The sequence below is a fragment of the Rhodococcus sp. AC861 genome, from assembly GCF_979256035.1.
Genome location: NZ_CEEDMW010000001.1, coordinates 227,366 through 340,175 on the forward strand (window position 1 = coordinate 227,366; position 112,810 = coordinate 340,175).

Annotated in this window: 107 protein-coding genes, 1 tRNA gene and 2 pseudogenes (2 of these 110 cut by a window edge); 67 read left to right on the forward strand and 43 right to left on the reverse strand. The window is 67.2% G+C overall.

Annotation, left to right across the window (positions count from 1 at the left end):
- Positions 1-1,528 carry the 5' portion of an acetate--CoA ligase gene (acs, locus tag AC0IX4_RS01055; RefSeq protein WP_056072001.1) on the reverse strand. The gene continues 413 nt to the left of window position 1, outside the view, so the window shows 1,528 of its 1,941 coding nt (coding positions 1-1,528); the start codon lies at positions 1,526-1,528; the stop codon falls past the left edge of the window.
- 444 nt (positions 1,529-1,972) lie between these two features.
- Between acs and AC0IX4_RS01060 the strand changes: the two genes are divergently transcribed.
- From AC0IX4_RS01060 to AC0IX4_RS01080, 5 genes are all read left to right on the forward strand, one after another.
- Positions 1,973-3,577, forward strand: a complete 1,605-nt coding sequence (locus AC0IX4_RS01060) for a peptide ABC transporter substrate-binding protein (protein WP_471827726.1) — start codon at positions 1,973-1,975, stop codon at positions 3,575-3,577.
- Positions 3,578-3,659: 82 nt separating this feature from the next.
- A complete protein-coding gene (locus tag AC0IX4_RS01065) occupies positions 3,660-4,586 on the forward strand; it encodes an ABC transporter permease (RefSeq protein WP_471827727.1) in 927 nt (308 codons plus the stop codon).
- A complete protein-coding gene (locus tag AC0IX4_RS01070) occupies positions 4,579-5,535 on the forward strand; it encodes an ABC transporter permease (RefSeq protein WP_471827728.1) in 957 nt (318 codons plus the stop codon). The genes AC0IX4_RS01065 and AC0IX4_RS01070 overlap by 8 nt, the downstream gene beginning before the upstream one ends.
- A complete protein-coding gene (locus AC0IX4_RS01075; RefSeq protein WP_471827729.1) occupies positions 5,532-7,235 on the forward strand; it encodes a dipeptide ABC transporter ATP-binding protein in 1,704 nt (567 codons plus the stop codon). The genes AC0IX4_RS01070 and AC0IX4_RS01075 overlap by 4 nt, the downstream gene beginning before the upstream one ends.
- 24 nt (positions 7,236-7,259) lie before the next feature.
- Positions 7,260-8,009: an oxidoreductase gene (locus AC0IX4_RS01080; protein WP_471827730.1), complete on the forward strand. Its 750-nt coding sequence runs from the start codon at positions 7,260-7,262 to the stop codon at positions 8,007-8,009.
- A 394-nt stretch (positions 8,010-8,403) separates the two neighbouring features.
- Here the strand turns inward: AC0IX4_RS01080 and AC0IX4_RS01085 are convergent, their stop codons facing one another.
- Positions 8,404-9,228: an HAD-IB family hydrolase gene (locus AC0IX4_RS01085; protein WP_042575802.1), complete on the reverse strand. Its 825-nt coding sequence runs from the start codon at positions 9,226-9,228 to the stop codon at positions 8,404-8,406.
- A 308-nt stretch (positions 9,229-9,536) separates the two neighbouring features.
- Between AC0IX4_RS01085 and ssd the strand changes: the two genes are divergently transcribed.
- The 7 genes from ssd to AC0IX4_RS01120 all read left to right on the forward strand — a co-directional run bounded on the left by ssd (position 9,537) and on the right by AC0IX4_RS01120 (position 14,039).
- On the forward strand, positions 9,537-10,607 hold the full coding sequence (gene ssd, locus AC0IX4_RS01090) for a septum site-determining protein Ssd (protein WP_471827731.1): 1,071 nt from the start codon (positions 9,537-9,539) through the stop codon (positions 10,605-10,607).
- Positions 10,604-11,785, forward strand: a complete 1,182-nt coding sequence (locus AC0IX4_RS01095) for a TadA family conjugal transfer-associated ATPase (RefSeq protein ID WP_471827732.1) — start codon at positions 10,604-10,606, stop codon at positions 11,783-11,785. The genes ssd and AC0IX4_RS01095 overlap by 4 nt, the downstream gene beginning before the upstream one ends.
- On the forward strand, positions 11,782-12,558 hold the full coding sequence (locus AC0IX4_RS01100) for a type II secretion system F family protein (RefSeq protein ID WP_471827733.1): 777 nt from the start codon (positions 11,782-11,784) through the stop codon (positions 12,556-12,558). Before AC0IX4_RS01095 ends, AC0IX4_RS01100 begins: the two co-directional genes overlap by 4 nt.
- The gene (locus tag AC0IX4_RS01105) at positions 12,555-13,121 is read left to right on the forward strand and encodes a type II secretion system F family protein (protein WP_471827734.1); all 567 of its coding nucleotides are present in this window, start codon (positions 12,555-12,557) and stop codon (positions 13,119-13,121) included. Before AC0IX4_RS01100 ends, AC0IX4_RS01105 begins: the two co-directional genes overlap by 4 nt.
- Positions 13,122-13,187: 66 nt before the next feature.
- Entirely contained in the window at positions 13,188-13,379 is a 192-nt protein-coding gene (locus tag AC0IX4_RS01110; RefSeq protein ID WP_042575750.1) for a DUF4244 domain-containing protein, read from the forward strand.
- Positions 13,376-13,702, forward strand: coding sequence for a TadE family type IV pilus minor pilin (locus tag AC0IX4_RS01115; RefSeq protein WP_471827735.1), 327 nt, complete (start codon positions 13,376-13,378; stop codon positions 13,700-13,702). Before AC0IX4_RS01110 ends, AC0IX4_RS01115 begins: the two co-directional genes overlap by 4 nt.
- Positions 13,695-14,039: an Rv3654c family TadE-like protein gene (locus AC0IX4_RS01120; RefSeq protein WP_471827736.1), complete on the forward strand. Its 345-nt coding sequence runs from the start codon at positions 13,695-13,697 to the stop codon at positions 14,037-14,039. Before AC0IX4_RS01115 ends, AC0IX4_RS01120 begins: the two co-directional genes overlap by 8 nt.
- A gap of 239 nt (positions 14,040-14,278) precedes the next feature.
- Here the strand turns inward: AC0IX4_RS01120 and AC0IX4_RS01125 are convergent, their stop codons facing one another.
- A complete protein-coding gene (locus tag AC0IX4_RS01125) occupies positions 14,279-14,890 on the reverse strand; it encodes a DUF998 domain-containing protein (protein ID WP_471827737.1) in 612 nt (203 codons plus the stop codon).
- 108 nt (positions 14,891-14,998) lie between these two features.
- On the opposite strand from AC0IX4_RS01125, the gene AC0IX4_RS01130 reads away from it, so the two are divergent.
- The gene (locus AC0IX4_RS01130; protein ID WP_471827738.1) at positions 14,999-16,336 is read left to right on the forward strand and encodes a cytochrome P450; all 1,338 of its coding nucleotides are present in this window, start codon (positions 14,999-15,001) and stop codon (positions 16,334-16,336) included.
- Here AC0IX4_RS01130 and AC0IX4_RS01135 read toward each other — a convergent pair.
- Positions 16,333-18,627, reverse strand: coding sequence for a DEAD/DEAH box helicase (locus AC0IX4_RS01135; RefSeq protein WP_471828320.1), 2,295 nt, complete (start codon positions 18,625-18,627; stop codon positions 16,333-16,335). The genes AC0IX4_RS01130 and AC0IX4_RS01135 overlap by 4 nt on opposite strands.
- A gap of 313 nt (positions 18,628-18,940) precedes the next feature.
- Here AC0IX4_RS01135 and AC0IX4_RS01140 point away from each other — a divergent pair, with 313 nt between their 5' ends.
- From AC0IX4_RS01140 to AC0IX4_RS01170, 7 genes are all read left to right on the forward strand, one after another.
- Positions 18,941-19,144 (forward strand): cold-shock protein, encoded by a 204-nt coding sequence (locus tag AC0IX4_RS01140; protein ID WP_005248460.1) that lies wholly within the window; start codon positions 18,941-18,943, stop codon positions 19,142-19,144.
- Positions 19,145-19,273: 129 nt separating this feature from the next.
- Positions 19,274-19,861: a hypothetical protein gene (locus AC0IX4_RS01145; protein ID WP_042575755.1), complete on the forward strand. Its 588-nt coding sequence runs from the start codon at positions 19,274-19,276 to the stop codon at positions 19,859-19,861.
- 144 nt (positions 19,862-20,005) lie between these two features.
- Entirely contained in the window at positions 20,006-22,954 is a 2,949-nt protein-coding gene (gene topA / locus AC0IX4_RS01150; protein WP_471827739.1) for a type I DNA topoisomerase, read from the forward strand.
- Between the two features lie 62 nt (positions 22,955-23,016).
- Positions 23,017-23,568, forward strand: coding sequence for a mycothiol transferase (locus AC0IX4_RS01155; protein ID WP_471827740.1), 552 nt, complete (start codon positions 23,017-23,019; stop codon positions 23,566-23,568).
- A 189-nt stretch (positions 23,569-23,757) separates the two neighbouring features.
- The gene (locus AC0IX4_RS01160) at positions 23,758-24,711 is read left to right on the forward strand and encodes a DUF808 domain-containing protein (protein ID WP_471827741.1); all 954 of its coding nucleotides are present in this window, start codon (positions 23,758-23,760) and stop codon (positions 24,709-24,711) included.
- A gap of 10 nt (positions 24,712-24,721) precedes the next feature.
- Positions 24,722-25,909, forward strand: coding sequence for a DNA polymerase III subunit delta' (locus AC0IX4_RS01165; protein ID WP_471827742.1), 1,188 nt, complete (start codon positions 24,722-24,724; stop codon positions 25,907-25,909).
- 62 nt (positions 25,910-25,971) lie between these two features.
- Positions 25,972-26,044: transfer RNA gene (locus AC0IX4_RS01170), tRNA-Thr, on the forward strand.
- A 149-nt stretch (positions 26,045-26,193) separates the two neighbouring features.
- On the opposite strand, the gene AC0IX4_RS01175 is transcribed toward AC0IX4_RS01170, so the two are convergent.
- From AC0IX4_RS01175 to AC0IX4_RS01185, 3 genes are read right to left on the reverse strand one after another with little or no spacing between them, the layout of a single operon-like run.
- Entirely contained in the window at positions 26,194-27,516 is a 1,323-nt protein-coding gene (locus tag AC0IX4_RS01175; protein WP_471827743.1) for an FAD-binding protein, read from the reverse strand.
- A 37-nt stretch (positions 27,517-27,553) separates the two neighbouring features.
- Positions 27,554-28,552: a phosphotransferase family protein gene (locus tag AC0IX4_RS01180; RefSeq protein WP_471828321.1), complete on the reverse strand. Its 999-nt coding sequence runs from the start codon at positions 28,550-28,552 to the stop codon at positions 27,554-27,556.
- A 17-nt stretch (positions 28,553-28,569) separates the two neighbouring features.
- A complete protein-coding gene (locus tag AC0IX4_RS01185) occupies positions 28,570-29,778 on the reverse strand; it encodes an acyl-CoA dehydrogenase family protein (protein ID WP_471827744.1) in 1,209 nt (402 codons plus the stop codon).
- A 122-nt stretch (positions 29,779-29,900) separates the two neighbouring features.
- On the opposite strand from AC0IX4_RS01185, the gene AC0IX4_RS01190 reads away from it, so the two are divergent.
- Complete coding sequence (locus tag AC0IX4_RS01190; RefSeq protein WP_056446392.1) at positions 29,901-30,191, forward strand: helix-turn-helix domain-containing protein; 291 nt, start codon at positions 29,901-29,903, stop codon at positions 30,189-30,191.
- On the forward strand, positions 30,188-31,222 hold the full coding sequence (locus AC0IX4_RS01195) for a zinc-binding dehydrogenase (RefSeq protein WP_471827745.1): 1,035 nt from the start codon (positions 30,188-30,190) through the stop codon (positions 31,220-31,222). Before AC0IX4_RS01190 ends, AC0IX4_RS01195 begins: the two co-directional genes overlap by 4 nt.
- Positions 31,223-31,246: 24 nt before the next feature.
- On the opposite strand, the gene AC0IX4_RS01200 is transcribed toward AC0IX4_RS01195, so the two are convergent.
- Genes AC0IX4_RS01200 through AC0IX4_RS01225 form a run of 6 tightly spaced genes read right to left on the reverse strand, consistent with a single transcriptional unit; the run spans position 31,247 to position 37,433 of the window.
- The gene (locus tag AC0IX4_RS01200; RefSeq protein ID WP_471827746.1) at positions 31,247-31,960 is read right to left on the reverse strand and encodes an alpha/beta fold hydrolase; all 714 of its coding nucleotides are present in this window, start codon (positions 31,958-31,960) and stop codon (positions 31,247-31,249) included.
- A gap of 58 nt (positions 31,961-32,018) precedes the next feature.
- The gene (locus AC0IX4_RS01205) at positions 32,019-33,950 is read right to left on the reverse strand and encodes an oxidoreductase (protein WP_471827747.1); all 1,932 of its coding nucleotides are present in this window, start codon (positions 33,948-33,950) and stop codon (positions 32,019-32,021) included.
- Positions 33,947-35,548 (reverse strand): MFS transporter, encoded by a 1,602-nt coding sequence (locus tag AC0IX4_RS01210; RefSeq protein WP_471827748.1) that lies wholly within the window; start codon positions 35,546-35,548, stop codon positions 33,947-33,949. Before AC0IX4_RS01210 ends, AC0IX4_RS01205 begins: the two co-directional genes overlap by 4 nt.
- Positions 35,549-35,597: 49 nt before the next feature.
- Positions 35,598-36,635 carry an ABC transporter substrate-binding protein gene (locus AC0IX4_RS01215; protein ID WP_471827749.1) on the reverse strand — a complete coding sequence of 346 codons (1,038 nt, stop codon included), beginning with the start codon at positions 36,633-36,635 and terminating at the stop codon, positions 35,598-35,600.
- 31 nt (positions 36,636-36,666) lie between these two features.
- Complete coding sequence (locus AC0IX4_RS01220) at positions 36,667-37,038, reverse strand: hypothetical protein (protein ID WP_328810390.1); 372 nt, start codon at positions 37,036-37,038, stop codon at positions 36,667-36,669.
- A 2-nt stretch (positions 37,039-37,040) separates the two neighbouring features.
- Positions 37,041-37,433, reverse strand: coding sequence for a nuclear transport factor 2 family protein (locus tag AC0IX4_RS01225; RefSeq protein ID WP_328810389.1), 393 nt, complete (start codon positions 37,431-37,433; stop codon positions 37,041-37,043).
- Positions 37,434-37,519: 86 nt separating this feature from the next.
- On the opposite strand from AC0IX4_RS01225, the gene AC0IX4_RS01230 reads away from it, so the two are divergent.
- From AC0IX4_RS01230 to AC0IX4_RS01295, 14 genes are all read left to right on the forward strand, one after another.
- The gene (locus AC0IX4_RS01230; RefSeq protein WP_471827750.1) at positions 37,520-38,674 is read left to right on the forward strand and encodes an acyl-CoA dehydrogenase family protein; all 1,155 of its coding nucleotides are present in this window, start codon (positions 37,520-37,522) and stop codon (positions 38,672-38,674) included.
- A gap of 69 nt (positions 38,675-38,743) precedes the next feature.
- Positions 38,744-39,532, forward strand: coding sequence for an enoyl-CoA hydratase/isomerase family protein (locus AC0IX4_RS01235; protein WP_042575769.1), 789 nt, complete (start codon positions 38,744-38,746; stop codon positions 39,530-39,532).
- A 55-nt stretch (positions 39,533-39,587) separates the two neighbouring features.
- On the forward strand, positions 39,588-39,992 hold the full coding sequence (locus AC0IX4_RS01240; protein ID WP_471827751.1) for a Zn-ribbon domain-containing OB-fold protein: 405 nt from the start codon (positions 39,588-39,590) through the stop codon (positions 39,990-39,992).
- Positions 39,989-41,140 (forward strand): thiolase family protein, encoded by a 1,152-nt coding sequence (locus AC0IX4_RS01245; RefSeq protein WP_471827752.1) that lies wholly within the window; start codon positions 39,989-39,991, stop codon positions 41,138-41,140. The genes AC0IX4_RS01240 and AC0IX4_RS01245 overlap by 4 nt, the downstream gene beginning before the upstream one ends.
- A 31-nt stretch (positions 41,141-41,171) precedes the next feature.
- Positions 41,172-42,380: an acyl-CoA dehydrogenase family protein gene (locus AC0IX4_RS01250; RefSeq protein ID WP_471827753.1), complete on the forward strand. Its 1,209-nt coding sequence runs from the start codon at positions 41,172-41,174 to the stop codon at positions 42,378-42,380.
- On the forward strand, positions 42,377-43,348 hold the full coding sequence (locus AC0IX4_RS01255; protein ID WP_471827754.1) for a phosphotransferase family protein: 972 nt from the start codon (positions 42,377-42,379) through the stop codon (positions 43,346-43,348). Before AC0IX4_RS01250 ends, AC0IX4_RS01255 begins: the two co-directional genes overlap by 4 nt.
- A 51-nt stretch (positions 43,349-43,399) precedes the next feature.
- Positions 43,400-44,602 (forward strand): acyl-CoA dehydrogenase family protein, encoded by a 1,203-nt coding sequence (locus AC0IX4_RS01260; protein WP_471827755.1) that lies wholly within the window; start codon positions 43,400-43,402, stop codon positions 44,600-44,602.
- Positions 44,599-45,360, forward strand: a complete 762-nt coding sequence (locus AC0IX4_RS01265; protein ID WP_056446422.1) for an SDR family NAD(P)-dependent oxidoreductase — start codon at positions 44,599-44,601, stop codon at positions 45,358-45,360. Before AC0IX4_RS01260 ends, AC0IX4_RS01265 begins: the two co-directional genes overlap by 4 nt.
- 22 nt (positions 45,361-45,382) lie before the next feature.
- Positions 45,383-46,156 (forward strand): SDR family NAD(P)-dependent oxidoreductase, encoded by a 774-nt coding sequence (locus AC0IX4_RS01270; RefSeq protein ID WP_042575808.1) that lies wholly within the window; start codon positions 45,383-45,385, stop codon positions 46,154-46,156.
- A complete protein-coding gene (locus AC0IX4_RS01275; protein ID WP_471827756.1) occupies positions 46,156-47,250 on the forward strand; it encodes an alcohol dehydrogenase catalytic domain-containing protein in 1,095 nt (364 codons plus the stop codon). Before AC0IX4_RS01270 ends, AC0IX4_RS01275 begins: the two co-directional genes overlap by 1 nt.
- Complete coding sequence (locus AC0IX4_RS01280; protein WP_471827757.1) at positions 47,247-48,764, forward strand: class I adenylate-forming enzyme family protein; 1,518 nt, start codon at positions 47,247-47,249, stop codon at positions 48,762-48,764. The genes AC0IX4_RS01275 and AC0IX4_RS01280 overlap by 4 nt, the downstream gene beginning before the upstream one ends.
- 69 nt (positions 48,765-48,833) lie before the next feature.
- On the forward strand, positions 48,834-49,457 hold the full coding sequence (locus AC0IX4_RS01285; protein WP_042575777.1) for a TetR/AcrR family transcriptional regulator: 624 nt from the start codon (positions 48,834-48,836) through the stop codon (positions 49,455-49,457).
- Between the two features lie 92 nt (positions 49,458-49,549).
- Positions 49,550-49,885, forward strand: a complete 336-nt coding sequence (locus AC0IX4_RS01290) for an EthD family reductase (protein ID WP_042575778.1) — start codon at positions 49,550-49,552, stop codon at positions 49,883-49,885.
- Positions 49,882-50,898 (forward strand): MBL fold metallo-hydrolase, encoded by a 1,017-nt coding sequence (locus tag AC0IX4_RS01295; protein ID WP_471827758.1) that lies wholly within the window; start codon positions 49,882-49,884, stop codon positions 50,896-50,898. Before AC0IX4_RS01290 ends, AC0IX4_RS01295 begins: the two co-directional genes overlap by 4 nt.
- A 3-nt stretch (positions 50,899-50,901) precedes the next feature.
- Here AC0IX4_RS01295 and AC0IX4_RS01300 read toward each other — a convergent pair whose 3' ends face one another.
- From AC0IX4_RS01300 to AC0IX4_RS01320, 5 genes are all read right to left on the reverse strand, one after another.
- The gene (locus AC0IX4_RS01300) at positions 50,902-51,666 is read right to left on the reverse strand and encodes an SDR family NAD(P)-dependent oxidoreductase (RefSeq protein ID WP_471827759.1); all 765 of its coding nucleotides are present in this window, start codon (positions 51,664-51,666) and stop codon (positions 50,902-50,904) included.
- A 10-nt stretch (positions 51,667-51,676) separates the two neighbouring features.
- Positions 51,677-53,335, reverse strand: a complete 1,659-nt coding sequence (locus tag AC0IX4_RS01305) for an ABC transporter permease (RefSeq protein WP_042575810.1) — start codon at positions 53,333-53,335, stop codon at positions 51,677-51,679.
- 65 nt (positions 53,336-53,400) lie between these two features.
- Positions 53,401-54,567 (reverse strand): ABC transporter ATP-binding protein, encoded by a 1,167-nt coding sequence (locus AC0IX4_RS01310; protein WP_471827760.1) that lies wholly within the window; start codon positions 54,565-54,567, stop codon positions 53,401-53,403.
- Position 54,568: 1 nt separating this feature from the next.
- Complete coding sequence (locus AC0IX4_RS01315) at positions 54,569-55,354, reverse strand: SDR family NAD(P)-dependent oxidoreductase (RefSeq protein ID WP_042575811.1); 786 nt, start codon at positions 55,352-55,354, stop codon at positions 54,569-54,571.
- Between the two features lie 53 nt (positions 55,355-55,407).
- Positions 55,408-56,442, reverse strand: a complete 1,035-nt coding sequence (locus AC0IX4_RS01320; RefSeq protein ID WP_156148965.1) for a substrate-binding domain-containing protein — start codon at positions 56,440-56,442, stop codon at positions 55,408-55,410.
- A gap of 244 nt (positions 56,443-56,686) precedes the next feature.
- Between AC0IX4_RS01320 and AC0IX4_RS01325 the strand changes: the two genes are divergently transcribed.
- From AC0IX4_RS01325 to AC0IX4_RS01345, 5 genes and pseudogenes are all read left to right on the forward strand, one after another.
- The gene (locus AC0IX4_RS01325; protein WP_042575781.1) at positions 56,687-57,430 is read left to right on the forward strand and encodes a haloacid dehalogenase type II; all 744 of its coding nucleotides are present in this window, start codon (positions 56,687-56,689) and stop codon (positions 57,428-57,430) included.
- A gap of 82 nt (positions 57,431-57,512) precedes the next feature.
- A pseudogene (locus AC0IX4_RS01330) lies at positions 57,513-59,017 on the forward strand (SulP family inorganic anion transporter).
- Positions 59,018-59,036: 19 nt separating this feature from the next.
- On the forward strand, positions 59,037-59,420 hold the full coding sequence (locus AC0IX4_RS01335; protein ID WP_042575813.1) for a MerR family transcriptional regulator: 384 nt from the start codon (positions 59,037-59,039) through the stop codon (positions 59,418-59,420).
- 66 nt (positions 59,421-59,486) lie between these two features.
- A complete protein-coding gene (locus AC0IX4_RS01340; RefSeq protein WP_052493334.1) occupies positions 59,487-60,128 on the forward strand; it encodes a TetR/AcrR family transcriptional regulator in 642 nt (213 codons plus the stop codon).
- A gap of 146 nt (positions 60,129-60,274) precedes the next feature.
- Positions 60,275-61,711: a lipase family protein gene (locus AC0IX4_RS01345; RefSeq protein ID WP_042575784.1), complete on the forward strand. Its 1,437-nt coding sequence runs from the start codon at positions 60,275-60,277 to the stop codon at positions 61,709-61,711.
- Positions 61,712-61,741: 30 nt separating this feature from the next.
- Here the strand turns inward: AC0IX4_RS01345 and AC0IX4_RS01350 are convergent, their stop codons facing one another.
- Entirely contained in the window at positions 61,742-63,262 is a 1,521-nt protein-coding gene (locus AC0IX4_RS01350; protein ID WP_471827761.1) for an MDR family MFS transporter, read from the reverse strand.
- Between the two features lie 119 nt (positions 63,263-63,381).
- Between AC0IX4_RS01350 and AC0IX4_RS01355 the strand changes: the two genes are divergently transcribed.
- Positions 63,382-64,023: a TetR/AcrR family transcriptional regulator gene (locus AC0IX4_RS01355; RefSeq protein ID WP_471827762.1), complete on the forward strand. Its 642-nt coding sequence runs from the start codon at positions 63,382-63,384 to the stop codon at positions 64,021-64,023.
- Positions 64,024-64,049: 26 nt separating this feature from the next.
- Here AC0IX4_RS01355 and AC0IX4_RS01360 read toward each other — a convergent pair whose 3' ends face one another.
- The 8 genes from AC0IX4_RS01360 to AC0IX4_RS01395 form a co-directional block, all read right to left on the reverse strand.
- Complete coding sequence (locus AC0IX4_RS01360) at positions 64,050-64,505, reverse strand: MarR family transcriptional regulator (protein WP_471827763.1); 456 nt, start codon at positions 64,503-64,505, stop codon at positions 64,050-64,052.
- Between the two features lie 44 nt (positions 64,506-64,549).
- Positions 64,550-65,770, reverse strand: a complete 1,221-nt coding sequence (locus AC0IX4_RS01365; protein ID WP_042575787.1) for an FAD-dependent monooxygenase — start codon at positions 65,768-65,770, stop codon at positions 64,550-64,552.
- A 59-nt stretch (positions 65,771-65,829) separates the two neighbouring features.
- The gene (locus tag AC0IX4_RS01370; RefSeq protein ID WP_042575788.1) at positions 65,830-66,228 is read right to left on the reverse strand and encodes an ArsR/SmtB family transcription factor; all 399 of its coding nucleotides are present in this window, start codon (positions 66,226-66,228) and stop codon (positions 65,830-65,832) included.
- Positions 66,197-67,426: an MFS transporter gene (locus AC0IX4_RS01375; protein WP_471827764.1), complete on the reverse strand. Its 1,230-nt coding sequence runs from the start codon at positions 67,424-67,426 to the stop codon at positions 66,197-66,199. The genes AC0IX4_RS01370 and AC0IX4_RS01375 overlap by 32 nt, the downstream gene beginning before the upstream one ends.
- A 77-nt stretch (positions 67,427-67,503) precedes the next feature.
- Positions 67,504-68,574 (reverse strand): amidohydrolase family protein, encoded by a 1,071-nt coding sequence (locus AC0IX4_RS01380; protein ID WP_471827765.1) that lies wholly within the window; start codon positions 68,572-68,574, stop codon positions 67,504-67,506.
- A gap of 100 nt (positions 68,575-68,674) precedes the next feature.
- Positions 68,675-70,282: an MFS transporter gene (locus tag AC0IX4_RS01385; RefSeq protein ID WP_471827766.1), complete on the reverse strand. Its 1,608-nt coding sequence runs from the start codon at positions 70,280-70,282 to the stop codon at positions 68,675-68,677.
- Positions 70,283-70,314: 32 nt separating this feature from the next.
- On the reverse strand, positions 70,315-71,136 hold the full coding sequence (locus AC0IX4_RS01390; RefSeq protein ID WP_471827767.1) for an alpha/beta fold hydrolase: 822 nt from the start codon (positions 71,134-71,136) through the stop codon (positions 70,315-70,317).
- 113 nt (positions 71,137-71,249) lie between these two features.
- Entirely contained in the window at positions 71,250-73,088 is a 1,839-nt protein-coding gene (locus AC0IX4_RS01395) for a GAF domain-containing sensor histidine kinase (protein ID WP_471827768.1), read from the reverse strand.
- A gap of 75 nt (positions 73,089-73,163) precedes the next feature.
- On the opposite strand from AC0IX4_RS01395, the gene AC0IX4_RS01400 reads away from it, so the two are divergent.
- Positions 73,164-73,538, forward strand: a complete 375-nt coding sequence (locus AC0IX4_RS01400; protein ID WP_471827769.1) for a response regulator — start codon at positions 73,164-73,166, stop codon at positions 73,536-73,538.
- A 9-nt stretch (positions 73,539-73,547) separates the two neighbouring features.
- On the opposite strand, the gene AC0IX4_RS01405 is transcribed toward AC0IX4_RS01400, so the two are convergent.
- Entirely contained in the window at positions 73,548-74,201 is a 654-nt protein-coding gene (locus AC0IX4_RS01405; RefSeq protein ID WP_471827770.1) for a response regulator, read from the reverse strand.
- 31 nt (positions 74,202-74,232) lie between these two features.
- A complete protein-coding gene (locus tag AC0IX4_RS01410) occupies positions 74,233-74,907 on the reverse strand; it encodes a TetR/AcrR family transcriptional regulator (RefSeq protein ID WP_471827771.1) in 675 nt (224 codons plus the stop codon).
- Between the two features lie 107 nt (positions 74,908-75,014).
- Here AC0IX4_RS01410 and AC0IX4_RS01415 point away from each other — a divergent pair, with 107 nt between their 5' ends.
- Genes AC0IX4_RS01415 through AC0IX4_RS01440 form a run of 6 tightly spaced genes read left to right on the forward strand, consistent with a single transcriptional unit; the run spans position 75,015 to position 81,170 of the window.
- On the forward strand, positions 75,015-76,181 hold the full coding sequence (locus AC0IX4_RS01415; protein ID WP_471827772.1) for a VOC family protein: 1,167 nt from the start codon (positions 75,015-75,017) through the stop codon (positions 76,179-76,181).
- Positions 76,178-77,113: a fumarylacetoacetate hydrolase family protein gene (locus AC0IX4_RS01420; RefSeq protein WP_471827773.1), complete on the forward strand. Its 936-nt coding sequence runs from the start codon at positions 76,178-76,180 to the stop codon at positions 77,111-77,113. The genes AC0IX4_RS01415 and AC0IX4_RS01420 overlap by 4 nt, the downstream gene beginning before the upstream one ends.
- Positions 77,110-78,633 carry a bifunctional 3-(3-hydroxy-phenyl)propionate/3-hydroxycinnamic acid hydroxylase MhpA gene (mhpA, locus tag AC0IX4_RS01425; RefSeq protein WP_471827774.1) on the forward strand — a complete coding sequence of 508 codons (1,524 nt, stop codon included), beginning with the start codon at positions 77,110-77,112 and terminating at the stop codon, positions 78,631-78,633. Before AC0IX4_RS01420 ends, mhpA begins: the two co-directional genes overlap by 4 nt.
- A 7-nt stretch (positions 78,634-78,640) precedes the next feature.
- Positions 78,641-79,843 carry a cytochrome P450 gene (locus AC0IX4_RS01430; RefSeq protein WP_471827775.1) on the forward strand — a complete coding sequence of 401 codons (1,203 nt, stop codon included), beginning with the start codon at positions 78,641-78,643 and terminating at the stop codon, positions 79,841-79,843.
- Positions 79,840-80,037, forward strand: a complete 198-nt coding sequence (locus tag AC0IX4_RS01435; RefSeq protein WP_042574254.1) for a ferredoxin — start codon at positions 79,840-79,842, stop codon at positions 80,035-80,037. The genes AC0IX4_RS01430 and AC0IX4_RS01435 overlap by 4 nt, the downstream gene beginning before the upstream one ends.
- Positions 80,034-81,170, forward strand: a complete 1,137-nt coding sequence (locus tag AC0IX4_RS01440) for an NAD(P)/FAD-dependent oxidoreductase (protein ID WP_471827776.1) — start codon at positions 80,034-80,036, stop codon at positions 81,168-81,170. The genes AC0IX4_RS01435 and AC0IX4_RS01440 overlap by 4 nt, the downstream gene beginning before the upstream one ends.
- A 10-nt stretch (positions 81,171-81,180) precedes the next feature.
- On the opposite strand, the gene AC0IX4_RS01445 is transcribed toward AC0IX4_RS01440, so the two are convergent.
- The 6 genes from AC0IX4_RS01445 to AC0IX4_RS01470 form a co-directional block, all read right to left on the reverse strand.
- Positions 81,181-81,606: an SRPBCC family protein gene (locus AC0IX4_RS01445; protein ID WP_042574252.1), complete on the reverse strand. Its 426-nt coding sequence runs from the start codon at positions 81,604-81,606 to the stop codon at positions 81,181-81,183.
- A gap of 76 nt (positions 81,607-81,682) precedes the next feature.
- A complete protein-coding gene (locus tag AC0IX4_RS01450) occupies positions 81,683-82,303 on the reverse strand; it encodes an isochorismatase family protein (RefSeq protein ID WP_471827777.1) in 621 nt (206 codons plus the stop codon).
- Positions 82,300-84,189, reverse strand: a complete 1,890-nt coding sequence (locus tag AC0IX4_RS01455; RefSeq protein WP_471827778.1) for a hydantoinase B/oxoprolinase family protein — start codon at positions 84,187-84,189, stop codon at positions 82,300-82,302. The genes AC0IX4_RS01450 and AC0IX4_RS01455 overlap by 4 nt, the downstream gene beginning before the upstream one ends.
- A gap of 31 nt (positions 84,190-84,220) precedes the next feature.
- Positions 84,221-86,281 carry a hydantoinase/oxoprolinase family protein gene (locus AC0IX4_RS01460; RefSeq protein WP_471827779.1) on the reverse strand — a complete coding sequence of 687 codons (2,061 nt, stop codon included), beginning with the start codon at positions 86,279-86,281 and terminating at the stop codon, positions 84,221-84,223.
- Positions 86,282-86,319: 38 nt separating this feature from the next.
- The gene (locus tag AC0IX4_RS01465) at positions 86,320-87,525 is read right to left on the reverse strand and encodes a CaiB/BaiF CoA transferase family protein (protein ID WP_471827780.1); all 1,206 of its coding nucleotides are present in this window, start codon (positions 87,523-87,525) and stop codon (positions 86,320-86,322) included.
- 3 nt (positions 87,526-87,528) lie between these two features.
- The gene (locus AC0IX4_RS01470; protein ID WP_471827781.1) at positions 87,529-88,188 is read right to left on the reverse strand and encodes a GntR family transcriptional regulator; all 660 of its coding nucleotides are present in this window, start codon (positions 88,186-88,188) and stop codon (positions 87,529-87,531) included.
- A gap of 136 nt (positions 88,189-88,324) precedes the next feature.
- On the opposite strand from AC0IX4_RS01470, the gene AC0IX4_RS01475 reads away from it, so the two are divergent.
- Entirely contained in the window at positions 88,325-89,221 is an 897-nt protein-coding gene (locus AC0IX4_RS01475; RefSeq protein WP_471827782.1) for a hydroxymethylglutaryl-CoA lyase, read from the forward strand.
- Positions 89,222-89,305: 84 nt separating this feature from the next.
- Here the strand turns inward: AC0IX4_RS01475 and AC0IX4_RS01480 are convergent, their stop codons facing one another.
- On the reverse strand, positions 89,306-90,508 hold the full coding sequence (locus AC0IX4_RS01480) for an MFS transporter (RefSeq protein WP_471827783.1): 1,203 nt from the start codon (positions 90,506-90,508) through the stop codon (positions 89,306-89,308).
- Between the two features lie 10 nt (positions 90,509-90,518).
- Positions 90,519-91,163 (reverse strand): TetR/AcrR family transcriptional regulator, encoded by a 645-nt coding sequence (locus tag AC0IX4_RS01485; protein WP_471827784.1) that lies wholly within the window; start codon positions 91,161-91,163, stop codon positions 90,519-90,521.
- A gap of 149 nt (positions 91,164-91,312) precedes the next feature.
- On the opposite strand from AC0IX4_RS01485, the gene AC0IX4_RS01490 reads away from it, so the two are divergent.
- The 8 genes from AC0IX4_RS01490 to AC0IX4_RS01525 all read left to right on the forward strand — a co-directional run bounded on the left by AC0IX4_RS01490 (position 91,313) and on the right by AC0IX4_RS01525 (position 98,922).
- Complete coding sequence (locus tag AC0IX4_RS01490) at positions 91,313-92,116, forward strand: SDR family NAD(P)-dependent oxidoreductase (protein ID WP_042574244.1); 804 nt, start codon at positions 91,313-91,315, stop codon at positions 92,114-92,116.
- A 57-nt stretch (positions 92,117-92,173) separates the two neighbouring features.
- A complete protein-coding gene (locus AC0IX4_RS01495) occupies positions 92,174-93,301 on the forward strand; it encodes a DUF5938 domain-containing protein (protein ID WP_042574243.1) in 1,128 nt (375 codons plus the stop codon).
- A 1-nt stretch (position 93,302) separates the two neighbouring features.
- A complete protein-coding gene (locus AC0IX4_RS01500) occupies positions 93,303-94,835 on the forward strand; it encodes an acyl-CoA synthetase (protein WP_042574242.1) in 1,533 nt (510 codons plus the stop codon).
- 184 nt (positions 94,836-95,019) lie between these two features.
- Positions 95,020-95,301 carry a hypothetical protein gene (locus AC0IX4_RS01505; protein ID WP_471827785.1) on the forward strand — a complete coding sequence of 94 codons (282 nt, stop codon included), beginning with the start codon at positions 95,020-95,022 and terminating at the stop codon, positions 95,299-95,301.
- A gap of 36 nt (positions 95,302-95,337) precedes the next feature.
- Positions 95,338-96,231: a LysR family transcriptional regulator gene (locus tag AC0IX4_RS01510; RefSeq protein WP_471827786.1), complete on the forward strand. Its 894-nt coding sequence runs from the start codon at positions 95,338-95,340 to the stop codon at positions 96,229-96,231.
- A 74-nt stretch (positions 96,232-96,305) separates the two neighbouring features.
- Positions 96,306-97,430 carry a TDT family transporter gene (locus AC0IX4_RS01515; protein WP_471827787.1) on the forward strand — a complete coding sequence of 375 codons (1,125 nt, stop codon included), beginning with the start codon at positions 96,306-96,308 and terminating at the stop codon, positions 97,428-97,430.
- 35 nt (positions 97,431-97,465) lie between these two features.
- On the forward strand, positions 97,466-98,035 hold the full coding sequence (locus tag AC0IX4_RS01520) for a hypothetical protein (protein WP_471827788.1): 570 nt from the start codon (positions 97,466-97,468) through the stop codon (positions 98,033-98,035).
- Entirely contained in the window at positions 98,035-98,922 is an 888-nt protein-coding gene (locus AC0IX4_RS01525) for a polysaccharide deacetylase family protein (protein ID WP_471827789.1), read from the forward strand. Before AC0IX4_RS01520 ends, AC0IX4_RS01525 begins: the two co-directional genes overlap by 1 nt.
- Here AC0IX4_RS01525 and AC0IX4_RS01530 read toward each other — a convergent pair.
- From AC0IX4_RS01530 to AC0IX4_RS01540, 3 genes are read right to left on the reverse strand one after another with little or no spacing between them, the layout of a single operon-like run.
- The gene (locus tag AC0IX4_RS01530; RefSeq protein WP_471827790.1) at positions 98,903-99,079 is read right to left on the reverse strand and encodes a hypothetical protein; all 177 of its coding nucleotides are present in this window, start codon (positions 99,077-99,079) and stop codon (positions 98,903-98,905) included. The two genes, AC0IX4_RS01525 and AC0IX4_RS01530, sit on opposite strands and share 20 nt — an antisense overlap.
- Positions 99,076-99,624 (reverse strand): DUF2231 domain-containing protein, encoded by a 549-nt coding sequence (locus AC0IX4_RS01535; RefSeq protein WP_471827791.1) that lies wholly within the window; start codon positions 99,622-99,624, stop codon positions 99,076-99,078. The genes AC0IX4_RS01530 and AC0IX4_RS01535 overlap by 4 nt, the downstream gene beginning before the upstream one ends.
- Positions 99,621-100,136: an SRPBCC family protein gene (locus tag AC0IX4_RS01540; RefSeq protein ID WP_471827792.1), complete on the reverse strand. Its 516-nt coding sequence runs from the start codon at positions 100,134-100,136 to the stop codon at positions 99,621-99,623. Before AC0IX4_RS01540 ends, AC0IX4_RS01535 begins: the two co-directional genes overlap by 4 nt.
- A 97-nt stretch (positions 100,137-100,233) precedes the next feature.
- Here AC0IX4_RS01540 and AC0IX4_RS01545 point away from each other — a divergent pair, with 97 nt between their 5' ends.
- Positions 100,234-100,980 carry a 3-hydroxybutyrate dehydrogenase gene (locus AC0IX4_RS01545; protein ID WP_471827793.1) on the forward strand — a complete coding sequence of 249 codons (747 nt, stop codon included), beginning with the start codon at positions 100,234-100,236 and terminating at the stop codon, positions 100,978-100,980.
- On the opposite strand, the gene AC0IX4_RS01550 is transcribed toward AC0IX4_RS01545, so the two are convergent.
- Positions 100,977-101,789, reverse strand: a complete 813-nt coding sequence (locus AC0IX4_RS01550) for an ANTAR domain-containing protein (RefSeq protein ID WP_471827794.1) — start codon at positions 101,787-101,789, stop codon at positions 100,977-100,979. The genes AC0IX4_RS01545 and AC0IX4_RS01550 overlap by 4 nt on opposite strands.
- 209 nt (positions 101,790-101,998) lie before the next feature.
- Here AC0IX4_RS01550 and AC0IX4_RS01555 point away from each other — a divergent pair, with 209 nt between their 5' ends.
- Positions 101,999-102,646: a DedA family protein gene (locus AC0IX4_RS01555; RefSeq protein ID WP_471827795.1), complete on the forward strand. Its 648-nt coding sequence runs from the start codon at positions 101,999-102,001 to the stop codon at positions 102,644-102,646.
- On the opposite strand, the gene speB is transcribed toward AC0IX4_RS01555, so the two are convergent.
- Positions 102,610-103,551, reverse strand: coding sequence for an agmatinase (speB, locus tag AC0IX4_RS01560; protein WP_471827796.1), 942 nt, complete (start codon positions 103,549-103,551; stop codon positions 102,610-102,612). The genes AC0IX4_RS01555 and speB overlap by 37 nt on opposite strands.
- A gap of 77 nt (positions 103,552-103,628) precedes the next feature.
- Between speB and AC0IX4_RS01565 the strand changes: the two genes are divergently transcribed.
- From AC0IX4_RS01565 to AC0IX4_RS01595, 7 genes and pseudogenes are all read left to right on the forward strand, one after another.
- Positions 103,629-104,201 (forward strand): helix-turn-helix domain-containing protein, encoded by a 573-nt coding sequence (locus AC0IX4_RS01565; RefSeq protein ID WP_471827797.1) that lies wholly within the window; start codon positions 103,629-103,631, stop codon positions 104,199-104,201.
- Entirely contained in the window at positions 104,198-105,907 is a 1,710-nt protein-coding gene (locus AC0IX4_RS01570) for a flavin monoamine oxidase family protein (RefSeq protein WP_471827798.1), read from the forward strand. Before AC0IX4_RS01565 ends, AC0IX4_RS01570 begins: the two co-directional genes overlap by 4 nt.
- A 422-nt stretch (positions 105,908-106,329) precedes the next feature.
- Positions 106,330-106,737 (forward strand): annotated as a pseudogene (locus AC0IX4_RS01575) (M23 family metallopeptidase); the annotation flags it as partial.
- Positions 106,738-106,770: 33 nt separating this feature from the next.
- Positions 106,771-107,610, forward strand: a complete 840-nt coding sequence (locus AC0IX4_RS01580) for an esterase/lipase family protein (protein WP_471827799.1) — start codon at positions 106,771-106,773, stop codon at positions 107,608-107,610.
- 659 nt (positions 107,611-108,269) lie between these two features.
- Positions 108,270-108,737: an RNA polymerase sigma factor gene (locus AC0IX4_RS01585; protein ID WP_042574230.1), complete on the forward strand. Its 468-nt coding sequence runs from the start codon at positions 108,270-108,272 to the stop codon at positions 108,735-108,737.
- A complete protein-coding gene (locus tag AC0IX4_RS01590) occupies positions 108,734-109,306 on the forward strand; it encodes a methylated-DNA--[protein]-cysteine S-methyltransferase (RefSeq protein ID WP_042574229.1) in 573 nt (190 codons plus the stop codon). The genes AC0IX4_RS01585 and AC0IX4_RS01590 overlap by 4 nt, the downstream gene beginning before the upstream one ends.
- A 19-nt stretch (positions 109,307-109,325) precedes the next feature.
- Positions 109,326-111,104, forward strand: a complete 1,779-nt coding sequence (locus AC0IX4_RS01595) for an acyl-CoA dehydrogenase (RefSeq protein ID WP_471827800.1) — start codon at positions 109,326-109,328, stop codon at positions 111,102-111,104.
- Between the two features lie 8 nt (positions 111,105-111,112).
- On the opposite strand, the gene AC0IX4_RS01600 is transcribed toward AC0IX4_RS01595, so the two are convergent.
- Positions 111,113-112,810 carry the 3' portion of an MMPL family transporter gene (locus tag AC0IX4_RS01600; RefSeq protein WP_471827801.1) on the reverse strand. Its footprint extends 483 nt past the window's final position, so only the last 1,698 of its 2,181 coding nucleotides appear in the window; its start codon lies off the right edge, out of view; its stop codon occupies positions 111,113-111,115.

The window sequence follows — 112,810 nt, forward strand, 5'->3', positions numbered from 1 at the left end:
GGTCACCGTCCTCGTCGAAGCGGGCGCCGTCGCCGGCGAAGTACCAGCCCTCGGTGGCATAGCGCGACCAGTAGGTGTCCTTGTAGCGCTCCATGTCGCCCCAGATACCGCGCAGCATCGACGGCCACGGTTCGTCCAGCACGAGGTAGCCGTTTCCGCCGGGGCCGAGCACCTTCGCGTCGTCGTCGACGATCGCCGCCGAGATGCCGGGGAGGGGAGTCTGGGCCGAGCCGGGCTTGGTCGCGGTGACACCGGGGAGCGGCGAGACCATGATCGCGCCGGTCTCGGTCTGCCACCACGTGTCGACGATCGGGGCGCTTCCGGCTCCGATGACATCGCGGAACCATCGCCACGCTTCGGGGTTGATGGGTTCGCCGACGCTGCCGAGGAGTCGGATCGACGACAGGTCGTGGGCGTCGGGGATCTCGCGACCCCACTTCATGAACGTGCGCACCAGGGTGGGCGCCGTGTAGTAGATGGAGACGCCGTACTTCTCGATGATGTTCCAGTGCCGGTGCTCGTCGGGGGAATTCGGTGTTCCCTCGTAGACAACTTGCGTCGCGCCGTTCGCCAGCGGGCCGTAGACGATGTAACTGTGGCCGGTCACCCAGCCGATGTCGGCGGTGCACCAGTAGACGTCCTTGCCACGCTTGTGGTCGAAGACGTAGTGGTGGGTGTACGCGGTCTGCGTCAGGTACCCACCGCTGGTGTGGATGATGCCCTTCGGCTTACCGGTGGTGCCGGAGGTGTAGAGGATGAAGAGAGGGTGCTCGGAGTCGAACGGCTGGGCCTCGTGCTCGGGTGAGGCGTTGCCGACGCTCTCGTGCCACCAGAGGTCGCGTCCCTCGGTCCACTGGACGTCGATGTCGGTGCGCTTGACCACCAGGACGTGCTCGATCGACGCGGCGCCGTCCACCGCTTCGTCGACGGAATCCTTGAGGGGCGCGGCCTTGCCGCGTCGCCACTGGCCGTCGGTGGTGACGACGAGCTTGGCCTCGGCGTCGTCGATACGCGACCGCAGTGCCGAGGAGGAGAAGCCGGCGAACACGACGCTGTGGGTCAGGCCGAGGCGGGCGCAGGCGAGCATCGAGACGATCGCCTCGGGAACCATCGGCATGTAGATCGCCACGCGGTCGCCGGAGACCAGTCCGAGCTCGGTGAACGTGTTGGCGGCTCGGCTGACCTCGGCGAGGAGATCGGAGTAGGTGATCTCGCGGCTGTCGCCGGGCTCGCCCTCCCAGTGGATCGCCACCTGGTCGCCGCGGCCCTCCACGACGTGCCGGTCGACGCAGTTGTACGCGACGTTGAGCTCGCCGCCGACGAACCACTTCGCGACGGGTGCGTCGGACCAGTCGAGGACCTGCTCGAACGGGGTGTGCCAGTGCAGCCGGTTCGCCTGTTCCGCCCAGAACGCGAGTCGGTCGTCCTTCGCCGACGCGTACAGCTCGGCCCCGGCGTTGGCCTGCGCGACGAAGTCGTCGCTGGGTGGGTAGGACACCGGGTGCTCGTTCACTGCTGATTCCGTCATCCGAACGCGACCTCTTTCGCTTTTTGCGGCTGGTTCTTGCGACTGTGAGGGTAGTCACCTCTGCGGCCCGTGGCACCGTTGCAGGGTGCTGCAACCCCGCTCTCTGCGCTGGGTGGTCGGGTACCCGCGATAGGCGGTTACGTCGAACGATGACGGGTTCGATCTCGCCCCGACGCCGGGGTTTCAGGCTGTCGGACCGGTGATGTCCAGTCCTGTCAGGTTACGTCGACGTTTCGTGACCGATCACGGAGCGGATCGATTTGGGGGGAGTGGACGACAAACGGAAAACGTGTGTCTAAAGTCAAGCGAATATCAGATCGTTGCGACTGCGAACAACGCTCTCGTGTTCGGTCACCACTCATGATTCCCGCTGGTGCGGGAGCGGGTGCGGCCACAGCCGCGCCTTCCACACGATGGAGGAACATCTTGCGTGCAAGACGCATAATGACGGCCGCAGCTGCGGTCGTCGTCGCCGGAGCAATGCTCACCGCGTGCGGTGGGAGCTCGAGCGACGGTGGTAGCGGCGGTGGCGGCGGAATCGTGACCGCCAACGGATCCGAGCCCCAGAACCCCCTCGTGCCGACCAACACCAACGAGAACGGTGGCGGCCGCATCGTCGATCGCCTGTTCGCCGGACTGACGTCGTACGACGACAAGGGTGTTCCCTCGAACGAGGTCGCCGAGTCGATCGACACGTCCGACAACGTCAACTACGACATCAAGATCAAGCCCGACTGGACCTTCTCCGACGGCACCGCCGTCACCTCGAAGTCGTTCGTCGACGCCTGGAACTACGGCGCACTGGGCACCAACGCGCAGCTGCAGCAGTCGTTCTTCGAGCCCATCCTCGGATACGACGAGGTGTCGACCGAGACGCCGACCGCTCAGACCATGTCCGGCCTGAAGGTCGTGAGCGACACGGAGTTCACGGTTCAGCTGAAGCAGCCCACGATCGACTTCGAGCTCCGTCTCGGGTTCACGCCGTTCTACCCGTTGCCCGAGGCCGCGTTCGCGGACATGAAGGCGTTCGGCGAGAACCCGATCGGCAACGGTCCGTACAAGTTCGCGAGCGAGGGTGCGTGGCAGCACAACGTGCGCCTGGACCTGGTGCCGAACGAGACCTACAAGGGCAACCGCGTCCCGAAGAACTCGGGTCTCGGCATCGTCTTCTACAGCTCGTTCGACACGGCGTACGCCGATCTGCAGTCCGACAACCTCGACGTTCTGGACACGATTCCGCCGAGCGCGCTGCCGACGTACGAATCGGACCTCGGCGACCGCGCACTGAAGACGCCGACCGCGCAGAATCAGACCATCACGATTCCTGCACGCCTGCAGCACTTCTCCGGCGAAGAGGGCAACCTGCGTCGCCAGGCCATCTCGATGGCGATCAACCGCGACCAGATCACGCAGCAGATCTTCCAGGGCGTCCGTCAGCCGCTGAAGGACTTCACCGCCACGACGCTGCCCGGACACAGTGACTCCATCCCCGGCAGCGAGGTTCTGGACTACAACCCGGACCAGGCCAAGGCCCTGTGGGCGCAGGCAGACGCCATCTCTCCGTGGACCGGCTCGTTCCAGGTCGCGTACAACGCCGACGGCGGCCACCAGGAGTGGATCGACGCAGCGATGAACAGTGTCCGCAACACCCTGGGCATCGAGGCAGTCGGTGCTCCTCAGCCGACCTTCGCCCAGGTGCGTACCCAGATCACCGACCGCACCATCCAGACGGCGTTCCGCACCGGCTGGCAGGGCGACTACCCGTCGCTGCTCGAGTTCCTCGAGCCGATCTTCGTGACGGGTGCCGGCTCCAACGACGGTGACTACTCCAACCCGGCATTCGACGCCGCCTTGCGCGACGCCGAGGCAGCTCCGGACGCACAGACCTCCTACGACCTGACCAACAAGGCCCAGGAGATCCTGCTCAAGGAACTGCCCGCCATCCCGATGTGGGATTACATCAACGCGGCCGGCTACTCGACGCTGGTCGGCGATGTCGCGATCACGTGGAACGGCCTGCCGGACTACGAGAACGTCACCAAGGGCTGATACAGCCCACACGGTAATTCATGCAGGGCGCCCGGCCGCGAGGGCCGGGCGCCCCGTGTGACCTCACACTGAAAGTGACTCGATGACCTGGTACATCGGGCGACGCGTCCTGCAGATGATCCCGGTCTTCATCGGCGCGACCCTCCTCATCTACGCAATGTTGTTCCTCCTTCCCGGAGACCCCATTGCGGCACTCGGTGGCGACAAGCCGCTGACACCGGCAGTGCAGGCAGCGCTTCGTGCCCGATACCACCTGAACGACCCGTTCTACCTGCAATACCTGCAGTACATCAAGGGTATTTTCACACTCGACTTCGGTACGTCCTTCTCCGGTCGTCCGGTGTCCGAGGTCATGGCCCAGGCCTTCCCGGTCACCATCAAGCTCGCCGTGATGGCGCTCATCATCGAAGCGGTCTTCGGCATCGGCTTCGGTGTCCTGACCGGCATCCGCAAGGGCGGAATCTTCGACGGCACAGTGCTCGTCATCAGCCTCATCGTCATTGCCGTCCCGATCTTCGTGCTCGGTTTCCTGGGTCAGTTCTTCCTCGGCATCAAGTGGGGGATCGCGCCGGTCACCGTGGGCGGCGACGCCACGGTCGGCAAATTGCTGCTCCCCGCCTTCGTGCTCGGACTGGTGTCCTTCGCCTACGTTCTGCGTCTGACACGGTCGTCGATCATCGAGAACCTGAACGCCGACCACGTGCGCACCGCGACCGCGAAAGGGTTGAGCCGCAAGCGCGTCGTCACCGTGCACATCCTGCGGAACTCCCTGATTCCCGTCGTCACGTTCCTGGGTGCCGACCTGGGTGCGCTCATGGCGGGCGCCATCGTCACCGAGGGCATCTTCAACATCCCCGGCGTCGGCGGCACGCTGTACCAAGCCATCGTCCGGCAGGAAGCGCCGACGGTCGTCTCGTTCGTGACCGTTCTGATCGTCATCTACATCGTCGCGAATCTCGTCGTCGATCTGCTCTACGCCGTACTCGATCCGAGGATCCGCTATGTCTGAGTCCGTCGAGCCGACAACCCGCGCCGCGCAGCAGTACTTCGTGGCCGGACCGTCCGAGGTGGAGGTCGCGGTCACCGACTCGGTCGACGAGTCGGAGTCACCGTCGGGCTTCTGGAAGGACGCGTGGGGCAACCTCCGGAGAAGTCCGCTGTTCGTCATCTCGGGTCTGCTCATCGTCTTCGTGATCGTCGTGGCGATCTTCCCCGGCTTGTTCACCAGCCAGGACCCGCGCTACTGCAACGGTGACTTCTCCATGGCCGGCCGTATGCCCGGCCACCCGTTCGGATTCGACCTCCAGGGCTGTGACGTCTACGCGCGCACCGTGTACGGCGCCCGCGCCTCGGTGACGGTGGGTGTCCTCTCGACGCTCGCGGTGCTGCTGTTCGGTGGCATCCTCGGCGCCCTCGCCGGCTTCTACGGTGGATGGCTGGACTCGCTGCTGTCCCGCGTCACCGACATCTTCTTCGGTATCCCGCTCATCCTCGGTGCCATCGTCCTGCTCCAGGTCCTGCGTGACCGCAACACCTGGGTGGTGGTCGGCATCATCGCCGTGTTCGGCTGGCCACAGATCGCCCGCATCACCCGCGGTGCGGTGCTGTCGGTCAAGAACGCCGACTTCATCACCGCAGCAACATCTCTCGGTGTCAGTCGCTTCCGAACCCTGCTCCGCCACGTCATCCCGAACTCGCTCGGTCCGGTGATCGTCACCACCACGATCACGCTGGGTGTGTTCGTCACGCTCGAGGCAACTCTGTCGTATCTGGGCGTGGGGCTTCCTCCGTCCGTGGTGTCGTGGGGCGGTGACATCAGCACCGGCCAGTCACGTCTGCGGTCCGGATCGCCGATTCTGTTCTATCCCGCGACAGCGCTGGCGATCACGGTGCTCGCGTTCATGATGATGGGCGACGCCCTGAGCGCCGCCCTCGATCCGAAGTCGAGGAAGCGATGAACTCGCCCGTGGACAAGCCCCTTCTCGAAATCAAGGATCTGGAGGTCTCGTTCGGATCCACGAAAGCCGTTCGCGGAGTGTCGCTGTCGGTGTATCCGGGACAGACCGTGGCGATCGTCGGTGAGTCGGGTTCCGGCAAGTCGACGACGGCGCATTCGATCATCGATCTGCTTCCGGGGTCCGGCACGGTCACCGGTGGAGAGATCCTCTTCGACGGTGTCGATGTCACCAAGGCCTCGAAGAAGGACATCGTCGCACTACGCGGCGAGAAGATCGGTCTGATCCCGCAGGACCCGATGTCGAATCTGAACCCCTTGTGGAAGATCGGCTTCCAGATCGAGGAGACCCTCGCGGCGAACAACGTCGCCAAGGGCAAGGCCGCCAAGAAGCGGGCGATCGAACTGCTCACCGAGTCGGGTATGTCCGACGCCGACAAGCGGGTCAACCAGTACCCGCACGAGTTCTCCGGCGGAATGCGGCAACGCGCGCTCATCGCCATCGGCCTGTCCTGCCGGCCGAAGCTGCTGATCGCGGACGAGCCCACATCCGCCCTGGACGTCACCGTGCAGCGCCAGATCCTCGACCACCTCGAGGGACTGACGGCCGAGCTCGGGACGGCCGTCCTGCTGATCACCCACGATCTGGGCTTGGCCGCCGAGCGCGCCGAGCACCTGGTCGTCATGTACCGCGGCCGCGTCGTGGAATCCGGACCGGCGCGGCAGATACTGCAGGACCCGCAGCACGAGTACACCCGACGGCTGGTCGCGTCGGCTCCGTCGCTGGCATCTCGTCGGCTCGAGTCGATCAACAAGCGCGTCGAGGTTCGTGAGCAGGCGATCGAGAACGCGGTGGAGTTGGCGCAGGAGCAGGGCGCGATCGGCGGAGCCGCCCCGGTGGTGACCGACGACGTCCTGGTCGCGAACGGCCTGACCAAGTCCTTCAAGATCCGCGGCGGGGCACCGTGGAAGTCGACGGATTTCCTGGCCGTCGACGACGTGTCGTTCGCCGTTCCCCGCGGCACCACCACGGCCATCGTGGGGGAGTCGGGTTCCGGTAAGTCCACGGTGGCGCAAATGGTGCTGGGGTTGCTGCCCCCGACGTCCGGATCGGTGACGTTCGACGGCCAGGACGTCTGGAGCCTGAGCCGTAAGGAGACGTTCGCCTTCCGTCGTCGAGTTCAGCCGATCTTCCAGAACCCGTACGGGTCCCTCGATCCGATGTACTCCATCTTCCGCACCATCGAGGAGCCCCTGCGTACGCACGGCATCGGTTCGAAGAAGGAGCGCGAGGCACGGGTACGTGACCTGCTGGACAAGGTCTCGCTCCCGTCGTCGGTGATGCGCCGGTTCCCCAACGAGCTCTCGGGTGGACAGCGCCAGCGCATCGCGATCGCGCGTGCACTGGCACTCCAGCCGGAGGTCGTCGTGTGCGACGAGGCCGTGTCGGCTCTCGACGTGCTCGTGCAGGCCCAGATTCTGACGCTGCTCAACGACCTGCAGGCGGAGCTCGGCCTGTCGTACGTGTTCATCACGCACGACCTGGCCGTCGTGCGTCAGATCGCAGACCGGGTTCTGGTCATGCGGTCGGGCAAGGTCGTCGAGGCGTCGTCGACGGACGAGGTGTTCGCGAACCCCCGGGACGAGTACACGCAGAACCTGCTGAACGCGATCCCGGGAGCGTCCATCCCGCTCGGCGCCTAGTACCGCTGTCGGTAGTCTCGCTCCGTGAGTACTGATCCTCTCGGCCCGATCCTGCAACTCGAGGGCGTCCGTGATGCCGCCGAGCGCGCTCGCAACGCGCTCGGTGAGGTGCATCGGCACAAGGCCAACCGGCGTGGGTGGGCTGCTACTGCCTCGGAGGCCTCGCTGCGTGCCGCGCGGGCGTCGGCCGTGATCGAAGGATCGTCGACCGCGCTTCCGGAGGAGGGGCAGGACACTCCGCCGTTGCTGGCCGGCGCGCTGCGCGTGGCTCAGGCTCTCGACGGGGACAGCCTGCCGATCATGGTGGGGGTCTGGCAGCGTGCGCCCCTGCAGGCTCTGGCCCGTCTGCATCTGCTGGCCGCGGCGGACCTGGCGACCAGTCAGGACGAGCTGGGACGACCGCGGGCAGACCCGGCCGTGGCCGAGAGGCTGACGTTCCTGGCCGACCTGGTGACCGGGGGAACTCGCGCTCCGGCGCCGGTACTCGCGGCGATCGTGCACGGCGAATTGCTGACGTTGAAGCCGTTCGGCACCGCGGACGGCATCGTCGCGCGCGCCGCCTCACGGTTGGTCGCCGTGTCGACCGGCTTCGATCCGCGCAACCTCGGCGTGCCCGAGGTGAGTTGGGCGACCCGACTCGCCGCGTACCGCACCGGTGCCGACGGCTTCGCGCAGGGAACGGAGCGGGGAGTCGGGAGCTGGGTGTTGTTGTGCTGCGGCACCTTCGAGGCCGGCGCAGCCGAGGCGACGACGATAGCCGACAACCAGACCTGACCGAACGGGTTGTCGCGCAACGACAACGGGCGACGTTGCCGAGTTCTCACCCCGGCATCGTCGCCCGTCAGCACGAACGTCTGTTACCAGGCGTGCAGAGTGGGTTGCGGCGGAGCGGGCTCCGCGAGGCCTCGGCGAGAAATCGTGCGCCCGGGATTCGTGTCCGCAACCAGTGCGAAGTTCTCATCCCTGATGCTCGACTTTCGCAGGCCCACAACGCTTGTGCCGTCAAAGCGGCTAGCTACGCGTGGGTACTGATCGGTCGTGCTGGGGAAAGCCCGGCTGGGAGAGCGATCCTTCTCTTCCGGCCCGCTCTTGGCCTTCCGTCTTCCCGTACGACCATTTGTACTCTGTGACCCGCAACACAGCAAGGGTTTCCGAGAACCCGATCGATTCAGCGTCGGCGTCGCAACAGGCTGTAGGTGGCAGCACCGGCGGCGAGGGCTCCGAACGACACCGCAGCCATGCCGGCGACAGTTCCCGACGACGGCGTCTGGAAGCGAGCACGTAGCGAGACCGGGTTGGAGAACGTCAAGATGGGCCACCCGTTGGACGCGGCTTCCTTGCGAAGCCCTCGATCTGGGTTGACCGCCGTCGGGTGACCGACGGCCTCGAGCATCGGCAGATCGGTGATGGAGTCGGAGTAGGCGTACGAGCGGGAGAGGTCGTACCCCTCCTGCTCTGCCAGCTCCTCCATCGCGACGACCTTGCCCGGCCCATAGCAGTAGAACGAGAGCTCACCGGTGTACTTGCCGTCGGCGACGGCCATACGCGTACCCATGTCGTGGTCCACGCCCAGTGCCTCCGCGATCGGAGCCACCACTTCCTCGCCCGACGCCGACACGATGACCACGTCGTGGCCGCGCAGCTTGTGGTCGGCGATCAGGTCCGCGGCTTCGGCGAAGACCAGCGGGTCGACGATGTCGTGCAACGTCTCCGCGACGATGGCTCGGACCTGCTCGACGTCCCAGCCGGTGCACATGTTGGCGATGTGGATCCGCATGCGCTCCATCTGGTCGTGGTCCGCTCCGGAGACCAGGAACAGGAACTGGGCGTAGCTGCTCTTGAGCACGCTCCGACGGTTGATCAACCCGCCGTCGAAGAAGGGCTTGCTGAAGGCGAGCGTCGACGATTTGGCGATGATGGTCTTGTCCAGATCGAAGAACGCGGCCACTCGGCCCGGCGTCCCGTGGTCGGCCGCAGCCAGGGGTGAGGTCACGTCCCCAGCGTAACGGCCGACCTGCAGTCGGAGCACAGATCGTGATCACGTCGCACATGCCGTCAGCCGTTGTCGGCGGTGTAGCATTTCGGGTGCCTGGTCTCGAATCGGGTGTGTTCAGCTCGACCCCCCGGAGCTGAACGCCGACGACCCCCGCCTCCTCCCCCCCTGGCGGGGGTCGTCCTCGGTTCGGCCCCCCCTATCACGTCTTTCGGTCGAGTGCTCTCGTCATCCCCGGGTGCGAGTTGTCCACAGGATGCGGACCGACGCTCTGGTTCCGGGTGCCCGTCTCCCGCACCATCGACCACGTGACTCAACCTCCGCAGCGCGGGACAGTGCTCGTCGTCGCGTCCGACCCCGCTGTCTCCGATCACGTCCGTCGAGTGGCGGCCGCGGCCGGCCGGACGTCCGTTCACGTGCCAGCGCTTCCCGACAGGTCCGCCTGGCAGTCCGCGGACATCGTCGTCGTCGCTCGCGCGGAAGCCGAACTGGCTGCTGCGCAGCAGTATCCGCTCCATCCGCGGCTCGCGGTCGTCACGGATCGCCCCGCCGACGTCCGGTCCTGGCAGGCGGCGGCACTCCTGCGGACCACGCGCGTTCTCGAACTGCCGGCCGCGGAGACCGACCTCATGCAATTCCTCACGCTCCGGTCCCACGACAGTGGCGGCGACGGTGTCGTCATCGCGGTGACCGGGGGATGCGGGGGAGCCGGTGCATCCGTCTTCGCCACGGCACTCGCGCTCGTCGCATCACGATCCGGCCGGGCACTGCTCGTCGACGGGGACGTCGGCGGCGGGGGCCTCGACCTCGTCGCGGGGCTCGACACGACCCCCGGGTTGCGGTGGCCGGACCTGGTGATCGACGGCGGCAACGTCACGGCCGACGCGCTGCATCACGCGCTGCCCGGTATCGACGACCTGGCCGTGCTTTCGACGCGTCGTGACGTGGTGAACGTGATCACGGAGAACGCCCTGCGTGCCGTGGTCGCAGCAGGACGGTCGGCCGGCGACGTGGTCGTCTGCGACACACCCAGGACCGACGGAGTCGTGCAGCGAGGCGCGTTGGACGCCGCGGACCTCGTCGTCCTGATCACGCCCGCCACGGTGCGCTCGGCCGCCGCCGCTCGTGTCGTCGCGGACTCGGTGGGTTCGGTGTGCGCGAACGTCGGACTGGTCGTGCGGGGACCGGCACCGGGAGGCTTGACCGCCGCGGACGTCGCGGAGATTGTCCAGGTGCCGTTGCTGGCGTCGGTACGGCCCGAGCGCCGACTGGCGGCCATGCTCGACGGGCGCGGGCTGTCGCTGGGCAGGCGCTCGTCCCTGGCGGCCGCTGCATCCGCGGTGCTGGCGATCCTGTCCGGCACCGGAGCGCCGTCGTGACGAACTGGGTGTCCACCGATCTGCTCGACCGGGTGCGGGGCCGACTGGCGGGTTCGGATCGGGATCCGACTCCCGCGGTCATCGCCGACGCTCTACGCGCGGAAGCGGGCGGGGTACTCGGTGATGCCGATCTGTTGGCCGCGCTGCACGTCCTGGACACCGAGTTCCGCGGCGCCGGGGTTCTGGACTCCGTCCTGCGGGAACCGGGTGTCACCGACGTCCTCGTCACCGGACCCCGGGACGTCTGGGTCGACCGTGGTTCCGGATTGCGCCGCGCCGGTGTCAGCTTCACCGACGAAGCTGCGGTCCGTCGTCTCGCCCAGCGACTGGCGCTGTCCGCCGGGCGGCGGCTCGACGATGCGCAGCCGTGGGTGGACGGACGTCTGCCGGGTGTCGACCGCGACTCCTTCGGAGTTCGCCTGCATGCCGTACTCGCGCCCGTGGCGCAGGGTGGGACATGTCTGTCGCTGCGCGTGCTCCGTCCGGCGTCGCAGGGTCTTTCAGCGCTTGCGGCATCGGGTGCGTTCGCAGCCGGGTCCGAGGAGTTGTTGCGGCGCATCGTCTCCGGGCGGTTGGCGTTCCTCGTCGTCGGCGGTACCGGAACGGGCAAGACCACCCTGTTGGCGGCATTGCTGGGCGAGGTGGATCCCGCCGAGCGGATCATCTGCGTGGAGGACGCGGCCGAGCTGGCACCGTCCCACCCGCACGTCGTCCAACTCGTCGCCCGCCCCGCCAACGTCGAGGGCGTCGGTCAGGTCGATGTGCGGGACCTGGTGCGACAGGCGCTGCGGATGCGGCCGGATCGCATCGTCGTCGGGGAGGTACGCGGGGCCGAGGTCGTCGACCTGTTGACGGCGCTCAACACCGGCCACGACGGCGGCGCGGGCACCGTGCACGCCAACTCGCCCGACGAGGTGCCCGCGCGGCTCGAAGCACTTGCGGCACTGGGCGGTATGGACCGCGCGGCGTTGCACAGTCAGTTCGCCGCCGCCGTACAGGTGGTCCTGCACGTCGCGCGGGAGTCGTCCGGGCGCCGCGTGCTCGCCTCCATCGGTGTTCTCGAACGCGACGAGCGTGGACTGTGCACCGTCGTCGACGCGTGGTCCCGGTGGGACGCGCACGGGCCGGGCTACGACACTCTCCTGGCCGTTCTCGGGCGACGTGAGGGGCCGGTGTGATCGCGGCGGCGCTGTGTCTGGCTCTGGCCGTGCTCGTCGTGCCGGTTCACGACGCGCGGCGTCGGTTGCGTCCGCGACGTGCTCGCACGTTTCTCGTCGGGCAGGTGTCCGCCCGAATCTGGGTTCCTGCGCTGTCGCTGGTCGTCGGCGTGCTCCTCGGCTGGACCGTGGGGTGCGCGCTGGCGGTGCTGGCGACCACGCTCGTCGTGCGGCACAGTCGTTCGGCGGGCCGCGTCGCCGAGCGGGCGGCGTCGACCACCCTGTGTTCCGCACTGGACACCGTGGTCGCAGAACTCCGTGTCGGTGCGCACCCGGCCGTGGCCTGTCGCGTTGCTGCGCAGGAACATCGGAGCGAGGTGGGATCGGTGTTCGCATCCGCCGCCGCGCGCGCCGAGTTGGGTGGAGCGATGTCCGACGCCGTCGGTGCCCTCGGATCCGGCGCCGACTTCGCGCGTGTGGCAGCCGTCTGGCGGGTCGCCGAGGTACACGGCCTACGGCTCGCATCCCTGCTCGACGCCGTCCGTACCGATCTGAAGGACCGGGCGCGATCAGCACGACGTATCGAGGCGTCGATGGCAGGTCCCCGCGCGACGGCCGCGGTGCTGGCCGCTCTGCCCGCTGTGGGGACGCTGCTCGGTCAGGCGATGGGCGCATCGCCCGTTGCCGTGCTTGCCGGCGGCGGAGTCGGCGGCATCATGCTCGTCGTGGGCGTGACTCTCGCGTGTGCCGGTCTCCTGTGGACCGATGCGATCGTGGCGAAGGTGGCGTCATGACAACCACATTCGTCCTGCTGGCCTGTGCCATCCTCGCGGTGCCGCCGGCCACCGGTGCGCGGGCTCGGCTGCGCCCGCCGACTGCCGTCGAGTTGCAATCCTCACCGAGCGAGTACGACATCCATGAGACTGCGAGTGCTCTGGATCTGCTGTCGTCCTGTCTGCGGTCCGGCCTCGACATCGCTGCATCGGCGTCTGCCGTCGCCGGTGTCGCGCCGGAACCGATGGCGTCGGCACTGCGTCGCGCTTCTCACGTGCTCTCGCTCGGTGGGGAACCGGAATCCGCGTGGAGCGCGCTCGCTGCCGATGCGGACACGGAGGCCGTCGCGCGCGTGATCCTGCGATCGGCCAGATCGGGAACCTCCATGGCCGATGCCACTGCCGAGGCGGCGACGGAACTGCGCTCCCGAGCGGACGATGCCGCGGCTGCCGCGGGGGAGCGGGCGGGCGTCATGGTCAGCGGCCCGCTCGGCCTGTGCTTCCTGCCCGCGTTCGTCTGCCTCGGCATCGTGCCCGTGGTGATCGGTCTGGCCGGGTCGGTTCTGAACGGCGGCGTGCTGTGAGGCGCGCCCAGAAGCGCCGAGGCGGATGTTCCGCCTCGGATCATGAAGGGGGAGAACATGAGGGAAATGCTGAACCGTCTCGGAGCGCGCGCGGCGATCATGATGGCCGAGGACGACGGGATGTCCACGGCGGAGTACGCCATCGGCACCATCGCCGCGGCCGCGTTCGGGGCCGTGCTGTACACGGTGGTCACCGGCGACAGCATCGTGACCGCGTTGACGGGGATCATCGACAAGGCGCTGCAGACGCAGGTGTGACGGGGGACGCCGGCGCGGTGACGGTGGAAGCCGCGCTGGCGATCTCGTCGATCGTGGTCGTCCTGGTGCTGTGTCTGGGTGCGCTGGTGACGGTCACGTCCTATGTCCGGTGTATCGACGCGGCGCGCGAGGGAGCGCGGCTGACGGCGCTGGGGGATGTGGGTGCTCTGGATCTCGCGCGTCGGGTCGGTCCTCCGGGGGCGCGGGTGACGGTGTCGCGGACCGAGGATGTCGTCACGGTGCGGGTGGAGGCGTCGTCGCCGTTGCCGGGGTTGACGGTCACTGCCAGTGCGGTCGCGGCGGTGGAGCCGTCGGATGAATGATCGCGGGTCGGCGACGGTGGTCGGGGCGTTCGTCGCGATGGCTCTGGTGGTGGTGACCGCGCTGGTCGTGTCGGTGGGGGCGGCGGTGGCGGCGCGCCATCAGGCGCAGTCGGCGGCGGACATGGCGGCGCTGGCGGGGGCTGCCGCAATTACTGGTGGGTCGGAGGCCGGATGTGCGGCGGCTACCGAGTCCGCAGAGCGGACGAACGCGGTACTCGACGATTGCACCGTGGAGGAGTGGGACGTGCAGGTCCGGGTGCGGGTGCCGATCGCGCTGCTGCGCGTCGGTCAGCGGGATGCCTCGGCATCGGCGCGGGCGGGACCGGCGGGCGAATAGTGAACTATCACCTCGGCCGATCGGTCAGCGCGATTCGGCGAGCCTGCGAACCTCCGGCGCGACCGGGCGGCCGGTCTTCGCACTGGCGGCCACGGCGGCCCGTGCCGCTGCGCGGCGAACGGAGACGCTGCGAATCGGAGGTCGTGGCTTCTCGTCACGTGATGCTGTCGTCACCGTGAACATCCTCCCTGTCGCTGCGTGCGACCAGTGTAGAGCCGGTGGGGGTTGAAGATCGTGGACTATCGACCCCGGATTCCGGGGCCCGGATTCCACGATCCGGCCAGCAGCAGCACACCCATGCCGATGGTCCACACGTTCAGGGTGTCCAGGGCGAGCCGTTCGGTGACACCGGACCCCAGTCCCCACTTGCCGGGACTGAGGAAGGCGATGCCGCCCACCACGGCGATCGCGCTGCAGGCGTAGGTGAACCGGGACGCGACCCGACCGACAGATCGTGCGACGCACAGCATTCCGGCGAGTTGGAGGCCGAAGTGCACCTGGGCCGCGACGGTGTGAGGAACGGGTGAGACGTCGAGTGGCAGGAACCCCACCGCACACGTCGCGAGCCCGGACAACGCCACGAGCACCCATCCGGTTCGGGCGACACCGACGGAGGGACGCACCAGAAGTGCTGCGCCCGCAGCTGTCGCGGCGCCCACGGCGACGAAGGTCGCGTTCATGACGACGTGATCGGGGGAGCAGTAGTCGGTACAGGTGGCTGCGCCGAGTGCGCTGATGACGTCGTCACGCCAGCTGTAGGGCGTTGCCCACGAGCGGGACACGACGACCTGCATCGGCCAGTAGAGGACTGTGGCGATCCACAATGCGGCCACGCTTCGACGCAGGGTCATGACACGACGGTAGACACCGCGAGCGGGAACGGAGCATCATGAGATCAGTCACACGTGTGACACGGGGTTACGCGCATCGTTGGATGCACTTGTATCGGGGGGTTGGGCATGTCGAAAGTGGACACCGTCAAGGACGAGGCACGGTCGAGGATGCGATGGCTCGCTGTGCACGGAGTCGTGCGGTTCTTCGCCAAGCGCGGAATCAAGATCGGCGACCCTCAGGCCAAGCTCATCGCGGACCCCGTCACGCGGGCCAACCCCGGTCCCCTCTACGACGAGATCCGTAAGACGGGGAAGCTCGTCGAGGGACGCGTCTCCTACCTCACCGTCGACCACGCCCTGATCTTCGATCTGCTGCGGTCGGACGACTACCGCACCGTGGTCGTCGGCGGGAATCTGCCGAAGCCGCTGCGAGCGATCGAGCGTCGCACCCGAACCGGCGCCCTGCACCCGCTGGCGCCGCCGTCACTGCTGTCGGTCGAGCCGCCGTCCCACACCCGCTACCGCAAGCTGGTGTCGTCGGTGTTCACGGCACGCGCGGTGAACGGGATGCGCGACAACGTCCAGAAGGTCGCGGACGCTCTGCTCGACGAGTTGGTCGCCACGGGTGGCGGGACGGTCGACATCGTGTCGTCGTACTGCGCCAAGCTGCCGGTCGCCGTCATCGGCGACATTCTCGGCGTGCCGGAGAGCGACCGGGGCAGGGTGTTGGAGTTCGGTGAACTCGCGGCGCCGAGCCTGGATGTCGGACTCACGTGGTCACAGTTCCGCGAGGTCGAACAGGGACTGCAAGGATTCGACGAGTGGCTGGCCACCCACATCGCCGGGTTGCGGAAGAACCCCGGTGACGACTTGATGAGTCAGCTCATCGCCGCATCCGAGGACGGCGTCCACCTGAACGACAGGGAGTTGCGGGCCACCGCCGGGCTGGTGCTCGCCGCCGGATTCGAGACCACCGTCAACTTGCTGGGCAGCGGCATCAACCTGCTGATGAACAACCCGGATCAGCTCACCCGCCTGCAGGAGGACCCGTCGCTGTGGGGCACGGCCGTCGACGAGATGCTGCGGCTCGAGTCGCCCGTTCAGATGACCGCCCGGGTCGCCAAGGGGCCGATGTCCGTGGAGGGCATGGACCTCGAGGCGGGGGATCTGGTGGTCTGCGTCCTGGCCGCCGGCAACCGCGACCCGCAGGTGTTCGACGATCCCGACACGTTCGACGTGGGCCGCTCCAATGCGAACAAGCATCTGTCGTTCTCGGGCGGACGCCACTACTGCCTCGGAGCAGCGTTGGCCCGCGCCGAGAGCGAGGTCGGATTGCGCACATTGTTCGATCGCTTCCCGCACCTCGCATCCGCCGGTACCGGAGTCAAGCGCGATACCCGTGTGCTGCACGGCTTCCGGAGCTTGCCGGTCGCGCTGGGTGAACCGGCGACCGTGTCGGCCTAACCGTCCAGACACGCGAGGACGGCGTCGAGCACACGCACGGCGCCGTCCTTGTCCAGCGGGTCGTTCCCGTTGCCGCACTTGGGCGACTGCACACACGACGGGCACCCCGCGGCGCACTCGCACGACGCGATCGCCTCTCGTGTCGCCGACAGCCACGTCCCGATGACGGCGTGCCCGCGATCGGCGAAACCCGCACCGCCGTCGTACCCGTCGTAGACGAAGACCGTCGGTAAGCCGGTGTCGGCATGAAGCGCGGTGGACACACCACCGATGTCCCATCGATCACACGTCGCCACCAAGGGCAGCAGTCCGATGGCGGCGTGCTCTGCCGCGTGCAGCGAGCCGGGAACGCGCTCTGCGGTGACTCCCGCGGTTTCCAATAATTCCGGGGTGATCGTGTACATCACTGCGCGCGTCTGCAGTTCCTGCATCGGCATGTCGAGTTCGACCGAGTCGAGTACCTCTCCCGACGGCAGCCGACGGAGGTAACCGACCACCTGATGGCTGACCTGCACCTGCACCAGCGCGACGTCCACCTCGCCGTACCGCCGATGCTCGTGAGTGTCCTCGATGACGATGTCGGTGACCTCGCGCGCCGAGGTCGTCCACTCCGGTTCCTCCGGATGCACGACCGCCAGACCGTCCTCGAAGTCCAGGGTGTCGACGACGAACGATTCGCCCTGATGGATGTGCACCGCGCCCGGGTGCGTGCTGGACGGCGCTCGTCCGGCATCCACGGTGCCCAACATCCGACCGGTCGACCCGTCGACGATGGCGATCTGTGATCCGATACCGCCCCGAATGTCCACGGCGGCATGGGGTGCCGCGTCGGCCGTGATGTACCACCCGTGCGGCCGACGTCGGAGCAAGCCGCGCTCCGTCAGCGTCTGCGCCACTTCTGCAGCGCCGAGTTCGTCGACCTCGTCGTCCGTCAGCGGAAGTTCCATGGCCGCGCAGAGCAATTGGGGGCCCAGCACGTAGGGGTTGGTGGGATCGGTGACCGTCGCCTCGATGGGCTTGTCCAGCAGAGCCGCGGGATGGTGGACCAGGTAGGTGTCCAGGGGATCGTCGCGGCCGACGAGGATGACCAGCGAGCCCTGACCCCGGCGACCCGATCTGCCCGCCTGCTGCCAGAACGACGCGACCGTTCCGGGGAAACCCGCGACGACGACCGCGTCCAGGCCGGCGATGTCGACGCCGAGTTCCAGTGCGTTGGTCGTGGCGACACCCAGCAGGGTGCCGTCGGACAGTGACCGCTCGAGTGCCCGGCGGTCCTCGGCGAGGTAGCCGGCGCGATACGCGGCGATGCGTTGCGGCAGAGACGGATCGACCTCCGCCAGGAGTCGCGAAGCTCCCAGTGCGGTCAGTTCGGCGCCGCGTCGTGACCGTACGAACGTCAGCGTGCGCGCCCCCTCGACCACCAGGTCCGCCATGATGCGCGCGGCTTCGGAACCTGCCGACCGACGGATCGGGGCGCCGTTCTCGCCGGTGATGTCGAGAAGCGGTGGCTCCCACAGCGCGACCGTGCGAGGCCCGTGCGGGGACCCGTCGTCGGTGATCTCCTCGCACGGCGCACCGACCAGCCTGCCGGCGGCGGCCCCGGGATTCGAGGCGGTGGCGCTGGCGAGGACGAAGACGGGACGGGCGCCGTACCGCGCGGCGATCCGTCGGAGCCGACGCAGGATCAGTGCCACGTTGGACCCGAACACACCGCGGTACGAATGACATTCGTCCACCACGACGTACGCCAGGTTGCGGAAGAAGTGCGCCCAGCGCTGATGTCCCTTCAGTAGGGAGATGTGCAGCATGTCGGGGTTGGTGAAGATCCATCGAGAGTTCTGGCGGGCCCACTGACGTACTTCGAGCGGCGTGTCACCGTCGTAGTCGCTCGGTGAGATGTCGGGGAATCCTCGGGACGCGAGCGTGTCCGTCATGTCCATCGCCGCTCGAAGCTGGTCTGCCCCCAGCGCCTTGGTGGGAGCGAGGTACAGCGCGGTGGCGCGCGGATCGATCGACAGGGTGTTCAGGATCGGCATCCGGTAGGCGAGGGACTTGCCCGACGCGGTGCCCGTCGACACGACGACGTTGCGGCCCGCGTGAGCGAGCGACGCCGCGTCCGCCTGGTGCGTCCACGGCTGCGGAATCCCGCAGTCCTGGAAGATCTCGACGACGGCAGGCTCGAGCCACTGTGGCCAAGGGGCGAAGCGAGACTCGCGCCCGGGCAGCTCTGCAGCATGGGTCAGCGGGGACTCTCCGGACGGGGTCCCCGCCAGTGCGCGTCCGAGCAGCATGCCCCCGAAGGAAGCGGCAGGTGCATCGGTCGTCGTACTCACAGTTCTCATCCTCGTTTCGTGCCCGAAACACATGGTAGGACGGGTGTCCGACAGGCATCCCGCGATCTTTACGAAGTTGTTGTCGTGCGGACTGTCGTGATGCCGTCGGACGTGGTTGACTTGCTCTCGGTCGCAGCTTCTGTGTTCGTTTTCACGCTCGCAGGATCTAATTGTTGCGAGCGTGGTGTGAGAACACTGCGGTCGGAACCGGCCCGATGGACTGTAAGTGCTGTTCATCGAATCCGGTGTTCAAGAAGAAGGATAGACAAGCATGGCACAGGGCACTGTGAAGTGGTTCAACGCCGAAAAGGGCTTCGGCTTCATCGCACCCGAGGACGGCTCCGCTGACGTCTTCGTTCACTACTCCGAGATCCAGGGCAGCGGCTTCCGCACCCTCGAGGAGAACCAGCGCGTGGAGTTCGAGGTCGGCCAGGGCACCAAGGGCCCCCAGGCCACGGGCGTCCGCGCAGTCTGATCCTCGATCGGACTTCTCTCTACTGATTCGTCCCCTGTCACCTCCGCGGTGGCAGGGGACGTCTCGTTTCCGTGACGCTCCGACGCAGACACCGCGCTCGCGGCCCGTCCGTGACCTAGTGTCGCGACTGTGAGCCAGTTGTCCTTCTTCTCCGCGGAGTCGACGCCCCCCGAGGCGTCCGACCTGGCCGGTCTGCTGGCCGCGCAGGGGCAGGCCGTGATCTCGGCGGCCGGCGCACGCATCTCGGTGGTCGTGGACGCTCAGTGGCGCGCCCACGCCGTCGCCGACGTCATCGAGGCCTCCGGATTCGACGCCGAGATCACGCGGACGGACGAGGGCCGTCCGCTGGTACGCACCGAACCTGTGCCGGACTTGAAGTCCGTCGCCTCGGACTGGGTCCGCGGCGCCGTCAAGGCGGTGCCGTCGGGCTGGGTTCCCGCGCCTCGGGCGCTGCGCGCGTGGGTCGTGGCCTCCGGACGTCAGGAGGCCGACGGAACGCGATTCATCCTCGGGTTGGACCCGCACGCCCCGGACACGCATCCGGTGCTCGCGCAATCGCTGATGCGGGCCGGCATCGCCCCGACGATCGTGGGGGCACACAGTTCTTCTCCGGCGCTCAGAATCACCGGCCGCCGTCGCCTCGGAAGGTTGATCGAGAACATCGGAGAGGCCCCTGCGGGTGCACTCGCGGCGGCCGGATGGCCCGTCCTCGTGTGACCGTTTCGCCGGGTCTTCGCGCTCGGCGTCGCGTGTGAGTTGCACGTGTGTGTCACTCTGTAGTGTGTCGATCTCGAACGGCTCGGGGTATCGACGCAGGTGAACGGGTCTGGATAGAACCAGGCCAGGAAGGTTCGGCACCAGGTGGCAGCAGGAGACAACACGACGGCCTCGTCGTCCGGCGAGTCCGGAATTCGTCGTCTCGTGATCGTCGAGTCACCCACCAAGGCCAAGAAGATTGCGCCTTACCTGGGTAAGAACTACGTGGTCGAGGCCTCGGTCGGGCACATCCGGGACCTCCCGCGCGGTGCCGCCGACGTGCCGGCCAAGTACAAGGGCGAGCCCTGGGCGCGCCTGGGCGTGGACGTCGATCACGACTTCGAGGCCCTCTATGTCGTCAGCCCCGAGAAGAAGGGCAAGGTCGCCGAGCTCAAGAGTCTGTTGAAGGACGCCGACGAGCTCTACCTCGCGACCGACCCCGACCGCGAGGGTGAAGCCATCGCCTGGCACCTCCTCGAGACGCTCAAGCCCAAGATCCCGGTTCGACGGATGGTCTTCCACGAGATCACCGAACCCGCCATCCTCGCCGCAGCCGCCGACACGCGCGAACTGGACACCGACCTGGTCGATGCCCAGGAGACGCGCCGCATCCTCGACCGCCTGTACGGCTACGAGGTCTCGCCCGTGCTGTGGAAGAAGGTCATGCCGAAGCTGTCGGCGGGCCGCGTGCAGTCGGTGGCGACCCGCGTCATCGTGCAGCGCGAACGCGAGCGCATGGCGTTCCGCTCCGCCGAGTACTGGGACATCTCCGCGCAGCTCGACGCCGGCGCGGACGCCTCGCCCCGTGCCTTCGGTGCCCGGCTGGTCAACGTCGACGGTGCCCGGGTCGCATCGGGACGTGACTTCGGTGCCGACGGAAAGCTGAAGTCCGAGGGCGTCACCGTCCTCGACGAGCCGCGCGCGCGTCGCCTGTCGGAGGCGCTGGACGGGGTGGACCTCACCGTCGCGTCGGCCGAATCCAAGCCGTACACGCGTCGCCCCTACCCGCCGTTCATGACCTCGACGCTGCAGCAGGAGGCCGGGCGCAAGCTCCGTATGTCCTCGGAGCGCACCATGCGCATCGCGCAGCGGCTGTACGAGAACGGCTACATCACCTACATGCGTACCGACTCGACGAACCTGTCGGCGTCGGCGATCGACGCGGCCCGTCGTCAGGCCACCGAGCTGTACGGCCCGGAGTACGTGCACGACACCCCGCGGCAGTACACCCGCAAGGTCAAGAACGCTCAGGAGGCGCACGAGGCCATCCGCCCCGCGGGTGATTCCTTCGCGACGCCGGGCCAGCTGCACAGCTCGCTCGACACCGACGAGTTCCGGCTGTACGAGCTGATCTGGCAGCGCACCGTCGCCTCCCAGATGGCCGATGCTCGCGGAACGACTCTGTCGCTTCGCATTTCGGGGACCGCAGGTACCGGCGAGGAATGCACCTTCGCCGCGTCCGGACGCACCATCACCTTCGCCGGCTTCCTCAAGGCCTACGTCGAGAGTGTCGACGACCAGGCCGGCGGCCAGTCCGACGACGCGGAATCGCGTCTGCCGGTGCTGGAGAAGGGTCAGGCCGTCACGGCCACCGGCCTGGACCCGGACGGTCACTCGACCAACCCGCCCGCACGGTTCACCGAAGCGTCGTTGATCAAGACGCTCGAAGAGCTGGGAATCGGCCGCCCGTCGACGTACTCGTCGATCATCAAGACCATCCTCGACCGCGGGTACGTCTACAAGCGCGGCAGTGCTCTGGTGCCGTCGTGGGTGGCGTTCTCGGTCATCGCGTTGCTCGAGGCGCACTTCGGTCGACTCGTCGACTTCGACTTCACCGCAGGCATGGAGGACGACCTCGACGCCATCGCCGGCGGACGCGAACGACGCGGAGACTGGTTGTCGGCCTTCTACTTCGGCGGTGAGAACGGCACCGAGGGATCGGTCGCACGGTCCGGCGGACTGAAGAAGATGGTCGGCCAGAACCTCGAGGACATCGACGCGCGCGTCATCAACTCGATCCACCTGTTCGACGACTCCGAAGGTCGCGACGTGCACGTCCGCGTCGGTCGCTACGGTCCGTACCTCGAACGCATGGTGCAGAACCCGGACGATCCCGACGGCGATCCGATCTCGCAGCGCGCGAACCTGCCCGACGACCTCCCACCGGACGAGCTCACGCTCGAATTCGCCGAGAAGCTGTTCGCGACACCGCAGGAGGGTCGCAAGCTGGGCGAGGATCCGTTGACGGGTCACGACATCGTCGCCAAGGAAGGGCGATTCGGTCCGTACGTCACCGAGATCATTCCCGAGGAGCCCGAGCCCACCCCGGATATCGTTCCGGTGGAACAGCATTCGTCGGACGGTGGCGGTGGCACCGCCGTCGCCACGAAGGCGGCGAAGAAGGCCCCCGCGAAGAAGGCTGCGAAGAAGTCGACGGCACCCAAGCCGCGGACGGGTTCGCTCCTGAAGTCGATGGACCTCGCGACGGTCACCCTCGAAGACGCGCTGAAGCTGCTGTCCCTTCCCCGCGTCGTCGGCGAAGATCCGGAGAGCAAGGAAGAGATCACCGCGCAGAACGGCCGCTACGGCCCGTACCTGAAGAAGGGCACGGACTCCCGCTCGCTGGCGACGGAGGACCAGATCTTCACGGTCACTCTCGAGGAAGCGCTGAAGATCTACTCCGAGCCCAAGCGTCGTGGACGTCAGGGTGCGGCGACGCCGCCACTGCGTGAGCTCGGCGTGGACACGGTCAGTGGCCAGCCGATGGTGATCAAGGACGGCCGTTTCGGTCCGTACGTCACCGACGGTGAAGCCAACGCCAGCCTGCGCAAGGGCGACGAGGTGGGCACGATCACCGACGAGCGCGCCATGGAACTTCTCGCCGACCGTCGTGCGCGTGGTCCGGTGAAGAAGAAGGCCACCAAGAAGGCGCCGGCCAAGAAGGCACCCGCGAAGAAGGCTGCGGCCAAGAAGACCGCCGCCAAGAAGGCTCCGGCGAAGAAGGCGGCCGCCAAGAAGACCGCTGCGAAGAAAGCGCCGCCCGCCGAGTCCTGAGGACAGTGGCTGTCCGCGTGTGCGCTTAGCGTTCTCCTCACACACGAGGAGAGGGGCACATCATGGCGGGGACGTACACATCTTCCGGGCCGTCGGTCGACGTCGCGGGGGAGAAGCTCGATCTGGTCACCATCCTGGCTGACCAGCGCGGGTTGCTCGCGATCACGGCACGCGGAATCACCGACGAGCAGGCGCGACAGAGGACGACGGTCAGCGAGTTCACGCTCGGCGCGATCGTCAAGCACGTCGCCACGGTGATCCGCGACAACGTCGCGATGCTCGAGGCGCGCGACGAGAACTCGACGATGGACATGTCGCGGCTCGGTGAGGCTCTGGCCTTCGGTCCGGACGACTCCGTCGAGCACTGGCTGAGCGAACTCGACTCCGCCGGCGTCGCGCTGGAGCAGTACATCGCCTCGATCGGCAGCCTCGACGAGCTGATCCCGCAGCCCACCGCACCGTGGGCACCCGAGCGGATCTGGTGGCCCGCACGACGGATCTTGCTGCACCTGCTCCGCGAGATCGCGCACCACAGCGGGCACGCCGACATCATCCGCGAGGCACTCGACGGGCAGACCACGATGGGCGTGATCAGTGAGGGTATGAGCTTCTGAGGTGCCTGTAGCGCGAGGAGTGCGGGCTGCAAGGGGTGTTCACACAGGTTGCTGGAACTGGACACATCTTGCTGCAGGTTGCAGGGGGTGTGCGGTTAGCGGAGGGTGTGTGCGCACGGATGCGCGGGTGAGGAGCGCCCGGCGGCGGTACTCTCACAGTCACCACTGACCTACGCTTCAGGAGTTCTCATGGCCGGCGGACTTGTTGCCCTGCTCGACGACGTCGCGGCGCTCGCTCGACTCGCCGCCGCGTCCATCGACGACGTCGGCGCTGCCACCGGCAAGGCGACAGCGAAGGCTGCAGGAGTGGTCATCGACGACACTGCCGTCACTCCGCAGTACGTACGGGGTCTGGCGGCGGAGCGCGAACTGCCCATCGTCCGGCGCATCGCCATCGGCTCTCTCCGCAACAAGCTCATCATCATCCTGCCGATCGCGCTGCTGCTGAGTCAGTTCCTGCCGTGGCTGTTGACGCCGATCCTCATGGTCGGCGGCGCCTACCTCAGTTACGAAGCGGTGCACAAGATCTGGGGCGCCATCTCCGGACACGGCGCGCACGATCACGACGAGGACGGACCTCGCGACGAGGACACCGTCGTCGCCGGTGCCGTGCGGACGGACCTGATCCTGTCGGCCGAGATCATGGTCATCGCGCTCGACACCATCGCCGCAGAGGGTTTCTGGAGCCGCCTGATCATCCTGGCCGTCGTTGCTGTGGTGATCACCGTGCTCGTCTACGGCGTGGTCGGGCTGATCGTGAAGATGGACGACATCGGTCTCCGCTTGGCCGACACGTCGTCGGGCGTCGCGCAGACGATCGGGCGCGGTCTGGTGAAGGGCATGCCGAAGGTCATGTCCGTGCTGTCCGTGGTGGGCACCGCCGCGATGCTGTGGGTCGGCGGGCACATTCTGCTGAACGGCATCGACGAGCTGGGGTTCCACCCGATCTACGAGTTCGTCCACCACATGGAGGACGCGGTCCACGACGTCGCCGGCATCGGTGGAGTGCTCGCCTGGATCGTCAACACGCTGGCGTCCGCAGTGATCGGGTTCGTGGTCGGATCGATCGTCGTCGCGGTGATGACGGGTGTGTCCAAGGTGCTGGCCTCTCGCCGAGGCAAGGCTGTCGCACAGGGCCACTAGGCTCGCTTCCATGGCGGGTGTGTTCGAACGGTTGGTGGGGCAGCACGAGGTCGTGGCGGAACTCTCCGACGCGGCAGCTGCTGCTCGCGAGGGGGACATCGGCTCCCGCATGACTCACTCGTGGCTGTTCACCGGGCCTCCCGGATCGGGCCGCTCCATCGCAGCCGTGTGTTTCGCCGCTGCTCTGCAGTGCACCGACGCGGACGTCATCGGATGCGGCCACTGCCACGCATGCACCACCACGATGCACGGCACGCACGGAGATGTGCGGCGGATCGTTCCGCAAGGCCTGAGCATCTCGGTCAAGGAGATGCGTGAGGTCGTGCAGATGGCGGCACGTCGTCCCACGACCGGTACGTGGCAGATCGTCGTCATCGAGGACGCCGACCGTCTGGGTGAGCGCGCCTACAACGCGCTGCTCAAAGCCGTCGAGGAACCACCAGCACGCACCATCTTCCTGCTGTGCGCGCCGTCGGTGGATCCCGAGGACATCGCCGTGACCATCCGGTCGCGGTGTCGGCACGTGGCGTTGGTGACACCCAAGCCCGCGGACATCGCCCGTGTGCTGCAGGAGAACGACGGACTCGACGAGAAGACCGCTCTCTGGGCGGCGTCCGTCGGCGGTGGACATGTCGGCCGGGCACGACGCTTGGCGACGGATCCCGATGCCCGTGATCGCCGCCAACGCGCCCTGGGGATCGCCAAGGCCGCCTTGCGTCCCGCCACGCAGTACGCGGTGGTCGAAGAATTGGTGAAGGCCGCGGAGGCCGACTCGTTGCAGATCAACGCCGAGCGGGACGAGCGGGAGACGGACGAGCTCCGGACCTCGCTCGGCGCCGGTGGAACCGGAAAGGGTGCGGCAGGCGCACTCCGTGGATCCGCCGGAGTACTGAAGGAGCTCGAGCAGCGCCAGAAGTCCCGTCGCACCCGCACGGGACGCGACTCGCTCGATCGTGCGCTGATCGACCTCGCCGGTCTCTACCGCGATGCGCTTGCACAGTCCTACGGCGCTGTATCGACGATGACCCACCCCGACATGGAGGACCAGGCCCGCGGCCTCGCCTCCGTCGCATCACCGGAGTCCTTGCTGCAGTGCATCGAGGCGATCCTGGTGTGCCGCGAGGCGCTGTCGATGAACGTGAAGCCGAAGTTCGCGGTCGACGCGATGGTCGCCACCCTCGGCGCGGCGGCCCGCTGACCCCCGTTTTGGGATCGAGCGGGGGGACCGGTTAAACTTGTGAAGGTTCCTTCGGGAGCCGCGCCGCCTTAGCTCAGTCGGTAGAGCATTTCACTCGTAATGAAAAGGTCAAGAGTTCGATTCTCTTAGGCGGCTCCGAGAAGTATCTGATCAGCGGTTATGCGATTCGCATAGCCGCTTTTTCGGTTTCTACGTGCTGACAGCGTGCAGTGCGGTTTCGTAGCGAGTAGCCCGATTCCGTCGGGGTCGAGGGCCCCGAGGGGGTGAGCGAATGAGGCAGAGACTCACCCGGCAGTCTCCGCGGCGACGAGTCCGAGCACCAGAGCGGCCGCCAGACCGCCTGCGTACGCGCGGTCCCACAGGCCGCCCGTGTCGGAACCAGCTGCCAGCAGGCCCGGAATCGGCTCGCCGTCAGGTGTCAGAACACGGGCGTCGCCGTCGACTCTGATGCCGTGAAACGGGAAGGTGACGGCCGGGACGGCTTCGATGACGTAGTACGGGGGTTCGCTCAGCGCGCTCGCATCCAGCGCTCGTCCTGGTGTCGGGCCCTCAGCCGACCTGGTGGACTCGTTGAACTCGGCGATCGCGGCCGCGATGGCGGCTCCGTCGTATCCCCAGTCCTCCGGCAGGTATTCGAGTTCCTCCAGCGTGTCCGCTCGACCGACCCGACCGCCGCGCTTGCTCGCCAGTGCGAACTTGTCGACGGCCACGGCGCCCTCGACGTACGACGCCAGGACCCAGTCCCGGTGGACGCGAGCGTCCGCCACGAGGAGGCCGCGTGCCTCTCGCCGGTCGAGCAGAGCCATCGTCGTCAGGTGATCACCGAGTGTCTCGTCGACGAAGCGCGTCCCGTCGAGATCGAACAGGAGCGCGTGTTCGCTGTAGTACAGCGACATGTCGACGAAATCGGACGGGTCCGTCAGGGTCACCCCGCTGGGAATCAGGTGCCCGTAGAAGCCGGCGTTCGTCGCACCGGCGGCAGCGCCGACGCTCTCGGCGAGTGTCAGGCCCACGCCCGTGCTGTGGGGGTTCGAGCGCAGTTGCATGCGCCCCGCGTTCGGATGAACGTGTTTTTCCAGCAGCGCTGCGGACCCCTGGAAACCGCCCGTGGCGAGTACGGTGTGCGCCGCTCGCACTTTCCGTGGCTCCGCTGCGCCGGTGCGGATCATCGCACCGGTGACGACGCCGTTCTCGAACGACAGGTTCTCGGTGCACGTGTTCAGCAGGACCGATCCGCCGGACTCGAGGACGATCCGCCTGCACAGATCGACGTACTGGTTGGTGTCGAACTTGTGTCCTCGCCCGAAGGACAGGATTCGCTGCGCATCGCCCACCTCCACGCCGGTGTCACGCAACCACTGCACGCCGTCCTGGAACCGGTCCACCAGCAGTCGTCTCAGGGCGGGGTCACCGTGCGGGTTCTGTGCGTTCATGACGGTGTGATCCGGTGCCGTCCACACGTATCCGGCATAGCGCGCGGATCCGCCGACATCATCGCCGACCTCCACCACGACGACGGATCTGCCTGCGGACGCGGCGCGGGCTCCTGCGGTCAGACCGGCCATCCCACCGCCGATCACCAGTACGTCGCACTCGATGTCGTTCATTGCTGTCGGCCTCTCGATCAGAAGTGGTGTGTGCGGGTCACCGTGAGAACGCACTCAGCCCGGCTGCGGCGAACTCGGCCGTGGCGTGGGCGGCTGCCGCGGCGGTGCCGTCCGTGTCGTCGGAGGTGGCGGCGCGGTGTGCGATGCCTTCGGCGATGACGGCGATCTTGAAGTCGGCGAGGGCGCGGTAGAAGCTCCAGTGGGCGAGGTCGCGTCCGGATGCGACGGCGTAGTGCTGGGCGAGGTCGTCGGCGTCGGGATAGCGAGGGGAGGTCCAGGCGGCGTCGACGCCGAGGACGGTGTCGAACATGGGTTGGCGGTAGGCGCACATGAGGGCGATGTCGGTGAGGGGGTCACCGAGGGTGGACATCTCCCAGTCGAGGAGTGCGGCAACGGTTCCGGGTTCGCCGTGGGTGAGGATGGTGTTGTCGACGCGGTAGTCGCCGTGCACGATGGCGGCGGCGCAGTGGGCGGGGACGGCGTCGGTGAGGGCCCGGTGGAGTCGGTCGATGTCGTTCAGGTCGCGGGTCTTGACGCGGTGCCATTGCCGTCCCCAGGTGGCGACCTGTCGGGCGGTGAATCCGTCGGGCCGGCCGAAGTCGGCGAGTCCGACCTCGTGGTGGTCGACGGCGTGCAGCGCGGCGAGGACACGGACGAGTTCGCTGGTGTTCCCGGCGATGTCGTCGTCGGTGAGGGCGTCGAGGTCGGTGCGGGTGCGCACGACCTGTCCGGGGACGAACTCGACGACGGTCATCGGCGCTCCGAGGGTGGCGCCGTCGGCGTCGAAGGCGACAGTGGCGGCGACGGGGACGTCGGTGCCGGCCAGGGCGCGGGTGACGGTCCACTCGCGGGCCATGTCGTGGGCGGAGGGGGTCAGTCCGCTGACCGGGGGGCGTCGCACGATCCAGGATGTGGTGTCGTCGTGGGCGCGGTAGGTGAGGTTGGACCGGCCTCCTGCGATGCGATCGACGCACAGGTGCCCGGTGATGTCGATGCCGTTGTCGCGCAGGAACGTCTCGAGTGCGGCGACGTTCATGCCGGGGAGGGTGGTGGTCACGGCTGCGCCTTCGCGGCGCGGCGGGCGGCGCCGACGGCGCGTTTGGCGATGGCCCACCGGTGCACTTCGGAGGGGCCGTCGTAGACGCGGAAGGGGCGGACCTCGCGGGAGAGTCGGGCGAGGGGCAGGTCGTCGGAGACACCGAGTCCGCCGCACATCTGCACGCCGCGGTCGACGATGCGGAAGATGGCTTCGGCGGCGAAGGTCTTGGCGATGGAGGTCTCGTTGCTCGCGGGGTCGCCGAGGTCGAGTGCGTGGCAGGCGGTGACGAGCAGGGCTCGGGTGGCGGCGATGTCGATCTCGTTGTCGGCGATCATCTTCTGCACCATGCCGAGGTCGCCGAGGCGGCTCCCGAACCCTTCACGGTGGGCGACGTGGGCGACGGCGACGTCGTGTCCGCGTCGGGCGGCGCCGAGCCAGCGCATGACGTGGGTCATGCGGGCGGGTCCGAGGCGGACCTGGGCGTAGGTGAATCCTTCGTCGACGGCGCCGAGGACGTTGTCCTCGGGCACGACGACGTGGTCGAAGGTGACTTCGCAGTGCCCGCCGATCATGGCGCGGTCGAGGGTGCTGATGTGGCGGCCGACGGTGAGGCCGGCGGTGTCGGCGGGGACGAGGAACATCGTGGCGCCGCCGCGGTCGCCGGGGGTGCCGGAGGTGCGGGCCATGACGATGAAGAATCCGGCGCCGTCCGCGCCGGTGATGAACCATTTGTGGCCGTCGATGCGCCAGCCGCCGTCGGTGCGGGTGGCGGTGGTGGTGAGGGCGGAGGGGTCCGAGCCGGCGCCGGGGGCGGGTTCGGTCATCGCGAACGCGGACCGCACGTCGCCGCGGGCGAGGGGGGCGAGGAACTGTTCCTTCTGGGCGGGGGAGGCGACGTGGGCGAGCAGGTGGACGTTGCCTTCGTCGGGGGCGCCGATGTTCGTCGCGATCGGTCCGAAGAGGGAGTACCCGGCTTCTTCGAACACCGGCGCCCGGTCGCTCATGGACAGTCCGCCGCCGCCGTACTCGCGGGGCGCGTGGGGAGCGAAGACTGCTGCGTCCTTCGCCGCGGCCTGCAGTTTCCGGCGTAGGTCATCGCCGCCCGCGGCGGTCACGTCACCGAGGAACTTGTCCTCGATGGGCAGGACGTGCTCGCGGGTGAACGTGCGGGTGCGCTCGATCCACTCGCGGACGACGGGGTCGTAGGTCAGATCGATCGCCATGGTGGTTCCCTTCGGGTCGACGATCAGGTTAACATGAACTGACTTCAGTTAGAGGAAAAGGGGTTTCGATGGTGTGTGGTGACCGAACGGCCGTCCACGACGCGCGGCCGGTATCACTCAGGGTGCTCGACGAGTTCGCATCCTGTGGCCGCGGACCCCTGCCGAGCACCACCGCGGTGGCCCGCGCTCTCCACATCAGCGAGCCGCACCTACGGCGCCTGCTCGCCGGTGAGTCGACAACTCTGGGTGCTCTGCGTGCTCGACACGACGCCGCCCGCGCGGTGGAGGCGCTTCGGCGCGGCGAGGCCCTGGACATCGTGTCGGCCCGATTGGGCTACTCGGAACCGCGGGCGTTCCGGCGCGCCTTCCGGCGGTGGACCGGGATGACCCCGAGCGCGGTCGGTGCGGCATGATCGGGGTGACCTCGACCCGTCACGTCGTGTTGCGTTCGTGGCCGAACGGCGCACTGACGAGTGGTGACCTCGAGGTGGTGGAGGCGCCGGTGCCCGAGCTCCGTTCCGGCGACGTGCTCGTCCGCAACACGTGGCTCTCGATCGATCCGTCGATCCGCATCCGGCTGTCGAGGCAGACGCCGGGAGGTTATCTACCGCCCTTCGCACCGGGGCAGGCACTGGAAGGTCTCGCTCTCGGCGTCGTCGAACGATCGGAAAGCTCCGCTTTCGCTGTCGGTGACATCGTCACTCACACACTGGGTTTCCGCGAACACGCCCTCATCTCGGCCGACACCGCGACGATCGGCGGCTACGGGTCGCCCACCGTCGTCCGTCCGGGCGGTCTGCCCGAACAGTGGTTCCTCGGGCCCCTGGGCAGTTCCGGCCTCACCGCGTACGCGGGGATGATCGGCATCCTCGACGTGGGGCCCGCGGACACGGTGTGGGTGTCGTCCGCTGCCGGTGCGGTCGGTGGGCTCGCGGCGGGACTCGCGGTGGCACGAGGGGCCACCGTCATCGGATCGGCAGGGTCCGCGGCCAAGGTGGCCCATCTGCGAGCGTCCGGCCTGGCGGACGCCTTCGATCATCACGAATCTCTGCCCGCGGCGGTGGCCGCCGCGGCGCCGGACGGCATCGACGCGTACTTCGACTGTGTCGGCGGTGATCACCTGACTGCAGCGATCGACGCACTCCGACCGAACGGACGTATCGCGATGTGCGGCCAGATGTCCCAGTACGACGCGGCCGACGCGCCGAGTCTTCCCGGCAACCTGTTCCAGTTCGTGTCGAAGAATCTGTCGATGCGGGGGTACCGGGCCGGATCGTTCCTGCACCTCGAAGCCGACATGCGCGCGGAGATCACCTCCCTCATCGACGCGGGCCGTCTCGGGTACGACGAATGGGTATTCGACGGGCTCGATTCGGCCCCGGCCGCACTGGTCTCGATGCTGGCAGGGGAGAACATCGGTAAGACGCTCGTCCGACTGGGATGACCTCGCGGGCGTCACCGTCGGAACTCAGTCGGCGGAGAGGGATTCGAGCAGCGTTGCGAGGCGGTCGGGGGCGCTGATCATCGGCATGTGTCCGGAGTCCATGTGCACGACGTGCCCCGACCCGGCTCCGGCGCGGACCAGTGCGGACGAGGCTTCCTGCAGTTCCGGCGGGTAGCACGTGTCCCTCGCCGTCCGGATGTAGGTGCGGGGGACGTCGACCTGGAGGCCGGAGAGATCGACGGTCTCGGTGAGCAGCGCGCCGGAGTCGTCGACGAGCTGCTCGAGAGTCCACGCGGTCTGCTCGTCGTCCATGTCGTTGCACAACATGGCCTGTGCCCCCTCGGGGCCCTGGACGTATCTGCCGTCCACGATGGACGCCTTCACGATGTCGCGAACCGCAGGATCGATCCCGTCGATCAGCGCCGTTCCGTCCGGCGGGACTACCGCGGCCAGGAAGACCACGTGCCGGACACGGTCCTGCAGCCTGTCGAGAACGCGCGGGACCGACACTCCGGCGAACGAGTGGGCCACCAGCACGATGTCGGTGACATCCTCACGCTCCACGTCCGCGACGATTGCGTCGGCGCAGTCCTCCAGGGTGACGGTGCGCAGGTCGATGTCTGCGCGTTCACCGCGGCCGGGAAGGTCGACCGCGACCACGCGACCGGTCAACCGCGGTACGAGGCGGTCCCAACACGACGCGCCCATTCCGGCACCGTGCACGAGTACGAACGACATGATGTGTCTCCATTTCTTTCGTGATGTGCCGCTGGTGTGGTTCAGCGGCATCGGAGTTCTAGATTTCTGCGCCTGTTCGATATCCCTCTGCGATCGCGTGACCGATGCGCCGTGGTGTGACGCAATCTCCTATGACGCTGACGGTGGAGCTCGAGTCGAGTCCGAACGACGACAGTGCCACTCGCGGCTGGTGCCACACGATGGCGGCGTCCTCGTAGGGCAGGTCGCCCGTCCCGAAGACCGGGCGCAGGGTCACCGGATCTGCCGGGTCGTCGGGGACGTGAAGGGCGTGCGCGATCTTGAAGTCGACCCCTGCGTCACCCAGTCGATCGAGCAGCGGTCCTGCACTCTCGGTGGGGATTCGGGACGCGAGAGCCGTGAGCGTCGTGGCCACGGTGACCTCCCATCCACGCTGCACGAGTGCTTCGGCTGCGCTGTACGCCGGCCAGAAGCCGTCACCGTCGTCGAACACCACCACCCTGCCCGCATCGCTCGATACGCGGCCGAGCAGAACGTCGTCGACGCTGTAGGCGGTCCGCGTCCGGAGGGACGGGGTCACGTCCGCGGGACGCGATCCTGTCGCCACCACGATGTGGTCCGACGCGGAGCGAATCTCGTCCAGGTCGTCCTCGCCGATTCCGGCCGACAGGTGAACCTCGACCTTCAGCCGACGCATCTCACGTTCCAGATAGTCGACGATGTCGATGAGCGTCGCGCGATGGGGCGCCGAGGCAGCGACGCGTACGGATCCTCCGAGGGCACTGCTCTTCTCGAACACGGTGACGCGGTGGCCCCTCCCTGCGGCCACGCGAGCGGCTTCCAGGCCGGCGGGGCCGCCGCCGATCACGATGACGTCCTTCGTCGCGCGGGCTCGTCGACCGACGTCGACGTGTCGACCGCGCCCGATCTCGGCATTGACCGCGCAGTGCAGATGCGGGTCGAAGGCCCTGCAGTCCTGGTTGACGCCGAGGCAGCCGCGTATCTCGTCGAGGCGACCGGTTCGGGACTTGTTCGGCAGTTCGGGGTCCGCTATCAGCGCCCGCGCCATGCCGACCATGTCCACCTGTCCGGTCTTGATGGCGTGGTCCGCAACGCCCGCATCGCGAATACGCTGTCCGACGAGAGTCGGTGTCCCGGTCGCCGATCGGACCCTCGCAGCCGACGGGATCGCGACCGCGTCCGCGCCGGTGGAATCCTTGATGTACTTCCCGCGGGTGCCGTGGGTGATGCTGAAGTAGTCGACGCCGACCGCGGCCACGTTCTCGGCGATGCGAACGCAGTCGTCGATCGTCATTCCGCCGGGGATCTCCTCCTCCCCGCTCAGCCTCACTCCGAGCGCGAGCCCTGCGGGCATCTCCGACCGCATCGCCTCGATCACCAAGCGGGTGAAGCGCATTCGGCCGTCGAACGAGCCGCCGAAATCGTCCGTCCGTCGGTTCGTGAGCGGGGACATGAACTGAGCGGGGAGATACCCGTGCGCAGCGTGGAGCTCCACCCCGTCGACACCTGCTCGCACCAGGTTTCGCGTCGACGTGCGCCAACCCTCGACGATATCCTCGATCTCCGCGACCGACAGTTCGTGGGGTGGGTAGGCGTCGCGCGCGGTCTTGATCGCCGAGGGCGCGGAGGGTGGCGCATCCGATTCGCCGCCGATGAACTCACGTCCGAGATGGCAGAGTTGGCCGATGAATCGTGCGTCGTGGCGATGCGCGGCAGACACTTTGGCCGCTGTGCTCGGAATGACCTCGACACGGTAGGCCTCGATCAGCTTGCGCGATCGCAGAGTCGTCGTCGGGTGCACGACCGTGGCACCCCCGATGATCAAGCCCACCCCACCCGCGGCCAGACGCTCGACGTGCTCGGTGTCCCCGTGGGTGGGCACACCGTCGACCGCCATCGACGTGCCCGCCGGGAGTGCGACCAGCCTGTTCTTCAGCGTGAGTCCGCCGATCCGGATCGGTGAGAACAGGTGGGGGAAGTGATCGTTCATGTGGACTCGGTTCTGTCGGCGGGTGTTCGGGGGCGGACGAGAACTCGAACACGCGGTTCCTCCGCCAGGTCGAGCGCGAGGTCCGTTCGGACGAGCCGTTCCGGAACGGTGAGACGGACGGTCTCCTGGGCGGAATACTCGGCCCAGTTCCGAAAGGTGCAGAATTCGACGTACGTGGAGGCGGAGTCGCTCACCCTGGTCAGCGCCCACCGCGATGCGCCGAGGCGCAGGCGCGACGACCTCAGACGAGTCATGGCGTGGACGAAGTGGTCCGCCCGTTGCGGGAGGACCGCGTACGTCGTCTCGACGACGATCGTCGCTCCACGATGATGCGGTTCGAGTTCGGGAGGGCCGGCGGCACCGGACGGATCGGGCGCGATCGAATCGCTGGGCAGAATGCCTCGGCGCAGTAGTCCGATCGACGACACCGACATCGCGATGGCGGATGCTACGACCGCGGAGACGAGACCCATCGTGTCGGCGAGAAATCCCCACAGAAGGGCACCGACTGCTTGGCTGCCCTGGAACGTCAGCATCACGACGGCGATCACTCGAGCTTTGATCCAGGGTGGCATGACCGCGTGCGTCGCGATCATCCACGTACTCTGCACGCCCACCCAGGCCGCGCCGACGATCACCAACAGAGCGACCACGACGGGCATCCACGCCACGACGGCGAGACCCAGCAGAACCAGTGCATACGCGGCAGAGCCCAGGGCCGCGAACACGTTCCAGCTCAGGCGGCTTCGCAGAGGCATCGAGGCGATGGTGCCCGCCACCGCGCCGACACCGATCGCTCCGGACAACACTCCGAACTCGAACGTCGTCACGTGAAGCATCTCGTACGCCACGACCGGCAGCAGGGCCCACAGGCAACTCGCCGGCAGGCCGAACATCACGACACGGAACAACAACCTCCGCGTCCAACGCGAGTGACGGATGAACCGCAGACTCGTCGCCACCGATTCGAGAACCGACTCGGTCCTGGGGACTCGCCCGGACCGGGGCGGGATCTGACTGGCGGCCAGGACGACGCAGATCGCGAACACGACCGTGACGAGGCCGAAGGTCGAGGTAGCGCCCCATGCGGCCAGGAGCGCTCCGCCGAGTACCGGACCGATGGCGCGCGCACCGTTGAAGATGGCACCGTCGATCGCGGGCACGACGGTCATCATCTCGCGGGTTGCCAGCGTCGGCAGCAGCGATTGCCAGACGATCGCCACCGACGCCAGACCGCACCCCGACAGGAACACGGCCGCCATCAGAACCGGCGTCGTCGCGAGGTCGAGGGCCTGGAGCGCCGTGAGCACTGCCGACGTGATCAGTAGACCGATCGCCGTGCCGGTCAACAGAGTTCGATGGCCGGCGTGCTCCGCGACGGCGCCGAGGGGGAGAGAGAGCAGAAAGAACGGCAGGCTGGCGGCGAACTGGACGGCCGACACTGCGAACGCAGATTCTCCCGCTTGCGTCATGGTCCACTGCACCGCGAGAACCAGGATCCAGATCCCGATCGCAGCGCCGAGTTCGAAACCCAACATCATGCGTAATCGGTGCACACGCAACGGCGTCAGGAGTGTGACGGTCGGTGGTCGTGTCATGGCCCGTGCCCCTTCGCCGTCCGCCGGCATCACCGGATGAAGCCCGACGTCACCGGATGAAACGCTGTTCCCACTCCGCTTGGTACTCGGTGACCGCTGCAGGGTCGAGGTCCGCGGGGTCGGTCAGTGCGATGTCCTGTGCGCGCCCGACCGCCTCCGGGATGTTCGGCAGCACACTCGCATACCCCTTGGACAACGCCTGCTGGCCCTCGGGGGAGATGAGGAAGTCGGCGAGAAGTTGCGCTGCATTCGGATGCGGTGCGGACGCGAGAACATGCGAGTAGTACGGGGCGCCCCACGCCGGGTCCGGCCTGAACCACCCGACGGGTGCGCCGGACTCCTGCTCGCGCACGAGGGGTTGGACCATCGGCGTGGCGATTATTTCTCCGGACCCGAGGCCCTGCGCGACGGCCAGAACGCCGGGATAGACACGTGGCTCGTTCTGCGCGAGTTCGTCGGTGTAGTCGGGTGACCAGTTCCGGTCGAAGAACCGGAACTGGTCGGTCACGGCGGCGAAGCCCGCCGGATTCACGACGCCGATACGGCCGCGCAGGTCCGGTGACAACAGATCCTGCGGACTGTCGAGACCGTCCGGCAACGCGGTGGTGTTCCAGCCGAGCCCCAGAACGGCGGCGCTGGTGAGGAAAAGCTTGTCGTTCAGGACGCTGGTGTCTCGACCGTAGTCGGGGTTGTCGAACGAGGGTCCGATGATGTTCACCGAGTACTCGCCCGAGTCGGCGGCCGCGCGGATCCACGCGGGGTCGGTGGTCATGTGGACGTCACCGATCCCGCGTCCGGACTTGTGCTCCGCGTCCACGCGGGGGTTCAGCTCGACGTCGGAACCCCGCGTGAACTCCAGCATGATGCCGGGATACTTCGCTTCGAATCCGGCTTTCACCGAGGCGAGGTTCTCGGGATGTTGCGACGAGTACAGGTAGACGGATCCCTCGTCCTTCGCTGCGGCGATCACCTCGTCCCAGGTGCCCGACACCGGTCCGGACGCTGACGCCCCACCGCTGCAGGCCGCCGACAACCCGACTGCAGCTGCCGATGTCAGTGCCGCGAGCGTACGAAAACACCTTCTCATGCGGGTCTCCTGTCAGTTCTGGTCGACGGCTTCAGTCGAACGCGAGTTCCGGTGTGCGGCAGATGAGCAACCGGCGTATCGAGCCGGCCGCGTCGACCGATGCGCTCGCGTTGAAGGACGCCTCGAAGTCGCCGTCTCGCGTGGTCCGCCCCAGTACGAGTTCCACGTCGCCCACCCGGGATCCGACGTCGATGTGATGGACGAGGGTGCTCTTCTCCCGCTGGGCGAGGTAGAGAACGAGTCCTGCTCTGTCGCCGACGAATTCGGCGGACGCTCCCTCGCCACGGGAGAACTGCACGGACATCCGGAAGTCGTCCGTGATCATGGTCAGCACCCGGTCCGGATCCTCGGAGTCCATGTACGAGAACCAGGTTCGCAGGACTCCTGTCGCATCGGTCGTCATCGTCATGCTCCTGTCGGGTCGGTGGAGGTCGCGTCGGAACCGGTCCACGGCACCAGTGCGTGGTCAGGATCGAACGACACCTGGTAGCGGTCGATCAGTCCGTTCTCGTCGAGGTGCATCGCCGCGACGAAATAGCCCGTGACGACGTCGCCGTGCTCGGTGACGGCTCCCTGGGCGAACTGGACGTCGCCGTCCTGTGCGCGACGCAGCAGTCGATGTTGCCGGCCGACAGGGGGACGTCCGGTGAGGTAGTCGAGCATCGCGGCGCGACCGGTGCCGGCTCGGGCTCCCGTCGGAACGATCATCACGAAGGCGACGTTCTCCGCCAGCATGTCGGTGGCCCGCTCGAGATCACCGCTGTCGAGGGTGGCGTAATAGGACTCGATTCGAAGCATGAACCGAACTTAGTTCAAGAAAAGTCCGCACGTCCTCGATTTCGCCGATACTCTCAAAACAGAACTGAACTCGACTCAGGAGTGTTATGTCTGTAGCGATCGACGACGTCACCTATTCGCCCTGGCCGGAAGCCGAGCCCGCGGGCCTGATTCCCGGGTCGGAGCAAGCCGATCTCCGGTCCGCGATGCGCGCAGTACTCGCACGGCACAGTGGGCGAGACGAGGGGACTCCGACGGCACTGTGGCGGGCCCTCGTGGACGACATGGCCGTGACCATGCTGTCCGTTCCGGAGATCCGCGGCGGCCTCGGGTACGGGATGACGGACATGGCCGTGGTTCTGGAGGAGTGCGGCCGCGCGCTCGTGTCGGAACCGGTGCTGTTCGGGGCGGGTGTCGGCGTGCACGCGCTCCTGCTTGCGCCGGCCGGAACCGTGGACGCGATGGTGTCCGGTGCCCTGGCCGGTGAGCTCCGCGTCGCGGTGCATCTGCCCGTGACGCAGGCGGGACGCGCTGCCGCGCAGGTGATCACGGCCGACCATACGGCGGACGGATGGCGTCTGAGCGGTGTCGCGACCGACATCGTTCACGGTGCGTCGGCCGACGTCGTCGTGGTCGGCGCGCACACGGCCGACGGCGCCCGAGTGTTCGCCGTACCCCTCTCGGATGCGGTGCGCGCCGTACCGCGGACGGTCATCGACCCGACGCGGCCGCGTGCCGACGTGCACCTCGACTCGGCAGCGGCGTCCGCGCTCACCGAGGTGGCAGACACGGCCTCCGCGCTCGACGACCTCGCGGCGCGAGCGACGATCGGGCTGGCGAGCGAGCACACGGGAATCGCCGACCGCATGCTGGAGATGACCGTCGAGTACGTCACCACCAGGCAGCAGTTCGGCCGGCCCGTCGGCTCCTTCCAGGCCGTGAAGCACCGACTTGCCGACCTGCTCCTCTCTCTCGAACGAGCGCGATCGGCATCCCGCTTCGCTGCTGCGCTGTACGACAGCTCCCCGGACCGTGCCGCGCTCGCGGTCGCGATCGCCGGCGCCGTGTGCACGGAGGTCGCGTCCGAGTCGGTTGCCGAGGCGGTGCAGCTGCACGGTGGCGTCGGTTTCACGTGGGAGCACCAGGCGCACAGGTACTTCCGACGAGCGACCGGTGACGAGGCGCTGCTCGGCGATGCGGTGTACCACCGCCGCCGCATTGCCGACCTCATCGGACTGAACTCGCTTCGATTCGAGGGTTGACGCGACCGACCCCATGCCGTAAAACTGAAGTGAATCCAGTTCAAGTACGACGCAGCCCAAGGAGATCCCATGATCGACACCGACCACATCCTGCTCGAGAAGGACGGCGAGGTCGCTCGCGTCTGGCTCAACCGCCCGCACAAGAAGAACGCGGTGACTCCGGAACTGCTGTACCGACTCGACGAGATCATCGCCGAGGTCGACGCCGATCCGAACCTCAAGGTTCTGGTCCTGCGCGGAGTGAACAACACCTTCTGCTCGGGGTTCGACCTCGACATCCTGCTGTCCGACTATGTCGGCAGCACCAACGCGATGGACGTCGCCGTGCTCTCGGCCAAGGTCTGTGACCGTCTGTACTCCATGAACACTCCGTCGGTCGCAGTCCTCGAGGGCTACGTCACCGCCGGTGGATTCGAACTCATGATCTCCTGCGACTTCGCCATCGCCGACGACGACGCCAAGATCGGCGACTTCCACATCCGCCGTGCACTGTTCGGCGGCGCAGGCCCCATCTACCGCCTGCCGCGCATGATCGGTATCCGCAAGACGAAGGAACTGATGCTGACCGGCAAGCTGCTCTCCGGCGTCGAGGCTGCCGACTTCGATCTCATCAACGCGTCCGCGCCGGCCGCCGAGCTGGACAAGACCGTCGAGGAGTTCATCGCGCAGCTCACCGACAAGAGCCCGTTCATGATGAAGCTGACCAAGATGACGATCGACCGCGGTCTCGACGCGGACATCCAGTCCCTCATGGTCATGGAGCATCTCGCCGTGGGCAACGCCCTGCAGTCCGAGGACGGACGAGAAGGCGTCACCGCGTTCCTCGAGAAGCGTGAGCCGAAGTGGGTCGGTCGCTGACCCTCGGCGAGACACGAAGGACGAACGACGGTCGGCGGGGAGCGGAAGGAACACGATGACGAACAGTCTCGAGGCGCAGCGGGTCGTGCTGCAGGGCAGCCGATGCACCGTGTGCGGCACGGTCGCGTTCCCCGCGTCGACTCTCTGCTCACGGTGCGTCACGCCCACGGCAGAACCCGTCGACCTGAGTACGTCGGGCACCGTGTGGGCCCACACGGTGCAGCGCTTCCCGCCCAAGTCGCCGCCGTACGTTCCACCCGTGGGCGGGTTCACCCCGTTCGCGGTCGGCTGGGTCGAGTTGAGCGAGGGCATCCGGATCGAGGCGATTCTCGACTCCGAGAACGTCGACGACCTGCACGGAGCCCTCGTCCACCTCACGGCCGTCGTCCCGGTTCCCCGGTTCGAGGTCGTCGAGGCCGGCCCGTCGTCTGCACCGAGCACAGTGGGAGATACCGCATGAGCGAGTCCGTGGTCATCGTCGGAGTCGGGCTGTCGAAGTTCGGACGCCAACCCGGTGTCAGTGGCCGCGCGATGGCCGTCTCGGCCATCACCGCCGCGCTCGCCGACGCGGGAATCGCCTGGCCGGACGTCGATGTGGCGTTCGGCGGCAGCGACTCCGCCGGCCTCGCCGACACGCTCGTCAGCGAGCTCGGTTTCACCGGACTGCCCTTCACCAACGTGCGGAACGGCTGCGCCACCGGCGGCAGCGCCCTGTTCTCGGCAGTCAATGCCGTTCGTGCGGGATCGGCGTCGATCGGCCTGGCCGTGGGCTTCGACAAGCACCCGCGCGGTGCCTTCGATCCCACGCCCGCGGAGTGGGGTCTGTCCGAGGGGTACGGCGAGGCGGGTCTGATGGTGACCACGCAGTTCTTCGGCGCGAAGATCTCCCGGTACATGCGGCAGCACGGCATCACCGCGGACACGCTCGCGCGCGTCGCCGAGAAGTCCTACCGCAACGGCGCGCTCAATCCCAATGCGTGGCGCCGCGAACCCATGTCGGCCGAGGCGATCGGCTCCGCGGACATGGTGAACGATCCCCTCACCCGCTACATGTTCTGTTCGCCCGGCGAAGGCGGTGCGGCGGTGATCGTGGCCTCACCCGAGGTGGCGGAGCGTCTGACCGGCCGGCCGATCCGGTTGCGCGCCATCACACATCGAACCCGGCGTTTCGGTTCTTTCGAGGTCTTCAGTCCGTCCGTCCAGGGCGTCGGCGAGCCCACCAGCGTCAGCGCGGATGCTGCCGCGGCCGCCTTCGAACAGGCCGGAATCTCCCCGTCGGATGTCGACGTGGCCCAGCTGCAGGACACCGAGAGCGGCGCCGAACTCATGCACATGGCCGAGTGCGGCTTCTGCGAGCACGGCGAGCAGGAGCAGTGGATCGCCGAGGGAGCCACCGAGATCGGCGGGCGTCTACCCGTCAACACCGACGGTGGGTGCATCGCGAACGGAGAACCGATCGGCGCCTCCGGTCTGCGCCAGGTGCACGAGGTGGTCACCCAGTTGCGCGGCGAGGCGGGCGATCGTCAGGTGCCGGGTGGGCCGTCCATCGGCTTCACCCATGTCTACGGGGCACCGGGCATCAGCGCCTGCACCGTTCTGTCCGTCTGAACCAGTCCGATCCGACCAGCGAGGTCAGTCCATGAGTACCAGCACCGTGTCGTCCGACGTCCGGGCATTCACCGCCGAGGCAACGACGTGGCTCAGTAGCGTGGCCGCACCGCGGACCAGCACGACGTGGGGCGAGGGCTCCGACTCCGTGGCCGTCTTCGAGAACTGGACGCCCGAGGAGGAACGCCGGCACACGGACGTCATCCGCGACTACGAACGGCGGAAGTTCGACGCCGGCTGGGGTCCGCTCGACTGGCCCGCGGAATACGGTGGACGAGATCTCCCGCTGTCCCACGTACTCGCCTTCCGCCGCGCGGAGGACCGGTTCGATGTCCCGCGCCGCACCGAGATGTTCTCCGTGACACAGCAACTGGTGGCACCCGCGATCGAGAAATGGGGCACGCCGGATCAGCGCGCAACGTACGTGCGCGCGATGCTGCGCACCGACCTCATGGCCTGCCAACTCTTCTCGGAGACCGAGGCCGGTTCCGACCTCGCTGCGGTCCGTACGCGCGCAGTCCGTGACGACGACGGGTGGGTGCTGAACGGCCACAAGGTCTGGACGTCGGGAGCCACCGTCTCGGACATCGGAGTGGCGGTGTGCCGCACCGATTCCTCGGTCCCGAAGCACAAAGGTCTCACCGTCTTCCTGGTCCCGATGGACGCGGAGGGCGTCACCATCCGCCCCATTCGGCAGATGACGGGCGGCAGCTCGTTCAACGAGGTGTACCTCGAGAACGTGCGGCTTACCGATGCGCACCGTCTCGGGCCGGAGGGGCAAGGATGGCAGGTCGCTCTCACCGTGCTGGCGGCCGAACGACTCGACGGTGGCAACCTCGGACTGGCGAACGCCGACCGTGCCGTGGAACTGGCGCGCAATCTGGGTCGGCCCCTCACCGAGATCGAGCTGGATCAGGTGGCCGATCTCGTCGTGCACAGCCACGTTCAGCGCGTCACCGCCATGCGCGTCGCCGGCGTCGTGGTCTCCGGACGCGATCCCGGCCCCGAGGCGTCCGTCGGCAAACTGCTGGCGACCACCACGATGTCCCGAACATCAGCGGCGGTCCGCCGGATGCTGGGCTCCGATCTGGTGTCCGACACCGGTGAATGGGGCACGTTCGCGTGGACGGAACACGTCCTGGGCGCCCCCGGATACCGCATCGCCGGCGGCACCGACGAGATCCAACACAACATCATCGCCGAGCGCGTTCTCGGCCTTCCCCGAGAGCCGAGGCCGTGACCACCGACGACACGACACACTCCGCACTGCAGCAGCGCGTCGCCGAGAAGCTCGAGGCCGGCGGCCTCGGATCGCTGCGCAGCTTCGATCCACTCCTCGGCGGGCACTCCGGTCTGACCTACCGCGTGCGGACCGACGACGCCGAGTTGGTGGTCAAGGCCGTGCCCGCAGGGCAGCGCCCCGTCGGGCGCCACGACATGCTGCGGCAGGCGACCATCATGCGGGAACTCGCGGGTACGTCGGTGCCGGTGCCCACGATCGTGATGGTCGACGACACCGAGCCCTCCTGGTACGCCATGACATTCGTCCGCGGTGAGTCGCTCGAGCCTGTTCTGGACGATCCGGCAGTCGACCCGGAGCTGGCGGCCGCGCGCATGCGGCGTGCGGCAGCGGTTCTGCCCGAGCTGCACGCGGTCGATCACCGGGCGGTGCCCGACGCCGGTCCCACGCTCTCACCGGGTGACGAACTCGCCCGGTGGGCTCGCACTCTGGGCGCCGTTCCACCGGAACTGGTGGAGGGCGGAGACAGACTCCTGAGCCTTCTCGGCGCCCGCGTCCCGGATGCGGTCTCGTCGACGCTGGTGCACGGTGACTACCGCCTGGGCAACCTGATCGCGGACGGCACCGAGCCTGTCGCGCTCATCGACTGGGAGATCTGGAGTGTGGGCGACCCCCGAGTCGAGCTGGGGTGGTTCCTCGTCTTCGCCGATGGCGACAACTTCCCCGATGTCGGGCGGTCCGTCCCCGGTCTGCCGAGCGCCGACGAGCTGGTGGAGATCTACGCCGGCACGGGACGCGACCTGCCCGACCTGCCATGGTTCGACGCCCTGGGACGACTCAAGATGGCCGCCATCATGGGCCACAATCTGCGTCGTCACCGGGAGGGCCGTCATCACGATCCGGATCAGGAGAAGCTGCCCGCCACCATCTCTCGGCTCATCGACACCGGCACCGCCCTGCTCGCCTGAGCTCCCCGTCCTCGCTTTCACACGCTCGATCCGCCCTTCAGGAGGCCAACCGTGGACTTCTCCTACAGTGCTCGTACCGACGCGCTGCTCGAGACCCTCGAGACATTCATGACCGATCATGTTCTGCCCGCCGAGAAGGTGTACGACGCGCAGATCGCGGCGAACACGAACAAGCACGAGCAGCCGGCGGTGATGCGCGAACTGCAGGAGACCGCGCGCTCGCAGGGACTGTGGAACCTGTTCATGACGCACGACGGGCTCGGGGCCGGACTCACCAACCTCGATTACGCCCCTCTCGCCGAGGTGGTCGGGCGCTCGATCATCGGCAACGAGGCCATCAACTGCTCCGCCCCGGACACCGGCAACATGGAGATCCTCGCCATGTTCGGTACCGAGGAGCAGAAGAAGGACTGGCTCGAGCCCCTGCTCGACTGTCGTATCCGGTCCGCGTTCGCCATGACCGAACCGGCCGTGGCCAGCTCCGACGCCACCAACATCACCTCGACGATCCGGCGCGACGGTGACGAGTACGTGCTCAACGGCCGAAAGTGGTACACCTCGGGTGTTCTCGACCCGGACTGCAAGCTCATCATCTTCATGGGCAAGTCGGATCCGGACGGCCCCACATACCGTCAGCAGAGCATGATCCTGGTTCCGGCCGACAGTCCCGGCATCGAGGTGCTGCGCGATCTCCCGATGTTCGGTTTCCACGACCGTCTCGGGCACGGCGACGTCCAGTTCACCGATGTCCGGGTGCCGGCCTCGAACATGCTGGGAGCCGAGGGCGACGGTTTCGCGATCGCGCAGGGTCGTCTCGGCCCGGGCCGGATGCACTACGCCATGCGCGCAGTCGGCATGGCCGAGCGCGCTCTGGAAATGATGTGCCGACGCTCCCTCGACCGAGTGGCCTTCGGTGCCCCGCTCGCCGATCGTGGCGTCGTCCGCGAGTGGATCGCGCGCAGTCGTATCGAGATCGACCAGATCCGACTGTTGGTCCTGAAGTCGTCCTGGATGATGGACACCCGCGGCAACGCCTCGGCGCGCTCCGAGGTCGCCGCGATCAAGGTCGCGGCGATGGAGGTGGCGCACAAGGTGGTCGACCGTGCTGTCCAGACGTTCGGAGCGGCCGGGGTCAGCGACGATTTCGTCCTGGCCCGCCTGCACGCCATCACCCGCGCCCTCCAGATCGCGGACGGACCCAGCGAGGTCCATCTCCGCACGATCGCCCGCCTCGAGACGAAGAAGTACCGATGACCGATATGCATTCCCTCACCGGCAGAGTGGCTCTCGTGACCGGCGCGAGCCGCGGACTCGGCCTCGCCATCGCTCGTGGACTGCGCGACGCGGGAGCCACCGTCGTGGTGTCCAGCCGCAAACTCGAGGCGTGCGAGGAAGCAGTCGCCTCACTCGGACCGTCGACGGTGGGCAGCGCTCACGCCCGCGCTCTGCACGTCGGTCGCTGGGACGAGATCGAACCCGCGGTCGACGCCATCGTCGACGAGTTCGGCTCACTCGACGTCGTGGTCAACAACGCCGGCATCGCACCGCTGTCCGAGAACCTCGTCGGAGTGACGGAAGGGTTGTGGGACAAAACCATCGAGGTCAACCTCAAGGGTCCGTTCAGGCTGATGGCAGTGGCCGGAGCGCGGATGGCGGCCGCCGGGCGAGGGTCGATCATCAACATCTCGAGCATCGGCGCCGTACGACCGAGCCCGCCCGAAGCCATGTACGCCGCGGCCAAGAACGGCCTCAATGCGCTGACCATGGCGTTCGCGCAGGAGTACGCGCCGCACGTGCGAGTGAACTGCGTGATGCCCGGGGGATTTGCCACGGACATGGCCGAGCACTGGGACGACGAGTTCGTCGGCAAGATCGTCGACCGGCTGCCGTCGGGACGTCTGGGTCGCCCCGAGGAGATCGCCGGTCTCGTCGTACATCTCGCGAGTGACGCCTCGTCGTACACGACGGGTGCCATCATTCCCGTCGACGGCGGCCGCACCGCGGTCTACTGAGGAGGACGTGGACGTGACGGACATGAACGACACCCCGACCCCCGCCGCCCTGTTCGATCTGACCGGCCGAACTGCGGTGGTGACCGGAGCGTCGTCCGGTCTCGGTCTCGGGTTCGCCCGTACGCTCGCCGCCGCAGGAGCCACGGTGTACGCGGCGGCACGCCGCGCGGATCGTCTGGCCGCGGTGGCGGAGACGGTCCCCGGCCTCGTTCCCGTGCGATGCGATGTGACCTCGGACGAAGACCGTCGAGCGTTGGTGGATCGGTGCCGCGAGGAGACCGGGCGCCTGGACATCCTGATCAACAATGCCGGCATGCCCGGCCCGCCGGACGCGGAACAGGAGACCGCGGAGGGCTTCTCTGCGATCCTGGAGGTCAACCTCCTCGCAGGCTTCCACCTGGCGGTGCGCGTCGCCTCGACGACGCCGGAGTCCGCTCCGGTGTCGATCGTCAACATCTCGTCCGTCGTGGGTCTCGTGTCCACCGCCCCCATCGGCGGTGCGAGTTACGCGGCGTCCAAGGCCGGTGTGCTGGGGCTGACCCGCGAACTCGCGGGGCAGTGGGGGAGACGGGGTATCCGCGTGAACGCGGTGGTCCCCGGGTGGTTCGACACCGAGATGACCGATGGGCTGTTCGAGAACGAGAAATCGGCCGGGTGGGTGCGGCGCAACACGATGCTCGGTCGCGGAGGCACCGCGGGCGAGGTGGACGGCGCAGTGCTGTTCCTCGCCTCCGATGCCTCGTCGTACGTCACCGGGCACACCCTGGTTGTCGACGGCGGCTGGACGGCGCGCTGATGCTGGCCGTGCAACTGCTCGAGTGGGGCTCCGCTCCAGAGCTGCGGGACATTCCCGTTCCCGAACCGACGGGTGAGCAGCTGCTGCTCGAGGTCACGGCGGCCGGCCTGTGTCGCAGCGATCTGTCCGTCTGCGATGCGCCGGCAGGGCGGTTCGACTACCCGTTGCCGCTCACGCTGGGACACGAGGTGGCCGGACGCGTCGTCGCTGCCGGCCCCGATGCCGACGGCAGCACGGTGGGATCCTCCGTGGTCGTCCACGGCGTGTGGTCCTGCAGGATCTGCCGCAACTGCCGGCGAGGTCGAGAGAACTATTGTCTGGCACTGCAACCGGTCGACGGCAGACTCGCCGTGATCGGGAACGGGCTCGGCGCACCCGGGGGACTGGCCGAGTACATGGTGGTTCCGCACAGCGGCGTGCTGGTCGACACCGGCTCTCTGGCACCGGAACTCGCTGCGCCCCTTGCTGATGCGGGCGCCACCGTGCATCACGCCGTCAGCGGTCAGGCCGACCTCCTCGACTCGAACGCCGTGGTCGTGATCGTGGGTGTCGGTGGACTGGGTCACCTCGCCGTCAGGATGGCATCGCTGCTGGGAGCCGGCCACGTCGTGGCCGTCGATCCGCGCGACGCGGCTCGGCGATCCGCGTCGACCATGGGCGCGACCTCGGTGTATTCGTCACTGGCCGAAGCGGCCTCGGCCACGAAAGATCTCGGGGGCGTGGACGTGGTGTTCGACTTCGTCGGCAGCGACGACACGATGTCCGAGGGGCTGGCGACGCTCGTGCCCGGAGGGCGCCTGGTCGTGGTCGGCGGCGCGGGTGGGTCCGTGTCGGTGGCCAAGAACCGGGGGATCGCCGCCGGGTGGCAGGTCTCGGCTCCTTTCTGGGGTAGTCGCGCGGATCTGGTCGAGGTGGTGGCGCTCGCGGAGTCCGGGGCGCTGCTGCCCGAGGTGACCACGAGACCTCTCGACGAGGCGATCGACGCCTACGCGCGTCTGCGTGCCGGGGAGGACGCCGGCCGGATCGTGCTCCTGCCCACCACGTCCGACGACCCCACACCAGAACGTGATGCCGGAAAGGACCACCGTCAGTGAAGACTCTCGCGCTCGAACTGCGAGACCGCGTCCGGGAACACCCCGACGCGATCGCCGTGATCGACCTGCACGGCACCCATCGACTCGCCGACGTGATGGCTGCCGCCGAACGCGGAGCCGAGCAGATGGCACAGCACGACCCCACACCTCCCACGGTGCTGATCCAGGCGGACAACACGTGGCAGACGGTGGCCACCGCACTGTCGGTCGGTTTGCGTGGAGGCGTGGTCGCCGTGCTCAGTCCGCATGCCACAGCATCCGAGTTCGTGCTCGCCGTCGAGGACGTCGACCCCGACATGGTGGTGGCCGACCTCCGCACTCTCGACCACTGGGGAGTGTCCGACCAGGACTTCCCGTCGGGGAACGGGGCCATCGGGGATCGTCATCTGCGTGCACGGCGTGGTGACCCACGAGGTGTGGCGCGATGGAACGGAGGCAGTGTCATCGCGATGACCTCCGGATCCACCGGCCGCCCGAAGTGCGTCGTCCAGTCCGAGGATGCACTGCGCTACGCCTGTTCGTGCACGAGGGACGCCGTGGGCCTGCGGCCGGGTGACGCGGTGGGCGCCTTCGTGCCCCTGTCCTCCGTCGCCGCAGCATGTTTCGGGATGTATCTGCCGCTGTTCGTGGGTGGACCCATGGTGTCGATCGGCAAGTGGTCGCCGGCGGACGCGCTCGACGCGATGGCCGCTCACGACGTCCGCTGGACGATGCTGGTGCCGACGATGGCGCTGCAGCTGTCCCTCGTCGAGAACGGAGCCGGTCGACTCGCCGGAATGCGGGCGATGACGGTCGGCGGAGGGCCGATGAACGCGGCGGCTCTCGAACGCGCCGAGCAGTTCCTGGGGACGAGATTCCTTCGAGTGTTCGGCATGTCCGAGTGTCTCGGTCACACGACCGCGGCCCCGGACGACGACTCTCGGCTCCGTCTCGGTACGGACGGACGGCCGTTCCCCGGCACGACAGTGCGGGCCGTGAGCAGTGCGGGGAAGGACGTGGGAACCGGGGAGATCGGTGACGCGCAGGTCCGCGGACCCTCGATGTTCATCGGGTACGCACGCGGAGGACAGGTCGCGGCGCCGGCCCTGACCGACGACGGCTTCCTCCCGACCGGTGACCTCGTCGAGGTGGCGAAGGACGGCACCATCACCGTCATGGGTAGGCAGAAGCAGATCATCATCCGCGGCGGCCGCAACATCGACATCAACGAGGTCGAGGCGGCGGTGGCCGGCGTCCCCGGAATCGTGCAGGTCTGCGTCGTGCCGATCCCGGACGAGCTGCTGTCCGAGCGCGCCGGAGCCCTGGTGGTGACCGACGGTCGCGCTCTCGGTCTGGCCGAGGTGACGGACGGGTTGTCCCGACGCGGTGTGCCGCGACACAACTGGCCGGAGTACGTCTTCGCTGTGGACGATCTGCCACAGAACCGGGTCGGGAAGCTCTCCCGACCCGATGCCGTCCGGATGGCAGCACGTCTCGCCGGTGTAACCGATCCGAATTCACCTCGGGACGGGTAGCATGGGCACGATGCTGACACGTTGCGGGAAGGCCGGAGGCCGACTGGGCCAGTCTTCGAGGGTGCCGCGATGAGCGTCGGAACGACGGCACGCCGCGAGAGCCCGCGATCCAAGCGGTCTCGCATTCTCACCGTCGCCATCGAGCAGTTCGGCAGGGTGGGCTACGACCACACCAAGTGGGCGTCGGTGGCGGACGAGGTCGGGATAGGCCAGACCGCGCTCTACCACTACTTCGAATCCAAGGCGCACTGCCTGCTCACCATCATGCGCCTGGAACTGGCCGATTCCGTCGAGCGATTCGACGCTGCCACGGCCGAGCAGAGCGACCCGGAGGCTGCGCTGCGAGCCGCCGTTGCGGGAGCTCTCCAGGCCTCGCCGCTGGACGCGCTGCAGCGCCGGATTCTGCAGAACCACATGGATCTTCTGGCGACGGAGCGACAGTCGGAGAAGGAGGAGGCCGAGCGTCTCCAGTCCCGCGAGCTGGTCCAGGAGATCGAGCGCCGGTGGACGAGTCTGATCGCCAGTGGCATGGACGACGGTGTCTTCGCCGACGGAGATCCGAAGACCGTGGGTCGCCTGGTTCTCGCCCTCGTCATCAGCGTATGGCGATGGTACCGGCCGAACGGCCCGGCCACCCTCGACGAGATCGCCGAAACCGTCACCACCGCAGTGCTCAAGATGGTGCGCCCCTGACCGCTGGGCCCTGAGCCCGGGCCGGCCATCCTCGACAACCATGCTCACGTATACCGAACCGAATTCATGTTGATCACACGCTGGAGGAAGTCATGTTCGATCTGATGGTTCTCGCCGCCCGTCCGAACGACTGGACGCACGAGCAATTCATGACCTGGTGGCGAGGGGAGCACGCGGACGTGACCTACCCGCTCCCGGGCCTTCTGCGGTGGCAGCACATCGACATCGTCCACTCGATCGACGAGCGCAGCGCCGGGTGGGACGGACTGTCGATTCTGAGCTTCGCCTCTCGCGACGACCTCGAGACCGCGCTCGCCAGCCCGGAATGGAAGGTCGCCGTCGAGCACGTCGGGACCATGCGCGGGCGTCGGATGATCTGGTACGGCGACGAGCGGACCATGGTTGCCGACACGTCGACCACCTCGTGACCGCCCGGTGGTCCGATCCGGGATCCGTTCGGGTCGCGGACGGCATCCACCGGGTGCCGTTGCAGATGCCGTCCGACGGACTCCGCGCCATCAACGTCTACGTCCTGGAGACCGATCGTGGCCTGGCGCTGATCGACGGGGGATGGCGACGGCCGGGCACGTACGACGAGTTCCGCACCGCCCTGGCCGAATTCGGTCACCGACCGGACGACGTGCACGACGTGTTCGTCACCCACGTCCACCGTGACCACTACACCTTCGCCGTCGACCTCCGCCGTCGACACGGCTGCCGCATCCACCTCGGGTCGGCCGAGGCGCCGGGGATCGTCGCCATCGGCGAGCTGGCCTCCAACATGCCGACATCGTCACTGCGTGAGCTGGAACGGGCCGGCGCCGACGACATCGCGCGAGCGGTTCGTCTGGACACCAGCGACGACGACTTCGACTCGGACGACTGGGAGCCGCCGGACTCGTGGCTCACCGACGGAGCCCTCGGCATTCCCGGTCACCGGTTGACCGCGGTGCACACACCCGGACACACCAAGGGTCACATGGTGTTCCACGATCTCGACCGAGACATCAGCTACACGGGCGACCACGTTCTGCCGACCATCACACCGTCGATCGGATTCGAACTCGGTGAGTGGGACCTGCCCCTGGGGCACTACCTGCAGTCGTTGGAAATGATGCTCGACGATCGGGATCGCACGGTGCTGCCTGCCCACGGGGACACCGGTGTCGGTCTGCACGCGCGCGTGCGCGAACTTCTCGATCACCACGCCCGTCGCTTGGCGGCGACCCGGGCGGTCGTCGCCGACATGACTCGGGCGACCGGCCGCGATGTCGCCGAACGTCTCCCGTGGACCCGTCGTGATCGCCCGTTCTCGGATCTCGGAACGTTCGATCGCATGGTCGCGGTCTGCGAGACCCTGGCCCACCTCGATCTGGACGTTCACCGGGGCGTGCTGCGTGTGGAGAACCAGGACGGCGTCGACGTGTTCGGCCTCGCCTGAGAATCAGGCAGCGGTCCAACCACCATCGACGTACAGCTCGCTGCCGGTCACGAAGCGCGCATCGTCGCCGGCCAGGAACGCCACCGCCGCAGCGACTTCCGCGCCGGACCCCAGTCGTCCCATCGGCGTGCCGGCCAGCATGGCCTCGTGACGCGGGGTGCCCTCGTACCGTGCGAGCAACGGCGGGGTCGCGATGAAGCCGGGGTGGATCGAGTTGACCCGCACCCCCAGGCGGGCCCAGTGCAGCGCCGCGTTCTTCGTCATGGTCCGCACGGCACCCTTCGCCGCGGCGTAGGCAATGCTGTTGCCCAGGCCGCCGACGCTGCCGAGGATGGAGCAGATGTTGACCACCGATCCGCCGCCCGTGCGCTCGATCATGGCGCCGGCATGCTTCATTCCCAGCCACGTACCGGTCTGACTCACCTCCACGACGCGGCGGTACTGTTCCACCGTCTCGTCGACGACAGTGGCGAGCGAGCCGATAGCGCCGTTGTTGACGACGGCGTCGAGCGTGCCGTGGCGGTTCTCCACGAGGGCGAGCGTCGCGGCCCACTGTTCCTCGTCGGTGATGTCCAGCGCACACGCCAGATGAGAAGCCGAGCGCTCCAGCGCGTGTACCGCTGCGTCGCAGGCGCTCTGATCGACGTCGGTGACGATCACGCTGGCTCCTTCGGACGCCAGCCTTGTCACGATGTCGACACCGATCCCTCCGGTGGCGCCGGTCACGAGGACCACCTTGTCGGTCAGACGGGTACTGCCTTCGGGCATGGTGGGCCTTTCAGAGCTTGCTGAGGACGTTTCGACCGCCGACGAGCATGGCGATCGCGACTCCCGTGGTGGTCACCGCGGTCATGAGCAGCGCCATCGCCGCGACGAGCGGGTACGAGCCGTTCTGCCACATGTCGTAGAGCAGGGTGCCCATGACCTGGGTCGTGGAAGCGCGGACGAGCAGCGAGGCGGCGAACTCGTGGGTCAGGAGGATGAACATCAGGGCGACGGCGCCGAAGATGGCTCCTCGCATGAGCGGCAACAAAATTCGCAGGTTGGTCACCACAGGCGAGGCGCCACTGGTCGCGGAGGCCTCGGTGTAGGTATTGCCCAAGGCGAGCATCGCCGTCATCTGCAGCCGGACCGAGAACGGCAGCATCAGCACGATGTAGACGAGGACGATCACCGTCCGGGTGCCGTAGAGGATCAGCGGAGGTTCGGTGTACGTGAGGAGGAAGCCGACGCCGAAGATGACCGCGGGGATACCCAACGGCAGAGCAGTGATGAAGTCGCCGATCATGCCGAGAATGCGGAAGCGCCGCCCACGGACCAACAGGTTGGCCATGACGTATCCGATGGGAATGCACACGGCCACCGCGGCGAGAGAGGTGAGGATGCTGGTGAGCACGGACGAGACGATCGCATCATCGGAGATCAGGGCCCGGAAGTTGTCCAGCGTCAACAGATCCAGGCTCAGGGTGTCCGACCAGTACGGGGTCAGCGACACGATGACGAGTCCCACGATGGGGATCAGCAGCGCGAACAGGGCGTACACACTGATGGTGACAGCGGCCCACGTTCCGCGTCCCGAGGGCGCGGAGAACGCCTTGCCGCCGTGAGTGACGAAGCGACTCTGATTGCCCAGCAACATCTTCTGCACGAGGACCAATGCCAGCCCGAACAGGACGAGAGGTGAGCCGGCTGCAGCGGCTGCCGCGAAGTCCGACGGTGATTCCGACACCCGCCGGTACATCTCTGTGGTGAGCACCTTCACTCCGCTGTTCTGGCCGAGGAGCAGAGGTCCGGTGAACTGGCCCAGCCCGAGGAGGAACGCGATGCCGCCGCCGTAGATGAGCGACGGACGGAGCAGGGGGAGAACGATGCGGAAGAACACACCCATCGAGGACGAACCGCTGATCCGAGCAGCTTCGAGGTGTTCCGAACTGATGTTGTCCATCCCCGAGGACACGAAGAGGTAGACGAACGACGTCAGGCCGAACCCGGTCAGGATCACGATCCAGGGGACTGTGTAGACATCGACGGGACCGCTCTCGAGATCGCTCCACCAGGGCAGCGCACGCAGGACCACGTTGAGGTAGCCGGGTCCCGGCGAGAGCAGGAACGCCCATCCGACGATGTTGGCGACGGCGGGGAGCACGATGGGCAGGATCGGGATCATCCTCAGGAACCCCAGCCGCGCCGGGAGGCGGCTCGCGGCGTAGGCGAGCAGGGTGCCGAGAACGAGCGCGATGACCAGAGATCCCAGCGCCAGAATCACTGTCGTCCAGAGCGTCTGGGCAATGTCGAAACGTCCGTACTGGCTGCGGTAGCCCCGTGCTCCGTCCTCGAACGCGAGCATCTGCAGGCGCACCATGGGGAGGACGACGAGATAGGCGAGTACGGCGAGGAGGATGCCGTAACCGAGGCGGGCGCGCCAGGGGCCGGTCAGCCGTGGCCGCCGTCCGGCCGGCGGCGGTGGCGTCGTGTCGGTGTCGGGGGGTGTGAGTGTGGCGGTCACGATGCGCTCCCCACTGCTGCGGCGACGGGTGCTGCGTCAGCGGCTGTGGCGGTGGAGGGCGCCGAGGGGAACACCCGCAGCGCAGCGGGGGAGAAGGAGACGACGACGGCGTCGCCCGGCTCGGCCGCACGCAGTGCGAGGCCGTGCTCGGCGGCCGACGCGCGCAGGGTGAGCGTCTCGGCGCCGGACCGCACGGTCACGTCGAAGTGGCGGCCTCCGTACTCGTGATCGACGAGTGCGGCGTGCAGTCCGACGTGGCCCGGTGGGACCTCGGCCATGCTGCGGTGCAGGAGCAGGTCGTCCGGACGTAGCCGTGCGACCGCGGACTCGCCCTCGTCGGCGCGGTCGCGGACCACCGAGTTTCGGAGATCGATCGCGTCACCCGCGGAGGTCTGCCAGCCGTCGTGTGCTCTGCGCAGTTCGAGCTTGTTGGCCATACCGATGAAGGCCGCGACGTAGTCCGACCCGGGGTTCTCGAACACGTTCGACGGCGTGTCGAGCTGCTCGATGCGGCCGGACTTCATGATCGCGAGGCGGTCTCCGAGTGCGAAGGCCTCGGACTGGTCGTGGGTCACGAACACGGCGGTGAACCCGAGTTCGCGGTGCAGACGGTGGATCTGAGAACGGACCTGATCGCGCAGCCGGGCATCGAGGTTGCTGAGCGGCTCGTCGAAGAGGATGAGATCCGGCCGCGCCACCAGACCGCGAGCAACCGCCACACGCTGCTGTTGACCGCCACTGAGTTGAGACGGGTACCGATCGAGCAGGGCCCCGCAGTCCACCATGTCGGCCGCTGCCTCCACGGCTCCCGGCCCGAAGGACTTGGTGAGTCCGCGGACGTCGAGGGGGTACTTGATGTTGCGGCGCACCGTCATGTGCGGCCACAGGGCGTAGGACTGGAAGACCATGCCGATGTTCCGTTTGTGCGCGGGGACGTCGACTCGCTGGTCCGCGTCGAAGACCGTCCTGTCCTTGAACGAGATACGTCCGCCCTGGGGTGTCTCGAGCCCGGCGAGGCACCGCAGCGTGGTGGTCTTCCCGCAGCCACTCGGGCCGAGAAGAACAAGGAACTCGCCCTGCTCGATATCGATGTCGAGACCGTCCACGACCTTCGTGCTGCCGTACGTCTTGGTCAGTCCGGAAATGGTGAAGCGATCGGTCATCTCATGCCTTCTGTCCAGAGGTGTGTGTGGGTGTTCGCGCGCCGGCCGCCAGACCACCGTCGACGACGAGGTCGGTCCCCGTGATGTAGCTGCTCCCGGATCCGGCGAGGAACACGACGGCGTCCGCGACGTCGGCAGTGGTGCCCCGACGCTGCATCGGAATGGTGCGCACATAGCCGGCGACATCGTGGTCGGCGAAGTCCTCGCTGCCGGTGATGTCGGTGTCGATGCTGCCGGGGCACACCGAGTTGACTCTGATTCCGCGCTCGGCGAGCTCGAGCGCAGCAACTCGGGTCAAGGCCCGCACCCCGAATTTCGATGCGCCGTAGGCACCGAGCTTCGCGGTCGCGAGGATTCCTCGCAGTGACGACACCGTGATCACGGAACCGCCGGACTTCACGGCGGTGCTCGCCGTCCTGAGGGCGAGGAAGGTACCGACCAGGTTGATGTCGAGCATGCGACGGAAGTCCGCGAGCGACGTGTCGGCGATGTCGGAGCGGTGAGCCGCACCGGCATTGGCGACCAGCACGTCGAGGCGCCCACCGTCCGCCTCGATCGTTTGCACGCACGCATCCCACTCGGCTTCCGACGCCACGTCCAGATGCAGGTAGCGCGCCGACGGTCCGAGGGCGTCGGCGACGGCGCGACCACCCTCGTCGTCCACGTCGGTGACGTAGACGGTCGCTCCGAGAGAGACGAAGCGCGCGGCACATGCCGCACCGATGCCGCGCGCGGCACCGGTGACGAGCACGCGTGAGCCGTGTGACGAAGCTGTCGGAGCGTCCATGATCACCTCCTCGGGTGACGAGTTCGGGTAGTCGACATCGGTAGGGCCCACTATCACTGGAAGAGCTGCGACCACTCCTGCGAGTACCGGTCGACGTTCTCGGGGGTCAGTTCGGCCGGATCTGGTGACGCGATGTTCTGCGCACGTTCGACGGCACCCGGCACGTCAGGCAACGCGGCGGCATAGCCACCGTTGAGTGCGGCCTGTCCCTCGGCAGTGACCATGAAGTCCGCCAGGACCTGAGCCGCGTTCGGATGCGGCGCCCTACTCAGAACCTCGGTGTACCACGGTGTGCCCCAGGGATTGTCCGGAAGTGCCCAGTCGACGGGTGCGCCTGCGGCGACCTCTGTGACGAGGGGCTGAACACTGGGCGAAACCACCACTTCACCCGACGTCAAGGCCTGCGCGACGGCCAGTGCGCTCGGGTAGACCCGCGGCTGGAGGTCGGACAACTTGTTCCAGTAGTCCTCGCCGTAGTTCTCGGCGTAGTGCCGATACAGATCGACGTACGACGCGATGCCCGTGGGATTGACGATGCCGATGCGGCCGCGGTAGGCCGGGTTCAGAATGTCCTGCGGGGTTTCGAGACCGTCGGGCACCGCGGCGGTGTTCCACCCGAGGCCGAAGACTGCGGCGGACGAGAGGAAGAAGCGGTCGTTCTTCACGCTGGCCGCGCGGTCGTAGTCGGGTGCGTCGAAGTCCGGACCCACGATCTCGGTGGAGTAGGTCCCGGACTCGGACGCGCTTGCGATCCACGACGCGTCGGTCACCATGTGGACGTCGGCGATACCCGTGCCCGTCCGGTTCTCGGTCTCGACACGGGGATTGATCTCGGAATCCGTTCCACGCACGAAGTCCATGGAGATCTCCGGGTACTTCTGCGTGAACGCGGCCTTCAGCGCGTCGAGGTTCGCGGGCTTCTGGCTGGAGTACAGCATCACGGTGCCCTCGGTCTTCGCCGCGGCGACGACGTCGTCCCAGCTGCCCTCGACGGGCCCGGACGGGGTGGTGCTGCCGCCGCACGCTGTGAGCGCGAACGCCGACGCTGCCACGGCAACGGTGGCGATGGCTCGGGGAATCCTCCGCATGGTCAGACCTCTCTGGGACTCACAGGGCCGCTCGGCTGTCGGTGCGAGTGGACTTCCTGAACTGATGTCAGTTTGAAAGTAGTATGACGTCCTTGTGATGTCAATCACGCAGGTGAGAACCGGTGCACTCGACCGTTCTCGGGAAGCGGTCGGGAGTTCGAACCTCCCCGGCTCCAGGGGGTACTCCCTCCACGAGCGCGCCATCCGATCCGAGGGATGCCGCCGAACGAGCAGGAGTGAGCACATGAGTACCCCCACTTCCCAGACGAGTCCCACCCCGAGGCGCCGACCGAAAGTCGTGGTCTTCGACGTGAACGAGACGCTGTCGGACACCTCGCCGATGCGTCGACGGTTCACGGACGTCGGAGCTCCTGGCCCCATGTTCGACACGTGGTTCGCGGGATTGTTGAGGGACGGCTTCGCACTCGCCGTCGCGGGCGCGGCTCGACCGTTCGCTGACGTCGGTTCCGGCCTTCTCGAAGTTCTACTGTCGGGTACTGCGGTGAACCGCACCGTCGTTGACGCGGTGGACCACATCATGACCGGCCTGACCGAGCTCGACGTCCACGCAGATGTGGTCGACGGAGTCACCGCGCTGGCACGGTCGGGCATCAGGCTGGTGACGCTGTCCAACGGTTCGACGGACGTAGCCCGGACGCTTCTGGGCAAGGCCGGCATCGCGGACAGGTTCGACGCGATCCTGTCCGTCGACGATGCAGGGCGCTGGAAGCCGCACCTCGATGCCTATCGGTACGCGCTCGGCGAGTGCGATGTCGCCCCCGAGGAGGCCATGCTCGTCGCGGTGCACCCCTGGGACATCAACGGCGCGCGCACTGCGGGAATGGCCACGGCATGGATCGGCCGGAACGGCGGGCCGTATCCGAGTTACTTCCCCGACCCGGACCTGACAGCACCGTCCATCACGTCTCTGGCGCAGATGCTCATCGACCTTCCCGATGACGAGGCTGCGGACTCTACTCTCCAGTAAGAGTAGAGTTCCGTCCTGCGGAGAGGCCGTGCCAGGTGCACGTGATGCCGCGTCATCGCACCACCACGGAAGAGGCTTATCCATGTCGAACGCAGCCGCGCCGGTCACCGCACCCGAGGACACCTCGGTGATGGCGGCGCTGCGCTCACCCCGCAGGCTCAAGACCGAGGTGCTGGCGGGACTCGTCGTCGCCCTGGCGTTGATTCCGGAGGCGATCTCGTTCTCCATCATCGCCGGCGTCGATCCCCGCGTCGGACTGTTCGCCTCGTTCACGATGGCGGTGACCATCTCGATCGTCGGTGGCCGGCCGGCCATGATCTCCGCGGCGACCGGCGCGATCGCACTGGTCGTCGCACCGCTGTCACGCGAGTACGGCCTGGATTACCTGATCGCGGCCGTCATTCTCGGCGGTGTCCTTCAGATCGTCCTCAGCGTGATCGGCGTCGCGAAGTTGATGCGCTTCATCCCGCGCAGCGTGATGGTCGGATTCGTCAACGCCCTCGCCATCCTGATCTTCACCTCCCAGTTGCCCTATCTTCTCGGCGTGCCGGCACTGGTCTATCCGCTCGTCGCCGTGGGCCTGATCGTGATGGTGTTCCTCCCGAAGTTGACCAGAGTCGTTCCCGCGCCGTTGATCGCCATCGTGCTGCTCACCGCGGCCACCCTCGTGTTCGCGCTGCAGGTTCCCGACGTCGGAGACGAGGGCGAGTTGCCGTCGTCGCTTCCATCCTGCTGATACCGAACGTGCCCTTCACTCTGGACACGTTGTCGATCATCGCGCCGTTCGCGCTCGCCATTGCCTTGGTCGGATTGTTGGAATCGTTGATGACGGCGAAACTTGTCGACGACATCACCGATTCCCACTCGAACAAGTCGCGCGAAGCGTGGGGCCAGGGCGTCGCGAACCTGGTCACCGGCTTCACCGGGGGTATGGGCGGGTGCGCGATGATCGGCCAGACGATGATTAACGTCAAGGTCTCGGGTGCGCGTACCCGGATCTCCACGTTCCTCGCCGGCACGTTCCTGCTGATTCTCGTCGTGGGACTGGGCGACATCGTGGCTCTCATCCCGATGGCCGCGCTGGTCGCGGTGATGATCATGGTGTCGGTGGGTACTTTCGACTGGCACAGCATCCATCCGAAGACGCTGCGGCGCATGCCGAAGAGCGAAACGCTGGTCATGGTCGTCACGGTGGCCGTCACGGTCGCCACTCACAATCTCGCCTACGGCGTCGTCGTGGGAGTCGTCACCGCGATGGTGTTGTTCGCGCGCCGGGTCGCGCATCTCACCGAAGTCGTCGACGTGGCGCATCCGGACGAGAACACTCGTGTCTACAAAGTTCTGGGGGAGTTGTTCTTCGCCTCCAGCAACGATCTGATCTATCAGTTCGACTACATCGGGGACCCTCTCGACATCGTCATCGATATGTCCGAATCCCACATCTGGGACGCCTCCACCGTTGCGACGCTCGACGCCATCACGACCAAGTACGCCGCGAAGGGCAAGACCGTGAAGATCATCGGTCTCGACGATTCCTCCACCGAGCGACACGACAGACTCAGTGGCAATCTCGGCGCGGGGCACTGAGTACGCGGTGGGTCGAAGCATGCAGATCGGTGAGGTCGCCGAGCGCACGTCGTTGTCGATACGCACTGTCCGCCATTACGACTCGGTCGGACTCGTGGTGCCTTCAGCGCGTTCTGTCGGCGGTTTCCGGCTCTACACCGACTCGGATGTCGAACGCCTGTTGGTGATCCGCCGTATGAAACCGCTCGACTTCACGCTGGCGGAGATGAAGGAACTTCTCGACGCCCTGGACATTCTTGCCGACGAGTCGTCCAGCGACGAGGAGCGCACGTCTGCAGCGCAATTCGTCGACCATTGCCACAACAAGACGCTCGAGCGATGCGAGACGTTGCGTCGTCACCTTGCTTACGGCGAGGAATTTGCCGGACTGCTCGCCGCCCGGAAGCCGGTCACCGGCCTCTGAAATCCGGTCCGCCCACCGGGTGCGTTGTGGGAGGGGGAGAAGCGTTCACGCCTATAAGCTTTCGAGGTGACTGATGTCGGCGATCCGGGGCGCGTCTACGGGGGCCGCTCGATGGCGGACCGTCGAGCGGACAGGCGCGCGAAGTTCCTGCAGGCCGCCATCGAGGTCCTGGGCACGAAGGGGTACTCCGCCACCTCGGTGGCGGATGTCTGCGCGGCTGCAGGGCTGGCGCGTAGCCAGTTCTACGGCGAGTTCGCCAACCGCGAGAAGCTCTTGACCGATGTCTACGACCTGATCCAGCAGGACGCCGAGACCGCGGTCGTCACTGCGCTGTCCGGGTCGACGGACCGAGATCACCGGAAGTTGGTCGCAGCGGCCATGGGCGCGCTGATCGACTCGTTGGGGAGTGACCCCCGCCGAGCCCGCATCTGCTACATCGAGATGCTCGGTGTCAGTGACACCGTGGAGCAGCACCGGGCCCGCAGACGGGCCGTCTGGGTGGGGTTCTTCGAGGCCACCTTGCGGGGAGAAGTCGGTGCCGAATTCGACCCGCCGGGTGGGTACCGGTTGGCTGCGACTGCGTTCCTCGGCGCGTTCACGGAGGTGGTCTCCGACTGGTCGCGCACCCCGTCGCCGCGTCCGCCGGTGGGCGCACTCGTCGACACGATGATCGCCGTGCTCGCCGCGTTCGTCCCTGACCTCGACTGACGCCGGGATTGTTATCCACGACACAACGCTCTACAGTCCTGTGAACCATCACGGACACTCGTGTCCAACATGCTGGAATGTGGTGCATACCGTCGCCGGGAGCACATTCCGCTGTCGTCTCGTCTCGGCGCGAAAGAGAGTGCTCGGTGTCCCCCTCCCCGACTTGGACACGGCGTGTCGTCGTCACAGCGGTGGTCTCGGCCGTCGTGTCCGCGCTGGCGTCGGTCCCCGCGACAGCAGCGCCTGCCGTCGACCCGTCGAGCGCCCCCCGCGAGTCGGACGTGGTGGTCCAACCGCCGCTACCGCCCCTGACCTGGCCGAAGATTCCTGAATTAGACACCGACTTCTACATGCCACCGGCCGACGTGGTCGCCGCCGCAGCACCCGGCGAGATCATCGCCGCACGCCCGGTGGACTTGGCGACGCTGAATCTGATTCCGACGCAGGTCGATGCGTGGCAACTGTCCTACCGGTCGAACAACGGCAGAAACGAGCCCATCCCCGCGGTCACCACCGTCATCCGGCCGCGGAGCACTCCGCAGTCACCACGGCCGCTGCTGTCGATGCAGGTCGCCGAGGATTCCCTGGGTGCGTACTGCGCCCCGTCGTACACGATGCGACAGGGTGCGATCCCGTGGCCGGTGACAGGGTCTGTCACGTCCGGGGCGCAGTTCCTCGAGGCGCAGGCTCTGCTCGCACAGGGATGGGCGCTGTCGGTCCCGGATCACCAGGGGCCCAATGATGCGTTCGCTGTCGGCCCGGTGGCCGGCCGGATCACCCTCGACGGCATCAGAGCAGCGGAGGCCTTCGATCCGTTGCAGGTGAGTGGGCTCGACACGAAGGTCGGCATGATGGGCTACTCCGGCGGCGCGATCGCCACCGGTCATGCCGCCGAGCTTGCGAAAAGCTATGCGCCGGAGCTGAACATCGTCGGTGTCGCCGAGGGTGGCACCCCTGCCGGGCTCGCAGCGCTGGTGAACAACGCCAATGGTCAGCTGGGTGCCGGCATCGTCGGCTCCGGGATCATCGGTGCGAGTCGGGAGGATCCGGAGCTGGCGAAGTTCGTCGACGAACACATCGACCCTTTCGGTCGCGCGTTGTTCGCAGCGAAGGACAACCTCTGTGTCGCATGGGGTTCCGCGCTACTGCCCTTCGTCGATCTCAAGGGACTGCTTCACACCGAGGGTGATCCGCTGGAGCAACCCGTGGTGAAGAAAGCGCTGAGTGCCCTGAACCTCGGTAGCACGACCCCGGACATGCCGCTGTTCGTCTACCACTCGAACCCGGACTGGTTGGTGCCGGTCGGCCCGGTGAACGACATGGTCGACTCGTACTGCGGTCGCGGCGATGCGGACGTCACCTACACCCGTGACCACTTCAGCGAGCACCTCACGTTGGAGCTCATCGGATTCCCCAGCGCGGTGCTCTGGATGCGTGACCGCTTCGCCGACGTTCCGATCGAGAAAGGTTGCCGCACCAACGATGTCGGTACGATGGCACTCGATCAGCGGCCGCACTCGCTCTGGGTCGATTCGGTCGGCGAGATCATCGCAGGACTGTTCGGCGAACCCGTCGGGGCGTGAGCCCCGTGTCGGGGACCGACCCGTCGAAAACTATCTCGCCGGTCCGTCGTCGACTCCGACCGATACCGGCTGCATCGGTCGGTCCGAGTCTCCGGTGTGGGTGGTGTCGTCACTCGCAGGTCGACGGATGAAGAACGCCGCCGCGACGCCGACGAGTGACACGGCACCACCGCACAGGAACGCGGTGTGGATCCCGTCCTGACTGGCGGCGAGTTCGTCCGATCCCGAGGCGATGCGCGATGCGGCCGTGCTCGACATGACTGTCACGAAGAGTGCCGTGCCGGCTGCTCCGGCGAGCTGCTGGAGAGTGTTGAAGATGGCACTGCCGTGGGAGTAGAGGTGCTTGGGCAGCGATCCGAGTGACGACGTCATCAACGGGGTCATTATCGTCGCGAGTCCGACGGACATCAGGACGTGGATCGCGATGACCATCGGCAGCGCGGACTCCGCGTCGAGCAGGGTCATCGACCAGAGAGCCGCACTCAGGATGATCGAGCCCGGAATGACGAGCGGCCTCGGTCCGACCCGGTCGAATGCACGTCCGACGAAGGGAGCCAGCAGGCCCATCGTCAGGCCGCCGGGAAGCAGCATCAGTCCGGTCTTCAGGGTGTCGAGGCCAAGGATGTTCTGCAGGTACATCGGGAGCAGGATGAGGGCGCCGAAGAGAGCCATCATGCTGATCATCAGCATGCCGAGGCCGATGCTGAAGGTGGGCGTCGCGAACGGGCGCATGTTCAGCAGTGCTCGCTCCGAGTCCTGGCGAGCGATCTGACGCAGCACGAAGACGACGAGTGCGACGACACCGACGGCGATCGGAACCCACACCGGGACACCCGATTCCTCGGAGGAATGGCCCAGACTGCTCAGGCCGTACACGAGTCCACCGAACGCGAGGGCGGACAGGACGACCGACAGGGCGTCGAACGACGGTCGACTGGTCGGGGTCACGTTCTTGACCAGGCCGGCGCCGACGGCGAAGGCGACCAGCGCGATCGGTAACACGAGCCAGAACATCCACCGCCAGTCGAGTGCGTCGAGGATGACTCCGGAAATCGTCGGGCCGACAGCAGGCGCGACGGCGATGACGATGGAGATGACACCCATCATCTTTCCGCGGTCGCGGGCCGGGACCAGGTTCAGCACGGTGTTGATCAGGAGCGGGAGCATCAACGCGGTGCCGGCCGCTTGGACGACTCGACCCACGAGGAGCAGCTCGAAGCCCGGTGCGGTCGCCGCGAACAGGGTGCCGACGGTGAACAACGTCATCGACGCGAGGAAGACCTGCCGCAACGTGAACCGCTGGAAGAGGTAGCCGGTGGTGGGGATGACAACGGCCATCGTCAGCAGGAAGCCCGTGGTCAGCCACTGTGCGGTGGCCGCGGTGATGTCCAGATCCACCATCAACCTCGGCAGGGCGACGCTCATGATCGTCTCGTTGAGAATCATGACGAATGCCGCGACGACGAGGACGCCGATGAGCAGGGTGGCGCCCGCTGGCATCTGCGTGTCGTCGGCCTTACCGGTCTGTGTCCGGTCCGTATCTGTCTGCATGACCTGTCGGGTCCTTTTCACGCTGGAATCGAGTATCTGTTCGACAGTCTTGTTCTTCATGACAGTGACTGTCAACTTGGCGCTGACTGGTATCGTGCTCTGCAACGAGAGGAGGCGCCATGGTGAACAGCGTCGATGTGTCGGATCGGCCGGTGCGTGACCTGAGGGAGCGTCGGCGGCGAGAAACGCGGCTCGACATCACGTTCGCTGCCCTCGATCTGTTCGAGCGCAAGGGTGTCGCCGCGACCACGGTCGACGAGATCGCGAAGGCCGCCGGCGTCTCGCAGAGCACCTTCTTCCGGCAGTTCAAGACGAAGGAAGAGTCGATTCTGTCGGTCGACACCGAAGTCCAGGCGGACATCGAGGACTGGCTGGGCGCCACAGCCCCTGACGAGATCGACCTGGCCGGCATGGAAGCGATCTACGAACGCGCCGCCGTACGCCTGGTGGAAAGCTCCGCGGAGACCAAGGATCGGGTGCTCCGCACTCGGCGTCTGATCGTGGGTGACGCGCACCTGCGTGCACTCGCCATCGCTCTCGACGCGACCACACTGTGCCGTCTTGCCGACGCCCTGGTGGCCAGGCTCGACGGGCGGGAGTCGCCGGCATACGCGCGACTGCTCGTGGAGAGTGCAGGTCTGACGCTGCGAGTTGCCTTCGACGAGTGGGCTACTCGCGTCGACGCAGGCGAGCACGCCGACCTCGCGGAGATCTATCGCGCCGCTCGCGCCGACCTCCGTCGAGTGACCACGGGCGTCTGACGCGCGGCCGTTCGACCGTCACGCAGTCACTGCTCTCCGTCCGACGCGGCGGGGAGCACCGCCGCGAACCGCACCAGGAAATCGGTGACGACGGTGAGTGTCTCGGAGTCGTAGTCCGCCAAGGCGGCCTCGAGCGCCGCCGAGGAGCGTCGCAGGAAAGGTTCGATCCGTTCGTGCGCAGCCTCGGTGGCGCGCAACGTCACGGTCCGACGATCGCGACTCTCTCTGCTGCGGGTGACGAAGCCACGATCCTCGAGCCGATTGATCAACGCGGTCGTCGCGCCGGACGTGAGGCCGACCCGCTGTGACAGTGCTGCCGGTGTCAGCGGGCTCCCCTCGCGTTCGGCCCAGATGACCTCGCCGAGAGCGGTGCCGTCCGTGGTCGGCAGATTCATGAACCGCGCGAGCAGATGCGCCGATTCCTGATACCTGACCGCGTAGAGTCGGAGTGCTTGCAGCGCACTGGTTGTCGCGGTCTCCATCGGTACGCGCTCCCGACTGTCGGCGTGGTGGATACGGTCGATGCTCAGTATCGAGCACGCAGGTGAGGGTAGTGGGGCAACAGCGGTACGTGCTTCTCGCTGGTGAGAAGGGTGGACTGGAACAGTCGACGCAGGGGCGCGGATGCCGCGATGCGGTGGCCGATCCGCAGTGCTCGCAGACCCGCCCGCGACGACGGGTGCATCAGTGCCGCGCCGCCGCGGGGGAGACCCTGTGCGCTGTCGGCATATCCGCGCATGAGCTGTTCGTAGCGCTCGAACGCTATCTGCGGCCGATCGGGGTGCGCGGCGAGTTCGCCCGCGAGAATGTGCGCGCCGACCAGGGACAGCGTCGTACCCATCCCTGTCGGGCCGGAGCCCCAGGCAGCGTCCCCGACGAGTACCACCCGGCCTTTGCTCCACGTGGACACCACGACCTGCTCCATGCGCTGGGTGTAGAACTCGTCCGGTCGTTCCGCGAATCCGTCGAGAATTCGCTCCGTCTGCCAACCGGCCCCACGGAAGCGCTCCCGCAGGATCTGCAACTGGATGTCCGTGGGAAGGCTCTCGAAGCCGAACGGTTCCGACTCGAACGACATGCTCGCCCGGATGGTCCCCACGTTGTCGGGACGAACCGAGGCGACGCGCCCTCGCGTGGAGGTGAACCAGTCCCAGGTGTCAACATCGTCGGGCCGCCGATCGAGGGTGCCGTAGGTGATGCTCACCCCGAAATCTCGGAGCTCCGTCTCGTCGGCGAACACCAGGCGCCGCGTCCGTGAACTGCGCCCTTCCGCGACCAGCACCATGTCGAAGCGTTCGCTGCTCCCGCTGTCGAAGGTGACGTCGACGCCTGTGTCGTCCTGCTGCACCGCGGTGATGTAGTCGCCGTGACGCTGCTCGACGCTGTCGGGAACGACGTCGACGAGGATCTGGGCGAGTCGACCGCGGAGGATTTCGATCTCCGCGGTCGGCCCGTCGCTGCCTTCCTCACGAGGGAAGACCGCATACGGCTCACCGCGCTGGTCGACGAACCGGGTTCCCTCTTCGCCGGTCAGATCGGCCCGGATCGCGGCGTCGACCCCCATGCGGGCGATGACGTCGCGACCGAGGCCGCGAATGTCGATGTTCTGTCCGGTCTCGCGCGGTGTCGCGGAACGTTCGAGCAGAGTCACGGCGAATCCGCCGCGGGCGAGTCCCCATGCGAGGGCTGGTCCGGCGATACTCGCGCCGGTGACTAGTACACGGGTGGGGTGGTGGGGAGAAGGCATGCCCCGACTATAACTCCACAGTGAAGAAACTTCACAGTGAAGAAGTTCTCGGTGTCGCGTCAGGCGTGAGGTGGTTCGCCGGTGACGACGTGGTCGGCGTGGTTGATGCCCTCGCGGATCAGGCGCGACAGGTGGCCGTCGTGGATGCGGTAGATCACCCGGCGGCCCTCCTTGCGAGTATCGACGAGACCGGTGAACCGCAGTTTCGCCAGATGCTGACTGACGGCGGTCCGGGAGGCCCCCGTCTCCTCGATCAGCGCGCTCACGTCTGCTTCACCGCGGGCAAGGATCCACAGGATGAGCAGGCGGGTGGGGTCGGCGAGCATGCGGAAGGTGGCCGTGGCGGTGTCGAGACGTAGCTGGTCCGGTTCGACGTAGTGGTTCAGGCTCGCGGGAGCCGTTGCCTCGCTGATCCGCTCCACAGCGTCACCGCCTTCCTGCCACCGCCATGGCGACATGCGCCGAGCGAGCCGGCCAGGCCCGTGCGGCCAGTAGTGCTGCGAGTGTAGCCAGGGCGGTCGACGCCGCGGCGGCGACGACTTGCCCGAGTTGGGCGCCGACCCACCCGGCGAGGGGGTAGGTGAGAAGGAAGCAGGCGTGGGACAACGAGAACTGCGCACTGAACACCGCGGCCCGGTCGCGCTCGTTCGATTCGTCTCGCAGCAGCCGGGCAGACGGGGTGTTGATCATGGAGGTCCCGGCGCCCAGCGCGCTCCAGATGACGGCCAGGAGTGGCCACTGCACGGTCGGCCCGGAATCGGTGACCACCATCAGCGTCGTCGCGGCGAGTCCGGCGGGCAGTAGTGCGGCCCCGGTCAGCATGATTCGACGTTCTCCGAACGCCGCCGGTAGTCGCGGCAACATCAGGGCCACGACCATCGATCCGCCGCCGAAGCAGCCGAGTGCCACCGCGACCCCGGTGCTCGATCCGTGCACGTAGACGACCGTGTCGACCACCACCAGCGCTGTCGCAGCGGCGACGACCATGTTCATCGCCAGCAGGGCGCGCAGTACCGGGCGCCCCGCCATCACCCGTGCCCCCAGCGTGATGCGCTGGAGCAACGGCGCCGACCGATCTGCGACTGCACCGCGCGGCAACGATGTCGTCGTCACCAGGAGCGCCGATCCCACGAACCCGGCGACAGTGCCGAGGAACAGGTAGTTGTAGGTCATCAGCGTCAGCAGCGTTGCCGCCAGAACAGGACTGAGCAAGGATTCCAGGTCGTACGCCAGCCGTGACAGCGACAACGCCCGCGTGTAGTCGGCCTCGTCGGGGAGTACCTGCGGGATCATCGACTGGAATGCCGGGGTGAACGTGGCCGATGCCGCTTGCAGGACGAAGACCAGCAGGTAGATCTGCCACGTCTGATCGACCAGCGGAAGCAGCAGCGCCACCCCCGCTCGAATCGCATCCGCCCCGACCAGGAGCACCGTGCGGGGCAGTCGGTCGGCAACCACGGAGATCACCGGCGCCACCGCGACATACGCGATCATCTTGATGGCCAGTGCGGTTCCGAGGACCGCGCCGGCATCGGCACCGGCGAGGTCGTAGGCCAGGAGGCCCAGGGCGACGGTGAGCAGGCCGGTGCCGACCAGGGCTACGAGCTGGGCGGCGAACAACCGGCCGAACGTGCGATCACGCAGAACTCGGAACACAGCAGGCCTCCCGACTCGTCGTATCCGACGAGTTCGAGCTTATTCCTACATGTGCGCACGTACGCAACTGTGATCGGCTACCGCAGTTCCGCGGCGAGGCGGGGAAGCAACGTCAAGGGGGTGATTCGTTCGACTCGAGCGCGTCCATCCGCATCGAACACGTCGGACAATCCCGGGGCGGGGTCGTCGGTATCGGACGTCGAGTAGGTGAGTCCGCTGAACGGCCAATCCGTTCCGAAGACGATGTGGTCGACGTCGGTCACCTCGAGTACGGAGCGCAGAGACGAGGCCGAGGCCGAGAGCGCGGTGTCGTAGTAGAACCTGCGGAGGGCACCCTCGAGACCCAGGAGGGAGACCGACGGAATCGCGTCCGGTGCGACGGCACGGGGCGCCCCGAGGCGGGTGGCCAGGTACGGCAGGCAACCGCCCGCATGGGCGAGAACGAACCGGATGTCCGGGTAGCGGTCCAGTGTTCCCGCAGCGATCATCTCCACCGCGGTACGTGTGGTCTCGAAGGGAAACTCGAGAAGGAAGCTCGGAAGTGGTAGCGGCGGAGCGGATCCGGCGGGGAGTTCACCGGGGTGCACGAAGACCAGAGCGGACTTGGCATTCAGCAGCGCCATGATCGGTTCGAAGCGCGGATCTCCGAGGTAGATCCCGTCGTAGGACGACAGGAGTGCGACCCCGTCCATCCCCAGAACATCGAGGCCGTAGGTGATTTCGGCCAGCGAGGCGGCGACGTTCGGAAGCGGGACGGTGACCAGGGAGCCGAAGCGGGTGGGGTGGGTGCGAACCAGGTCGGCCGCGTAGTCGTTGCACGAGCGTGCGAGACGCATCGCGTCGGGACCGGACACGAACCGGACACCAGGGTCGGAGATCGAGAGCACCTGCGTCGCCACGCCGAACTCGTCCATGAACGCGAGTGCGCTCTCCGGTGACCACGCCGGCAAGGGAAGACCGCCCGGAACAAGCAACCCGGCGCGAAGAACCGCGTCGCGATACATCGGCGGAATCATGTGCGCGTGCAGGTCGATTCGCTGTCCGCCGACCGGCGCTGCAGAGGCGGACTGCGCAGGCATGGCGAACAAGCCCGCGCCGACCATCCCTCCGCCGATCAAGGTCTGCAAAGCCTGTCGCCGTGTTGCCATGGTCGCCCCCTCGTCGGAGCCGCCCCCCGGCCCGCGGACAACCTAACAGGTGAACGCGCCAGTGTTGATGGTTTCGTCAGTCCTCGTCCGCGAGGACTTCTCAGCGACGGCGAACGCTGAAGACGTGTTGTTCCCGCTCCGTTCGGCCGTCGCGGGTGTGCGACAGAGCGTCGGTGATCAGTGCGTGATCGGAGTCGGTCCAGCGATCCCGGTGCTGTCGTTCGAACTCGGCCCAGGACGACGCCGTGAACTGCTCGATCCGCAGTTCCGCGTCCGCGCTGTCGCGGTAGAGACCCCAGGAATAGCCGCCGGTCCGGCGACGAGCAATGCCGACGGCGGACATGGCGTGATCGAACGCGTCCTGCTCGTCGAGGGCGACTCGGTAGGTCACGGAGATCACCACGGGTCCGTCCTCGGGGTCGGGCTCGAAGATGACGGTCGGCGTGGGCCAGGCCGTCGATACTCCCCGCGGCAGGGTGCCGGTCGCCGCGTGCAGCGGAAGGATGGCGACGCTCGCGCCTGCTGCGACGAGAAGAACTGCCGAGATGACCAGGGCTGCTGCATAACCCGCATGGGAAGCGATCACGCCCCAGACGAAGGAGCCGAGTGCCTGGGAACCCATGAACACCAACAGGTAGATCGACATACCTCGGGCACGCACCCACTGAGCGAGGGACAGTTGGATCGATGCGTTGAGTGTCGTGAGAGTGCCGATCCAGGCGGCTCCCGATACCAGGAGTGCGGGCACCACGATCCAGATCGGCAGGATTGCCACCGCGACGACCCCGAGTGCGTACGACACAGCGGATATCGCCAGCATCGTATTGGCTCCGAACCGGCGTCGGAGCCTCGGGAAGAGTGCCACGCCGGTCACCGCGCCTACCCCGAGAACGCCGAGAATCATTCCGTAGCCCGACGCACCGAAACCGAGATGCTGTGACGATGCGAGCGGCAGCAACGCCCAGAGGGCCGACGCCGGGAACGCGAACACGGCGGACCGCAGAAGAATGCGTCGAACGATCGGCGCGGACTGCATGTAGTGCACCCCGGTCATCATCGAACGGCCGAGCCGTTCGTGGTCGACACCCTTGTCCTCCGCGGGACGACGCCACCACACGAGCGCGGCGATGATGACGACGAACGACGCGGCGTTCAGGGCGAACACGGCGGCCGGCCCGGCGGCCGCCACGATCACACCACCGAGTGCGGGACCGATGGCGCGGGCGCCGTTCACGGTCACGCCGCCCAGTGCCGACGCGGCAGGGATCTGTTCTGCCGGAACCAGTTCCGGCTGAATAGCCTGCCACGCCGGCGCCGAGAGCGCAGACCCGCAGCCGAGAAGGAACGTCGTGCCCAGCAACATGATCGGCGACAGAATATCGGCGTAGGCCAGATACGTCGTCGCCGCCGCGACGAGAGCCGTATAGGTCGTGACGACGATGAGGAGTCGACGGCGATCGAGCAGGTCGGCGAGGCCGCCGGCCGGCAGTGCGAGAACCAGCGTGGGGAGAAGGCTGGCGGTCTGGACCAGCGCCACGACGGTGGCGCTGCTGCCGTGCTCGACCAGGAACCATTGCGATCCGACCGTCTGCATCCACAGGCCGACGTTCGACACCAACTGCGCGAGGAACAGCGTCCGATAGATCTTGCTGCGCAGTGGTGCCCACGCGGACACCGGGGACGCGGGGGTGACGGTCGTGGTTGCCATGTCGAGATCCTCTCCGGGAACGGGCGTATCGACTATTCGGCGAGCAGCGCGAGAATGTCTGCGTCCAAGGCCTTCTGGTAGTCACCGTAGATTCCGTGCGGGGCACCCGGGTACACCTTCAGGGTGCCGTGTGCGACCAGCTCGGCGGTCTTCAGCGCCGCGGCCGCGATGGGAACGATCTGGTCGTCGTCGCCGTGAGCGATGAAGACCGGGACGGTCAGAGCCTTCAGGTCCTCGGTGAAGTCCGTTTCCGAGAACGCCTTCACGCAGTCGTACGCGGCGGCGAGATTGACGAGCATGCCCTGACGCCAGAAGTCGTCCTTGGCACCCTGTGAGACGGCGGATCCTTCACGGTTCGCGCCGAAGAAGGGCTCGGACAGATCCTTGTAGAACTGCGAGCGGTCGGTGAGGACGCCGGCCCGGATGTCGTCGAGCGCCTCGATCGGCGTGCCCTCGGGATTGGTGTCGGACTTCAGCATGATCGGAGGGACAGCGCCCGCGGTGATGATGCGTGCGACGCGGCTTCCGCCGTGCTGCGCGGCGTATCGGACTACTTCGCCGCCGCCGGTCGAGTGGCCGATCAGCGTGAGGTCCTGCAGGTCCAGCGCCTCGACCAGTTCCGCAAGGTCGCGTGCGTAGGTGTCCATGTCGTTGCCGACGTAGGTCTTGGAGGAGCGGCCGTGCCCGCGGCGGTCGTGGGCGATGGCGCGGAAGCCGGCGTCGGCGAGCAGCTTGAGCTCGGTCTGCCAGGCGTCGGACGACAGCGGCCAGCCGTGGCTGAGCAGCACCGGCTTCCCGGAGCCCTGCTCCGTGTAGTAGATCTCGGTTCCGTCGGTAGTGGTGATGTACGGCATGGTGTCCTCCTGGTGTGAACGACGTTTCGGTGTGAGGACAACACTGGTCCGCCCGCGAGTCGTTGTCGTCGCTGCTGACAGGCAACCCGGGGGAGTGGTGTCCGCAGCGTTCACTACCGGTTAGCAGGTATACGGGCCTCGAGGGTCGTGCCGACGCCGAGTGGGCTCGACACCGTCAACGTGCCGCCGATGGCGTGGACTCGATCCTGGAGTCCGATCAGTCCCGATCCTCCTGACGCATCGGCGCCTCCCGAGCCGTCGTCGGTGACGGTCAGTTCCAGCGCGCCGTCTCGCGCTACCGCCGAGATGACGACCTCGGTGGCCTGCGCGTATTTCGCCGTGTTCGTCAATGCCTCGGCGACCACGTAATACGCTGCCACCTCGACGGATTCGGGGAGTCGCCCGGGAATGTCCGTCGTCAGCGCTGTCGGGACGGGCGATCGACGGGCGAGTGTCTTGAGAGCGGGTGCGAGTCCGCCGCGCGACAGGATCGCCGGGTGGATGCCGCGGGAGAGTTCCTGCAGGTCCGAGTGGACAAGCGACAAGGTCCTGACACTGCGGTCCAACTGCTCGCGCAGGTCACCGAACTCGTCGGGCACCGACGCCTGGGCTGCTCGCAGATCCATCCCCAGGGAGACGATTCGTTGCTGTGCTCCGTCGTGCAGGTCCCGTTCGATGACACGACGGGCTTGATCCGCGGCCGCTACGACACGTGCGCGTGACTCCGTCAGCCGGGCGCGGGTCTCGTTGTTGTAGACGGCGGTAGCGACGAGGTCGGCGAAATCCGACAACCGTTCGTAGACATCGTGTTTCGGATCCTCTGTGCTGGAGACACCGACGACGACGGCTCCCCACACGGTGTCGTCGACCGTGATCGGAACGCCGATACCCGTCGCGAACCCCCGCTCGGCCAGTCGCTGAGCGACCGGTCCGGTCGCCTCGCGGTAGTCGATGGTCGTGGGTCGTCCACTGTCGTGGACGAGGGTGCACACGTTGTGTCCGCCGAGAGGCAGTACCTCGCCCGGATGCAGGTGAGCGCCGTCGTCGTCACGGGCGGAGATCACCGTGTAGTGCTCGTGGTTCTCGTATCGCACGAGCGAGACATGCTCGACGTCGAGCCCGTCGGCCAGCTCCTCCGCGACGCGGCGATACACCTCGTCGAGATCCGACCGCAGAGCGACGAGCGTGGCGATGCGGCGCAACGATGCCTGCTGACGGGCGAGGTCGACGGTCGTGCGGTGGAGTCGTTCCCGCTCACGAGAAGCAGCCAACAGCGCTTCCAGCGACGGGACGACGCGGCGCACCCGACGGGAGTCGGCAGGGGAGAGGTGCGCAGGGACGAGCAGAGATCCGGTGGGTGTCGTACCGTCGCGCAACGTGATTCGCTGGTGACCGGTCCCGAGGGGCACATCGTGCGCGCCCAGAACGGCGTACGGAGCGGGCAGTTCGAGAACGTCGGTCAGTCTCCGGCCGGCCTCGCCGAACATCTCGGGTGTCACCGTGCGACGCAGGAGGATCCGCGCGAAGTCGGCCAGTAGATCCGCCTCGCGGCGCCGTTGGTCCGATTCGACGGCCCGAACCCGGGATTGTCCGACGAGCAGATTGGTCAGCAGCGCCAGCACCAGGAAGACGAGGACGGACGGAACCAGGCTCTCGCTGCTCTCGACGACATGGACGTACGCGTAGGCGGCCGTACTGGCGACCGACATAGCGATGGCCGTCCGGAAGCCCCACCCGGCGGAGATGCACAGGACACCGAAGACGAACACTGCTCCGAACGCGTTCTCCGGTGCCAGCATCTTCAGCAGGTGCACGAGGAGGATCTCGACGACGATCAGACCGGCACCGGCGGCGATCCCCCACGCGAGCGGTGGCGTGCTCGGTCTCAGCAGGAAGGCGAGCGCCCGTTCGCGTCCGGTGCCGCGCTCGGCATCCGGGCTCGCCGCGATCACCGACAGGCTCCCGGCAGGCGAAGATTGCGGCTAGCGGTAATGACGCTCGGCCACGTCTCTGACACTGTCGACAGCATGACCCGCTCCGACCGTCGCGCACTGATCGTGGACGACAGCGCTGCCTTCTGCGCGGCGGCGCGACGGGTGCTCGAATCCGCGGGCATGACCGTCGTCAGCACGGCGTCGACATGTGCGCAGGCCCTGCAGTTCGCCGACGAGCACCGCCCGGATGTGATCCTGGTCGATATCGACCTCGGCGCCGAGAGTGGTTTCGACGTCGTGGAGGCTCTCCACGCCGCGGGCGTCCGTCCTCGGCCGGACATCATCCTGGTGTCGACGCACGACGAAGAAGACTTCGCCGACCTGGTGGAATCGAGTTCCGCCATCGGATTCCTCCCGAAGTTCGGACTGTCCGCGGACGCCGTCGTGGCGTTGTTGACGCGTACCTGATCGGAGCGGTCAGGTCTGCGCGTCCAGGTACATGATGACGGCTCGCACGCGGCGATGGTCGTCCGACGTCTCGGCGAGGTCGAGCTTGGTCAGGATGCTGCGCACGTGCTTCTCCACGGTTCCCTCGGTGATCCACAACCGGCGCGCGATGCCGGCGTTGGACAGTCCCTCGGCCATCAACGTGAGTACGTCGCGCTCGCGGGCACTGAGTGCGCCCAGCGGATCGTCGCGCCGTCTGGCAGCCACCAGCTCGAACACCAGCCCGGGATCGATCACCGAGGCACCACCGGCGATCCGGTCGACTGTCGCGACGAAGTCGTCGATGTCGGTCACGCGGGACTTGAGCAGATAGCCGATGCCCTTCCCGCTGTCGAGCAACTCCAGCGCCTGGTCGACATCGACATGCGCCGACAGGAGCAGCATCGCGACATCCGGGAATTCCGCGCGGATCCTCAGCGCAGCGTCCAGGCCCTCGGAGGTATGCGAGGGCGGCATCCGGATGTCGATGATCGCGAGCTGGGGAGACTCACTGGCCACCAGGGCTTCCAACTCGCCGGCGTCGCCTGCCTGCCCGACCACATCGAGCCCGGCCCGTGTCAGCAGACTGGTCAGCCCCTCACGGAGAAGGACGTCGTCGTCCGCGACGACCACACGAAGCCCCATCGATGATCCCTTCGTCCGTGAACGGCCGAACTTACGTGGCCTGCCGGTCCACGGCCTGCTCCACGACCGTCTGCAGGGCCGTGTCGGCGAACTGGGGCAGAGGTCGGTTGCACAGCTCGGTCGCCTCGGTCGCCGACACCCCCAGCGCACACAGGACGTGCGCCGTCATGGCGTCGACGGCGGTGTCCCCGTCACGTTCGGGCTGGTCCATCAACAGGCGTCCGAGCGCCAGGAGGCACCCCGTCACCATGGCGAGGGCCAGTTCCGGATCGGCTGTCCGGAACCGGCCGATGTCTGCCGCGGCCGTGATGTCCCGCAGTGACCTGGGTCCTAGACCGCTGTGCGTGGATCCGGCGAGCGTCGGTTCCGAATTGAGCAGGACCCGACTGAGTTCCGGTTCGAGGCGGAACAGCCGTCCGACCAATCGGAACGACTGCGTGAACATCTCGACCGGGTCCACCAGGTCCACGGTCAAGGTGTCCAGATAGGCGCCGACCGACTCGAGTGCATCGTCCACGGCTGCTCGGAAGAGATCGTCCTTGCTTTCGAAGTGGTTGTAGAACGAGCCCATTCCCACGTCCGCGGCCTGGGTGATCTCGAGAACCGGTGCCGTACTGCGGCCCTCGGCGAGAAACCCCTGTGCAGCGGCGACGAGCGCGGCGCGAGTACGCGCCTTACGACGTTCGAGTCGGTTGACCTGCGTCATGGAGTGCCCTGCTTTCGATGCCCAGCGATGTGACGAGTCTAAGCGGCGCCCCTTGACTGCGGAACTCCTCATAGGTGACGATATCGTCATAACTGTGAGGGGTGGCCATGACGATCGATCACGCGCATCGAACTCGTGACGTCGACGGGCATCGAGGGATGCATGTCGACCAGGGGGCGTTGCCCGGTGAGCACCCGGGCCGCGCGACGAACCCGGTGATCAAAGTCCAGGACGTCGCCTGGCTCGAGTTCCGCAAACCGGATCTGGACAAGGCCCGGACGTTCGCCGAGGCCTTCGGCTTCACCGTGACCTTCCGGACCGACGACGAGCTCCACCTGCGCGGACGGGCCGCCGGATCGCCGTGCGTGATCATCAGGAAGGGCCGTCGCACCGCCTACGTCGGCGCTGCGTTCCGCGCGGCCGAGAGCGCTGATGTGCTGCGTCTGGCCGAGGCCACCGGACACCGGGTGGAACGTCTTCCCGAGTCGATCGGCGGCGTCGGGGTCACCCTGACGGACCCGAGCGGGCAACCGGTACGTGTCGTCGCAGACCTCGACGACGGCCGGCAGCTGCCGGGGCAACGTACGCACGACTACAACTTCGGAGCGATGGATCCGGCCGGGGTCACGCGCACCAACGCGACACAGCGACCCCCGCACGAGCCGGCACTCGTGGAGCGGCTCGGCCACGTCGTGCTCCAACGCAGTCGCTTCTTGGAAAATCTGAACTGGTACCTGCAGCATCTCGGTCTGATCGTCAGCGACTTCCTCTACTACGACGGCCAACGCCACCGCGGCCCGGTCATGAGCTTCATCCGCTGCGACCGCGGATCCGAGCCCACCGACCACCACACGCTGGCGATGACCCTGGGGCCCTCCGACCGGTACGTGCACTCGGCGTACCAGGTGTGCGACCTCGATGCCATCGGCGCCGGCAGTCGCTACCTGACCGAACGTGGATATCAGCACTCCTGGGGGATCGGCCGACACATCCAGGGCAGCCAGATCTTCGACTACTGGCGCGATCCCGACGGTTTCCTGGTCGAACACTTCAGTGACGGTGACCGTTTCGACGCCTCGCTCGAGCCGGGCTGGGCGCCGATGACGGCGTCCGGACTCGCGCAGTGGGGACCACCCGCCAGCAAGGATTTCCTGGGCATCGCGCCCAACAGACGTTCCCTGTCCGAGCTGCGCTCCATTCTTCTGGGACTGCGCAGCGACAACGAATTCGACTCCGAGCGCCTGCTCGGCCTGATGAAAGTAGCGTCGTCATGAGCATCGCCGTTCTCCGTACCGTCGACGGATGGTGGGTGCAGACCCGCGAGGGTGCCGTTCGGGTGGACACCGCCGCCACCACCACCGCCGACCTGCTCGCCGATCGTTCGGCCGTCGATGCGGCCGCGGTCGGCGGCGAGACCGTCCCGGTGGCATCCCTCGAGCTCGTCTCACCCGTCACGGCGCCGTGCCGAGTGGTGGCACAGATGACGAATTACGTGTCGCACGTGAAGGATTCCGGCATGAATCCGGAGACGGTGCCCCTGACATTCTTCCGCAAGTCGTCCGGGTCGATCAGCGGTCCGAGCGCGGACATCGTCAAGCCGGCACACGTGACGTTGCTCGACTACGAGGTCGAGATAGGGCTGGTGGTCGGGAAGACCCTCCCGGTGGGATCGACGATCGACGAAGACACGGTCGCCGACCACATCGCCGCGTTGGTGATCACCAACGACGTATCGGCCCGCGACGTCCAGCTGCCCAAGACCCAGTTCTACGAGGCGAAGTCGTATCCGACCTTCACCCCCGTCGGCCCGGTCCTCCTCGTTCTCGAGGACGGCGACCTGGCCCGCTTCGAGCAACTCCGGTTGATGCTGCGAGTCAACGGCGAGATCCGGCAGAACAGTACCGTCGCAGACATGATCTACCGACCCACGGAAGCTCTGAAGACCCTGACGGGATTCCAACGCGTCGATCCGGGCGACCTGATCCTGACCGGCACCCCGGGCGGCACTGCTCTGAAGGCGCCGCCCAAGCCGATCGAGATCATCGGCGCACTGTTGCCGCCGGCCGTGAAGTGGAAGACCTTCTTCAAGCGGCAGGCGAGCAACCCGGCATACCTGAAGGACGGTGACGTGGTCGAGCTGACCATCGCCACCGACGACGCGATGCTCGACCTGGGGATGCAGCGCACGACAGTGCGGTACGCATGACACACCACCAGGTGGTCGTCGTCGGCGCGGGCCCCACCGGGATGGTGGCGGCCACGTTGCTGGGGCGACACGGTGTCGACACGCTCGTCCTCGACCGGTGGGACGACATATTCCCGCAGCCGCGTGCCGTCCACCTCGACGACGAGGTCTACCGAATCCTCGGTGACCTGGGAGTGGCGGACGATTTCGCGGCGATCTCGCGGCCCGGACGTGGGCTCCGGTTGGTGGACCCGGACATGCACACCATCGCCGAGTTCGAGCGCGATCCCGAGTCACGGCCGCACGGCTTTCCCCCGGCCAACATGTTCGACCAGCCCGAGCTGGAACGAATTCTGCGCACGACGATGGCCGCCGACCCTCACGTGGAGTTCCGCGGGGGAGTCGAGGTCCTCGACGTCGCCACGGTGAAGGACCACGTGCGTGTGCTCGTGCGGGACGTCGCGACCGGTGAGACCAGTGCCGTCACCGCGGACGTCGTTCTGGGGTGTGACGGTGCGAACAGTGCGGTGCGAGCCGCTCTCGGGTCCGCGATGCGCACGCTCGCAGCGGCGCAACGATGGCTGGTCGTCGACGCCGCGACGCCGGTGGACCCGGGGTTGTGGGACGGGGTGCACCAGCTGTGCGACCCGCACCGCGCCGGGACGTTCATGCGCATCGGAGAGCACCGCTACCGGTGGGAGTTCGAGATGCTCGAGCACGAAAGTGCCGACGACTACTCGGATCTGCAGACCGTGGCACCGTTGCTCGATCCGTGGCTCGGCGGCACTCCGCGGTCGAGTCTCGACCTGATCAGGGTCACCGAGTACACGTTCCGCGCGCAGATCGCCGATCGATGGCGTGATCGACGCGTGTTCCTTCTCGGGGACGCGGCACATCTGACGCCGCCCTTCATCGGGCAGGGAATGGGTGCCGGCCTCCGCGACGCCTACAACCTCACGTGGAAGGTGGCCGGTGTCCTCGGCGGCACATTGCCCGACACTGCGCTGGACACGTACGAACAGGAGCGACGCCCGCACGCGCAGGCCATGATTCGACAGGCTGTCGCCGTCGGGTGGGCGATGAACGGCGGCGGTGACCGGACCGCCGCGCTTCGCCGCCGAGCGTTCCCGGTGCTGACCCGTGTTCCGGGTCTCAGCTCGACGGTCACCGACAGTGCCACACCGCGATTGCATCGATCGCTGTTCGTCCGCGGTGGGTCGGTGGCGCCGTGGCGACTCGAAGGAACCCTCTGCCCGAATGCGACGACCGACGACGGAACGCGGTTCGACCGAGTGGCGCCGTTCCGCTTCACGGTCGTGACGACTGTTCTCCCCGAACGTGCGCAGAGGCAGGAAATCATGCGTCGAGGCGCAGAAGTCCTGCTGGTGACCCCGGGCTCGGAGCACGGCAGATGGTTGCACCGAGGGCGTGTGAGCGCGGCGATCGTCCGCCCCGATCGGACCGTCATGGCCACCGCGCGATCACTGTCGGCGCTGCACACCCTTGTCCCCGCTCTCGGCCCCTCCGATCTGGACCGGTGATACGACGATGACTCCCGACTCCTCCATTCCTCGCTACGACCCCGACATCTACTCCACCACTGCCATTCTCGATCCGTACCCGCACTATGCGGAGTTGCGGGCACGGGGTCCTGTCGTGTGGCTCTCTCGTCAGAAGGTGTACGCAGTTACGCGATATGCCGACTGCAAAGCGGTGCTGCTCGACGACAACACGTTCATCTCCGGTGACGGTGTGGCCCTCAACCCCGTCGCCAACAGGCTCGGTCGGGGAACGACGCTGAACAGCGACGGGGACGAACACGCGCTCAAGCGGTCGGTGCTCGCTCACCGCCTCACCCCGAAAGCACTCCGGAAGATGACGGCGGCGGTGCAGGACAAGGCCGAACAGATCGTGGATGCGGCCGTCGAGAAGCGGTGGGTCGACGGCGTCGAGGACCTCGCTACCGCACTTCCGTCGTCGATCGTGCCCGATCTGGTGGGATGGCCCGAGGACGGTCGCGAGAACCTGTTGCGCTGGGCAGGAGCAACATTCGACTCGCTGGGACCACTCAACCGGCACGCGGTCGGTGCAACGAGGGCGGCAGCGGAGATGATGGCGTTCTCGAAGCGCGTCGTCCGCGAGCGTTCGGTGCTCCCGGGCAGTATGGGATCGGACGTCCTGGTCGCCGCGGACGAGAACCGGATCGAGCGGTCGCAGTGTCCGGCACTCATGATCGACTATCTGGCCCCCTCGCTCGACACGACGATCGGGGCCATCTCCGGTGCATTGCAGCTGTTCTCGACACACCAGGATCAGTGGGACGCGATCCGTGCGAACCCCGATCTCATCCCCAATGCAGTCAACGAAGTCGTGCGCTTCGAATCGCCGCTTCGTGCGTTCTCCCGTCGTGCCGTACGTGAGGTCGAGATCGGCGGTGCGGTCGTTCCGCGTGATGCGCGCGTACTCGTGGTGTACGCGTCCGCGAACCGCGATCCCCGCGAATGGCACGATCCCGATACCTTCGACATCACCCGCGATGCCACCCGTCAACTCGGTTTCGGCTCGGGTGTGCACGGGTGCGCCGGCCAGGGACTCGCTCGCCTCGAAACCCAGACGATTCTCCGCGCCCTGGCCGAACGTGTGGTCCGTATCGAACCGGCCGGCGTCCCCGGCCGGGCCGTGAACAACATCATCCACCGATTCGACCGGCTTCCCTTGGAACTGGTCACCACCGAGAGGACAAAGTCATGATCGTCGACGTCGACTGGGACCGTTGCGAGGGACACGGCATCTGCGCCGAGCAGGCGCCCGATGTGTTCAGCCTCGACGACGACGGCGAACTGCACCACGCCTTCGACGGCGCCGATCTTCCCGGTGAACTCGAGGCCGGCGCACGCGCTGCCGTGGGGGTCTGTCCGGTCGCTGCGCTGCGCGAGCGCACATGAGCGGGACCGCCCGGCGGATCGTCATCGTCGGAGACTCCATCGCGGGCTGTACGGCCGCGCGGGAGCTCCGCGCGTTGAACCACGACGGTCCGATCACCATGATCGGCGGCGACCCGGACGGGTGCTACGCGCGACCACCTCTGTCCAAACGTGTTCTCGCGGAGGGGCTCGAGACATCGGACGCGTGGGATCTCTCCGACCTGGACGTGACCGTCGTGAACGCCCGCGCTACCGGGGTGGACCCGGATCGCGAGCTGGTCGTGCTCGCCGAGGGGGACCCGGTGCCCTACGACGCACTCGTCGTCGCCACCGGAGCTGATGCGCGGCGCCTCGCGACGCCCGGTCAGCGCGGAGAAACGGTGGTGCGCACCCTGGCCGACGCGCGCGCATTGAGGGCGCGGCTCGAGACCGCGACGTCCGCGATCGTCGTCGGTGCGGGCTTCCTGGGCATGGAGATCGCGAGTGCTTGTACAGCACGGGGTATCCCGGTCACCGTCGTCGATGTGGACGCGCCTCTGATGCGTATTCTCGGACCGTTCCTGTCCGAGGCGATCACGCGACGGGCGGCCTCGACATCGGTCGACATCCGCCGTGCGAAGGAACCTGTGGAGCTGATCGGCGATCCGGTGGGTGGGGTCCGGATCGACGGCAGTGAGCTCACCGCGGACCTCGTCGTGACGTGCGCAGGAGAAGTGCCGGCCACCGGGTGGCTCGAGACCAGCGGGATCGGCGACAGTCGCGGTGTCGCCGTCGACGACCTGTGTGCGACGTCCGTCACCGGGGTCTACGCCGCCGGCGACGTGACCTATGTTCGTACCGACGACGACCGTCGACCGCGAACGCCGTTCTGGTCCGCGGCCATCGCGCAGGGCAAGGTGGCCGCCGCGTCGGCGCTCCAGGTCACTCCGCGCTGCGAGCCGTACGACGACTACTTCTGGACCGAGGTGTTGGGGGTCTCGATCAAGGTCGTCGGTCCGCTGCCGTTGTCGGGGGCTCCCACGGTGCTCGACGGATCGGTCGAGGACGGCGCCGCACTTCTGTCCTGGACACACGACGACGGTCGCAGGACCGTCGTGGCGTACGGCATGAAGAAAGCAGTGGGGGCTCTGCGGCGTCTGGCCGCCGCGGAGTGACGCCGAGCGACTAGGGGACGAGGGTCCCGATCTTCGCCGAGACGGTGGACTGGAGCACCTTGGCCACCACGATCGCAAGGCCGGGAACGACGGCGTCGAAACCGATCGTGTAGTCGAGCGACGTGCCGCCGTCGGCGGTGGGAGTGAGTCGCTGGGTGCCCCAGTGTCCCCGCAGCGGTGAGCCCTTGGTGATCTTGTACTCGATCAGAGTGTTCGGCTCCGCCACTGTGGTGGTCTCGTGGAACGCGGGCAGGGGACCGAGTTTCAGGGACCGCGTGGATCCGACGCCGTTGCGGGAGGTGTCCCCGTCACGCACACGGGTGATGTTCGCACCGAACATCGGCCCGAGGTTCTCGTGCTCGGACAACGCCGCGAACACGACGTCCGGGGACGAGGTGAAGGTGTGGGTGACGTGAACGCGCGTGGGTGCAGCCATGGGGACGACTCCTCTTCGACGGGAGACACGATCATGTCAGCACCGTCGGCGAGCGTGCTCCGGTGTACCCCGCGCGTCACCGCCGCCAGTGGTCGACGGCCTCGGCGAGTGTCAGGACGTCGGCGTACTTCGCACGGAGGTCCAGCAGATTGGACTCGTGCATGCCCGGTTCCCGATCGCCGCACGCGTCGGCCACGACCAGCGGCCGGAAGCCGTGCTGCAGCGCGTCGGTAGCACTCGCACGGATACAGCCGCTGGTGGTCAGGCCACAGATGTACAGCGTGTCGATGCCCTGTGCCGTCAGAGTCGCGGCGAGGGACGTTCCGAAGAACGCGCTCGCGTACTGCTTGGTCACCACCGTCTCGCCGTCGAGCGGCCGTGGCTCGGGCGGGAAATCGCCGAGCGGAGAGCCCTCCTCGAACACCGTGAGAGCCGGAATCTTCTGCAGGAACAGACCCCCGTCTGCACCACCGGGCCGGTAGCTGACGCGGGTGAAGACCACCGGAACTCCGCTCTCGCGCGCCGCCGCGACCAGGGACGCGGCGGCGGCGACGGCGCGCTCGACAGGAGCGCGGAGCGGAGAGGAGTCGACGAGGTAGGCCTGCACGACGTCGACGACCAGCACCGCCGCGCTCCTGCCGGGGCCGAGATCGCCGGCGAAGCCCGACGCCTTGTACGAGCCGAGGGTATCGCTCATGCGCGCACTGCCTTCCGCACGTTCACGGGCGGGCGGGGAGCCGGCAGCCCTGTCTCCTCCTCGCATCGTTCGAGGATGACGTCGAGCGACGGGCCCTTGTCGAAGACGGTGATCTCGCCCCGCTCGTCGGACATCGACGCGCGCAGACTCGTCGAGTCCCCGACGTTCACGGCGCCCGCGTCGTCGAGAACGACGCCGTACCCGGTGCGCGCACCCTCCGCGCTCACCAGACCGCGGCGCACCTCCAGGGCGACGAGTTCAGGATCGCGTGCGAGCGGGTCACCCCACCCGCCGCCGCCCCAGGTGACGAAGTGCAGGACGTCGCCACGCCGTACCTCGACGTCGTGGATCTTGCTGGGCAGCACCTCGGTCTCGCCGCTCGCCCGGACTATCCACTTCGTCCCTCGCGCACCGGGTTTGCCGCCGTTGACGCCCCACGGGTAGGTGAGCCAGCGATCGTCGTGGATCGCGATGGTGCCCGGCTCCTCGAAGTAGTACGTGACGTCGACGCCGTTACCGCCGCGGTGCAGACCGGCGCCTCCGGTGTCGGTGACGGTCTCCCATCGTTCGATGCGCAGCGGGTAGTACGACTCGAGGTACTCGCAGGGGATGTTGACGAACGACGGCCACAGCGAGTGTCCGTCGGGTCCGTCACCCATCGGCCGCCCGGGGATACCCCCGAACCCGATGGAGTACAGCTGGAACCACTCGCCGTCGCGTGCGCCACCGTCGTAGTGACCGGAATACATGAAGTGTGGCGACGACGAGAAGCCCGCGGCATTGAGGATCTCGGGGTTGTTCTTGCCGAGCAGTCCGCCGAAGAGGTCGAACACCCGCCCGATGCCGTGGTTGCGGCCATTGAGTGCCGCGGGATAGCGCGGCTTCCAGAACGAGTCCTCGGGAATGGTGACGTCGATGAGGGGATAGAACCCGTCGTTCCACAGAATCTGCGGATCGGCCACGGTGATGACGTAGATACCGAAGAACATCCGGACGAGATTCTCGTTGATGAAGTAGTTGATCGGCCCGACCGCCTGGGGGGCGGCCTTGCTGAAGTCGAGGTGGATCTTCTCCCCGTGACGGGTCAGGGTGATCGCGAGTTCGTACGGCCCGTAACCACATCCGTCATCGCAGATGAAATCGCTGAATTCGATGGTCTCTCCGTCCACGAACAACATGGCGAGAAGAACCTTCATGGCCTGGTAGTTGCGCTCGAGCAGAGCATCGAGCGCCGACAGATAGACGTCGACACCGAACCGGTCGCACAGTTCCACGATGCGCCGCGATGCCGTCGTGCAGGCGGCCACCAGACCGTTCAGATCCGCTCGGTTCCAGTCGGGCTTGCGTACCTGATTGAGGATGATGTCGAGGGCCGTCTCGTTCAGCTGCCCTTCGCTGTAGAGCTTGAAGGGCGGAATGATGACGCCCTCCTCGAAGATGGTGTGCGCGTCCGTCGGCATCGACGACGGCGTCTTGCCGCCCACGTCGGACATGTGGCCGAACATCGACGACCAGCCGACGACGCGGCCGCTGTGGAAGATCGGCAGCACGATGAGCCAGTCGTTGGCGTGGCTGATCGCGGCGCCGCAGGCATAGGGATCGGACGTGAGCAGGATGTCGCCCTCACCGACGGTCCCGGTGAAATTGTCGAGGAAGTCGGGCACGGACAATCCGAACTGCCCGACGACCATCTTGCCGCTGGGATCGGCGATGAGCGGGAACTCGTCGTGCTGCTCGCGGATACCGGGGGACAACGCGGTGCGGAAGAGCACCTCGTCCATCTCGGCGCGGGCGTTGCGTAACGCGTTCTCGATGATGTCGAGCGTGATCGGGTCGACCGGCACCGTGGTGAACGGAGTCGTCGAGGTCTCGATGATGGTGGCCATCAGTTCTCCTGCGTTCGAGGGTGTTCGGGGGTTACGACTGGACGGGCGCGATGAGCAGGCACGCGCTGGGGTGCACCGTGGCGGCGTGCCCGGAGAGCACCAACGTCGTCGAGTCCATCTCGGTGATGACGGCGGGACCGACGACGACGTTGCCGGCAGTCAACTTGGAGCGGTCGTAGATTCCGGCCGGCGCGTACTTGCCGTCCATCCACACCTCGTTCGTCGACACGAGAGCGGCCGACGGATCCTCGGTGCCGACGTCGAGTGCTTGGAATGCGACGTCCGGCCGAGGACCGCTGACGGTCACTCGGAGGTTGATCACTTCGCGCTCGTTCTTCAGCAGGAACGAGAACAGTCGCTGGTGCTCCTCGTCGAACGCAGTTCCGAGCGTGGAGAGCAGGTCTCCCGAGTCGAGTGCCGTCGCGTCCAGGTCGACCGGAATCTCGAACCCCTGGCCCTGGTAGCGGAGGTCCACCTGGTACTTCGCCGTCTGCTGATCGGCGGGTACGCCCTCGGTGGTCAGGCGGGCGGCGGCCGATTCGGCGAGCTCGGCCAGCGCGGTGCGTAATTCGGCGTCGTCGATGTCGGAGAACGCGCGGATCATGGTTCGTGCGCTCTCGTCTCGCAGGCACGTGGTCGCGTCGCCGTACGCGCACAGCACGCCAGGAGACGGAGGCACGATCACCGGCCACGAACCGGTCAGTCGACCGAGGGCATTGGCGTGGAGGGGGCCGGCTCCACCGAACGACACCAGGGCGAAATCGCGGGGATCAAACCCCTGCTGCACACTGACCAGGCGCAGCGCGCCGAACATGTTCTCGTTGACGATGTCCACGATTCCCGACGCCGCTTCCTCGGGGCTCCCCAGACCGATGGCATCGGCCACGGTGGTGACGGCCTTGCGGCTCGCGTCGACGTCGAGCGTCACCTCGCCGCCGGCCAGGGCGGCAGGCAGGTAGCCGAGCACCACGTTGGCGTCGGTCACGGTCGGCTCGGTTCCGCCCTTCCCGTAGGCCGCCGGACCCGGATCGGCTCCTGCGGATTGGGGCCCGACCCGCAATGCACGGGTCAATTCGGGGACGTGGGCGATGGATCCGCCGCCCGCTCCGACCGTCCGCACATCGACGCTCGTCGCGCGGACGGCGAGATCGCCGACCTTGGTCTCGCGTCCGATGCGGGGTTCTCCACCGAGCACCAGGGCCACGTCGGTCGACGTGCCGCCCATGTCGAAGGTCAGGAAATCCGTGAAGCCCGCCTGCTCGGCGAACCACACGGCGCCGGTCACGCCACCTGCGGGACCCGACAGCAACAGCGACACCGGCGATTCGGCGGCCTTGGCCGACTGGACGAGCCCGCCGTCGCTCCGCAGGATCGACAGGGGAGCGGTGATCCCTTTCTCCTGCAACGAGTTGTCGAGGTTGCGGACGTACCGCGACACCTCCGGCTGAACGTAGCTGTTCGCGACCGTGGTCAACGTCCGCTCGTACTCGCGCATCTCGGGCAGGACATGGCTCGAGATGGAAATCGGAATGCCGGGTAGCTCTTCCTCGGCCCAGGCAGCGACCTGCGTCTCGTGGGCATCGTTCGCGTAGGAGTTGATCAACGAGACGGTGAGGGCCTCGATGCCGGCGCCGGCCAGACGGCGCAGTTGTCCACGGGCCTGCTCCTCGTCGAGCGCCCGTATCTCGGAGCCGTCCGCGCCGATACGACCGACGATCTCGACGGTGTTCTCGAGTGCCGCGAGGGGTTCGGGTTTGGGCCAGATGATCCAGCCGGCAAGACCACCCGGGACGTACGAGCGTGCGATCTGCAGGACCTGCCGGAAGCCGTCCGTGGTCACCAGGCCGACGCGGGCTCCGCGTCCCTGCAGGATCGCGTTGGTTGCGACGGTGGTGCCGTGCAGCACCTGGCCGATGTCCGACGCGTCGATGTCCGCCTCGGCACACACTTTCGCGATTCCGTTGAGGACTCCGACGGACTGGTCCGCCGGGGTCGACGGTGTCTTCGCTCGGTAGGTGGTTCCGGTCGTCTCCTCGAGTAGCAGCACGTCGGTGAAAGTTCCGCCGACGTCGACGCCGAGTCGATAGCGCATGGTGTTCTCCCGTGATGTGAGGGTGAGAGGAGCGAGGGTCAGATGATGCCGCGCTCCGCGAGCGCCGCCCGGTCGGATTCGGTGACTCCGAGCAGACCGCCGTAGATGTCGGCGTTGTGTTCTCCCAGTTCGGGTCCCGCGTGGTGAACGGATCCCGGACTGTCACTCAGCTTGGGTACGACTCCGGCCATCGGAATCTCCCCGAAATCGGGATGTGCGAGCCGCACGATGGCCTCGCGCGCCGCGAAGTGCGGATCGTCGAACATGTCCCGCGCCGTATAGATGCGTCCGGCCGGAACCCCTGCCTCGTGCAGGACGTCGAGCACGGTCTCGGTGTCGAAGGCCGACGTCCAGGCCCCGACGATGTCGTCGAGCTCGGCCATGTTCTTCCCGCGCGCCTCGTGGTCGCGGTAGCGGGGGTCCTCGATCAGGTCGGTCCGGTCCATCGCCGTGACAAGGCGTCCGAACACCGAGTCCTGGTTCGCGGCAACGAGAATCATCTCCCCACCCTTCGTGGGGTACACGTTGCTCGGCGCGATGTTGGGGAGTACCGATCCGGTGCGTTCACGCTGGTAGCCACCGATCTCGTATTCCGGCAGCAGCGATTCCATCATGGCCAGGACGGCTTCGTAGATGGCCGAGTCGACCAACTGCCCTCTCCCCGTCCGCTCCCGATGGTGAACCGCGGTCAGGACACCGATCGTGGCGAACACCGCGGCGAGGGAGTCGCCCAGCGAGATGCCGCTTCGCGACGGCGGCATGTCCGCATTGCCCGTCACGTAGCGAATCCCGCCCATCGCTTCGCCGATCGAGCCGAATCCTGCACGGGGAGAATAGGGTCCGTTCTGCCCGTAGCCGGTCACGCGCGCCATGATGAGTCGCGGGTTGATCTCGCGCATCTCCTCGAACCCGAGGCCCCACCGCTCGAGGGTGCCCGGCCGGAAGTTCTCGACCACGATGTCGGCGTCGGCAATGATCCTGCGGGCCAGTGCCTGCCCTTCCTCGCTGCGGAGATTGCACGTCACCGATTTCTTGCCCCGCGCGACGACGGGCCACCACAGAGACTTGCCGTGCGGCTTCTCCCGGCCCCACTGACGCATCGGGTCACCGGTGCCGGGTGGTTCCAGTTTGATCACCTCGGCGCCGAAGTCGGCGAGCAGCTGCCCGCAGAACGGGCCTGCCAACAGTTGGCCCATCTCGACCACCCTGAGGTCGGACAGTGGTCCGGCGGCGGCTTCGCTCATTCGTCAGTCCTTCGAGTCGTCGGCAGTCAGTGATTGCAGCAGAACGTGTTTGGCGGCGCGGACGTGTGCGCGCATGACGGAGTCGGCCCATGTCTCGTCCCCGGCGCGGAGAGCGGCGACCAGATCTCGGTGATGCGCGTGGCTCCGGGCGAGGTCCACCGGCGCGTAGCGGTGGAAGGTGCGCATCACGAGGGGCAGTTGGATGACCGCGCCGAGCATCGACATCAAGCGCGTGCTGGCCGCTGCCGTGCGCACGATGGCGTGGAACTCATCGTTGAGCTGAGCCATCAGGTCGAGCTGCTGCGCGGCGCCGTCCCTGGCGGCAGTCTCCATCAGGTCGCACAGCTCGCTCAGACGGTCGACGTCCTTGTCGTCGATGCGTGACGCGGCACGAGCGGCGGCCATGGCCTCCAGCGTCATGCGCAGGTCGTAGATCTCGTCCAGATCGTCGGCCGTCCACTGGTAGACGCGGGCGCCCTTGTGCGGCAGTACTTCGACGAGGCCCTCCATCTCGAGTTGCCTCAAGGCCTCGCGGACCGGTGTGCGACTGGTGTCGGTGATCTCGGCCAACTCCACTTCGCCCAGCCGAGCACCGGGCGCATAGGTCCCTGCCACGATGGCCTCCCGGATGTGGGAGTACACGCGGTCCACAGCCCTTGGCATGGGCGGCCCCGATCTGTTGTCGGACGAATTGTTCACAATGTAGGCCCGGAATCGGTTTCTGTCTCGATGTTCCGGATTAATTCGGTGTTACGGGTCGGGTATTGCATACAACGAAGCGCGGGTGGAGGATGGGCCGATGAGCCAGGTGCACCTTGTCGAGGTAGGCCCGCGCGACGGGCTTCAGAACGAGCAGACCCTGCTGTCGGTGGAGCAGAAGCTCGACTTGATACACCGGAGCGTCGCGGCGGGCGTCCGACGGATCGAGGCCGTCAGCTTCGTCAACCCGAAGCGAGTCCCGCAGATGGCCGGCGCGGAAGAGGTCATGGCCGGCGTCGATCGCTCCGCCGAGGTCTCGTATATCGGGCTGGTTCTGAACCGGCGAGGCCTCGACCGTGCACTCGCAGCACGCGTCGACGAGGTCAACGTGGTCGTCGTGGCATCCGAGGAGTTCAGCCAGCGGAACCAGGGCTGCTCGGTGGACGAGGCCATCGCCGCCGCCCGCGACGTGATCCGCGACGCCAGGGCAGCAGACGTCGCGGCAACCGTCACCATCGCCGCATCGTTCGGCTGCCCGTTCAGCGGCGAGGTCGACCCTGCATTCGTCGGGTCGATCATCGCGCAGCTCGCGGATTCGGGTCTGTCCGAGATCGCTATCGCCGACACCATCGGCGTCGGTGTCCCTGCGCAGGTCCGTCGGTTGGCGGAGGTCGCGTCGACGAATGCACCCGGAATTCCGCAGCGATGGCACTTCCACAACACACGGAACACGGGCTACGCGAACGCTCTGACCGCCCTCGAGACCGGCGCGCACGCCCTCGACGCCAGCATCGGCGGCTTCGGCGGCTGCCCCTTCGCTCCTGCGGCGACAGGCAACATCGCCTCGGAGGACCTGGTCTACGCGCTCGACCGCTCAGGGGTCGAGACCGGCGTCGACATGCAGACGCTCATCGACGCGGCAGCGTGGCTGGGTACCGCCCTGGCCGAAGACGTGCCCGCGTTGCTGGGGCGTGCGGGTGGTTTTCCTTCGCGGTGAAGAGGTGTTACCGCGGACGCTCCCTGTTCCCGCGGACGTTCCGTGTTCCCGCGGATGCTGCAACACCTACGGGAACAGGAAGTGTCAGCGGGAACGATCGGCCACGTCGACCGAGCGTGGCCTGACAGCGACGGCGAGGACCAGAAGAGCTGCTGCCGCGATTCCGCCGGCGAGGAAACCCGTACCAGGAGTTCGGGAGTCGACCACCAGGCCGATACCCGCGGCGGCGAGTGCTGCCCCGGCATTGACCGCGGTGTTGATCCAGCTCGACGCCTCGGTACGGACATCGGCCGTGGTGAGGTGATCGGAGAGCAGGTATCCGGTGACCAGTGCCGGCGCGATGCAGAAGCCCAGCAGGAACAGGCCGATGTGCAGGGGCAGAGCAGTCGAGAGCGGTGACAGCACGGTCGTCAGGACGGTCATGATCAGCACGGTGGTCAGCAGTCGGCGGGTCAGCGAGCTTACCCACTCGCGACGTCCGTACAGCAGGCCGCCGCACACGCTTCCGGCTCCGAGCGCCGCCAGAAGTGTTCCGGCGGAACCGATGGAGCCACGGACGTCGGCGAATGCCGTGGCGGCGACCTCGACTGTCCCGAGTACGACGCCGACCGCGGTCATCGCCGTGAGAATTCCGACGAACCCGGCTCGTCGTAAGGGGCGGGACGACGGTGGAGCGGCGGTCACGCGAGGCCCGTGGCCACGAGAACGGTCACTCGTCGTCATGCCCACCGTGCCGATGATCGCGATGCATCCCGTGGTGACGAGAGCTGTCGACGAGGACATCGTGGTCACGAGCATGGCGCCGATGAGCGGTCCGATAGTGAACATCGACTCTTCGCTCACGGCGTCGAGGCTGTAGGCACGTGTGCGAGTCGGGCCCGGAGGCGTCAGGGAACTCCAGACGACACGCATCGATGCGCCCAGCGGGGGAGGGAACAAGCCGACGGCGGCGCTGCCGGCGACGAGTGCCCACGCTGCCGACTCGGTGGCGGTCAAGCTCGCGAGAACGACTAGCGCAGTGGCAAATCCGAGCGACAAGGCAAGTAGGGCGCGTCGCTGACCCGCACGATCGACCAGGCGTGCGCGCCGGGGCGACGCGATGACGTTGGCGACGCCGAATGCTCCGGTGGCGGCGCCCGCGACGGCGAAGGATTTCGTGGCGTCCTGTACCGCGAGCAGGATGACGAGGCTGACCATCGCGAAGGCCAGCCGTCCGAGCAGTGCGGGGACGAAGACGCGTGCGGCACCGGGCAGTCGGACGATAGCGATGTAGCCGAGCGAGTCCACCGACGGAACGTCAGCGTGCGGTGGGCGCGCCGGCGGCCATCATGACGAAGACGGCGTCGAGCTGGGCGCGGCCCTCGTCGACGTCGTGGTGCCGCTCGGCGATGTGGTTGAGCAGGGCACGCTGGAAGATGCCGTCGAGCGTGATGTAGGTCGTGGCAGGCGTGAGAACCGGTGTGGCACCGACCAGTTCGCAGTACCGCGCGACCACTCGCCAGATCATGTCTTCACGACGTTGTTCGATGTCGAGCACGTCGGAGCGGAAGGAGGAGTCGAACAGGCTCTGGTTCCTGAGGTCGTACCAGAGTCGGTGCACCCCGGCGTCGGCGACGAGAGTGCCGAAGAACATGTCGGCGAACGACGTCCGGAGTTCTTCGGCGGTGTCCGATCCCGAGACCACCTCGTCGTAGCGGGTGACGCAGACTTCCTCGTACTGCCGCACGGCGTGCGCGATGAGGTCGAGCTTGTCGGTGAAGTAGTAGTGCAGGACGCCGTGGGAGAACTCGGAATTCTGGGCGATCTCGCGCAGGCTCGTCCGCGCGTAACCCAGCTCCGCGAGCGTTGCCAGAGTCGCGCGCGCCAGCTCGCCGCGGCGCGCCTCGAACTTGTCTCGAGAGCGCTCCTCCACGCGGCTCCGGGGGTCTGCGGTCTGGGTCACAGCGTCAGCATACCGCTGCCCGCGACCACTTTGGACGACTGTCAAGATTTTCCTTGACGACTGTCAAGATGTGCTCCTAGTGTTGCGTGCATCACACCGCCCGGCGCTGTGATTCACGGTGACAACGCTTCGAACAAGGAGAGCGGACAATGACGAGTTACGACCTGACCGGACGAACGGCGCTGGTCACAGGCGGTGCGCAGGGCCTCGGTGCCGGTATGGCGCAGGCGCTCGCAGCAGCGGGAGCCTCCGTCGCTATCGCCGACATCAATGCCGCGGGCGGTCAGGAGACGGTCGAGGCACTGCGAGCAACGGGCGCCAAAGCGGAGTTCGTCCAGCTCGACGTCACGGACGACGCCGCCTGGGAAGCGGCCGTCGAGTCGACGATCGGTGCTCTCGGCGGACTCGACATCGTCGTGAACAACGCGGGCATCGAGGTCACCAGTCTGATCGCGGATCTCGACGCGGAGGCGGCCTCGGCCATGCTGCAGGTGAACGTCATCGGTACCGCACTCGGTGTGAAGCACGCGTTCCGCGCGATGCGGCCCGGCGGGAAGGCCGGCAAGGGCGGCTCGGTGGTCAACATCGCGTCGGTTGCCGCCACTATCGCGTTCCCCGGCATCAGCCTCTACTCGGCCACCAAATCGGGCATCGACCGGCTGACCCGGGTCGCGGCCGCCGAATCGGGAAAGCTCGGCTACGGCGTTCGCGTCAACTGCATCTACCCGGCACTGACACCGACCGCCATGGGCAACAAGCTGGCCGTCGACACGGCAGAGCTGGGGTTGTTCCCATCGGTGGAGGCAGCGGTCCAGACCGTCGTGGAGCTGACCCCGCTGGGTCGCCTCGGCCAGGTCGACGACATGGCCGACGCGGTCGTGTTCCTGTCCTCGGACGCCGCCAAGTTCATCACCGGTGCAGGCCTCCCCGTCGACGGCGGCATGGGCATGTAGCCCACGTCCCCAGCATCGACTCTCGCCCACCCCATACATCGAACGAGGAGATCAACCATGCCCACTGACAAGCGCGTCGTCGTCTACGGAGCGTCCGGCTACACCGGACGTCTCATCTGTGAATACCTGCGCGAGTACAACATTCCGTTCCTGGCCGCGGGCCGAGATCACGCCCGCCTGAAGGACGCGGTCAGCGCGGTGCCCGGGATCGACACCGTCGAGTACGACATCGTCGAGGTCGAGCACACGGTCGAGGCGTTGACGGACGCTTTCCGCGGTGCGTCCGTGGTGCTGAACACGGTGGGGCCCTTCGCCCGATACGGGCACGAGGTCGCCGAAGCGTGTCTCGCGATCGGCGCGCACTACACCGACACCAACGGTGAGCAGAACTGGATGATCGACGCGGAAGCGAAGTACGGCACCGAATTCGCCTCGCAGGGACTCGTTCTCACGCCCGGCCTGGCGCAGATGTATTCCATCGGTGAGATCGCGGCCAACATCTGCCTCGAGAACCCGGGTCTGAACAGTCTCGACATCCAGGTGTTCTGGAAGGGGCACCCTACGGTGGCGTCGACCAACACCATTCTCACCAACGCCGCATTCTCCAAGGCCTACTACCTGGAGGAGAACGAGTACGTGGAATGGCCGGCAGACGAGGGTCTCTACACCGTGAGCGTTCCGGGACAGCACGAACTGGGTCTCGCCTTGCCCTGGGGCGGTACGTCGCACCCCGTGTGGTTCAAGAACGACCCCCGCGTGACGACGGCCAAGGCGCTGGGTGGCGTGTTCAATCCGCCGCTGATGAAGGCAGTTCCGCTGTTGGTGGCGGCCGCTCTGGAACAGATGGAGGGCAAGTCGGACGAGGAGAAGTACCGCATCATCGACGAGCAGTCGTCGGCAATTCGTAGCGAGATGCCCCCGCGCGAGAATCCGCGTCTGAACACCTCCCTCGACTCGGTGTATGCGTCGGGTCCGCTGGGCCGCGCGCACTGCGTGATCCACGGCAACTCGAACTACAAGCAGACGGCGTTGCTCAACGCGCACGGTGCCGCTGCACTGCTGCAGGGAACTCCCCGCAAGGTGGGATTCGCCTCGAGCTGCGAGGCTTTCGGACACCGAGAATTGTTGGGAACGCTGCGGGCATTCGGTCTGGTGCTCGACCCGATCGTGTCCGTTCACCGCTGAGATGCGACTGTCGGACTATCTCGACAAAGGTGTCTCGATGGGCCGTGAGGCGCCGTGCCTCACGGCCGGCGGGGTGACCTCGACCTACGGGGAAGTCCACGACCGCTCCGTCGAGATCGCGAGTGCCCTGCAGCACGACGGGATCCGGACCGGGGAGCGCGTGGCGATCCTGTCGGGCAACGACCCACTTGCGCTCACCTGCGTGTTCGGTATCTCCCGTGCGGGCGCGGTGTGGTGTCCGGTGAACCCTCGGAACGAAGCCGACGAGAACCGGCAGTTGTTCGACCTGTTCGGCTGCCGGTTGCTGTTCTTCCAGTCGAAGTTCTCGGGGTTGGTCGACCGTATCCGCGGCGACCTTCCCCAGTTGGCCCGGCTGGTCTGCCTCGACGGAGAAATCGAGTGGGCGGTGCCCTTCGAGGCTTGGCTCGGCGAACACCGGGGTGAGTTGGACGTCGATCGGCATCCGGATCGGGGACTCTGCATGCTTGCCGGGACGGGAGGTACGACGGGAAAGCCGAAGGGAGTCAGGCTGACCGAGGACAACATGATGACCTCGACGGCGCTGGCGTTGATGAGCTACCCCTTCGGCGTGCGCCCACGCTATCTAGCGCTCGCGCCGCTCACCCACTCCGCCGGCGTGCTGACCTTCCCGATTCTGAGTCTCGGTGGGGAAGTGGTGATCATGCCTGCGCCCGACATCGGTCAGTTCCTCGAGCTGATCGACAGGCACCGGATCACGCACGCCTTCCTCCCTCCGACTGTCATCTACGGCGTGCTCGACCATCCGGATCTGGACAGTCGGGACCTGTCGTCTCTGCGATGCCTCTGGTACGGCGCCGCCCCGATGTCCCCGACGCGACTCGAGGAAGCGCTGACGCGCATCGGTCCGGTGCTGGGGCAGTTGTTCGGACAGACCGAGGCGCCGAACATGATCGCCACGCTGGCACCGGCGGATCACTTCCGGGCCGACGGTTCGGTGGCGACGGAGCGTCTGACATCGGCCGGTCGGCCCACCCCGTTGACGACGGTGGCGATCATGGCCGAGAGCGGTGAGCTGCTGAGCACGGGTGAGCGCGGAGAGATCGTCGTCAGGGGCCCGCTGGTCATGGACGGCTACCACGACAATCCCTCGGCGACAGCGGAAGTCGGTGCGCACGGGTGGCACCACACCGGTGACATCGGCTACCTCGACGACGAGGGCTTCCTCTACGTCGTGGACCGCGCGAAGGACATGATCATCACCGGTGGCTTCAACGTCTACTCGGCCGAGGTGGAGCAGGCCCTGCTAGCTCACCCGGCAGTAAAGGAGTCGGCGGTGGTGGGTCTCCCGGACGAGAAGTGGGGCGAGCGGGTGGTGGCGGCCGTCGAACTGCGCGTCGGGCAGGAGGTGGATCCCGCCGCGCTGATCGCCTTCGTCAAAGAGCGCATCGGCAGCGTGAAGGCGCCGAAGGACATCGAGGTCTGGGATGTTCTGCCCCGGTCGAAGGTCGGAAAGATCCTGAAGAACGAGGTCAGGTACACCATGACGATGTAGTGCGTAAGGCGGGCGAGCCGGTTCCCGCGGTCGATTCGTGTAGCCGCGGGCACTGCAACCGGCGCGGTACGACGGAACTCCCGCGGGAAGCGCCCCGCGCGAATGTGGCTCGACCTCTGTACACGGCGGAAGGCCGGGTCTACCGTAAACGGACCGAACGGTACGTTCAACCAGGAGGTCCACCATGTCTCGTCGAATCACCCGCACACTCGTCGGTGCCACCGTGGCAGGCGCCGGAGCCGCTGCCATTGCGTTGTCCGGCGGGGCAACGGCGTCCGCAGCACCGTCGATCGGTCCGCTCTACTTCCAGACCTTCGGCGAGTTCTACTTCCCGCCCGCAAAGAATTGCCAGCAGACGGCAGCGGAGTACCGGGAGCGAGGCGACATCATCCTCGTGAACTGTGCTCCCGGCTTCGCCTTCGGCACGTACCAGCTCGTCGGCATCCGCGCAGGCTTCGGTAGCTGAGCCCGAGCCCACTGGCTCAGTCGCTACGGTGGGCGGATGCCACTGTCGCCGCGAGTCCCGGACCTCGGAGCTCTCGATGTGATGGTGTCCGTTGCCCGGTTGGGAAGCATGACGGCAGCGGGCCGGGAACACGGGTTGAGTCAGCAGGCGGTCAGCGCACGAGTGCGTGCGGCGGAGCGGGACATCGGTGTGCGCATCTTTGATCGCGGGACGAGCGGTGTCGCCCTGACCCCCGAGGGCGTCGCGGTCATGGAGTGGGCGGGCGGCATTCTCGACTCGGCCGAGAAGTTCGCGACAGGAGTGACATCGCTTCTGCACGAGGGCAATGCGACGCTCACCATCGCCGCCAGTATGACCGTCGCCGAGCACCTCGTGCCGGCGTGGATGCTGTCGATGCGCAGACATACGCCCGACGTCCAGGTGCAGATGCGACTGATGAACTCGGCGGACGTCGCCGAGCAGGTGCTGGACGGGCGCGCGGACATCGGCTTCGTCGAAGGGCCCGACGTGCCGGCCGGGCTCGGGGTCGCCGTCGTCGCGCACGACGAGTTGGTCGTCGTCACCGGACCGAACCACCCCTGGGCGACCAGCCGCGAGGTCTCGGTGGAGCTGCTGCAGACGACGGCTCTGGTGCAGCGCGAGCCGGGGTCGGGAACCCGCACCACGTACGAGAGTGCCGTCCGCCCTACGGTTCCGCCGCTCATCGAGCTCAACTCCGTCACCGCCGTCAAATCTGCTGCCATATCGGCGAATGCACCGGCGGTGGTGTCGTCTCTCGCGGTGGAAGGGGAGCTGCGGAGCGGCGCGTTGGTGCGCATCGACATTCCGGGTCTGGCGATGACACGAGAGTTGCGAGCGGTCTGGAGCCTGTCGTCGGCGCTGCGCGGTTCCCGTCGCGACTTTCTCGACATCGCCGCCGCCCAGCGATAGCCACAACCCGCGGTTGTGGGGTGACAAGAGCACGACCACTACTGATCGTCGCCGTCCCGGCGCACTGTGAAGGCATGACGACCTTCCGGACCGCGACATCGCACGGGCTGCTCCGCGATCTGGACTCGCCCGGCAGCGTGATCGAGCACATCACGCCGAACTGGTTCGCGTCGGTGATGGGGACCGGAATCGTCGCCACTGCCGCCGCGACGCTGCCTGTGCAGAATGTCGTGCTCCACGTGGCAGCCGTCGTCATGTGGCTGCTCGCCTCGACTGTCCTCGTCGTCGTGTCGACCCTGTTCGCCGCACACTGGCTCGCGCACCGCCGCGTCGCGCTGGCCCACGCGGCCCACCCCGTTATGATGCAGTTCTACGGCGCGCCGCCCATGGCTCTGCTCACCGTCGGTGCCGGTACGAGCCTCCTGGGTGCGGACATCCTCGGGCAGAGCCTGGCCACCTCGATCTTCGTCGTCCTCTGGACGGTGGGTACCGCCCTCGGACTCGCGACCAGCGTCGTCGTCCCGTACGTGATGATCACCCGCCGCAGCGCCGACACGGTCGCGCTCCCGGCATGGCTGATGCCCGTGGTGCCGCCGATGGTCTCGGCATCCACCGGTGCACTTCTCCTCCCGCACATCGCCGACGGCCAGGGGCGGCTCGCGATGCTCGTCGGCTGCTACGCGCTGTTCGGAATGGCACTCGTGACCGGGCTGATGGTGACGACCGCGGTTCTCGGTCGACTGCTGCACGGCGCCGTCCTCCCGGTCCAGGCTGCACCGACGATATGGATCACCCTTGGCGTCATCGGCCAGTCCGTCACCGCCGCCAACCTCCTGGGCGCCGACGCGGCACTGGTGTTCACCGGTGATCGGAGCGAGGTGGCGGTGGTCCTGCGTGCGGCGGGCATCCTCTTCGGAACGGTGATGGGCGGCTTCGGAGCGATGATGTTCGCCCTGGCCACGGCGCTGACCGTGCACGCGGCGCGCAGAGGACTGCGCTTCTCGTTGGCATGGTGGTCGTTCACCTTCCCCGTCGGAACATGCGTGACCGGAGCGGCGGCGTTGGGGCGCGCGCTGGAGTCGTCCGCCGTCGAGGCGCTGGCGGTCGTGCTGTTCGCCGTGCTGGTGACGGCGTGGACGACGGTGGCGACGAGGACTGTGCGCGAGGCCTACCGCGGCCGGGTGTTTCTTCCGGCGTGAGAGTCGCACGACGGCGAAGTGGGCACACTGGAGGCATGGAGATCATCGGCCACCTCGACGAGGAGCAGTTCTGGACTCAGCAGCGCGCGATCGAGGATCAGATCCGCGCCGAGGCCACGACCTTTCCCACGTACGCCGTCATCACGTGGGACGGTCCGCGCGTACTGGGGCCGTGGGAGCGTGAGAACGACGTCCTGACCAGCGTCACGTTGCGCCACGGAGAGGTCGACTGGGACGGCGGCGACGTCGACACGCCCTTCGTGGAGGTCACGACGACGATGAAGGATCCGCACCGCAAGGCCCTGGCAGCGATGCTGTCCGCCATCGGCCTGACGCCGATGTCACCGGAGTACAAACGACGCCGCGAGGCGATCGCCGCCACGGACGCGCAGCGGGTGACCGTTCCCGTCGACGGCGTCGACGTGGACTTCGAGCTGCACGGTGGGGCCGAGCGGTGGTGGGCGTCCGCGCAGCTCGACGAGCACGGTGTGGTGATCGAGGCGCGTCGTCACGCCGTCGACGACGTCGTCCTGGCGTCCGAGTCGGACATGGAGCCGTACCTCGAGGGACTCCGCACGCGGATCCGCGCAGCGAGGGGCGAGTGATGGCCCTGCCGTCCCACGGTCGTTTCCCGTATTCGCCGATCACCGACCGTCCCCACCTCGAGTGGCCCGACGGAGCGTCGCTGGCCGTGTACGTGGCGGTCAACTGCGAACACTTCCCGTACGACGACGGATCTCCCGGCATCGGCTACACGCCGGCGATGGACCAGCCGAATTCGTACAACTGGGGGTGGCGTGAGTACGGCAACCGCGTCGGAGGCTTCGCGCTGGCCGACACGTTGCGGGACAACGGTATTCGACCGACGCTGTTGGTGAACTCGGAGATCTACGATCATGCCCCGGACCTGGTGGCGGCCTATCGCGCTCTGGGCGCCGACGTCGTGGCGCACGGGCGCACCAACGCCGAGCAACCCAACCAGCAGGATCCCGACGCGGAGCGCCGCACCATCGCCCATGTTCGCCGCACCATCGAGATGAACGAGGGAACGGCACCGCGCGGGTGGATGAGCCCCGGTGCGAACCCCAGCCGCGTCACCGAAGACCTTCTGGCGGAACACGGATTCGAGTACACGCTGGACTGGCCGATCGACGACCAACCGGTATGGATGACGACGACCAGCGGGCCGTTGCTCGCGGTGCCCTACCCGCACGAGGTGAACGACCTACCGGTGTTCGTCCATCACCACGCGTCGGCCGCAGATTTCGAGTCGATCATCGTCGACTCGTTCGACGAGTTGAAGGAGCAGTCCCGTCGCGGGGCACGAGTTCTCGCGATCTCGACACACACGTTCCTGACGGGACAGCCCCACCGGCTCAGGCGTTTCCGCCGCGCGTTGGAGCACATGACGGCGAATGCCGACGGCGTCTGGTTCACCACCGCCGGCGACATCGCCGAGCACTACCGCAGGGTCACTCCGCCGTCCGAGTGATGTAGTCCTGCAGTTGTTCCTCGGTCAGGTTCGCCTCGGTCAACGCGGACAGGGCGTCGGGGTCCAGGTTCTCCGAACTGCCGTCGGCAAATCGTCGGGCGGCCTCGGCTGTGACGCCGCGGGCGCGGAGTTCGGCGAACACGTCGTCGGTACTCATACGCCGGCCGGGAGCGCGCGTGCCGACACTCCTGCTCCCATGTTGTAGCCGAGGTGTCCGCCCAACGCACCTCCCAGGCCCGCCACCGCGAATCCCGCGAGTGCCAGCGCCTTCGACGTCGTGTCCGGCGGCGATGCGACCGGGTCCTTCGCGCGACGCTTGTACGACGCGGCGAAGAGTGTCAACGCCACGGCGTTGGTACCGGCGTGTACCAGTCCGACTCGGCGCTGCTGCTCGTTGAGCGTCGACCACGTCGCCCACCCCGTCACCAACGCGGTCGGGGCTGTCACCAGACCGGCTCCGATGAGTCGTCGGGACGCAGCGCCGTTCCCGCCCGTGAGGTCGAGAAAGACCGCGCTGCTCCACAATCCGACCGACGAATACGCCATGATCGGGTGCATGGGGTGGCCGACGAACGTGCCGCGCAGCAGGCCGTCCACCGGAGTTCCCTCGAGGACCGATCGCAGTCGACCCGAGATCGCGTCGCTGACGGGATCGAGGAACGACGCCTTCTCGAACGGCTGGAACAGCGCTGTGAGGTTCATACCCTCGGGGATACCCGCCCGTCACCTGCGTAACCGCGGCGAACGGTGCGCTCCAGAATCCCCAGCGTGGCACGCAGCGAGGAACCCGAGACGACGGGGAAGATGTCCCGCTGACGCCAGTCGGGGTGGATGTCGGACCAGTCGTAGTAGGACGTGACGGTTGTTCCCTCGGTGCCGTCGTCGAACGTGTGCGGCGCCAGGGCGTAGCCGTAGCGGTGCCCGATGGGCGGACGCATGGTTCCGACGATGGTCCACGAGATGTCGCGGTCCTGTTCGAACGAGGCGATGGTGACCTCGACGTCGTAGGTGCCCATCGGGATGTCGCCGAGGGCCTCACGGTCCATGTGGACGGTGAAGGTGTCGCCGGCCGCCTGGACGGGCGAGCCGTCGGCGCCCATCAGCATGCCGGACCCGTCGATCGCCACGTGGCCCTGCGGGTCGCACAGCACTGCGAAGATGTCGGCGGCCGGAAGGGCCATCACTCGCCGGAATTCGATGCGTTCGTCGGTCATGACCCCAGTCTGCACACCCGGCGGTCTGCACAACTGCAGTTCGGGGTTGCGCAGGTCGTCATTGAACCCGGCGGCGATGCAGCACACACTCGTGAGCATGACGGACCTCACAGGACGATCGGCGCTCGTGACCGGCGGCGCCAGCGGAATCGGTGCGGCGGTAGCCCGCCGTCTGGCCGGGAACGGTGCCACGGTCACCGTCGCCGACCTCGACGGGGACGCCGCTGCGGCGCTCGCGGACGAGATCGGTGGACGGCCGTGGCAGGTCGACCTGTCCGACGTCGACGCACTCGCCGACCTCACGCTCGAGACGGACATCCTGGTGAACAATGCGGGCATCCAGCACGTCTCGCCCATCGAGGACTTCGACCCGCTGATGTTCCGGCGAATCCTGACGTTGATGGTGGAAGCGCCCTTCCTGCTGGTGCGGGCGGCACTGCCCCACATGTACGAGTCGGGGTACGGCCGCATCGTGAACATGTCGTCGGTGCACGGGCTCCGAGCATCTGCCAACAAGTCCGCCTACGTGACCGCGAAGCACGCGATGGAGGGACTGTCGAAGGTGACGGCCCTCGAGGGCGCGGAGCGGGGTGTGCGGAGCAACTGCGTCAACCCCGGCTACGTGCGAACTCCGTTGGTGGAGAAGCAGATCGCCGATCAGGCGCGCGTGCACGGCATTCCGGAGTCCGAGGTTCTGGAGAAGGTGCTGCTCACGGAGAGTGCGATCAAGAGGATGGTCGAGCCCGCCGAGGTGGCCGCGCTGGTGGCGTTCCTCGTCGGCGACGACGCGTCGATGATCACGGGAGCGTCCTACACGATGGACGGCGGGTGGAGCGCGAGTTAACCTCCGCTGGAGACCTTCTCGACGAACTCACGGGCGATGTCGCGCAGTTTGCGATTGGTGCGCTGCGACTCGGACGACAGCATCCTGAACGCGGCGTCACTGTCCACACCGTGCAGCGCCATCAGAATCCCCTTGGCCTGCTCGATGGGGGCACGGTGCTCGAGCGCATCCTGCAGCCCCGCGGCTACCTCACGTGCGGACCGCACGCGGGCGTAGTCGCCGATGGCCGTCGACACCGTCGACGTGAGCAACGACAGAATCGACTCGTCCAGGGAATCGAAGGCCGCCGATTCGGTGCCGTACAGATTGAACGACCCCAGCTTCAGGTCCTGTGTGTGCAGGGGAGCTGCCAGGAACGAGCGCACCCCTTCCTTGCGCGCCAGTCGAGCGAACTCGGGCCACCGCTGTTCGGCCGCGTCGACGTCGATACGAACTATCTCCCCGGTCCGCGCCGCCTCGATACACGGCCCGTCGCCGACCGAGTACTGGTGTTCGTCGACCTCGAGGGTGAGCTCGTCCGTATGGACCGCGGTGTAGGTCAGCCCGCCGAACAGGATGCTGACGCCACAGCTCGATGCTCCGTCGATGGCCTCGTGTGCGATCTCGGCAGTCCGCTTCAGCAATGCCGCCAGATGGTCGTCGTCGCGGACGCTCCCGCCGACGGCGGTGAGCATGGCGGCGAGTCTGCGCGGAGGAACGGACCCGGCGGCCACCTCGGTGACCAGGGCCGCGGCACGCGACGTCGACTCGTCTGCACCCGTGTGCATCGAGTCGGCTGTCGAGGCAGCCTCGGAATCCGTTGTGTCCACGATGGAGAATCATCTCACGAACCCAGCCCACCAGCACCGTGTCCGGTTGAGTTCACCGCCCAGCGGGTACCGCCCCTCATAGGTTCCCGTGTTGTCCGGACATCACGAGGCACCAGAGCCGTCAGGTGAAGAAGCCCGCCGATGACTCGGAAGACCCCACCTCGTGCCTGCGCACGGGGTGGGGTCTTTCGTGCGTCATAGTTGCGGTCATGAGTTCTGTGATGGAGCGGCTGCTGGACATCGCGCCGATCTGGGTCTTCCTGATCGTGTTCCTTCTGGTTTTCCTCGAGGACGCGATCTTCGTCGGCTTCGTCATTCCCGGTGAGACGGCGGCCGTCATCGGCGGGGTGGCCGCGAGCCAGGACCACCTCCACGTCGCAGCGATGGCGGCGGTGGTCGTGGCGGCAGCGATTCTCGGCGACTCCGTCGGATTCGAGATCGGCAAGCACTTCGGGCCGCGGCTGCTCGCGATGAAGGTGTTGGACTCACGGCGCGACAAGCTCGACAAGGCCCGCGACCTTCTCGCTCGGAAAGGTGGGTCCGCCGTCTTCCTCGGTCGTTTCGTGGCCTTCTTCCGTGCCGTGATGCCGGCACTGGCGGGCATGTCACGGATGCCCTATCCGAAGTTCCTGGCTTTCAACGCGATCGGCGGCCTGGTCTGGGGGATCGGCTTCGTCATGCTCGGGTTCGTGGCCGGCAACTCGTACGAGAAGGTCGCGAAGACGGTCGGGCGCGACGCCGCGCTGATCGTCGTGGTGCTCGTCGTCGTGGCGATCATCGTGTGGCGTGTGCGCGCCCACCGGTCCGAGAAGAAGACGGGCTACGACCCCGACGCCAGTACCGACAGCAGCTCGTAGGCGACGTGGGCGGCGGCGATGCCGGTGATCTCCGCGTGGTCGTACGCGGGCGCTACCTCGACGATGTCGGCGCCGACGATGTTCGCCCCCACCAGTCCGCGCAGGGTGTTCAGCAGTTCGCGGGACGTCATGCCGCCTGCCTCGGGCGTTCCCGTTCCCGGTGCGTGCGCAGGATCGAGGACGTCGATGTCGACCGAGACGTAGACGGGCCCCGTGTCGAGACGTCGCCGCATGCGCTCGACGATGGACGCCACCCCGTCCGTCTCGTAGTCGTCGGAGCGGATGATCTGGAACCCGAGAACGGCGTCGTCCTCGAGGTCCTTCTTGCCGTAGAGCGGGCCGCGGATGCCGATGTGCTGCGAACGCTCGAGGTCGATCAACCCCTCCTCGCTGGCTCGCCGGAACGGCGTCCCGTGGGTGAACGGTGCCCCGAAGTAGGTGTCCCACGTGTCCAGGTGGGCGTCGAAGTGCAGGACGGCGATCGGCCCGTGGTCGCGGTGCAGCGCGCGCAGGATGGGCAGGGCGATGGTGTGGTCTCCGCCGAGTGTCAGCACCATGCTGCCGTCCTTGCGCAGGTCGGTGATCGCGTGCTCGACGGTGGTGAGGGCCTCGGTGATGTCGAAAGGATTGACCCCGATGTCTCCGGCGTCGGCCACCTGGCGCTGCGCGAACGGTGACACGTCGAGCGCCGGGTTATACGGCCGCAACAACTTCGACGACGCCCTGATGTGCGCCGGTCCGAAGCGCGCACCCGGCCGGTAGCTGACGCCGGAGTCGAAAGGAACGCCGAGAATGCTGACGTCGGCTCGCGACACCTGATCGAGTCGAGGGAGCCGCGCGAAGGTCGACGGCTCGGTGTAGCGGGGGTGCTTGGAGGCGTCGAGCGGGCCTCGGATCTCGGTCATGTGCAGGGATGTTTCCTCAACGGGACCTGACAGTCAACACTTGTTTCCTGGGGCTCTGCGAGGCATGATCTCCAATCGTGTCCTCTACTGGTGCCCGACTTCGCGCGGCGCGAGCTGCCCGTCGGCTCACCCTCGATGCTCTCGCCGAGACCGTCGGAGTGACCAAGGGCTATCTGTCCAAGGTCGAGAACGACCGCGCCACGGCGTCGGTGGCCGTGCTGGTGAGACTCTGCGATGCGCTGTCCGTGCCGATGGGCTCGCTCTTCGACGACGTGCCGCCCGGCGACGTCGTGCGTGCCGACGCGTATCCACCCATCGCCTTCGGCGGCGAGTCCCAGGTCGAGTACCTGCTGACCCCGCCGGGTGAGCAGCGGCTACAGGTGATCCGTGGTGAGATCGCGTCCGGGGGAGGAAGCGGAGACGAGTCCTACGAACTCCCGGCCGACGTGGGCTTCGTGCTCGTGCTGTCCGGCAGCCTTTCGGTGACGGTCGACGATCGGACCGTCCGCCTCGGCGACGGCGACGCGTTTACATTCCCGCCGCATCGGCGACACAGCTTCCGCGCCCAGGCTCGGTCCACGGTGCTGTGGGTCCTCACCCCGTCACTTCCTTCCAGACACGAGAGCACCGGAAACGAGAAGGCCCCATGACAACGCCCGTCACTCCCGACAGCACCACCACGGAGGACCGCGAACCTCCCGTCACGATGTTCGGCCCCGACTTTCCGTTCGCGTACGACGACTACCTGTCGCACCCGGCAGGGCTGGGCTCGGTTCCGGCGGAGCGCCTCGGAACGCGCGTCGCGATCGTCGGAGCCGGACTGGCCGGCACTGTCGCGGCTCGCGAGCTGCTGCGCATGGGTCTCGAACCCGTCGTCTACGAGGCGGGCCGACTCGGCGGCCGCATGCATTCGGTGTCGTTCGACGGCCATCCCGACATCGTCGCGGAGATGGGGGCGATGCGGTTCCCTCCGTCGTCGACCGCGCTGTTCCACTACCTCGATCACCTCGGCATCGAGACGACGGCGTTCCCCAACCCGCTTGCCGACGCGACGAGCAGTACGGTCATCGACCTCAAAGGCACCAGCCACTACGCGCGACACCTGACGGATCTGCCCGACGAGTACGCGGAGGTCGCACAGGCATGGCAGAGGACGCTCGAGGAGCAGTCCGAACTGGTCGCACTGCAGCGCGCCATCCGGCTGCGCGACGTGGAGGCCGTCAAGCGGATCTGGAACGACCTCGTGGTCCGACTGGACGACACCACGTTCTACGGGTTCCTGGTCGACTCTCCCCACTTCGCCTCGTTCGCTCGGCGCGAGTTGTTCGGCCAGGTCGGTTTCGGGACCGGGGGCTGGGATACCGACTTCCCCAACTCCATCCTCGAGATCCTGCGCGTCGTGGCCACGGCGGCCGACGACCACCACCGCGGAATCGTGGGCGGCTCCACCCGGTTGCCGGCGGGGCTGTGGTCCGAGCAGGTGGAGGATGCGGCTCACTGGCCGGCCGGGACATCGGTCGAGTCCCTGCACGGCGGCGCAACTCGTCCGGGTGTGACGGAGATACGGCGTCGCGGTGAGCGGTATGCCGTGACCGACGAGGCCGGTGCCACCGAGGAGTTCGACGCCGTCGTCGTCACGGCGCAGAGCTGGATGCTGCTCAACACGATCGACACCGACGACGACCTGCTGCCCATCGACCACTGGACGGCCGTCGAGCGAACCCACTACATGGGGTCGACCAAGGTGTTCGTTCTCGTCGACAGACCGTTCTGGAAGGACGTCGACCCCGACACCGGTCGCGATCTGGTGAGCATGACGCTCACCGATCGGCTCAGTCGCGGGACCTATCTGCTCGATCACGGTGACGATCGACCCGGCGTGATCTGCCTGTCCTACACATGGAGCGACGACTCGTTGAAGCTGCTCCCGTTGTCGCCGGACGAGCGTCTGACGTTGATGTTGGGGTCGCTCGAGGAAATCTATCCGGGCGTCGATTTCCGGAGCCACATCATCTCGGATCCGGTGACGTTGTCCTGGGAGACCGAGCGCCATTTCATGGGTGCGTTCAAGGCCAATCTGCCCGGTCACTACCGGTATCAGGAGCGGTTGTTCTCGCACTTCGTCCAGCACGATCTGGACCCTCGCCACCGAGGAATCTTTCTCGCCGGCGACGACATCTCGTGGACTGCAGGATGGGCGGAAGGGGCCATCCAGACTGCCCTCAACGCGGTGTGGGGAGTGATGAACCATCTCGGCGGTGCGTCGCATCCGGACAACCCCGGTCCCGGCGACGTCTACGACCGGATCGCACCGATCAGGCTCGACGACTCGAATCGCCCCGTCCCGCGGGGCTGAACACTGCGGATCGGGACCGGCGGACGAGCACGCCCGGTAGCGTCACCAGCGTGGTTCAGTTGCTCACACGCAGGCGCGATGCCGATACGGAGACCGCCCCGGCGACGGTCCCGGTGCGCACCGTGTCGCTGCAAGCTCTGGCCATCGTCCTGGTGTTGGCCGTCGCCGTGCTCGTGTTCCAGCTGACGAGGCCGACGCCGGAGTCCGCGCCGCCCTCCGCGGCATCCGTGCCGGCGGCGGACCTGCGTCCGACGTTCCTGACCGAGCCGGACCGGAACCTCGGCCCGCTGCGGCAGATCGCCAAGGCCAACCGCGCGACGGCCGAGGAGGAATACGCGGCCGCCGTCGCCGTGCTCACGTCGGCAGCGAGTGCCGAGGAGAAGGATCGGCGGCTCTACGAACTGCCGCCGGCCGTCATCGGCGCGCGCATCGGCAACTACGCGCTGCCGGCCAAGGGCGCGTACACATCCGGGTTCGGGCCGAGGTGGGGAACTACGCACAACGGGATCGATATCGCCGGACCGATCGGAACCCCGATCCTCTCCGTGGCCGACGGCCAGGTCATCGAGGCGGGGCCCGCCAGCGGATTCGGATTGTGGGTCCGCGTGCGTCACGACGACGGCACCGTGACCATCTATGGCCACGTGGACACCATCATCGCCGTCGCAGGGCAACGGGTTGCCGCGGGTCAGCAGATCGCGACGATGGGCAACCGGGGCCACTCGACGGGACCGCACCTGCACTTCGAGACGATCGTCGCCGACAAACATGTGGACCCGGAACTGTGGCTCATCGGTCGCGGTATCTCGCTGGGGCCGACCAGCGACTGAGGTCACATCTGCCACTCCAGTAACATCGTCGGTATGAAACGGGCGATGATGGTGGCCGCACTCGCAGTGGCGGCATGTGCGGTGCCCGTCCACGCCGACGCGGAACCGGCGTCGTGTTCACCCTCGGGCGCCCATCCGCGCCCCGTCGTTCTCGTCCACGGCACCTGGGTCGACGGACCCGACACGTGGTCGACCCTGGCTCCCCAGCTCGGCGCCGAGGGCTACTGCGTGTTCACCCTCGAATACGGCTACCGCGCCGACCCGGGCTCCAACCTCCTGCAGACCTACGGCGGCGACGACATCGCCGCGTCGTCACGCGAATTGGCGGGCTTCGTCGACGACGTCCGGGCCCGGACCGGCGCGGAACAGGTCGACATCGTCGGTCACTCGCAGGGCGGCGTCGTCGCGCGGCAGTACCTGAAGTTCGACGGTGGAGCCGACGCGGTGCACACCCTCGTCACCCTCGGTGCGACCAACCACGGCACCACCTTCTCCGCCGGGCAGCTCATCGGATCCCTGGCGGAGCAGTTCGGCCTCCCGGTCGGCGAAGTTGCCGCGGCAGCGGTCGGACCGTCGTTCGTGCAGCAGATGGTCGGATCGAACTTCCTCGGCGCTCTCAACGCGGACGGGGACACGGTTCCGGGTGTCGACTACACCGTGATCGCCACGCGCTCCGACACTGTGTCCACCCCTCCGGAGAACACCTTCCTCACCGCCGGCCCCGGCGCGAGCGTCGACAACGTCTGGGTCCAGGACGGCTGCCTGCAGAACACGGCTACGCACATGGAGCTCACCAGCGATCCGCGAGCGGTGTGGATGATCCAGCGCGGCCTGGACCGTTCCTACGCCGATCGAGTGCCCAGCCCCTGCTGAGTGCTGGGGGTGTGCGCTGCTGCGGTGGCTGGCTGGCTGCAAGGGGTGTGCACACGGCTGGCGTGAAGCGAACACCCGTTGCTGCAGGCTGCAGGGTGTGTGCGGTTGACGCAGGGGGTGTGCACACAGCTGGCCGCACCCTTGTGTCGCAGTGCCGGCTGAAGAGAGTCCGCGCACAGCCGACTGCACCTCGCGCTGCTGCGCCCGGCTGCAAGGTGTGTGCACACGGCTGGTGTGAAGTGAGCGCCCGTTGCTGCAGGCTGCAGGGTGTGTGCGGTTGACGCAGGGGGTGTGCACACAGCTGGCCGACCCCTTGTGTCGCAGAGCCCGGCTGAAGAGAGTCCGCGCACAGCCGACTACACCTCGCGCTGCTGCGCCCGGCTGCAAAGGGTGTGCACACGGCTGGCGTGAAGTGAGCACCCGTTGCTGCAGGCTGCAGGGGGTGTGTGGTTCATGCAGGGGGTGTGCGCACGGCTTGCCGCACCCAACAGCGCGGCCCCCGCTGCAAGGGGTGTGCACACGGCCGACGTGAAGCGAGCACCTATTGCTGCAGGCTGCAGGGTGTGTGCGCTTCACACAGGGGGTGTGCACACAGCTCGCTGCACCCGACACCCCGCCGATTCTCACGTTCCGCCACCCTCACGCGTTTACTGATCGTGATGCTTCCGTTCGAGACTGTCGTGCAGACCCACGGCGCCGTGGTGCTGCGGGTGTGCCGCGCCGCGGTGGGTCCCGTCGATGCAGACGACGCGTGGTCGGAGACATTCCTGTCAGCTCTGCGCGCCTACCCCGACCTGCCGGCGGATGCGAATGTCCAGGCGTGGTTGGTGACCATCGCGCACCGCAAGGCGATCGACATGCACCGCGCGGCCGCGAGGCGGGCAGTGCCCACCGCCGAAGTGCCCGACCGTCACCTGACGGTCCCGGACGAGAACCATGCGTTGTGGGCCGCTGTCGCTGCACTGCCCGACACCCAGCGGCTGGCCGTCGCGTATCACCACATCGGCGGATTGCCGCACGCGGATGTGGCTGCGCTGCTGGGCAATTCGACCGCCGCGGCCCGGCGCGCCTGTGCCGACGGTATCGCCACCCTGAGAAGGACCACCACGAGGAGTGAGTTGCTGTGACTGCCCCGACGGACCTGACTGCCCTGCACGACCGTCTTCTGCGCAGCGCCGAGAGGGAGGGCCTGTTGGACGTCGCCTACCGGACCATGGATTCACCCGTCGGCACGTTGCTGCTCGCGGCGACCGATGTCGGAGTGGTGCGCGTGGCGTTCGACGTCGAGGGCCACGACAGCGTCCTCGCGATGTTGGCGACGCGCATCAGCCCCAGGATCCTGAAAGCGCACGGGAGGCTGGACCCGGTCGCGCGCAGCCTCGACGCCTACTTCGCGGGTACGGGTCGACGCATGGACTTCGCCGTCGATCTGCAGCTCGCCTCCGGTTTCCGACGCGATGTCCTGGGCCGGCTGCAGCAGATTCCGTACGGCTCGACGCGCAGTTACGCCGCGATCGCCGCCGAGACCGCCAGCCCCGGAGCTGTCCGCGCTGTCGGGTCGGCGTGCGCGCACAACCCGTTGCCGCTGGTCATTCCCTGTCACCGCGTCGTCCGATCCGACGGGTCGCCCGGTCGCTATGTCGGGGGAGAGGACGCGAAGCTGGCATTGTTGGCACTCGAGTCCTCGCCGCGGTGACCGGTATTACTCTCGGGGTATGTCCTCTGCTGCCGAAGTACCCGCGAATCTGATCCTGTCGCGTCGTGATCTCGAATTCCTGCTCTACGAATGGCTCGACGTCGAGTCCCTGACCGAGCGCAAGCGGTTCTCCGACCATTCCCGTGAGACGTTCGACGCGGTCATGGAGCTCAGTGAGCAGATCGCGGTGAAGCACTTCGCGCCGCACAACAAGAAGGCCGACGCGAACGAGCCGCACGTCGGCGACGACGGCAAAGTCGTCCTCATCCCCGAGGTCGAGCAGGCGCTGAAAGTCTTCAACGACGCCGGTCTGATCTCCGGGCAGTTCGACGACTCGCTCGGCGGATTGCAGTTGCCGACGACGGTGTCGAAGGCCTCGCTTGCCTGGTTCCAGGCCGCGAACACCGGTACCGCCACGTACCCGTTCCTCACCATCGGCAACGCGAACCTGCTGATCGAGTACGGCGGCGAGGCGTTGGTGGACAAGTACGTGCGCCCGATGCTCGAGGGTCGTTTCCACGGCACGATGTGTCTGTCCGAGCCCGGAGCCGGATCGTCGCTCGCCTACATCACGACGAAGGCTGTCCCGCAGGACGACGGAACGTACGCGGTGAGCGGAACGAAGATGTGGATCTCGGGTGGCGAGCACGAGCTGGGTGAGAACATCGTGCACCTCGTGCTGGCGAAGATTCCGGGTGGCCCGGCCGGCGTCAAGGGCATCTCGCTGTTCGTGGTTCCCAAGACGCTGGTGAACGAGGACGGCTCGCTCGGCGAACGCAACGACGTGAACCTGGTCGGCTTGAACCACAAGATGGGCTACCGCGGAACCACCAACACCCTGCTCGCTTTCGGTGAGAAAGGCGGCGCCACCGGATATCTGGTCGGCGAGCCGCACAAGGGCCTGTCGTACATGTTCAAGATGATGAACGAGGCCCGTATCGGTGTCGGCATGGGAGCGACTGCACTCGGATACACCGGGTACCTGCACTCGGTGGCCTACGCTCGCGATCGCGCACAGGGTCGCCCGGTGGGGGACAAGGATCCGGCCGCACCACAGGTGCCGATCATCGACCACGCCGACGTGCGCCGGATGCTGCTCGCCCAGAAGTCCTATGTCGAGGGCGGTCTGGCGTTGGGTCTGTACTGCTCGCGATTGGTCGACGAGCAGATCACCGGTGACCAGGAGGCTGCCGAGCGCGCGGGCTTCCTGCTCGACGTGCTCACCCCGATCGCCAAGGCATGGCCGTCGCAGTGGTGCCTCGAGGCCAACAATCTGGCCATCCAGGTGCACGGTGGCTACGGCTACACGCGCGACTACAACGTCGAGCAGTTCTACCGGGACAACCGACTGAACCCGATCCACGAGGGCACCAACGGAATTCAGGGCCTCGATCTGCTGGGGCGCAAGGTGGTCGCACAGGGCGGCCGAGGTCTGCAGCTGCTTGTCGACGCCGTGACGGCCACCATCGATGCGGCGTCGGGTGAGTACGCCGAGGCGTTGAAGGCGGCTCTCGATCGACTCGTCTCCGTCACCGGAACCGTGTGGGGACAGGGTGATCCGGAAGTCGCACTCGCGAACTCCAGCGCCTACCTCGATGCGGCCGGCCACCTCGTCGTGGCCTGGTTGTGGCTCGATCAGCTCAACGCTGTGGGCGACAAGGAGGGCGCGTTCTACGACGGCAAACGAGTTGCCGCGCAGTACTTCTTCCGCTACGAGCTGCCCAAGACGGGGCCGATGTTCGATCTGCTGGTCTCCCTCGATCGCACGACTCTGGATCTCGACACGACGGTTCTGTGATCGGTCCGTCAGTCCCTGGCGCTCGCCAGGGCTGACGGCCACCAGATCTTCTTGCCGATGTCGTACGACAGAGCCGGTACCAGGATGCTGCGGACGATGACGGTGTCCAGTAGAACTCCGAAGGCCACGGCGAACCCGAGTTCGGCGAGGAACACCAGCGGCAGCACGCCGAGCACGGCGAACGTCGCCGCCAGCACGACACCGGCGGAGGTGATGACGCCGCCGGTGACGGCTAGCCCGGTCAGGATGCCCTGGCGCGTACCGTGTTTCAGAGTTTCTTCGCGGACGCGTGTCATCAGGAAGATGTTGTAGTCGATTCCCAGCGCCACGAGGAACACGAAGGCGAACAGCGGGAACGACTGATCCGCACCGGCGAAGCCGAGCACGTGCTCGAACACCAGGCCGCACACTCCGAGTGTCGCCGCGAAGGACAGCACGACGGTGAGTATCAGGATGAGCGGAGCGACGATCGCTCGCAGCAGCGCGGCGAGCACCACGAAGATGACCACCAACACGATCGGGATGATGAGGTTCCGATCGTGGATCGACGCGTCCCGCACATCGACGGTGACGGCGGAACTTCCGCCCACGCGGACGTCCGCGTCGGGAAGGGCGTGCAGCGTCGCGCGCAGGGTCTGCACCGTGGACAGCGCTGCATCCGAGTCGTAGGGATCGGCGAGGACGGCGTTGATCATGATGCGTCCGTCGATGGGCTGAACCTGCAGATCGGCCGGGGCACAACCGGATTGGGCAGCGGCGGCGAGAGCGTCGGGCCCCAGCGTCCTGATCAGATCCTGGATCTTCGCGAAGTCGACCTGCACGCACACCGATCCCGGCGCCGTGGCGACGCCGGGCACCGCCGATGCTGCCGCGATCACGTCGTCCGTCGCCGAGGCGCGAGCGGTGATGACGGCGGGCGCTCCGGTGCCGGGGTCGAACTTCGCGTCGTAGAGTTCCTGGCCGGCCACGGCTGGCGGGCGATTCGTGAACGACTCGGTGGTGGTGATGCCCCCCGTGTCCAGGCCGGTGATTCCGACGATGCACAGCAGCAACAACACACTGGCGCCGATCCACGCCGGGCGGTGACGTCGGCCGATCGTGTCGGCGATACGGCCCCACGCGCCGTGGGTGGCGATTCCCGACGCCTGATCGACGCGGGGCGTGCGAGGCCAGAAGACCCACCGACCGGCCAGCGCCAACGCCACGGGGAGGAACGTCATCATGACGAGAAGCGTTGCGGCGATGCCGATGGCGGCGACCGGCCCGAGGCTCTTGTTCGAGTTGAGTTCCGAGAAGCTCAGGCACAGCAGTCCGATGATCACCGTCGCCGCCGATGCCACGATGGCGGGTGCCGACTCCTTCCAGGCGCGGATCATCGCGTCGAAGCGGCTGTCGTAATGGTGCAACTCTTCCCGGTACCGCGAGATGAGCAGCAGGGCGTAGTCCGTTCCGGCCCCGAGGACCAGGACCGACTGGATGCCTTGGCTCTGGCCGGTGAGGGTCAGCAGATCCGCCTTGGCGAGGAAGTAGACGACGACCGAGGACAAGCCCAGGGCCAGCAGCGCCGACACGATGGGGAAGAACCACAGCACCGGTGAGCGGTAGACCACCAGCAGAATCAGCACGACCACCAGCAGAGCTGCCCCCAGAAGGGCGCCGTCGAGGCCTTCGAACGCGTCGATGAACGCGACCAGGAGTCCGCCGGG

Excerpts from the sequence above, each read along its gene's own strand:
- AC0IX4_RS01515 (WP_471827787.1), top strand. The coding sequence starts at position 96,306 with ATGACGACCTTCCGGACCGCGACATCGCACGGGCTGCTCCGCGATCTG.
- AC0IX4_RS01440 (WP_471827776.1), top strand. The coding sequence starts at position 80,034 with ATGAGCGGGACCGCCCGGCGGATCGTCATCGTCGGAGACTCCATCGCG.
- AC0IX4_RS01270 (WP_042575808.1), top strand. The coding sequence starts at position 45,383 with ATGAACGACACCCCGACCCCCGCCGCCCTGTTCGATCTGACCGGCCGA.
- AC0IX4_RS01210 (WP_471827748.1), bottom strand. The coding sequence starts at position 35,548 with ATGACACGACCACCGACCGTCACACTCCTGACGCCGTTGCGTGTGCAC.
- AC0IX4_RS01185 (WP_471827744.1), bottom strand. The coding sequence starts at position 29,778 with ATGGCGATCGATCTGACCTACGACCCCGTCGTCCGCGAGTGGATCGAG.
- AC0IX4_RS01060 (WP_471827726.1), top strand. The coding sequence starts at position 1,973 with ATGACGGCCGCAGCTGCGGTCGTCGTCGCCGGAGCAATGCTCACCGCG.
- AC0IX4_RS01250 (WP_471827753.1), top strand. The coding sequence starts at position 41,172 with ATGAGTACCAGCACCGTGTCGTCCGACGTCCGGGCATTCACCGCCGAG.
- AC0IX4_RS01200 (WP_471827746.1), bottom strand. The coding sequence starts at position 31,960 with ATGTCGTTCGTACTCGTGCACGGTGCCGGAATGGGCGCGTCGTGTTGG.
- AC0IX4_RS01320 (WP_156148965.1), bottom strand. The coding sequence starts at position 56,442 with ATGCGGAGGATTCCCCGAGCCATCGCCACCGTTGCCGTGGCAGCGTCG.
- AC0IX4_RS01470 (WP_471827781.1), bottom strand. The coding sequence starts at position 88,188 with ATGCCAAGGGCTGTGGACCGCGTGTACTCCCACATCCGGGAGGCCATC.
- AC0IX4_RS01290 (WP_042575778.1), top strand. The coding sequence starts at position 49,550 with ATGTTCGATCTGATGGTTCTCGCCGCCCGTCCGAACGACTGGACGCAC.
- AC0IX4_RS01110 (WP_042575750.1), top strand. The coding sequence starts at position 13,188 with ATGCTGAACCGTCTCGGAGCGCGCGCGGCGATCATGATGGCCGAGGAC.
- AC0IX4_RS01385 (WP_471827766.1), bottom strand. The coding sequence starts at position 70,282 with ATGGCAACCACGACCGTCACCCCCGCGTCCCCGGTGTCCGCGTGGGCA.
- AC0IX4_RS01335 (WP_042575813.1), top strand. The coding sequence starts at position 59,037 with ATGCAGATCGGTGAGGTCGCCGAGCGCACGTCGTTGTCGATACGCACT.
- AC0IX4_RS01310 (WP_471827760.1), bottom strand. The coding sequence starts at position 54,567 with ATGACCGATCGCTTCACCATTTCCGGACTGACCAAGACGTACGGCAGC.
- AC0IX4_RS01325 (WP_042575781.1), top strand. The coding sequence starts at position 56,687 with ATGAGTACCCCCACTTCCCAGACGAGTCCCACCCCGAGGCGCCGACCG.
- AC0IX4_RS01370 (WP_042575788.1), bottom strand. The coding sequence starts at position 66,228 with ATGTCGCCATGGCGGTGGCAGGAAGGCGGTGACGCTGTGGAGCGGATC.
- AC0IX4_RS01105 (WP_471827734.1), top strand. The coding sequence starts at position 12,555 with ATGACAACCACATTCGTCCTGCTGGCCTGTGCCATCCTCGCGGTGCCG.
- AC0IX4_RS01545 (WP_471827793.1), top strand. The coding sequence starts at position 100,234 with ATGACGGACCTCACAGGACGATCGGCGCTCGTGACCGGCGGCGCCAGC.
- AC0IX4_RS01315 (WP_042575811.1), bottom strand. The coding sequence starts at position 55,354 with ATGGACGCTCCGACAGCTTCGTCACACGGCTCACGCGTGCTCGTCACC.
- AC0IX4_RS01445 (WP_042574252.1), bottom strand. The coding sequence starts at position 81,606 with ATGGCTGCACCCACGCGCGTTCACGTCACCCACACCTTCACCTCGTCC.
- AC0IX4_RS01495 (WP_042574243.1), top strand. The coding sequence starts at position 92,174 with ATGCCCACTGACAAGCGCGTCGTCGTCTACGGAGCGTCCGGCTACACC.
- AC0IX4_RS01520 (WP_471827788.1), top strand. The coding sequence starts at position 97,466 with ATGGAGATCATCGGCCACCTCGACGAGGAGCAGTTCTGGACTCAGCAG.
- AC0IX4_RS01285 (WP_042575777.1), top strand. The coding sequence starts at position 48,834 with ATGAGCGTCGGAACGACGGCACGCCGCGAGAGCCCGCGATCCAAGCGG.
- AC0IX4_RS01510 (WP_471827786.1), top strand. The coding sequence starts at position 95,338 with ATGCCACTGTCGCCGCGAGTCCCGGACCTCGGAGCTCTCGATGTGATG.
- AC0IX4_RS01540 (WP_471827792.1), bottom strand. The coding sequence starts at position 100,136 with ATGACCGACGAACGCATCGAATTCCGGCGAGTGATGGCCCTTCCGGCC.
- AC0IX4_RS01490 (WP_042574244.1), top strand. The coding sequence starts at position 91,313 with ATGACGAGTTACGACCTGACCGGACGAACGGCGCTGGTCACAGGCGGT.
- AC0IX4_RS01240 (WP_471827751.1), top strand. The coding sequence starts at position 39,588 with ATGACGAACAGTCTCGAGGCGCAGCGGGTCGTGCTGCAGGGCAGCCGA.
- AC0IX4_RS01390 (WP_471827767.1), bottom strand. The coding sequence starts at position 71,136 with ATGCCGTACATCACCACTACCGACGGAACCGAGATCTACTACACGGAG.
- AC0IX4_RS01130 (WP_471827738.1), top strand. The coding sequence starts at position 14,999 with ATGTCGAAAGTGGACACCGTCAAGGACGAGGCACGGTCGAGGATGCGA.
- AC0IX4_RS01475 (WP_471827782.1), top strand. The coding sequence starts at position 88,325 with ATGAGCCAGGTGCACCTTGTCGAGGTAGGCCCGCGCGACGGGCTTCAG.
- AC0IX4_RS01350 (WP_471827761.1), bottom strand. The coding sequence starts at position 63,262 with ATGCAGACAGATACGGACCGGACACAGACCGGTAAGGCCGACGACACG.
- AC0IX4_RS01555 (WP_471827795.1), top strand. The coding sequence starts at position 101,999 with ATGAGTTCTGTGATGGAGCGGCTGCTGGACATCGCGCCGATCTGGGTC.
- AC0IX4_RS01355 (WP_471827762.1), top strand. The coding sequence starts at position 63,382 with ATGGTGAACAGCGTCGATGTGTCGGATCGGCCGGTGCGTGACCTGAGG.
- AC0IX4_RS01430 (WP_471827775.1), top strand. The coding sequence starts at position 78,641 with ATGACTCCCGACTCCTCCATTCCTCGCTACGACCCCGACATCTACTCC.
- AC0IX4_RS01070 (WP_471827728.1), top strand. The coding sequence starts at position 4,579 with ATGTCTGAGTCCGTCGAGCCGACAACCCGCGCCGCGCAGCAGTACTTC.
- speB (WP_471827796.1), bottom strand. The coding sequence starts at position 103,551 with ATGACCGAGATCCGAGGCCCGCTCGACGCCTCCAAGCACCCCCGCTAC.
- AC0IX4_RS01235 (WP_042575769.1), top strand. The coding sequence starts at position 38,744 with ATGATCGACACCGACCACATCCTGCTCGAGAAGGACGGCGAGGTCGCT.
- AC0IX4_RS01175 (WP_471827743.1), bottom strand. The coding sequence starts at position 27,516 with ATGAACGACATCGAGTGCGACGTACTGGTGATCGGCGGTGGGATGGCC.
- AC0IX4_RS01365 (WP_042575787.1), bottom strand. The coding sequence starts at position 65,770 with ATGCCTTCTCCCCACCACCCCACCCGTGTACTAGTCACCGGCGCGAGT.
- AC0IX4_RS01205 (WP_471827747.1), bottom strand. The coding sequence starts at position 33,950 with ATGAACGATCACTTCCCCCACCTGTTCTCACCGATCCGGATCGGCGGA.
- AC0IX4_RS01225 (WP_328810389.1), bottom strand. The coding sequence starts at position 37,433 with ATGCTTCGAATCGAGTCCTATTACGCCACCCTCGACAGCGGTGATCTC.
- AC0IX4_RS01065 (WP_471827727.1), top strand. The coding sequence starts at position 3,660 with ATGACCTGGTACATCGGGCGACGCGTCCTGCAGATGATCCCGGTCTTC.
- mhpA (WP_471827774.1), top strand. The coding sequence starts at position 77,110 with ATGACACACCACCAGGTGGTCGTCGTCGGCGCGGGCCCCACCGGGATG.
- AC0IX4_RS01380 (WP_471827765.1), bottom strand. The coding sequence starts at position 68,574 with ATGGCAACACGGCGACAGGCTTTGCAGACCTTGATCGGCGGAGGGATG.
- AC0IX4_RS01230 (WP_471827750.1), top strand. The coding sequence starts at position 37,520 with ATGTCTGTAGCGATCGACGACGTCACCTATTCGCCCTGGCCGGAAGCC.
- AC0IX4_RS01140 (WP_005248460.1), top strand. The coding sequence starts at position 18,941 with ATGGCACAGGGCACTGTGAAGTGGTTCAACGCCGAAAAGGGCTTCGGC.
- AC0IX4_RS01180 (WP_471828321.1), bottom strand. The coding sequence starts at position 28,552 with ATGAACGTCGCCGCACTCGAGACGTTCCTGCGCGACAACGGCATCGAC.
- AC0IX4_RS01220 (WP_328810390.1), bottom strand. The coding sequence starts at position 37,038 with ATGACGACCGATGCGACAGGAGTCCTGCGAACCTGGTTCTCGTACATG.
- AC0IX4_RS01415 (WP_471827772.1), top strand. The coding sequence starts at position 75,015 with ATGACGATCGATCACGCGCATCGAACTCGTGACGTCGACGGGCATCGA.
- AC0IX4_RS01580 (WP_471827799.1), top strand. The coding sequence starts at position 106,771 with ATGAAACGGGCGATGATGGTGGCCGCACTCGCAGTGGCGGCATGTGCG.
- AC0IX4_RS01420 (WP_471827773.1), top strand. The coding sequence starts at position 76,178 with ATGAGCATCGCCGTTCTCCGTACCGTCGACGGATGGTGGGTGCAGACC.
- AC0IX4_RS01300 (WP_471827759.1), bottom strand. The coding sequence starts at position 51,666 with ATGCCCGAAGGCAGTACCCGTCTGACCGACAAGGTGGTCCTCGTGACC.
- AC0IX4_RS01360 (WP_471827763.1), bottom strand. The coding sequence starts at position 64,505 with ATGGAGACCGCGACAACCAGTGCGCTGCAAGCACTCCGACTCTACGCG.
- AC0IX4_RS01075 (WP_471827729.1), top strand. The coding sequence starts at position 5,532 with ATGAACTCGCCCGTGGACAAGCCCCTTCTCGAAATCAAGGATCTGGAG.
- AC0IX4_RS01165 (WP_471827742.1), top strand. The coding sequence starts at position 24,722 with ATGGCGGGTGTGTTCGAACGGTTGGTGGGGCAGCACGAGGTCGTGGCG.
- AC0IX4_RS01215 (WP_471827749.1), bottom strand. The coding sequence starts at position 36,635 with ATGAGAAGGTGTTTTCGTACGCTCGCGGCACTGACATCGGCAGCTGCA.
- AC0IX4_RS01435 (WP_042574254.1), top strand. The coding sequence starts at position 79,840 with ATGATCGTCGACGTCGACTGGGACCGTTGCGAGGGACACGGCATCTGC.
- AC0IX4_RS01570 (WP_471827798.1), top strand. The coding sequence starts at position 104,198 with ATGACAACGCCCGTCACTCCCGACAGCACCACCACGGAGGACCGCGAA.
- AC0IX4_RS01245 (WP_471827752.1), top strand. The coding sequence starts at position 39,989 with ATGAGCGAGTCCGTGGTCATCGTCGGAGTCGGGCTGTCGAAGTTCGGA.
- AC0IX4_RS01530 (WP_471827790.1), bottom strand. The coding sequence starts at position 99,079 with ATGAGTACCGACGACGTGTTCGCCGAACTCCGCGCCCGCGGCGTCACA.
- AC0IX4_RS01450 (WP_471827777.1), bottom strand. The coding sequence starts at position 82,303 with ATGAGCGATACCCTCGGCTCGTACAAGGCGTCGGGCTTCGCCGGCGAT.
- AC0IX4_RS01405 (WP_471827770.1), bottom strand. The coding sequence starts at position 74,201 with ATGGGGCTTCGTGTGGTCGTCGCGGACGACGACGTCCTTCTCCGTGAG.
- AC0IX4_RS01135 (WP_471828320.1), bottom strand. The coding sequence starts at position 18,627 with ATGCTGCTCGGACGCGCACTGGCGGGGACCCCGTCCGGAGAGTCCCCG.
- AC0IX4_RS01400 (WP_471827769.1), top strand. The coding sequence starts at position 73,164 with ATGACCCGCTCCGACCGTCGCGCACTGATCGTGGACGACAGCGCTGCC.
- AC0IX4_RS01505 (WP_471827785.1), top strand. The coding sequence starts at position 95,020 with ATGTCTCGTCGAATCACCCGCACACTCGTCGGTGCCACCGTGGCAGGC.
- AC0IX4_RS01410 (WP_471827771.1), bottom strand. The coding sequence starts at position 74,907 with ATGACGCAGGTCAACCGACTCGAACGTCGTAAGGCGCGTACTCGCGCC.
- AC0IX4_RS01455 (WP_471827778.1), bottom strand. The coding sequence starts at position 84,189 with ATGGCCACCATCATCGAGACCTCGACGACTCCGTTCACCACGGTGCCG.
- AC0IX4_RS01155 (WP_471827740.1), top strand. The coding sequence starts at position 23,017 with ATGGCGGGGACGTACACATCTTCCGGGCCGTCGGTCGACGTCGCGGGG.
- AC0IX4_RS01465 (WP_471827780.1), bottom strand. The coding sequence starts at position 87,525 with ATGAGCGAAGCCGCCGCCGGACCACTGTCCGACCTCAGGGTGGTCGAG.
- AC0IX4_RS01595 (WP_471827800.1), top strand. The coding sequence starts at position 109,326 with ATGTCCTCTGCTGCCGAAGTACCCGCGAATCTGATCCTGTCGCGTCGT.
- AC0IX4_RS01275 (WP_471827756.1), top strand. The coding sequence starts at position 46,156 with ATGCTGGCCGTGCAACTGCTCGAGTGGGGCTCCGCTCCAGAGCTGCGG.
- AC0IX4_RS01125 (WP_471827737.1), bottom strand. The coding sequence starts at position 14,890 with ATGACCCTGCGTCGAAGCGTGGCCGCATTGTGGATCGCCACAGTCCTC.
- AC0IX4_RS01160 (WP_471827741.1), top strand. The coding sequence starts at position 23,758 with ATGGCCGGCGGACTTGTTGCCCTGCTCGACGACGTCGCGGCGCTCGCT.
- AC0IX4_RS01265 (WP_056446422.1), top strand. The coding sequence starts at position 44,599 with ATGACCGATATGCATTCCCTCACCGGCAGAGTGGCTCTCGTGACCGGC.
- AC0IX4_RS01525 (WP_471827789.1), top strand. The coding sequence starts at position 98,035 with ATGGCCCTGCCGTCCCACGGTCGTTTCCCGTATTCGCCGATCACCGAC.
- AC0IX4_RS01585 (WP_042574230.1), top strand. The coding sequence starts at position 108,270 with ATGCTTCCGTTCGAGACTGTCGTGCAGACCCACGGCGCCGTGGTGCTG.
- AC0IX4_RS01460 (WP_471827779.1), bottom strand. The coding sequence starts at position 86,281 with ATGCGCTATCGACTCGGCGTCGACGTCGGCGGAACTTTCACCGACGTG.
- AC0IX4_RS01195 (WP_471827745.1), top strand. The coding sequence starts at position 30,188 with ATGATCGGGGTGACCTCGACCCGTCACGTCGTGTTGCGTTCGTGGCCG.
- AC0IX4_RS01535 (WP_471827791.1), bottom strand. The coding sequence starts at position 99,624 with ATGAACCTCACAGCGCTGTTCCAGCCGTTCGAGAAGGCGTCGTTCCTC.
- AC0IX4_RS01500 (WP_042574242.1), top strand. The coding sequence starts at position 93,303 with ATGCGACTGTCGGACTATCTCGACAAAGGTGTCTCGATGGGCCGTGAG.
- AC0IX4_RS01120 (WP_471827736.1), top strand. The coding sequence starts at position 13,695 with ATGAATGATCGCGGGTCGGCGACGGTGGTCGGGGCGTTCGTCGCGATG.